This is a genomic window from Gordonia sp. NPDC003424, from assembly GCF_053588655.1.
The window spans coordinates 56,287-169,346 of the sequence record NZ_JBSFQJ010000009.1; the positions used below are offsets into that span (position 1 = coordinate 56,287).

Annotated in this window: 107 protein-coding genes and 1 riboswitch (1 of these 108 running past the window's edge); of the genes, 48 read left to right on the forward strand and 59 right to left on the reverse strand. The window is 67.5% G+C overall.

Translation table 11 applies throughout. The features are described 5' to 3' along the window. Positions 1 to 47: 47 nt before the first annotated feature. Positions 48 to 749, reverse strand: a complete 702-nt coding sequence (locus ACWDTI_RS14935) for a cation transporter (RefSeq protein ID WP_449738879.1) — start codon at positions 747 to 749, stop codon at positions 48 to 50. Next, the gene (locus ACWDTI_RS14940; protein ID WP_449738880.1) at positions 749 to 1,078 is read right to left on the reverse strand and encodes an ArsR/SmtB family transcription factor; all 330 of its coding nucleotides are present in this window, start codon (positions 1,076 to 1,078) and stop codon (positions 749 to 751) included. Before ACWDTI_RS14940 ends, ACWDTI_RS14935 begins: the two co-directional genes overlap by 1 nt. Positions 1,079 to 1,562: 484 nt before the next feature. On the opposite strand from ACWDTI_RS14940, the gene ACWDTI_RS14945 reads away from it, so the two are divergent. Further along, entirely contained in the window at positions 1,563 to 2,399 is an 837-nt protein-coding gene (locus ACWDTI_RS14945) for an isocitrate lyase/PEP mutase family protein (RefSeq protein ID WP_449738881.1), read from the forward strand. 42 nt (positions 2,400 to 2,441) lie between these two features. Then, positions 2,442 to 3,107 carry an HAD-IA family hydrolase gene (locus ACWDTI_RS14950; protein ID WP_449738882.1) on the forward strand — a complete coding sequence of 222 codons (666 nt, stop codon included), beginning with the start codon at positions 2,442 to 2,444 and terminating at the stop codon, positions 3,105 to 3,107. Between the two features lie 109 nt (positions 3,108 to 3,216). On the opposite strand, the gene ACWDTI_RS14955 is transcribed toward ACWDTI_RS14950, so the two are convergent. Then, positions 3,217 to 3,573, reverse strand: coding sequence for an Rv2640c family ArsR-like transcriptional regulator (locus tag ACWDTI_RS14955; RefSeq protein WP_449738883.1), 357 nt, complete (start codon positions 3,571 to 3,573; stop codon positions 3,217 to 3,219). A 98-nt stretch (positions 3,574 to 3,671) separates the two neighbouring features. Here ACWDTI_RS14955 and ACWDTI_RS14960 point away from each other — a divergent pair, with 98 nt between their 5' ends. Further along, positions 3,672 to 4,148: an ArsI/CadI family heavy metal resistance metalloenzyme gene (locus tag ACWDTI_RS14960; protein ID WP_449738884.1), complete on the forward strand. Its 477-nt coding sequence runs from the start codon at positions 3,672 to 3,674 to the stop codon at positions 4,146 to 4,148. A gap of 27 nt (positions 4,149 to 4,175) precedes the next feature. Here the strand turns inward: ACWDTI_RS14960 and ACWDTI_RS14965 are convergent, their stop codons facing one another. From ACWDTI_RS14965 to ACWDTI_RS14980, 4 genes are read right to left on the reverse strand one after another with little or no spacing between them, the layout of a single operon-like run. Continuing rightward, positions 4,176 to 4,592, reverse strand: coding sequence for an arsenate-mycothiol transferase ArsC (locus tag ACWDTI_RS14965; protein ID WP_449738885.1), 417 nt, complete (start codon positions 4,590 to 4,592; stop codon positions 4,176 to 4,178). Beyond that, entirely contained in the window at positions 4,585 to 5,694 is a 1,110-nt protein-coding gene (arsB, locus tag ACWDTI_RS14970) for an ACR3 family arsenite efflux transporter (RefSeq protein WP_449738886.1), read from the reverse strand. Before arsB ends, ACWDTI_RS14965 begins: the two co-directional genes overlap by 8 nt. Further along, on the reverse strand, positions 5,694 to 6,026 hold the full coding sequence (locus ACWDTI_RS14975; protein WP_449738887.1) for an ArsR/SmtB family transcription factor: 333 nt from the start codon (positions 6,024 to 6,026) through the stop codon (positions 5,694 to 5,696). Before ACWDTI_RS14975 ends, arsB begins: the two co-directional genes overlap by 1 nt. A 60-nt stretch (positions 6,027 to 6,086) precedes the next feature. After that, positions 6,087 to 6,635 carry a dihydrofolate reductase family protein gene (locus tag ACWDTI_RS14980; protein ID WP_449738888.1) on the reverse strand — a complete coding sequence of 183 codons (549 nt, stop codon included), beginning with the start codon at positions 6,633 to 6,635 and terminating at the stop codon, positions 6,087 to 6,089. A gap of 124 nt (positions 6,636 to 6,759) precedes the next feature. Here ACWDTI_RS14980 and ACWDTI_RS14985 point away from each other — a divergent pair, with 124 nt between their 5' ends. Then, entirely contained in the window at positions 6,760 to 7,521 is a 762-nt protein-coding gene (locus tag ACWDTI_RS14985) for an alpha/beta fold hydrolase (RefSeq protein WP_449738889.1), read from the forward strand. Positions 7,522 to 7,650: 129 nt separating this feature from the next. On the opposite strand, the gene ACWDTI_RS14990 is transcribed toward ACWDTI_RS14985, so the two are convergent. The 4 genes from ACWDTI_RS14990 to ACWDTI_RS15005 all read right to left on the reverse strand — a co-directional run bounded on the left by ACWDTI_RS14990 (position 7,651) and on the right by ACWDTI_RS15005 (position 9,986). Then, positions 7,651 to 8,166, reverse strand: a complete 516-nt coding sequence (locus ACWDTI_RS14990; protein WP_449738890.1) for a putative immunity protein — start codon at positions 8,164 to 8,166, stop codon at positions 7,651 to 7,653. A gap of 22 nt (positions 8,167 to 8,188) precedes the next feature. Continuing rightward, on the reverse strand, positions 8,189 to 8,431 hold the full coding sequence (locus ACWDTI_RS14995) for a hypothetical protein (RefSeq protein WP_449738891.1): 243 nt from the start codon (positions 8,429 to 8,431) through the stop codon (positions 8,189 to 8,191). Between the two features lie 95 nt (positions 8,432 to 8,526). Next, positions 8,527 to 9,393 (reverse strand): sigma-70 family RNA polymerase sigma factor, encoded by an 867-nt coding sequence (locus tag ACWDTI_RS15000; RefSeq protein WP_449738892.1) that lies wholly within the window; start codon positions 9,391 to 9,393, stop codon positions 8,527 to 8,529. Between the two features lie 38 nt (positions 9,394 to 9,431). Next, a complete protein-coding gene (locus ACWDTI_RS15005) occupies positions 9,432 to 9,986 on the reverse strand; it encodes a YceI family protein (RefSeq protein ID WP_449738893.1) in 555 nt (184 codons plus the stop codon). Positions 9,987 to 10,077: 91 nt separating this feature from the next. Between ACWDTI_RS15005 and ACWDTI_RS15010 the strand changes: the two genes are divergently transcribed. The 4 genes from ACWDTI_RS15010 to phaZ all read left to right on the forward strand — a co-directional run bounded on the left by ACWDTI_RS15010 (position 10,078) and on the right by phaZ (position 15,644). Continuing rightward, positions 10,078 to 11,307 carry a PucR family transcriptional regulator gene (locus tag ACWDTI_RS15010; protein ID WP_449738894.1) on the forward strand — a complete coding sequence of 410 codons (1,230 nt, stop codon included), beginning with the start codon at positions 10,078 to 10,080 and terminating at the stop codon, positions 11,305 to 11,307. Between the two features lie 120 nt (positions 11,308 to 11,427). Next, positions 11,428 to 12,927: a long-chain-fatty-acid--CoA ligase gene (locus tag ACWDTI_RS15015; RefSeq protein WP_449738895.1), complete on the forward strand. Its 1,500-nt coding sequence runs from the start codon at positions 11,428 to 11,430 to the stop codon at positions 12,925 to 12,927. Between the two features lie 3 nt (positions 12,928 to 12,930). After that, a complete protein-coding gene (locus tag ACWDTI_RS15020) occupies positions 12,931 to 14,631 on the forward strand; it encodes a PHA/PHB synthase family protein (protein WP_449738896.1) in 1,701 nt (566 codons plus the stop codon). A gap of 119 nt (positions 14,632 to 14,750) precedes the next feature. Then, the gene (gene phaZ / locus ACWDTI_RS15025) at positions 14,751 to 15,644 is read left to right on the forward strand and encodes a poly(3-hydroxyalkanoate) depolymerase (RefSeq protein ID WP_449738897.1); all 894 of its coding nucleotides are present in this window, start codon (positions 14,751 to 14,753) and stop codon (positions 15,642 to 15,644) included. 130 nt (positions 15,645 to 15,774) lie between these two features. On the opposite strand, the gene ACWDTI_RS15030 is transcribed toward phaZ, so the two are convergent. The 10 genes from ACWDTI_RS15030 to ACWDTI_RS15075 all read right to left on the reverse strand — a co-directional run bounded on the left by ACWDTI_RS15030 (position 15,775) and on the right by ACWDTI_RS15075 (position 24,219). After that, positions 15,775 to 16,881, reverse strand: coding sequence for an MSMEG_0565 family glycosyltransferase (locus tag ACWDTI_RS15030; protein ID WP_449738898.1), 1,107 nt, complete (start codon positions 16,879 to 16,881; stop codon positions 15,775 to 15,777). A 7-nt stretch (positions 16,882 to 16,888) separates the two neighbouring features. Then, positions 16,889 to 17,737, reverse strand: a complete 849-nt coding sequence (locus ACWDTI_RS15035; RefSeq protein ID WP_449738899.1) for a carbon-nitrogen hydrolase family protein — start codon at positions 17,735 to 17,737, stop codon at positions 16,889 to 16,891. A gap of 41 nt (positions 17,738 to 17,778) precedes the next feature. After that, positions 17,779 to 19,209, reverse strand: coding sequence for an MSMEG_0567/sll0787 family protein (locus ACWDTI_RS15040; protein WP_449738900.1), 1,431 nt, complete (start codon positions 19,207 to 19,209; stop codon positions 17,779 to 17,781). 5 nt (positions 19,210 to 19,214) lie between these two features. Beyond that, a complete protein-coding gene (locus ACWDTI_RS15045) occupies positions 19,215 to 20,270 on the reverse strand; it encodes an MSMEG_0568 family radical SAM protein (RefSeq protein ID WP_449738901.1) in 1,056 nt (351 codons plus the stop codon). A 50-nt stretch (positions 20,271 to 20,320) separates the two neighbouring features. Further along, positions 20,321 to 21,607, reverse strand: a complete 1,287-nt coding sequence (locus ACWDTI_RS15050) for an MSMEG_0569 family flavin-dependent oxidoreductase (protein ID WP_449738902.1) — start codon at positions 21,605 to 21,607, stop codon at positions 20,321 to 20,323. Beyond that, the gene (locus ACWDTI_RS15055) at positions 21,604 to 21,918 is read right to left on the reverse strand and encodes an MSMEG_0570 family nitrogen starvation response protein (protein WP_449738903.1); all 315 of its coding nucleotides are present in this window, start codon (positions 21,916 to 21,918) and stop codon (positions 21,604 to 21,606) included. Before ACWDTI_RS15055 ends, ACWDTI_RS15050 begins: the two co-directional genes overlap by 4 nt. Further along, positions 21,911 to 22,810 carry a carbon-nitrogen hydrolase family protein gene (locus ACWDTI_RS15060; protein WP_449738904.1) on the reverse strand — a complete coding sequence of 300 codons (900 nt, stop codon included), beginning with the start codon at positions 22,808 to 22,810 and terminating at the stop codon, positions 21,911 to 21,913. Before ACWDTI_RS15060 ends, ACWDTI_RS15055 begins: the two co-directional genes overlap by 8 nt. A gap of 2 nt (positions 22,811 to 22,812) precedes the next feature. Further along, positions 22,813 to 23,337, reverse strand: coding sequence for an MSMEG_0572/Sll0783 family nitrogen starvation response protein (locus ACWDTI_RS15065; RefSeq protein WP_449738905.1), 525 nt, complete (start codon positions 23,335 to 23,337; stop codon positions 22,813 to 22,815). Between the two features lie 227 nt (positions 23,338 to 23,564). Continuing rightward, positions 23,565 to 23,996, reverse strand: coding sequence for a PPOX class F420-dependent oxidoreductase (locus tag ACWDTI_RS15070; protein WP_449738906.1), 432 nt, complete (start codon positions 23,994 to 23,996; stop codon positions 23,565 to 23,567). A gap of 97 nt (positions 23,997 to 24,093) precedes the next feature. Then, positions 24,094 to 24,219 (reverse strand): hypothetical protein, encoded by a 126-nt coding sequence (locus ACWDTI_RS15075; protein ID WP_449738907.1) that lies wholly within the window; start codon positions 24,217 to 24,219, stop codon positions 24,094 to 24,096. 205 nt (positions 24,220 to 24,424) lie between these two features. On the opposite strand from ACWDTI_RS15075, the gene ilvD reads away from it, so the two are divergent. From ilvD to ACWDTI_RS15090, 3 genes are all read left to right on the forward strand, one after another. Then, a complete protein-coding gene (gene ilvD, locus ACWDTI_RS15080) occupies positions 24,425 to 26,146 on the forward strand; it encodes a dihydroxy-acid dehydratase (protein WP_449738908.1) in 1,722 nt (573 codons plus the stop codon). Positions 26,147 to 26,190: 44 nt separating this feature from the next. Then, the gene (locus ACWDTI_RS15085; RefSeq protein WP_449738909.1) at positions 26,191 to 26,742 is read left to right on the forward strand and encodes a DUF4334 domain-containing protein; all 552 of its coding nucleotides are present in this window, start codon (positions 26,191 to 26,193) and stop codon (positions 26,740 to 26,742) included. Between the two features lie 509 nt (positions 26,743 to 27,251). Continuing rightward, positions 27,252 to 28,490 carry a DUF222 domain-containing protein gene (locus ACWDTI_RS15090; protein ID WP_449738910.1) on the forward strand — a complete coding sequence of 413 codons (1,239 nt, stop codon included), beginning with the start codon at positions 27,252 to 27,254 and terminating at the stop codon, positions 28,488 to 28,490. A 355-nt stretch (positions 28,491 to 28,845) separates the two neighbouring features. Here the strand turns inward: ACWDTI_RS15090 and ACWDTI_RS15095 are convergent, their stop codons facing one another. Together ACWDTI_RS15095 and ACWDTI_RS15100 are read right to left on the reverse strand one after the other, a co-directional pair. Then, positions 28,846 to 29,283, reverse strand: a complete 438-nt coding sequence (locus ACWDTI_RS15095) for a VOC family protein (RefSeq protein WP_449738911.1) — start codon at positions 29,281 to 29,283, stop codon at positions 28,846 to 28,848. A gap of 90 nt (positions 29,284 to 29,373) precedes the next feature. Further along, the gene (locus ACWDTI_RS15100) at positions 29,374 to 30,072 is read right to left on the reverse strand and encodes a hypothetical protein (protein ID WP_449738912.1); all 699 of its coding nucleotides are present in this window, start codon (positions 30,070 to 30,072) and stop codon (positions 29,374 to 29,376) included. 149 nt (positions 30,073 to 30,221) lie between these two features. Between ACWDTI_RS15100 and ACWDTI_RS15105 the strand changes: the two genes are divergently transcribed. The 9 genes from ACWDTI_RS15105 to ACWDTI_RS15145 all read left to right on the forward strand — a co-directional run bounded on the left by ACWDTI_RS15105 (position 30,222) and on the right by ACWDTI_RS15145 (position 39,655). After that, the gene (locus tag ACWDTI_RS15105) at positions 30,222 to 30,767 is read left to right on the forward strand and encodes a hypothetical protein (RefSeq protein ID WP_449738913.1); all 546 of its coding nucleotides are present in this window, start codon (positions 30,222 to 30,224) and stop codon (positions 30,765 to 30,767) included. Beyond that, positions 30,757 to 32,199, forward strand: a complete 1,443-nt coding sequence (locus tag ACWDTI_RS15110) for a linalool dehydratase/isomerase domain-containing protein (RefSeq protein ID WP_449738914.1) — start codon at positions 30,757 to 30,759, stop codon at positions 32,197 to 32,199. The genes ACWDTI_RS15105 and ACWDTI_RS15110 overlap by 11 nt, the downstream gene beginning before the upstream one ends. Positions 32,200 to 32,336: 137 nt before the next feature. Continuing rightward, positions 32,337 to 32,957 (forward strand): LysE family transporter, encoded by a 621-nt coding sequence (locus ACWDTI_RS15115; protein ID WP_449738915.1) that lies wholly within the window; start codon positions 32,337 to 32,339, stop codon positions 32,955 to 32,957. 19 nt (positions 32,958 to 32,976) lie between these two features. Next, positions 32,977 to 33,813: a tat pathway signal sequence gene (locus ACWDTI_RS15120; protein ID WP_449738916.1), complete on the forward strand. Its 837-nt coding sequence runs from the start codon at positions 32,977 to 32,979 to the stop codon at positions 33,811 to 33,813. Positions 33,814 to 33,826: 13 nt separating this feature from the next. Continuing rightward, a complete protein-coding gene (locus tag ACWDTI_RS15125) occupies positions 33,827 to 34,726 on the forward strand; it encodes an MBL fold metallo-hydrolase (protein ID WP_449738917.1) in 900 nt (299 codons plus the stop codon). A 111-nt stretch (positions 34,727 to 34,837) separates the two neighbouring features. After that, the gene (locus ACWDTI_RS15130) at positions 34,838 to 35,065 is read left to right on the forward strand and encodes a dodecin (protein ID WP_449738918.1); all 228 of its coding nucleotides are present in this window, start codon (positions 34,838 to 34,840) and stop codon (positions 35,063 to 35,065) included. A gap of 87 nt (positions 35,066 to 35,152) precedes the next feature. Next, entirely contained in the window at positions 35,153 to 35,599 is a 447-nt protein-coding gene (locus ACWDTI_RS15135) for a Fur family transcriptional regulator (RefSeq protein WP_449738919.1), read from the forward strand. Between the two features lie 36 nt (positions 35,600 to 35,635). Continuing rightward, positions 35,636 to 37,870 (forward strand): catalase/peroxidase HPI, encoded by a 2,235-nt coding sequence (katG, locus tag ACWDTI_RS15140; RefSeq protein ID WP_449738920.1) that lies wholly within the window; start codon positions 35,636 to 35,638, stop codon positions 37,868 to 37,870. A gap of 168 nt (positions 37,871 to 38,038) precedes the next feature. After that, positions 38,039 to 39,655 (forward strand): L-lactate permease, encoded by a 1,617-nt coding sequence (locus ACWDTI_RS15145; protein WP_449738921.1) that lies wholly within the window; start codon positions 38,039 to 38,041, stop codon positions 39,653 to 39,655. A gap of 3 nt (positions 39,656 to 39,658) precedes the next feature. On the opposite strand, the gene ACWDTI_RS15150 is transcribed toward ACWDTI_RS15145, so the two are convergent. Further along, a complete protein-coding gene (locus ACWDTI_RS15150) occupies positions 39,659 to 40,198 on the reverse strand; it encodes a dihydrofolate reductase family protein (RefSeq protein WP_449738922.1) in 540 nt (179 codons plus the stop codon). A gap of 118 nt (positions 40,199 to 40,316) precedes the next feature. Here ACWDTI_RS15150 and ACWDTI_RS15155 point away from each other — a divergent pair, with 118 nt between their 5' ends. The 4 genes from ACWDTI_RS15155 to upp all read left to right on the forward strand — a co-directional run bounded on the left by ACWDTI_RS15155 (position 40,317) and on the right by upp (position 44,200). Beyond that, positions 40,317 to 40,910, forward strand: coding sequence for a class I SAM-dependent DNA methyltransferase (locus ACWDTI_RS15155; protein ID WP_449738923.1), 594 nt, complete (start codon positions 40,317 to 40,319; stop codon positions 40,908 to 40,910). Between the two features lie 111 nt (positions 40,911 to 41,021). Beyond that, positions 41,022 to 42,311: a GTP cyclohydrolase II gene (locus tag ACWDTI_RS15160; protein ID WP_449738924.1), complete on the forward strand. Its 1,290-nt coding sequence runs from the start codon at positions 41,022 to 41,024 to the stop codon at positions 42,309 to 42,311. Then, on the forward strand, positions 42,308 to 43,549 hold the full coding sequence (locus tag ACWDTI_RS15165; protein WP_449738925.1) for a URC4/urg3 family protein: 1,242 nt from the start codon (positions 42,308 to 42,310) through the stop codon (positions 43,547 to 43,549). Before ACWDTI_RS15160 ends, ACWDTI_RS15165 begins: the two co-directional genes overlap by 4 nt. 21 nt (positions 43,550 to 43,570) lie before the next feature. Beyond that, positions 43,571 to 44,200, forward strand: coding sequence for a uracil phosphoribosyltransferase (upp, locus tag ACWDTI_RS15170; RefSeq protein WP_449738926.1), 630 nt, complete (start codon positions 43,571 to 43,573; stop codon positions 44,198 to 44,200). Positions 44,201 to 44,203: 3 nt separating this feature from the next. On the opposite strand, the gene ACWDTI_RS15175 is transcribed toward upp, so the two are convergent. Genes ACWDTI_RS15175 through ACWDTI_RS15195 form a run of 5 tightly spaced genes read right to left on the reverse strand, consistent with a single transcriptional unit; the run spans position 44,204 to position 48,330 of the window. Then, entirely contained in the window at positions 44,204 to 44,947 is a 744-nt protein-coding gene (locus ACWDTI_RS15175) for a CPBP family intramembrane glutamic endopeptidase (RefSeq protein WP_449738927.1), read from the reverse strand. Continuing rightward, a complete protein-coding gene (locus tag ACWDTI_RS15180; protein WP_449738928.1) occupies positions 44,944 to 45,579 on the reverse strand; it encodes a TetR/AcrR family transcriptional regulator in 636 nt (211 codons plus the stop codon). The genes ACWDTI_RS15175 and ACWDTI_RS15180 overlap by 4 nt, the downstream gene beginning before the upstream one ends. Next, on the reverse strand, positions 45,576 to 46,442 hold the full coding sequence (locus ACWDTI_RS15185) for an ABC transporter ATP-binding protein (RefSeq protein WP_449738929.1): 867 nt from the start codon (positions 46,440 to 46,442) through the stop codon (positions 45,576 to 45,578). The genes ACWDTI_RS15180 and ACWDTI_RS15185 overlap by 4 nt, the downstream gene beginning before the upstream one ends. Continuing rightward, entirely contained in the window at positions 46,439 to 47,263 is an 825-nt protein-coding gene (locus ACWDTI_RS15190; protein ID WP_449738930.1) for an ABC transporter ATP-binding protein, read from the reverse strand. The genes ACWDTI_RS15185 and ACWDTI_RS15190 overlap by 4 nt, the downstream gene beginning before the upstream one ends. Then, positions 47,260 to 48,330 (reverse strand): ABC transporter permease, encoded by a 1,071-nt coding sequence (locus ACWDTI_RS15195; protein ID WP_449738931.1) that lies wholly within the window; start codon positions 48,328 to 48,330, stop codon positions 47,260 to 47,262. The genes ACWDTI_RS15190 and ACWDTI_RS15195 overlap by 4 nt, the downstream gene beginning before the upstream one ends. A 105-nt stretch (positions 48,331 to 48,435) precedes the next feature. Here ACWDTI_RS15195 and ACWDTI_RS15200 point away from each other — a divergent pair, with 105 nt between their 5' ends. Further along, positions 48,436 to 49,401: an arsenic resistance protein gene (locus ACWDTI_RS15200; protein ID WP_449738932.1), complete on the forward strand. Its 966-nt coding sequence runs from the start codon at positions 48,436 to 48,438 to the stop codon at positions 49,399 to 49,401. On the opposite strand, the gene ACWDTI_RS15205 is transcribed toward ACWDTI_RS15200, so the two are convergent. Next, positions 49,402 to 50,133, reverse strand: a complete 732-nt coding sequence (locus tag ACWDTI_RS15205; protein ID WP_449738933.1) for a glucose 1-dehydrogenase — start codon at positions 50,131 to 50,133, stop codon at positions 49,402 to 49,404. Positions 50,134 to 50,261: 128 nt separating this feature from the next. Here ACWDTI_RS15205 and ACWDTI_RS15210 point away from each other — a divergent pair, with 128 nt between their 5' ends. Then, complete coding sequence (locus tag ACWDTI_RS15210; RefSeq protein WP_449738934.1) at positions 50,262 to 51,338, forward strand: NAD(P)H-dependent amine dehydrogenase family protein; 1,077 nt, start codon at positions 50,262 to 50,264, stop codon at positions 51,336 to 51,338. Here ACWDTI_RS15210 and ACWDTI_RS15215 read toward each other — a convergent pair. The 3 genes from ACWDTI_RS15215 to ACWDTI_RS15225 are packed head-to-tail and all read right to left on the reverse strand — an operon-like array spanning position 51,328 to position 55,284. Then, complete coding sequence (locus tag ACWDTI_RS15215) at positions 51,328 to 52,734, reverse strand: xylulokinase (RefSeq protein WP_449738935.1); 1,407 nt, start codon at positions 52,732 to 52,734, stop codon at positions 51,328 to 51,330. The two genes, ACWDTI_RS15210 and ACWDTI_RS15215, sit on opposite strands and share 11 nt — an antisense overlap. Then, the gene (locus ACWDTI_RS15220; protein ID WP_449738936.1) at positions 52,731 to 54,209 is read right to left on the reverse strand and encodes a mannitol dehydrogenase family protein; all 1,479 of its coding nucleotides are present in this window, start codon (positions 54,207 to 54,209) and stop codon (positions 52,731 to 52,733) included. The genes ACWDTI_RS15215 and ACWDTI_RS15220 overlap by 4 nt, the downstream gene beginning before the upstream one ends. Then, a complete protein-coding gene (locus ACWDTI_RS15225; protein ID WP_449738937.1) occupies positions 54,202 to 55,284 on the reverse strand; it encodes an NAD(P)-dependent alcohol dehydrogenase in 1,083 nt (360 codons plus the stop codon). Before ACWDTI_RS15225 ends, ACWDTI_RS15220 begins: the two co-directional genes overlap by 8 nt. A 125-nt stretch (positions 55,285 to 55,409) precedes the next feature. Here ACWDTI_RS15225 and ACWDTI_RS15230 point away from each other — a divergent pair, with 125 nt between their 5' ends. The 6 genes from ACWDTI_RS15230 to ACWDTI_RS15255 all read left to right on the forward strand — a co-directional run bounded on the left by ACWDTI_RS15230 (position 55,410) and on the right by ACWDTI_RS15255 (position 62,577). Beyond that, complete coding sequence (locus ACWDTI_RS15230; RefSeq protein ID WP_449738938.1) at positions 55,410 to 56,402, forward strand: sugar-binding transcriptional regulator; 993 nt, start codon at positions 55,410 to 55,412, stop codon at positions 56,400 to 56,402. Between the two features lie 17 nt (positions 56,403 to 56,419). Further along, positions 56,420 to 57,796, forward strand: a complete 1,377-nt coding sequence (locus ACWDTI_RS15235; RefSeq protein ID WP_449739047.1) for an ABC transporter substrate-binding protein — start codon at positions 56,420 to 56,422, stop codon at positions 57,794 to 57,796. A gap of 5 nt (positions 57,797 to 57,801) precedes the next feature. Then, entirely contained in the window at positions 57,802 to 58,758 is a 957-nt protein-coding gene (locus ACWDTI_RS15240) for a carbohydrate ABC transporter permease (protein ID WP_449738939.1), read from the forward strand. Next, a complete protein-coding gene (locus tag ACWDTI_RS15245; RefSeq protein ID WP_449738940.1) occupies positions 58,758 to 59,636 on the forward strand; it encodes a carbohydrate ABC transporter permease in 879 nt (292 codons plus the stop codon). The genes ACWDTI_RS15240 and ACWDTI_RS15245 overlap by 1 nt, the downstream gene beginning before the upstream one ends. Positions 59,637 to 59,695: 59 nt before the next feature. Next, the gene (locus tag ACWDTI_RS15250; protein WP_449738941.1) at positions 59,696 to 60,802 is read left to right on the forward strand and encodes an ABC transporter ATP-binding protein; all 1,107 of its coding nucleotides are present in this window, start codon (positions 59,696 to 59,698) and stop codon (positions 60,800 to 60,802) included. A gap of 68 nt (positions 60,803 to 60,870) precedes the next feature. Beyond that, positions 60,871 to 62,577 carry an alpha/beta hydrolase gene (locus tag ACWDTI_RS15255; protein WP_449738942.1) on the forward strand — a complete coding sequence of 569 codons (1,707 nt, stop codon included), beginning with the start codon at positions 60,871 to 60,873 and terminating at the stop codon, positions 62,575 to 62,577. 12 nt (positions 62,578 to 62,589) lie between these two features. On the opposite strand, the gene ACWDTI_RS15260 is transcribed toward ACWDTI_RS15255, so the two are convergent. Together ACWDTI_RS15260 and ACWDTI_RS15265 are read right to left on the reverse strand one after the other, a co-directional pair. After that, on the reverse strand, positions 62,590 to 63,063 hold the full coding sequence (locus ACWDTI_RS15260; RefSeq protein ID WP_449738943.1) for a nuclear transport factor 2 family protein: 474 nt from the start codon (positions 63,061 to 63,063) through the stop codon (positions 62,590 to 62,592). 6 nt (positions 63,064 to 63,069) lie between these two features. Continuing rightward, entirely contained in the window at positions 63,070 to 64,938 is a 1,869-nt protein-coding gene (locus tag ACWDTI_RS15265; RefSeq protein WP_449738944.1) for an N-acyl-D-amino-acid deacylase family protein, read from the reverse strand. A 98-nt stretch (positions 64,939 to 65,036) separates the two neighbouring features. Between ACWDTI_RS15265 and ACWDTI_RS15270 the strand changes: the two genes are divergently transcribed. Next, positions 65,037 to 65,603: a dihydrofolate reductase family protein gene (locus ACWDTI_RS15270; protein WP_449738945.1), complete on the forward strand. Its 567-nt coding sequence runs from the start codon at positions 65,037 to 65,039 to the stop codon at positions 65,601 to 65,603. A 31-nt stretch (positions 65,604 to 65,634) separates the two neighbouring features. Here the strand turns inward: ACWDTI_RS15270 and ACWDTI_RS15275 are convergent, their stop codons facing one another. Continuing rightward, a complete protein-coding gene (locus ACWDTI_RS15275) occupies positions 65,635 to 66,363 on the reverse strand; it encodes a Clp protease N-terminal domain-containing protein (RefSeq protein WP_449738946.1) in 729 nt (242 codons plus the stop codon). Positions 66,364 to 66,458: 95 nt separating this feature from the next. On the opposite strand from ACWDTI_RS15275, the gene ACWDTI_RS15280 reads away from it, so the two are divergent. Continuing rightward, complete coding sequence (locus ACWDTI_RS15280) at positions 66,459 to 67,286, forward strand: crotonase/enoyl-CoA hydratase family protein (RefSeq protein WP_449738947.1); 828 nt, start codon at positions 66,459 to 66,461, stop codon at positions 67,284 to 67,286. 8 nt (positions 67,287 to 67,294) lie between these two features. Here ACWDTI_RS15280 and ACWDTI_RS15285 read toward each other — a convergent pair whose 3' ends face one another. Further along, complete coding sequence (locus ACWDTI_RS15285) at positions 67,295 to 67,768, reverse strand: nitroreductase family deazaflavin-dependent oxidoreductase (protein ID WP_449738948.1); 474 nt, start codon at positions 67,766 to 67,768, stop codon at positions 67,295 to 67,297. 140 nt (positions 67,769 to 67,908) lie between these two features. On the opposite strand from ACWDTI_RS15285, the gene ACWDTI_RS15290 reads away from it, so the two are divergent. After that, positions 67,909 to 68,349 (forward strand): hypothetical protein, encoded by a 441-nt coding sequence (locus ACWDTI_RS15290; protein ID WP_449738949.1) that lies wholly within the window; start codon positions 67,909 to 67,911, stop codon positions 68,347 to 68,349. 113 nt (positions 68,350 to 68,462) lie between these two features. Further along, positions 68,463 to 69,383: an N-acetylglucosamine kinase gene (locus tag ACWDTI_RS15295; protein ID WP_449738950.1), complete on the forward strand. Its 921-nt coding sequence runs from the start codon at positions 68,463 to 68,465 to the stop codon at positions 69,381 to 69,383. A 3-nt stretch (positions 69,384 to 69,386) separates the two neighbouring features. Here ACWDTI_RS15295 and ACWDTI_RS15300 read toward each other — a convergent pair whose 3' ends face one another. Together ACWDTI_RS15300 and htpG are read right to left on the reverse strand one after the other, a co-directional pair. Beyond that, on the reverse strand, positions 69,387 to 70,727 hold the full coding sequence (locus ACWDTI_RS15300; protein ID WP_449738951.1) for a hypothetical protein: 1,341 nt from the start codon (positions 70,725 to 70,727) through the stop codon (positions 69,387 to 69,389). 110 nt (positions 70,728 to 70,837) lie between these two features. Next, positions 70,838 to 72,802 (reverse strand): molecular chaperone HtpG, encoded by a 1,965-nt coding sequence (gene htpG / locus ACWDTI_RS15305; RefSeq protein ID WP_449738952.1) that lies wholly within the window; start codon positions 72,800 to 72,802, stop codon positions 70,838 to 70,840. Between the two features lie 127 nt (positions 72,803 to 72,929). Between htpG and ACWDTI_RS15310 the strand changes: the two genes are divergently transcribed. Further along, positions 72,930 to 73,685 carry a PIG-L family deacetylase gene (locus ACWDTI_RS15310; protein WP_449738953.1) on the forward strand — a complete coding sequence of 252 codons (756 nt, stop codon included), beginning with the start codon at positions 72,930 to 72,932 and terminating at the stop codon, positions 73,683 to 73,685. A 6-nt stretch (positions 73,686 to 73,691) separates the two neighbouring features. On the opposite strand, the gene recD is transcribed toward ACWDTI_RS15310, so the two are convergent. The 4 genes from recD to ACWDTI_RS15330 are packed head-to-tail and all read right to left on the reverse strand — an operon-like array spanning position 73,692 to position 82,719. Next, a complete protein-coding gene (gene recD, locus ACWDTI_RS15315) occupies positions 73,692 to 75,461 on the reverse strand; it encodes an exodeoxyribonuclease V subunit alpha (RefSeq protein ID WP_449738954.1) in 1,770 nt (589 codons plus the stop codon). Then, on the reverse strand, positions 75,458 to 78,826 hold the full coding sequence (locus ACWDTI_RS15320; RefSeq protein WP_449738955.1) for a UvrD-helicase domain-containing protein: 3,369 nt from the start codon (positions 78,824 to 78,826) through the stop codon (positions 75,458 to 75,460). The genes recD and ACWDTI_RS15320 overlap by 4 nt, the downstream gene beginning before the upstream one ends. Continuing rightward, positions 78,823 to 82,212 carry an exodeoxyribonuclease V subunit gamma gene (recC, locus tag ACWDTI_RS15325; protein ID WP_449738956.1) on the reverse strand — a complete coding sequence of 1,130 codons (3,390 nt, stop codon included), beginning with the start codon at positions 82,210 to 82,212 and terminating at the stop codon, positions 78,823 to 78,825. Before recC ends, ACWDTI_RS15320 begins: the two co-directional genes overlap by 4 nt. A 24-nt stretch (positions 82,213 to 82,236) precedes the next feature. Further along, positions 82,237 to 82,719, reverse strand: a complete 483-nt coding sequence (locus ACWDTI_RS15330; protein ID WP_449738957.1) for an acyl-CoA thioesterase — start codon at positions 82,717 to 82,719, stop codon at positions 82,237 to 82,239. A 129-nt stretch (positions 82,720 to 82,848) separates the two neighbouring features. Here ACWDTI_RS15330 and ACWDTI_RS15335 point away from each other — a divergent pair, with 129 nt between their 5' ends. Both ACWDTI_RS15335 and ACWDTI_RS15340 read left to right on the forward strand, forming a co-directional pair. Next, a complete protein-coding gene (locus ACWDTI_RS15335; RefSeq protein ID WP_449738958.1) occupies positions 82,849 to 83,439 on the forward strand; it encodes a GNAT family N-acetyltransferase in 591 nt (196 codons plus the stop codon). Between the two features lie 147 nt (positions 83,440 to 83,586). Continuing rightward, positions 83,587 to 85,014, forward strand: a complete 1,428-nt coding sequence (locus ACWDTI_RS15340; RefSeq protein ID WP_449738959.1) for an NAD(P)/FAD-dependent oxidoreductase — start codon at positions 83,587 to 83,589, stop codon at positions 85,012 to 85,014. Between the two features lie 100 nt (positions 85,015 to 85,114). On the opposite strand, the gene ACWDTI_RS15345 is transcribed toward ACWDTI_RS15340, so the two are convergent. The 8 genes from ACWDTI_RS15345 to ACWDTI_RS15380 form a co-directional block, all read right to left on the reverse strand. Next, entirely contained in the window at positions 85,115 to 85,828 is a 714-nt protein-coding gene (locus ACWDTI_RS15345) for an urease accessory protein UreD (protein WP_449738960.1), read from the reverse strand. A gap of 5 nt (positions 85,829 to 85,833) precedes the next feature. Further along, positions 85,834 to 86,520, reverse strand: coding sequence for an urease accessory protein UreG (gene ureG, locus ACWDTI_RS15350; RefSeq protein ID WP_449738961.1), 687 nt, complete (start codon positions 86,518 to 86,520; stop codon positions 85,834 to 85,836). Positions 86,521 to 86,566: 46 nt separating this feature from the next. Further along, positions 86,567 to 87,184, reverse strand: a complete 618-nt coding sequence (locus ACWDTI_RS15355) for an urease accessory protein UreF (RefSeq protein ID WP_449739048.1) — start codon at positions 87,182 to 87,184, stop codon at positions 86,567 to 86,569. Positions 87,185 to 87,228: 44 nt separating this feature from the next. Continuing rightward, positions 87,229 to 88,950, reverse strand: a complete 1,722-nt coding sequence (locus ACWDTI_RS15360) for an urease subunit alpha (protein ID WP_449738962.1) — start codon at positions 88,948 to 88,950, stop codon at positions 87,229 to 87,231. Then, entirely contained in the window at positions 88,950 to 89,258 is a 309-nt protein-coding gene (locus ACWDTI_RS15365) for an urease subunit beta (protein ID WP_449739049.1), read from the reverse strand. Before ACWDTI_RS15365 ends, ACWDTI_RS15360 begins: the two co-directional genes overlap by 1 nt. Before the next feature lie 71 nt (positions 89,259 to 89,329). Next, on the reverse strand, positions 89,330 to 89,632 hold the full coding sequence (locus ACWDTI_RS15370) for an urease subunit gamma (protein ID WP_449738963.1): 303 nt from the start codon (positions 89,630 to 89,632) through the stop codon (positions 89,330 to 89,332). A gap of 289 nt (positions 89,633 to 89,921) precedes the next feature. Continuing rightward, on the reverse strand, positions 89,922 to 91,163 hold the full coding sequence (locus tag ACWDTI_RS15375; protein WP_449738964.1) for a DUF6986 family protein: 1,242 nt from the start codon (positions 91,161 to 91,163) through the stop codon (positions 89,922 to 89,924). Then, a complete protein-coding gene (locus ACWDTI_RS15380; RefSeq protein ID WP_449738965.1) occupies positions 91,160 to 91,612 on the reverse strand; it encodes a PaaI family thioesterase in 453 nt (150 codons plus the stop codon). The genes ACWDTI_RS15375 and ACWDTI_RS15380 overlap by 4 nt, the downstream gene beginning before the upstream one ends. Before the next feature lie 296 nt (positions 91,613 to 91,908). Here ACWDTI_RS15380 and ACWDTI_RS15385 point away from each other — a divergent pair, with 296 nt between their 5' ends. The 9 genes from ACWDTI_RS15385 (at position 91,909) to ACWDTI_RS15425 (ending at position 103,312) form a co-directional block, all read left to right on the forward strand. Then, positions 91,909 to 92,307 carry a BlaI/MecI/CopY family transcriptional regulator gene (locus ACWDTI_RS15385; RefSeq protein WP_449738966.1) on the forward strand — a complete coding sequence of 133 codons (399 nt, stop codon included), beginning with the start codon at positions 91,909 to 91,911 and terminating at the stop codon, positions 92,305 to 92,307. 49 nt (positions 92,308 to 92,356) lie between these two features. Continuing rightward, positions 92,357 to 93,307, forward strand: a complete 951-nt coding sequence (locus ACWDTI_RS15390) for a M56 family metallopeptidase (RefSeq protein ID WP_449738967.1) — start codon at positions 92,357 to 92,359, stop codon at positions 93,305 to 93,307. Between the two features lie 61 nt (positions 93,308 to 93,368). Continuing rightward, positions 93,369 to 94,820 (forward strand): NADP-dependent phosphogluconate dehydrogenase, encoded by a 1,452-nt coding sequence (gndA, locus tag ACWDTI_RS15395; protein WP_449738968.1) that lies wholly within the window; start codon positions 93,369 to 93,371, stop codon positions 94,818 to 94,820. A gap of 38 nt (positions 94,821 to 94,858) precedes the next feature. Then, a complete protein-coding gene (gene guaB1 / locus ACWDTI_RS15400; RefSeq protein ID WP_449738969.1) occupies positions 94,859 to 96,292 on the forward strand; it encodes a GMP reductase in 1,434 nt (477 codons plus the stop codon). A 3-nt stretch (positions 96,293 to 96,295) separates the two neighbouring features. Next, on the forward strand, positions 96,296 to 97,696 hold the full coding sequence (locus tag ACWDTI_RS15405; RefSeq protein WP_449738970.1) for a hemolysin family protein: 1,401 nt from the start codon (positions 96,296 to 96,298) through the stop codon (positions 97,694 to 97,696). After that, positions 97,693 to 98,769: a hemolysin family protein gene (locus ACWDTI_RS15410; RefSeq protein ID WP_449738971.1), complete on the forward strand. Its 1,077-nt coding sequence runs from the start codon at positions 97,693 to 97,695 to the stop codon at positions 98,767 to 98,769. Before ACWDTI_RS15405 ends, ACWDTI_RS15410 begins: the two co-directional genes overlap by 4 nt. A gap of 4 nt (positions 98,770 to 98,773) precedes the next feature. After that, entirely contained in the window at positions 98,774 to 99,655 is an 882-nt protein-coding gene (locus tag ACWDTI_RS15415) for a 3-methyladenine DNA glycosylase (RefSeq protein ID WP_449738972.1), read from the forward strand. 97 nt (positions 99,656 to 99,752) lie between these two features. After that, positions 99,753 to 101,954 (forward strand): malate synthase G, encoded by a 2,202-nt coding sequence (locus ACWDTI_RS15420; protein WP_449738973.1) that lies wholly within the window; start codon positions 99,753 to 99,755, stop codon positions 101,952 to 101,954. 164 nt (positions 101,955 to 102,118) lie between these two features. After that, on the forward strand, positions 102,119 to 103,312 hold the full coding sequence (locus ACWDTI_RS15425) for a hypothetical protein (RefSeq protein WP_449738974.1): 1,194 nt from the start codon (positions 102,119 to 102,121) through the stop codon (positions 103,310 to 103,312). Between the two features lie 16 nt (positions 103,313 to 103,328). On the opposite strand, the gene gcvP is transcribed toward ACWDTI_RS15425, so the two are convergent. The 8 genes from gcvP to secA2 form a co-directional block, all read right to left on the reverse strand. Continuing rightward, complete coding sequence (gene gcvP, locus ACWDTI_RS15430) at positions 103,329 to 106,196, reverse strand: aminomethyl-transferring glycine dehydrogenase (RefSeq protein ID WP_449739050.1); 2,868 nt, start codon at positions 106,194 to 106,196, stop codon at positions 103,329 to 103,331. Between the two features lie 172 nt (positions 106,197 to 106,368). Continuing rightward, a riboswitch (glycine riboswitch) is annotated at positions 106,369 to 106,471 on the reverse strand. Between the two features lie 74 nt (positions 106,472 to 106,545). Continuing rightward, entirely contained in the window at positions 106,546 to 107,202 is a 657-nt protein-coding gene (locus ACWDTI_RS15435; RefSeq protein WP_449738975.1) for a MerR family transcriptional regulator, read from the reverse strand. 262 nt (positions 107,203 to 107,464) lie between these two features. Then, a complete protein-coding gene (locus ACWDTI_RS15440; protein ID WP_449738976.1) occupies positions 107,465 to 107,971 on the reverse strand; it encodes a bifunctional nuclease family protein in 507 nt (168 codons plus the stop codon). A 109-nt stretch (positions 107,972 to 108,080) separates the two neighbouring features. Beyond that, the gene (gene ftsR / locus ACWDTI_RS15445; protein ID WP_449738977.1) at positions 108,081 to 108,803 is read right to left on the reverse strand and encodes a transcriptional regulator FtsR; all 723 of its coding nucleotides are present in this window, start codon (positions 108,801 to 108,803) and stop codon (positions 108,081 to 108,083) included. A 4-nt stretch (positions 108,804 to 108,807) separates the two neighbouring features. Continuing rightward, positions 108,808 to 109,263, reverse strand: a complete 456-nt coding sequence (garA, locus tag ACWDTI_RS15450) for a glycogen accumulation regulator GarA (RefSeq protein WP_449738978.1) — start codon at positions 109,261 to 109,263, stop codon at positions 108,808 to 108,810. Positions 109,264 to 109,553: 290 nt separating this feature from the next. After that, positions 109,554 to 109,958 carry a glycine cleavage system protein GcvH gene (gene gcvH / locus ACWDTI_RS15455; protein ID WP_449738979.1) on the reverse strand — a complete coding sequence of 135 codons (405 nt, stop codon included), beginning with the start codon at positions 109,956 to 109,958 and terminating at the stop codon, positions 109,554 to 109,556. 49 nt (positions 109,959 to 110,007) lie between these two features. Further along, on the reverse strand, positions 110,008 to 110,652 hold the full coding sequence (locus ACWDTI_RS15460) for a CDP-alcohol phosphatidyltransferase family protein (protein ID WP_449739051.1): 645 nt from the start codon (positions 110,650 to 110,652) through the stop codon (positions 110,008 to 110,010). An 11-nt stretch (positions 110,653 to 110,663) separates the two neighbouring features. Then, positions 110,664 to 113,060, reverse strand: partial view of an accessory Sec system translocase SecA2 gene (gene secA2 / locus ACWDTI_RS15465; RefSeq protein WP_449738980.1) — the 3' portion only. The gene runs 177 nt beyond the window's last position; only the last 2,397 of its 2,574 coding nucleotides appear in the window; its start codon lies beyond the right edge, outside the window; its stop codon occupies positions 110,664 to 110,666.

Here is a 113,060-nt window from a genome sequence, read left to right on the forward strand (position 1 = left end):
TTTTCCTTTCGAATCGCAAGACACGACGCGGCAGCCTTATGCCATCGCTACCCTCGACCAGCCTCGTCGTTGCAGCAGTCACACGCATGATCATCGGCCCCGACGCGCTTTGCCGGTGCGCAGCACGCCTCGCCCCGCCAAGCATTGACACCTTCACGTAGCGCGACCGCGGCGATAACCAGCGCGGCAATCGAATCGGCCCACGACCACGCCAGAAGACTGTTGAGCACCAACCCGATCAACAGCACCGCCGACAGATACGTGCACAACAGGGTCTGCTTGGAGTCGGCCACCGCACTCAACGAGCCCAACTCGCGGCCCGCGCGGCGTTCGGCCCACGACAGCACCGGCATGATCACCAAACTGACTGCGGCCAAAGCAATTCCGATTGACGAATGCCGAGCCTCCCCGCTCAAGCCCACCAGCGAGGCGATCGCAGAGGCGCTGACATAGGCAGCCAGTGCGAAGAACGAGAACGCGATGATCCGCAGTGTGACCTTCTCACGCCGCTGCGGATCCCGGCCGGCGAACTGCCAGGCCACCGCCAACGCCGAGGACACCTCGATGACCGAATCCAACCCGAACCCGATCAACGCGCCCGACGAGGCTCGTGCACCCGCGCTGATCGCGACCACGGCCTCGATCACGTTGTACGTGATGGTCGCCGCAACAAACCAGCGGATACGATGCTGCAGGATCTGCCGCCGCCCACCGGGGATCGTCGACCGCAGGTCGAGCTCGGACGCCATCAACAACACCCTTCGTCCTCGGAGTCTGGGCAACACGCCGGATCGACCGCCAACACCAGCCCGAGCAAGTCGTCGAGAGCATGCCCAATCCGACGATCCGCCAACTCGTATCGAGTACGGCGCCCCTCGGGAACCGCCACCACCAAACCGCATCCCCTCAAGCAGGCCAAGTGGTTTGACAACGTCTGCCGCGATACGCCGATCGCCTCGGCCAGCTCCGACGGATACCCTCCACCACCACGTAGCCGCAGGAGAACCCGGGTACGCGTCGAGTCGGATAACGCATACCCAAATCTGGTCAGCGCATCACGCGCGGCAACCGTCTCCATACCGCTAACGGTACATCCAAACCTGTATTCAGGAAACCCTGAACTATTCCGTGCTCGGGCGCTCACGAAATCCCTCACGGCCATCCACGATCGGCACTCGAACAACCGGAAGTCTCAGATCGTCAGATCCCTTATGCAGGAATATGATCACCTCGATGGTGACGGCTACCAGGAGCTCAGCGTATTGGCCTGCACCACAACAGAGTTCGTAGCAGAAGATGCCGGAGCACTGCCTCGGTCCCACACCTCCGCTCGGTCCGTAGATCATCGAGCGAGAGTCCCCGGAACGCGCGATCAACCAGCGCTCGACGTCAACAAGCCGTTCGGCGGTCGGACGGCCAACACGCCTCAATGCGCAACGCGACGACGACCATGCAGGATCACCGAAGGAAGCGTTCTTGGCACCATGCGGTTCCGGCGCGGAACCTGCTGCCGCACGCGTACTCTGACGACGTCGCGACCGTCACCGACACCGGAGTACACGATGAAGCAGGCAGAGCACTACGAGCAGTTCCTGGCCCTGCACCGCGAACCCGGGGCGTTTGTGATGCCCAACGTCTGGGACGGACTCTCGGCGCTGATCTGCAAACGCGCCGGGTTTCGCGCTCTTGCGACATCGTCGGCCGCCTTCGCCGCCACCCTGGGTCGCCGTGACGGTCGCCATTCCGTCAGTGCCGCAGAGCATCTCGCACATGCGAAGCTCTTGATCGAGGTCAGCGGGCTGCCGGTCAACGGCGACTTCGAGGACGGTTACGGCGCGACACCGGACGATGTCGCCGCGACCGTCGGCGCCTGTATCGACGCCGGTCTTGCCGGTGTGGGCGTCGAGGATTCGACCGGCGACCCCGACAATCCGATACGCGACTTCGACGACGCGGTCGCCCGGGTCAAAGCCGCCGCGGACACCGCTCGGGGCCGGATCGTGCTCACCGGCCGGACCGACAACTTCTTCCAGGGCCGCACGGATCTCGACGACACGATTCGTCGGCTGACGGCATTCGCCGAGGTGGGCGCAGACGTGCTGTACGCACCCTTCCCGCCCGACATGGCTGCGGTGGAGGCGATCGTCAAGGCGGTCGCGCCCAAACCGGTGAACATCGTCGTCGGCACGATGGCCGAACGACCCCCGGTTCCGGTACTCGCCGCGGCCGGCGTCAAGCGCATCAGCACCGGAATGGCGCTCTATGCCCACCTTGCAGCGTCGTTGGAGCACGCGGTTGCGGACTTGCGCGACGGCGACATCGCCGCGGCGACGAAAGGCATCACCTTCGCCGAACTCGGCGCGCTTCTCGACCTCACAGCCGAAACCTCCCGCGAGTAGGTGTCACGCCACTCAGGTCCGAGTCGCCGTTAGGGTGACAGCATGACCACACTTCATACCGCTGCGGTTCTCCTCGACATGGACGGCACCCTTGTCGACTCGCATGCCGTCGTCGAGAGGCTTTGGCGCGCTTGGTCGGTCAGCCACGGCGTCGACCCGCAGCGCACCTTGTCGATCATCCACGGTCGGCAAGGTCAGGACAGCATGGCCATTCTGCTGCCCGATCGCCCGCACGAACTGAACCTGGCCGAGAACCGCGAGTTGCTGGCCGCCGAGACGCGCGAACTCGACGGGGTCGTGGCATTACCGGGCGCGGCCGAGCTACTCGCCGCGCTCACGACACTCCCCCACGCCCTGGTCACATCCGCGACCCGCGGCCTCGCCGCCGCCCGCATGGGCGCCGCGGGACTACCGATGCCGGCCGTGGCGGTCACCGCCGAAGACGTCGCGAAGAGCAAGCCCGATCCGGAGGGATTCCGTGTGGCGGCAACAGAACTCGGGGTCGAACCAACCGCGTGCATCGTGGTCGAGGACTCGGCGAACGGCATTGCCGCGGGCCTCGCCGCCGGGATGCGGGTGATCGGCGTCGGCCCGCACGCCTCCGCGGCCGACCCGACGTGGGTGGTCGCGACGCCGTCGGGCATCCAGGTCACGACGGTCCACAGTGCGGGTGGTATCGAGATTTCACTCGACATATCGGCCGAGTGACGGTTCGACGATGCGCATCGCACGCGAACGACGTGAACGCGGCGACGCCGTCGACGGTCCGCCGAATCCGCTTGCGCATGGCCGACTCTGATCGTTACCCGCACCCGACTCAGCAGCAGTTCGGCGCCAGCACCTGCCGGACTGCCTCCAACGCATCAACGCACGCACGGTGATAGACGTTCATGCCGTCGCGCCGTGACTCGACCATGCCCGCCTTGCGCAACTGCGTGAGGTGATGACTCACGGTTGCCTCGGACAATCCGAGGACGGGGGCCAGCTCGCAGGTGCAGGTCTCCCCCGTGTCCTCGGTGAGCAGGATCGACAACAGCCGGATTCGCACCGGATCGGCAAGTGCCTTGAGCCGCAGGGCGACCTCGAGGGCATCCTGCTCGGTCATCGGCGCCGCGGAGACGGGCGCACAACAGACCGGGGCGCTGACATCGATCACCGGGAGTGTCTTCGGCATACCGCCCACCATACGCACCTACTTGACATATGTCGAAATAGTGGCAGTCTGATCCACAGCCAACTAATTCGATGTATGTCTCACACCCGGAGGTAACGATGTCACGGATACAGCTCGCGTTGAATGTCGACGACCTGGACGCGGCGATCACGTTCTACACCGCGTTGTTCCGCAGTGGCCCCGCCAAGCGGAAACCCGGTTATGCGAACTTCGCGATCGCCGATCCTCCGCTGAAGCTGGTCCTCATCGAGAATCCCGGCCAGGGCGGGACGGTCAATCATCTTGGCGTGGAGGTGGAATCGAGCGCGCAGGTGCACGCCGAGATCGCGCGTCTCTCCGATGCGGGGTTGTTCACCGACGCAGAGATCAACACGACGTGTTGCTTCGCCACCCAGGACAAGGTTTGGGTCACCGGCGCCGACCGGGAGCGGTGGGAGGTGTACACCAAACTCGCCGACACCGACGAGTTCGGGACCAGCCCAGGCCTTCTCGCCGATCAGCCGCCGGCCGAAGGTGAGGCGGTGTGCTGCAGGAGCGCTGTCGCCGAGGACGGGCAGACCACGAGCTGCTGCTGACATCGCCGGGATGCCCGTCGCCGATCTTCAGCGCACCGTGAGTCGAGTGGCGAGGTCGACGACGCGGGCAGCGATGTCGTCGCGGATCATCCGCATCCGCTCGACTCCGTCGATCCCGCGCAGCGATGGTTCGTCGGTTTCCCACCGCTCCACTCGGACACCGGCAGGCGGGTCGACAGGCGCGGTGCCGACGACCACGACCAGGTCGGCGGTCGTCATGATCTCGTCGGTGAGCTGACGCGACCGGTGACCCGTCACATCGATGCCGACCTCGTCGAGCACCTGGGCGGACAGCTCGTTGACGCTGCCACCGACCTGAGCCGCCGTCCCGGCCGATGACACCGTCACCGCGTCCGGGACATGTTCGCGCATCAGCGCCTCGGCCATCACCGATTTTCCGCGGTTGGACACACACACGAACACCACCGTCGGCGCGTCAGACACGATCGGCCCCCTCGTTATCGGCGATCCGGCCGGTCTCGCGAGCGGCCGCCGGCTCATGCCAATGACGACGCAGCGCTAGGGACACATAGACCAGGCCGACGAGAACCGGGACCTCGATCAGCGGGCCGACGACGCCGGCCAGGGCCTGACCGGAGGTCGCACCCCAGGTGCCGATCGCGACGGCGATGGCCAGCTCGAAGTTGTTGCCCGCGGCGGTGAACGCCATCGTCGTGGTACGGGCGTACCCGAGACGGGCGACGATGCCGTAGCCGTAACCCGTGGCCCACATGATCGCGAAGTACGCCAGCAGCGGTGCCGCGATACGGGCGACGTCAGCGGGATTCGAGGTGATCTGGTCGCCCTGCAACGCGAAGAGCACGACGATCGTGAACAGCAACCCGTACAGCGCCCACGGACCCAATCGCGGGATCAATGTCTGCTCGTACCAGGCACGCCCCTTGGCCTTCTCCCCGATGCGCCTGGTCGCGTACCCGGCGAGCAGTGGGATGCCGAGGAAGGTGAGCACCGACTTGGCGATCTGCCAGGGCGAGGATTCGATCCCGGTGGTGGACAGCCCGAGCCACCCCGGGAGCACGGAGAGGTAGAACCAGCCCAGCACCGCGAACATGACGACCTGGAACAGCGAGTTCAGTGCCACCAACACCGCGGCGGCTTCCCTGTCGCCGCAGGCGAGGTCGTTCCAGATGATGACCATCGCGATGCAGCGGGCAAGTCCGACCACGATCAGCCCGGTGCGGTACTCGGGCAGATCCGGTAACAACAGCCAGGCCAGGGTGAACATCACCGCCGGACCGATCACCCAGTTCAACACCAACGACCCCACCAGCAGACGACGGTCGCCGGTCACCGTGTCGAGCCGGTCGTAGCGCACCTTGGCCAGCACCGGGTACATCATGATCAGCAGCCCCACCGCGATGGGCAGCGAGATCCCGTCCACCGATACCGCGCTCAGTCCTGTCCCGATGCCCGGCACGAACCGGCCGAGCAGCAGACCGACCACCATCGCCACGCCGATCCAGACCGGCAACAGCCGGTCCAGCATCGACAACCGGCCGACCACCGGCGATCCGTCGGTGGCCATCAGCAGCCCTCGGCCGGACAGTTCGCTGCGGTACCCGACACCACCGCCATCGACCCGATGATCTGCGAAAGCTGTTGCACTGCATCGGGAACGACCCGGTAATACACCCAGGTGCCGCGACGCTCACTGGTCAGCAGGCCGGCTTCCCGCAACACCTTCAGGTGGTGTGAGACGGTCGGCTGCGACAGATCGAACAAGGTGAGCAGGTCACACACGCACGATTCGCCGCCCGGCCGCGAGGCCACCTCCCCCAACAGTCGCAACCTCACGGGATCACCCAGGGCCTTCAGCGCTGCTGCGGTTGACGCGAGATCCGTCAGCTGTATCGACATTTGTCTATATTGACAGATATCGATACACAGCGGAAGTTCGGGCGCCTGCTCGGCGATCGATCAGGACCTCTTCACCTGGTACCGCATCGCCATGGCACCCGACGCGAACTCTGCCCGGCTGATCAATTGCAGGTCAACGCTTTTCGACAGTCCGTCGAACAGGGTCGGGCCGTGACCGACCACCCTGGGGTGCACGACGAACTCGTATTCGTCGATCAAACCCAACTCCGTCAACGCCTTCGCGAGTTGCACGCCGCCCACGAACAGCCCGTTCCCCGGCTCCTGCTTCAGCGCGCGGACGGTGTCCGCGAAGTCGCCGCGCACCAGCTCGGCGTTCCAGTCGAGGTCCTCCAGAGTGCTCGACACGACGTACTTCTTCGCGGCGTCGATAGCCTCGGCGAACGGGATCATCCAGTCGGGCGCGGTGTCGGGAATCGGCAGGCGCCAGGCCGCCTCCATCATCTGATAGGTGACCCGGCCGAAGATCAACGCGTCGGCCGACGCGATGTTCTCGGCGGCGTTGCGGTGCAGATCCTCGTCGGCAATCCCTTCCCGATGGTCGTAGCACCCGTCGAGCGTGACGTTGATCGAAAACCGCAAGGGTCGCATGCGTCCAGGGTATCGAGCCGGGCCGACCGACATTGACAGACGTGTGGAGAATCGGCGACTCCGATGATTTCGCACGCCGCACACGGTCATCATCTCCATAGACCGCACGCGTTGGGAGGCCGAAATGACCACGATCGAGCTCTACCACGAAAAGCACGGCTCACCCGGACCGCAGACTCCCCTGGTTCTCGTGCACGGGGGTGCCGGCACCATCGATACGAACTGGCACCACGCGATTCCGGCGTTCGCCGACGATCGGCTGGTCATCGGCGTCGAATTGCAGGGGCACGGGCACACCCCGCATTCATCTCGCCCGTACACCTTCGACAACTCGGCCGACGACATCGCCGCGCTCGTCGACCGTCTGGGGCTCGAGTCGGTCGACATCATCGGTTTCAGCAACGGCGGACCCACCGTTCTCCGGTTCGCATCGCGTCATGCCGATCGCGCGCGACGAATCGTGGTCGCCTCCGGGTTCTCTCGTCGCGACGGAATGATGGACGGTTTCTGGAGCAATTTCGACGCGCCCGACATCAACGACATGCCGAGCGAACTCGCCGACGCGTACCGGCAGATCAATCCCAATCCCGCCGATCTGCGTCGGATGTTCGACCTGGATGTCTCGCTGATGCGGGGCTTCGAGGACTTCGACGACGCCGAACTCTCGTCGATCCGGGCCGCCGCACTGTTCGTCAGCGGCGACCGCGACGTGGTCCTGCCCGAACACACGGTGTGGATGGCAGAGACTGCGCCGAACGGTCGGGCGCTGGTCGTGCCGGCCGGGCACGGCGACTACCTCGGTGCCGTCGACGCCGGCGAGCTCGACCGGCCGCTGGCCGACTCCTGTCTCACTCTCGTCAAGCGGTTCCTCGACGAAAAGCATTGATCCGCACCATGGCCAGAGGAGATCGGCTTGGGAGAGTCCTCTCGTCGGCATCGATGTCCCGCTGATCGAGAAACTAACCTGGGCCGCCGCAGGCGGGCCGGCGTGGGCTGGGAAGAGTCGCAGCCCTTTTCAGCCGTCGAACACCGACCAACAGATGTCGTTGCGGAGGCGCTGGTCGTCGAGGACGAGTTCGCGGATCGTCTCCGGGAGTTGCCCACGCTGCCAACGACATTCGCGTCGTCCGGCATCGACGGCGTCGCTTTCGGGGGTCGCCGCGCGGACAGCCTTGATCGCGTAGGCCGCCGCACCGAGATCGTGGGCGGCGACGTGGGCGACGCACGCCGCCTGTCCGGCGGCGAACGCGGCGTGGCGGGGCGCCCCGGCGCGGTCGCGGGCGGCGGCCATGGCGTGACCACCGGCGGCGCGCGAGTCCATCATCCGGAGCTCGCCGCGGGTCCAGGCGCGGATCGCCCCGATGGCGTCACGAGGGCGGGTGTCCGACGGATGCTCGGTCTCGAACAGATCGAGCACGTGCTCGGCACAGTCGGCGGCCCACAACGCCAGCAACCGATGATCGCTATCGGTGAGCGTGCCCCCGCGCCGGATGGTGATGAGGCGGGGGTCGCGCTTCGTCGGCAAGATCACCAGCCGACCGTACGCCCGACGGTCAGTCCTCCGGCAGTTCGGCGAACGCCTTCTTGGTGCCGTTGTACCAGCCCATGGACTTCACGGGGTGCTTCCAGCGACCCTTCATGTCATTCAGCGCAGGGCCGTGCACGGTGTCACCGCCCGCGACCGCATCACGCAAATGCTTGTCCTGCAACTTGATCACGTCGTCGGCGGTCTCACCACGCAGCTCCAGATCGCAGGGGCCGCCCAGTTGCCGGCAGGTCATCGTCTTCATGGTCATACCTCTCTCGATGGCGGCGACTTCGTTCGATCATCGCCCTTACTGTATTGACGATCGGTGTGCCTCGAGTGTGACCACCGATCAAGAGCTCTGCGTCAGAGCCGCTCGGCACCCCGGCGTCGCGCCGTCTGCGCGAGGACCTCGGGGTCGGCCCGGAACACGATGCGCGACACCCGGCCATCGTCGATGGTGAAGTCGAAGGCGACGCGCGCCTCGCCCTTGTGGAACCAACATGCGCCGGGCCGTTCGCCGATGTAGACCGACAGCGCCGCCTTGGCCGCGCCGTTGAACATGGCCGCGACCGCATCGCGCCCCTCGAGGCGAGCCGGTGTGCCGGTGGCGACTGCGGCGGCATCACCCTCGATGACGACGTCGGGCGCGAGCAGCTCCAGCAGCTTCGCGAACTCACCGTTGCGGGCGGCGTCGAGGAAGGCGTCGACGACGGCCCAGTCGGTGCGCTGCCCGGGCTCGCCCGGCTGGGTGATCTTGCTGCGCGCTCGCGAGGCGAGTTTGCGGGCGGCCGCCGGGCTCGCCCCGAGGATCGCCGCGATGGTGGAGAAGTCGACCCCGAAGGTGTCGTGCAGGACGAACGCCACCCGTTCGTTGGGGGTGAGCCGGTCCAACACCACCTGCAAGGCGATCCCCACGGTGTCGGCGAGTGCGATCTCGTCGGATGGATCCGGTGCGTGATCGTCGTCGAGTTCGAGGTCGTCGTCAGGGGTCGGTATGGCCGCGCGGAGGCGGTCGAGGCACAAGCGGGTGGTCACCGTGGTCAACCAGGCCGGCAGGTTCTCGATCTCGGTGTCGGTTCCGTTGAGTCGTAGCCACGCCAGCTGCACGATGTCCTCGGCCTCGCCGCGGTCGCCGACGATCCGCTCCGCGATGCGCAGCAAACGTGGCCGCTCCGCATCGAATATCTCGGTGTCATCCATGTCCGTGCCCATCTGTCGTCCGGTTGCCATCTACCTGACGATCAGCGCGCACCATTTGTGACCACGAGTCAGGTTCGCTCCTTGGCCCAGGATGCGTGCACCGTCACCCGGACCTCGTCGACGACCTTCAACGTGCCCATCATCAGCGAGTACGGCTTGATGCCGAAGTCGGATTGCGTGATGGCCGCCTCGGTGGAGATGTCCCACGTGCCACCGTTGTCGACAACCGCGAATTCGAGCGACCGAGGTTTCGACCGGCCGTGGATCGTCAGTGTTCCGTCGACGTGATACCCGTTGTCGGACTTGGTCATCGACGACGACACGTAGGTGATCTCGGGGTGTTTGTCGGGCTGGAGGGACTTCATCGCGTTGCCGCGGGCGACGAGCTTCTCCGGTCCGGCCATCGGCGTGAGACCACCTTCCCCCGATACGACGTGCAGGGAGTCGACGGGGATCGTCGCCTCGATCCCCGTGGGTTCGCCGTCGGTCACCGAGACCGACGCGGACCACCGCTGCATCTCGATCGTCAGCCGGTGCCCGGTACGCGCTGCGCGCCCCGTGACACCGGTGTGGATGGTCACCGAACCGTCGTCGGCGGTGAAGTCCCAGACGTTGTCACCCATGAATGCGACTGTACTGGCTGCACAACGTCCGACAAGGGGACGAAATGCCCGAATCGGCGACGCGGGCGCCGCCGCAGGCCACAATGGCGGGGTGAACGCTGCACCCCGACCCGACGTCGGATCCGCCGACCCGGATCTGGCGAGCGAGTTGGCGTGGATTGCCGGGCTGCTCGCCAAGCGACTGGACTCGCTCAGCACCAACGTCGCGGACACGATCATCGGCGACATCGACTTCTACGCGACATCGGATGCGGTCAGCCGCGCCGAGATCGTCGAGACGGTGCACAAGAACTTCGACTTCGTCATCTCGGGGCTCGTCGGCGACGACTTCGACACCTCTGCGGCAAGGGCGACCGGCGCGAACCGTGCGGCGCTCGGCGTGCCGCTGGCCGCGATCATGCACGCCTACCGCATCGGATTTCAGATGGTGTGGCGCGAACTCGTCAGCGTCGTCGAAGAGCATCCGGAAATAACCCGCAGCGCATTGCTTTTCGCGACCGAACGGATGTGGCTGGGCCAGGACCTGTTCATCAACGACATGGCCGACGCCCACCGGGAACAGACCACGATGCAGATCCTCGACGACGCTGCCGAGCGGGCCGCCCTCACCCAACACCTCCTCGAAGGGCGTATCACGTCGGATGCCAGCCTGTGGGAGATCGCGACCATGTTGCGGCTACCGACGTACGGGCCGTACATCGCCGTCGCCGCGGACGCGCTCGTGATCGGCAAGCAGCCCCTCCCCGGCATCGAGGCCAAGTTGCGCGGGATCGACCTCTATTCGGCGTGGCGACTCCTCCCCGATCAGCAGATCGGTATCGTGCACACGCCGTCGAAGCAGGCGCGGCGTTCCGCGCTGGCGTTGATGGGCCGCACCGCCGTCGACCGGGTCGGGGTCAGCGCCCCGTTCACCGAGCTCGCCGACACGGTGAAAGCGTTGCGCTACGCCCGGATTGCGCTGCAGAGCGGTGGGCCGGGGGTCAACGAGTTCGATGATTCGGTCCTCGGCATCGCCGCAGTCAGTTCGCCGGAGGTCACCTCCGACCTCGCGGCGCGAGTCCTCCACAGGCTCTTCGACCTACCGGCCGAGGATCGGGAACCGCTGATCGAGACGTTTCGTGCGTGGGCGGACGCCGATGGTAGCGTGACCGCGACCGCGGAGCGGCTCTATGTGCACCGCAACACGGTTCGGCATCGACTCCGTCGGATCGAGGAACTCACCGGCCGGTCCACCACTGCACCGCGCGAGCTCGCCGAGCTGTGCCTGGCGTTCGAGGTGGCTGCCCATTATCCCCTGACGCGTGGCGAGAACGACAGCTGAGCGGTTGTGCACATGCACACTGAGGTCGTTTCGACGTTAGTCCACGCACCATTCAAAATCCTGGTGATCGAGCGCACCATGGAAGTGTAAGAAAAATCCCCCTCACAGAGAGCAGAGCACATGACGACCCTGGCCGACAACCTCGTCACCGCCGCTGCAGCCCGGCCCAACCATCCCGCGCTGAAGTCCGGCACCGATGTCTATACCTACGCACAATTTGACGGCATCGCCGCCAAAGTGGCGTCGTACTTGGCCGACAAGGGTATCGAGCCTGGTGATCGCATCGCCATCATGCTGCCCAACGTTCCCGAATTCGCGTTCCTGTTCTACGGAATCCAGCGCGCCGGCGCCGTCGCAGTGCCGATGAACCCGCTGCTGAAGGCTCGCGAGATCGAGTTCTACCTGACCAACACCACCGCCAAGATCATCTTCGCCGTCCCGGCATTCGCCGACGAGGCGCAGGCCGCAGCATCGACCGCCGGTGCCGAATGCATCCTGGCCGACAGCGACCTGATGGCTGCTGTCAGCGCCGCGACACCGCAGGCGACCCCGGTGGCACGTGAGGACTCGGACACCGCGGTCATCCTGCACACCTCGGGGACCACCGGCAAGCCCAAGGGCGCCGAGCTCACCCACGCCGGTCTGCGTCGCAACGCACAGATCTCGATGGACAACCTGATGACCGCCTCGTCGGAGGACGTCATCATCGGATGTCTGCCGCTGTTCCACGTCTTCGGCCTCACCTGCGGACTCAACGGTGCGGTGTACGCCCAGGCGACCCTCGTCCTGATCCCCCGCTTCGACCCCATCGCCGTGCTCGACGCCATCGCCACCGAGAAGGTGACGATCTTCGAAGGTGTCCCGACCATGTACTCGGCCCTCATCGCATCGCGTCGGACCACCGACGACACCAGCTCGCTCCGCGTGTGCGTGTCCGGCGGCGCAGCCCTGCCCGCGCAGGTCATCACCGACTTCGAGAATGCATTCGACGCCGCCATCCTGGAGGGCTACGGCCTGTCCGAGACGTCGCCCGTCGCCTGCTTCAACCACCCCGACAAGCCGCGGAAGGCCGGCACGATCGGCACGCCGATCGAGGGTGTGGAGATGCGGATCATCGGCATCGACGGCAACGAAGTGGCGCTCGGCGAGCGCGGTGAGATCCAGGTCCGCGGCCACAACATCATGAAGGGCTACTGGAACAACCCGGAGGCCACGGCCAAGGCGATCGACGCCGACGGATGGTTCTCCACCGGCGACGTGGGCACCAAGGACGAAGAAGGCTACTACCGGATCGTCGACCGCACCAAGGACATGATCATCCGCGGCGGCATGAACGTCTACCCGCGCGAGATCGAGGAAGTCCTGTACGAGCACCCGGACGTCGCCGCTGCCGCCGTGATCGGTGTCCCCCACAGCACGCTCGGCGAAGAGGTCGGTGCCGCGGTGCAGCTCAAGCCGGGCGCCAATGTGACCGAAGACGAACTCCGCGCCTACACCAAGGAACGCGTCGCAGCCTACAAGTACCCACGCCACATCTGGATTGTGGACCAGCTGCCCACCGGACCCACCGGCAAGATCCAGAAGCGCGACATCACCGCCCCGAAGTTTCAGGAGGCCTGAGTTATGACCATCGCACAGAACACCACAGCCGCCGGCGACATCGCCGCGCCGCTCGACCTGCTCCTCGTCAACTCCACCAAGTCGGCCGCCAGCCGCATGATCCCCAACGCGGCGTGGGCCCGGTTCGGTGCCTCGCTGGCCCGCCAGCCGATCACCATCGCCGAGCAGAGCGCCGGCCTCGCCAAGGAACTCGGCCTGATCACCCTCGGGCGTTCCGACCGCGAGCCGGCCCGCGGTGACAGGCGCTTCGCCGACCCGGCCTGGAATGGCAACCCGCTGCTCCGCCGCGTCGAGCAGGCCTACCTGGCAAGCTCCGAAACTGCCGAATCGCTCTATGCCGCAGCCGAGCTCGACTGGCGCGATGCGGAGAAGGTGCGTTTCGCCCTCGACAACATCATCGAAGGCCTGTCGCCCACCAACAACCTGCTGCTCAACCCGCAGGGATGGAAGGCGCTGATCGACACCGGAGGCCTGTCGGCGCTGCGCGGTTTCCGCGCCTTCGTGCGCGACATGGCGTCCAAGCCACGCGTGCCGGCGATGGTGGAGCCCGACGCGTTCCATGTCGGTGAGACCGTCGCCGCCACCAAGGGCTCTGTCGTGCTTCGCACCCGGATGTTCGAGCTGATCCAGTACGCACCGCAGACCAAGCAGGTCCACGAGGTCCCGCTGCTCATGGTGCCGCCGGTGATCAACAAGTACTACGTCATGGACATCGCTCCGGACCGGAGCATGATCGAGAACTACGTCCGCAACGGACAGCAGGTGTTCACCATCTCGTGGCGCAACCCGGCTGCACGCCACCGTGATTGGGGATTCGACGCCTACGGCAAGGCGATCATCGAGGCGATCGACGCGACCCAGGCCATCACTGGCGCCGACCGCACGAACGTGTTCGCGACCTGCTCGGGCGGCATCCTCACCGCCATGGTCCTCGCCCATCTGTCCGCGACCGGACAGGGCGACAAGGTCGGTTCGCTGACCCTCGGCGTCACCGTGCTCGATCAGCGCCAGGCCGGCTTCGCCTCGGCACTGGCCAGCGAACGGGCCGCCAAGGCCGCGATCCGCACCTCGGCCAGCAAGGGCTACCTCGACGGCCGCGCCATGGCCGAGATGTTCGCCTGGCTGCGCCCGACCGACCTGGTGTGGCGGTACTGGGTCAACAACTACATCCAGGGACGCAGCCCGGCCGCCTTCGACGTCCTCTTCTGGAACGCCGACACCACCCGCATGACCGCGGCCCTGCATCGCGAGATGGTCATGATGGGTCTGAACAACGACCTGGTGACCCCGGGCCAGGCCACCATGCTGGGTACCCCGGTCGACCTCGGCGCCATCACCTGCGACGCCTACGTCATCGGCGGGATCGCCGACCACATCTGCCCGTGGGAGTCGACCTACCGAAGTGCCGCGCTGCTGGGCAGCAAGAACAACACGTTCGTGCTGTCGACGAGTGGCCACATCGCTTCGCTGGTCAACCCGCCCGGGAACCCGAAGGCCTCGTTCCGCGCCGCACAGGTGGACGCAGAGCTCGCTCCGGAGGAGTGGCTCGCGAGTGCCGGCAAGCAGCGCGACTCGTGGTGGCCCAACCACCTCCAGTGGCTGGCCGAGCACGGCGGTGCCGAAATCGATGCGCCGAGCGCTCTCGGGACCGCGGGCTTCGAGCCGCTGGCACCCGCTCCGGGTACCTACGTCCTGCAGAGCTGACACAAGGAACCACTGTGTGGGGGAGATGAGGGGTCTCCCCCGCACAGGCATGTCTGCGACAACCAGTCATTTGCCGCCGGGTATGCTCAGCGGCCAACAACGACAGTGAGGTGGGACCCATGAGCGAGAACGTCCTCGACATCGCCCCCGAAGACACCAACTCCGACGACTTCTTCGTCGCCACCGGCGGCCAGCGCATCCGGGTGCGGTACCGCCGCGGCGTCGGCGTCCCGCTGGTCCTGTGCAACGGGATCGGCGCCAGCCTCGAGGTCCTCGACCCGTTTGTCGAACACCTCGACACGGACCGACCCGTCGTGCGGTTCGACGTCCCGGGTACCGGCGAATCACCGACATCGATCCTGCCCTACGGCTTTCCGTACCTGGCCTGGGTCCTCGGACGTGTGCTGGACCGTCTCGACGTCGGCGTCGTCGACATCCTCGGGCTCTCCTGGGGCGGAGCCCTGGCCCAGCAGTTCGCGTTCCAGAATCCGCGGCGGTGCCGCCGACTGATCCTCGTCGCCACCGGCACGGGTGCCGTCATGGTCCCCGGTAACCCTGTGGTGCTCAGCAAGATGGCGACCCCGCGCCGATTCAGCGACCCCGCGTACGGCGCGAAGATCGCCGGACACCTCTACGGCGGCACCGTCCGTCATCACGGGCGCGACGTCGCCGAGTTGTTGATCCGCCAGCTGCATGCCGGGTCCAAGAAGGGCTACGTGCATCAACTGATGGCCGGCTCCGTGTGGACCTCGATCCACGCTCTGCCCGCGATTCGTCAACGCACCCTGGTCATCTCGGGCAAGGACGATCCGATCATCCCGATGGTCAACGCTCACATCCTGAGCAAGCTGATGCCGCGCGCCACGCTGCACGCGCACGACGGCGGCCACATCGACCTGATCCTCAACGCATCGGAGTTCGGTCCGGTGGTCGACGACTTCCTCGGCCCGCCGCGTGTCGCACGCTGGCCGTGGAAGCGCAACATCAACGTTCAGCTCACACCTGGAGGCTGAGTCGTACCCGCGTGGGTTACGTGAAGCCTCAAAGGAATTCATCGCTGGTCTGTCCGACGAGTCAGGGGGTCGGGCAGGTCGGCGATGTTGTGTTATGTCGTGCTTTGCTCTGCGCTGATCGAGACCGAGATCACTTGCCGGACACAGGATACGGGTGCGACCGGTAGAACTCGACGTGCGCTCGTGCCGCAGCCTCCCAGGTCAGTGATCGGGCCAGTGCGCGGCCCCGCTCGGCGCGCTCCGCGTCCGGGGTGCGGGCAGCCAGGAGCGCCGCCGCCAACTCCGCCGGGGTGCGCGCGTAGCTGACGGTCTCGCCGAACACCTCGCGCAGGACGGGGAGTTCGCGAGCGACGACCGGCCGGCCGGCGGCGAGTGCCTCCATGGCCGCCAGGCCGAAACCCTCCTTGGTGGACGGGAAGGCGAAGACCTCGCAGGCCGCGACCAGCGACGGTAGATCGTCGTCGGCGATCGCGCCCAGGACAATCGGACTGATCCCGAGTTCGGTTGCGCGACGCTCGAATTCGCTCCGGTAGTCCCGGTAGTCGAAGAGGGTTTCACCGCCCCCGAACACCAACTGCAGACCCGGATCCACATCGCGCGCACTCGCGTAGGCCTCCAGCAGATCGATGCTCCCCTTCCGCGGCTCGATGCCGCCGACCGCAAGAACGTAGCGGCCCAACTGGTTTCGCCATCGGCCACGCCGCGCCGAGGCGTCCGGATTGTCGGCGGCGGCGTCGGCGAAGCGTCGGTGATCGACGCCGTTCGGGATGACGGTGGGCGACAATCCCCACCCAGCCCGGACCTCGTCGGCGACGCCGCGCGACACGCAGATGCGCGCGTACGGTTGGACGACGGCCTTCTCGTGGCATTCCACGAGGATCGGTGTGGTGAACTGGTCGAGGTGGTGAATGGTGCGGATGCACGTGCCGACCGCGTTGGCGCTGATGCAATCCTGGGCGTGGACGATGTCGTACCCGTCGGCCGTGAACGCCGATCGCAGGGCGTCGATGGAGCGGATGATGCGGTCCGTGACGGTTTCGTCCGGAGCGTCGTGGAACGGAACGAGTTGTTGTGTCACAGCGGGATCGACGGTCCGGTAGAAGCCCTGATCGCCGCCGCGGGCCAGGCTCCACACCGTGACCTCCACCCCTAGCCGGGCGAGCGCCTCGGCGAGGTTCAACGTGTGGACGACGCCGCCGCGCGGTTTTGTCGAGTAGGTCATCAGGGCGACACGCATCGATGCATCACCGCCCTCGGATGGGGTGCTCGGCGTGGTAGGTGTCCGTCCGGAGTTCGGCGAGGTGATCGAGAACCCTTCGGGCACGCGAGATCTCGGCCTCCACGTCGACGGTCACGGTGGCCATGCCGCCCTTGGAGCGAGTGGTGGCGAGGATCTCCCCGCCGGGCCCGACGACCTTGGCCTGGCCCAGGAACCGCAGGGAGCCGGTGACGCCGGTGAGATTGGACGAGACGACGAACAGTTGGTTCTCGGCGGCGCGGGCGCAGTCGTAGAGGTCGAACAGCCGCGACTGTCGGTCGGCGGGCAGCCGGGCAGCGCGGTCGGTGACACTCGCCGGCCAGGCCGACAATGCCGCGATGATGTGTGCGCCGTCGAGCGCGAGGGTGCGTGCGGACTCTGGGAACGTCTTGTCGTAGTCGATCAGCATGCCGATCCGGCCGACCGGCGTGTCGAACGCGCCGAATGAGTCCCCCGGCGCATAGGCCAGCCCTTCGCCGGCCGGCTGATGCACCTTGCGATGCCTGCCGAGTATCCCGTCACCGGACATGCAGACCGCCGTGTTGTATCGACGACCTCCTGCGGCCTCGGTGTAGCCGATGCAGATGGTCATGGCACCGGCGGCACCGATGATCGCAGCGAGTTCGGGACCGTCGGGGTCGAGCGCGGGTGGCAGTTCATGGGTGTCGGGTGCGCGCAGGTCACCGATGTACCCGCCGATCGTGGCGTCCGGGAAGACCAGCAGGTCCACGCCGTCGCGGGCGGCCGCCTCGATGATGCCGAGTGCCTTCGACACACCCCGGTCGACGTCGCGTCCGAAGTGGGCGGCGAGCGCCCCGAGCGTGACCGTGGTCATGTCACCGCACTCTACTTCGCCGGTTGCGCGTCGAGGTCATCTCACGCGGCTCCGAGTCCCGTCACCGACGAGGTGACGGCGGTGGTCGCCTCACCGTCGGGCCAGCGCAGCCGCACCCCGGGCTCCGCCGTCAGGCGGCCACACGCGGCCGTCGTCACCGGCGCGCCGACGGGTCCGACCGGCGAGCGGTCGGCGACCAGCATGGCGTACCCCGGGAAGCAGGTGAGCCACGCCCCCATATCGGCCCCGGCCGGACGAGGGATGCAGGTGACATCGAGTTCGGCCCCGGTCCCGGATGCCTCGGCGAGCATGCCGAGTGTGCCCGCGATACCGGCCATGCTGACGTCTTTGGCCGCCCGGGGCTGCAGGGCGCCGACCAGACCGGCCATGGATGCGAGTTCGGTTGCGGTGCGGTGGCTGGTGCTGTCCCATTGCCGACCGCCGTATCCCGGCCGCCAGGACCCGCCGAGATCGGCGAGCAGCGACACCGTGTCACCGGCGCGGCCGCCACCTGCGGCGACCGGGCACTCGGCGCGGCCGAGAGCGGTCACCGACAGCGATGCCGGCACACCGACCTGGGTGTGCCCGCCGAGAACCGGCGTCTGCCACGCCTGCGCGGCCGCCGCGACACCACGGATGATGCGCGTCAGATGGGACCGTGTGGGTGCACCGACCGCATCGAGGAATCCGATGGGGTCGGCACCCATGGCCGATAAGTCGTTGACATTCACCAGGATCGAGCACCATCCGGCCCATTCGGGGTCACGCTCCACCATCGACGGCAGGACGGCGTCGCAGGCCGCGATCAGCGCGGAGTCGGGCACCGGGACCCCGTCGTCGCCCCGGAAACCCGTTGGCCCCAGGCCGCCCGGTTGGCTCGCCAGCGGACGAAGGACATCGGCGAGCATGGCCTTGGTCGCGTCAGCGGTGTGCTGCACGCGCCGGATCGGCCACCTCATCCGTCGATGGCTGCGGCCGTTGAAGACCGGGCCGGCGCCGTGATCGTGCCACCCCAGGGTGCCGAACATAGGTGCGTAACGATCCTGCACCGTCGCGTCGAAGCGAAGCACCCCAATGGATTCCGCGTGCGCGCAGGCCGCCCGGACCAGTGCGGCGCCGACTCCGGCGGCATGCGCCGGATCCGCGACGACGAGGCGGCTACCCGACCACCACCCGATGTCGTCGGTGTGGTTGGGCGACAGTCGAACCCCACCGATCACCGTGCCGTCGGGCGTGGTGGCCACCAGGACGACGGTGCGGGGATCGTCGTCTGCGTCGTCGTGATCGGTGTGGTCGAACAACGCTTGGCGCTCGACGAATTCGCGGTGGCGCAGCACGTGATGGGCGGCGAGCAGCTCACGATCGTCGGCGACCCGGATGAGAAAGGCTGGGGGTGTCGGTGTGGTGCCCGCGAGGATGGACAGATCGCGGGTTCGGATCGGTTGGGGCGCAACGCTTCGTCCGTCGAGCATCGTGGTCAGCCCCCGACCGTCGGCAAGATGCTGCAGGCACCGCACGCCGCGCAGCCCGCGCGCTGGTCGGCACCGGACATGCCGATCAGGTGCAGATGCGCTGCGACTTCGCGGCTGACCTTTTCCACGACGGCGGGTTCCGGCGCCCGCGCGTGGTCGACCTCGACGGCCAGCGTCCCGGCGTGCGGGCGGAACGGCACGACGAACGGGTAGACGCCCATGTCGGCGAGTTCTTTGGCACCGCTGATCATCTCGTCGGGGTCCTCGCCGAGGCCGACGAGCAGGTAGGTGGAGACCTGGTTGCGCCCGAACACGCGGACCGCCTCGGTCCATGCGGCCCGGTACTCGGACAGCGGCACGGTGGATTTGCCGGGCATCCAGCGTCGTCGGACGTCGTCGTCGAGGGATTCGACGTGGATGCCGATCGCGTCGGCGCCCGCGGCGCGCAGATCGGCGATGGTCGTGAGGTCGGCGGGCGGTTCGCACTGCACCTGGATCGGGAGTTCGCCGACCGCCGCCTTGACCGCGCGGACACATCGGGCGAGATGCCGTGCACCGCGGTCTCTTCCGGCCGAGGTACCGGTGGTCATGACCATCTGGGTGATGCCGTCGAGGTCGACGGCGGCACGGGCGACTTCGGCGAGTTGCTCGGGCTTCTTGACCGCGACGGTGGCGCCGGAGGCCAGGGATTCCTCGATCGAGCAGAACCTGCAGCGCTGGTCGGCGTCGTAGCGGATACAGGTCTGCAGGACCGTGGTGGCGAGGACGTTGGCGCCGTGGAGCTTCGCGATCTTCTCGTATCCGATGCCGTCATCGGTGCGCAGGTCGTAGAACCGGGGACGCGCGATCGGCTGCACGTCGAAGCCGGTGTCGTGACCGTCGTAGAGGATGCGCTCACCGTCGAAGGCGAACGGGCTGTCGGGGTTTCGCGGAATTGCGGCGTGCAGGCCGTCCACCATCAGGTGTCCGTCATCGGTCGGACCGGCACCACCGGTTCGGGTGACGGGGGGCGTTCCGCGAATGCCGAGGAGGGCGAGATCGACTCGAGCGGAGGCTGTCACGCCGTGTCCCCTTTCATGCGAGCGGGCGATTGCGATCCCATGGATGTCCCCTACTGTCCGGCGGCCAGGCGGAGTCGGGACTCCCCCAGCGACTCGATGATGTGGTGGGCGACGTGGCGCGCGTCGCGGTCGATGCCGAGAAAGCGGCCCGAGCCCCACGTATGCATCCACGGAAGGCCGATGAAGCTGAGTCCCGGCACCTGTGTGATGCCACGGGTCTGCATGGGACGACCCGCCCCGTCGAAGGCGCTGGCCTCGATCCAACGGTAGTCGGGACGGAATCCGATGGCCCACACGATTCCGCTCACGCCGGCCGCCGCCATGTCCAGTTCGGTCGGGTCGGAATCGGTTTCCCAGATGGGTGTGTACCGGGATGCCGGCGGCGCGTCGAGGTTCCGCGAGTCGATGTAGCGGTCGATGTCGGCGCAGATGGAGTTGTAGACCGCATCCGCCTTGTCGAGCGCGGTGGTGAGGGTTGGGGCGAATCTCAGTGTCGAGTCCTTGCCGTCGGTGAGGGCTCCGTAGAGGTGCATGCCGTCACGCGCGAACTGCCGGAGGTCCACATCGCGGCCGCCGTCGCGTCCCGTCACGTAGTGGTTCGTCTTCTCCTGTGCCGCTTTGCCGCCCGGGTATTCCTGGGTGGGCGTGTCGTAGAGACCCATGTCGGCCAGCCAGGTCATGCAGTCCCGACCACGGTAGGTCCGCGCGACGCGGGGTGCGTTACCGACGGCGAGGTGGACCTGCCGCCCCGCGAGATGGAGGTCCTCGGCGATCTGCGCACCCGACTGGCCGGTGCCGACAACCACGACGGCTCCGTCGGGCAACTGGTCGGCGCTGCGATACTGCTCCGAATGTATCTGCGTGACAGCAGGATCGAGGACGGATGCGTAGGGCGGGATGATGGGGAGCGGGTATCCGCCGGTGGCGATCACCACCTGGTCGCAGGTGACGATCTCGTCGCCTCCGGCGCCGCGCAGCGTGAGTTCGAAAGCGGCCGTGTCGCCGTGGCGCAGCCTGGTCACCGTCGTGTGCTCGCGGACCGGCGGGTCGAACGTGTCGAGCCACCCGGCGAGCCAGTCGACCACCTGGTCGCGGGTCATGAACCCGTCGGGGTCGGGGCCGTCGTAGCAGTATCCGGGCAACCGACAATGCCAGTTCGGGGTGACGAGTGTGAAGTTGTCCCAGCGGGTGTCGGCCCAGGCGTGGGCAGGTGTCCGCGATTCGACGATGACGTGCTCCACGCCTGCGCGCCCGAGGTACCAGCTGACCGAGAGGCCGGCCTGGCCTCCACCGACGACGACAACCGGGATGTGGGCCGGAGCAGCCGATGCGCTCATGGTGTCTCCAGGGGTGTGGGAGCGGGCAGCGGCGGTTGCATGTCGACGACCTCGATGAGGGAGTCGCGTTCGTATCGTGTTGCCGCGCGGTTGATGTCGTCCGCGGTGGCCGCCGCCGACGTACAGGCGAATCCGTACTTGGCACGCACGCGTTCGGCGGCCTCGCCGAGCGCGGTGGTGGCGCGCTCGCGAAAGTCGTCGACGGTGTAGTGCCCGCCGACGTCGAGGTGGTCGTGCATCACCAGGCTCGGCGAGTAGCAGTTCTGGACGATGCCGTCGGGCCAGCGGACGGTGAAGGTCATCTCAGGCATCGGCGAGATCCCGCCAGGCGGCCGACCCGGACGGGTCGAGTTCGGTGAGTGCGCCGTAGGCGTCGGGGCGCCGGTCGCGGAGGTGGAACATGCCGCCGCGCATGGCACGGAAGGTCTCAGCGACGTCGATGTCGGCCACGGCCATGCCGCTGTCGAGGAGTGTCGAGTCGAGGACATTGCCGCCGGGGTCGACGATCTTGGCGTTGCCGACATACCGCAACGAACCGAAGGTTCCGGACTGGTTGGAGGCCACCCAGAACACCTGATTGTCGAGGGCACGCGCGGCGTCGAACAGGTTGAACCGGTAGGTCCACCGGTCTTCCTGCAGGTTCTCGGCGGTGGCGGTGCGGGCGGCGGGCCAGGCCGAGAGGCTGGCGATGATCTCGGCGCCGCGCAGCGCCATGACGCGCGCCGCTTCGGGGAAGGCCTTGTCGTAACAAATCTGCAGACCGACCCGTCCGACCGGTGTGTCGAACACGCCGTATTCGGCGCCCGACGAGTACGACATGTTCTCCCCCAGCGGCTGATGCACCTTGCGATAGCTGCCGTAGATCTGGGTGCCGTCGAGCACGGCGGCGGCGTTGTAGCGTGTGTCGCCGTCGTCGCCGAGTTCGCAGAAGCCGATGGCGATCACAAGGTCATCGATGATCGATTGCACGCGTTGGATTTCCGGGCCGTCCAGGGTGATCGCCGGCGGGAGCGATCGGGCGGTGTTCTTGACGGTGTCACCGTGGTTCCCCAGCGACGACAGGTACCCGCCGATCGCGGCCTCCGGGAAGACCAGGAACTCGACCCCCTGCTCCCGGGCACGTGTCACGTAGTCGGCGATCGTGTCGTAGTTCTGCTCGAGGTCGCGGGAGAAGTTCGCCGCGACCGCTGCGATTCTGGTCATGGCTACACCATGTACGTCGAGTTGATGATCGCGCCCTTGCGGGCGTAGTGGATGACCGCGTCCTGCACGTCGAGCGGGTGTGCCGGGATGACACCCTCGATGAGGTCCTCCTCGCGGCCGCCGTGCAGCGCGAGGCCGAAACGGCAGCAGAAGACGGTGCCGCCCTCGGAGATGAACGTCGCGAGCGAGTCGTTGATGTTCTGCTCCCCCGGGAATCCCGAGTCGCCGGTCTTCGGAAAGCCTCGCGTGGCAAGGCAATTGATGGCGCCGGGACCGTAGAAGTAGATCGCGGATTCGAAGCCCTTGCGCAGCGCTCGGGTCGCCTGCAGGACGGCCACGAACGAGACGGACGACTCGTGCGCGATGCCGTGGACGAGGGTGAAGTAGGTTTCGCCGTCCTCGGCCTGGTAGTCGGGAAAGATCTTGGTGCCGCCGTATATGTTCGACCCCTTCGGCAGCGACGGATGCGGGATCTCGGCGAGGGACGTGGCGATGTTTTCCATGATGGACTCGTCGAATGCGGACACGGTTCTCCTAGGGATCGTTCCGCGGGCGAAACCCGCAGGGCATGAGGATGATTCGTGGGCGACACTGCCCGGTGAGGTCGAGCCGATCCGGGTGATCCGGCGATGCGGTGTCCGTACCTGCTACGACAATCAGTTCACGCCCGCAGCATTTCCTGCTGGTTACCGAGGGAATAACTAATCGACGAGTGTGTGTAACATCAACGGCGCCATGGCCGACCGTCGCCGCGCTACCGGAGCTTCTCCCCGTAGACGCGGGAGATGTTGAGTGCCATCAGGACTCGTTGGTCGTCGACCATCACCTGACGGTACTCCGCCCAATCGGGGTGCTCGCCGGCCCCGATCCGGTAGTAGCTCACCAACGCGTCGACCTCCGGCCCGTTCGGGTCGACACCGGGCCCGGTCAGCGTCACCTCGCCTTCGGCGGTGGCCCATGTGTAGCCGTCCGGACTGGTGAACTCGATGGCGGCGCGCGGGTCGCGGCGCAGGTTGGCGGTCTTGGCGCGTCCGGCGGTCATGGACACGTAGATGGTGTCGGCGTCGCGGTCGTACACCGCGGTCACCGGTGACAGTTGCGGCAGTCCGTTGGACTTGATGGTCGCGAGCACCCCGATGCGGGTGTCGGCGATGAGTGCGCGCGGGTCATACGGTGGTTCGGTCATATCGGTGGCAACCGCGAACGCGGTGCCGCCATTCCGCCCGCCCGGCAACCGCGGACGGCCCGACGCACCGTGGTGCGCCGGGCCGGTGAGCGGCAGGCTAGCTGCTTCCGAAGAACGGAAACCCGAGGAATCCGAAGGGCCGCGGGCGGGGACGAACCTGCGGGCGCTGCGGGGTGCGGGGGCCGGACTGCGGGCGCTGCTGCTGATCGGGGCGATTCGGCATGAGATGAACCTTTCTGTCTGCGTTCTGCGTAGGTCAGGTGGGAGATTCTGTGTTGTCCCGCTGACGAATTCGAAAGTAGAGACACAACCTTGCGATACCCTGGGTGACTCGCTGGGAGTCTGCTGAACCGGCCGTGACCCGTGAGCAGGTCGTCGGCCGTCGTCGAATCCCGACGCGGCCGCGCTCACCGGAATACGGTGGCCCTATGACCACGCCAGCACAGCCCCCCGCGAGCGACACCGTCGACATCAAACCCCGCAGCCGTGACGTCACCGACGGACTGGAGAAGACCGCCGCTCGCGGCATGCTGCGCGCGGTCGGCATGGGCGACGACGACTGGGTCAAACCGCAGGTGGGGGTTGGGTCGTCGTGGAACGAGATCACCCCGTGCAACCTGTCGCTCGACCGGCTCGCGACCGCGGTCAAGGAGGGCGTGTTCGAGGCCGGTGGCTATCCGATGCAGTTCGGCACGATCTCGGTCTCCGACGGAATCTCGATGGGCCACGAGGGCATGCATTTCTCGCTGGTGTCCCGCGAGGTGATCGCCGACAGCGTGGAGACGGTGATGAGCGCCGAACGCCTCGACGGGTCGGTGCTGTTGGCCGGCTGTGACAAGTCGCTGCCCGGCATGCTCATGGCCGCCGCCCGCCTCGACCTGGCCAGCGTGTTCCTGTACGCCGGCTCAACCCTGCCCGGGTTCGCCACCCTCTCCGACGGCTCCGAGCACCAGGTCACCATCATCGACGCCTTCGAGGCCGTCGGCGCCTGCGCACGCGGGCTGATGAGCCGGGAAGACGTCGACACCATCGAACGGGCCATCTGCCCCGGCGAAGGTGCCTGCGGTGGCATGTACACGGCCAACACCATGGCGAGCGCCGCCGAGGCGCTCGGCATGTCGCTGCCGGGCAGTGCCGCACCGCCGGCTCCCGACAAGCGTCGCGACGGCTATGCCCGGGCCAGCGGCGAGGCCGTCGTCGGACTGTTGACGCAAGGCATCACCGCCCGCGACATCATGACTCGTGAAGCGTTCGAGAACGCGATCGCCGTGGTGATGGCGTTCGGTGGTTCCACCAATGCGGTGCTGCATCTGCTGGCGATCGCCGATGAGGCCGATGTCGAACTGTCCCTGGACGATTTCTCGCGGGTCGGCGCCCGGGTGCCTCATCTGGCCGACGTGAAACCGTTCGGCACGCACGTGATGACCGACGTCGACCGGATCGGGGGTGTGCCGGTCATCATGAAGGCACTGCTGGATGCCGGTCTCCTGCACGGTGATTGCCTGACCGTCACCGGTAAGACGGTGGCCGAGAATCTCGCCGACATCGCACCACCCGATCCGGACGGAAAGGTGCTGCGCGCCATGAGTTCTCCCATCCATCCCACGGGCGGGATCACCATCCTCACCGGAACGCTTGCACCGGAGGGTGCCGTGGTGAAGTCCGCAGGCTTCGACTCCGACGTGTTCGAGGGGGTGGCGCGGGTGTTCGACCGCGAGCGGTCGGCGATGGATGCCCTCGAAGACGGCACCATCACGGCCGGTGACGTCGTCGTCATCCGCTACGAGGGCCCCAAGGGCGGACCGGGAATGCGCGAGATGCTCGCGATCACCGGAGCAATCAAGGGCGCCGGCCTGGGCAAGGACGTGTTGCTGATGACCGACGGCCGTTTCTCCGGCGGCACGACGGGTCTGTGCGTTGGGCACATCGCGCCCGAGGCGGTCGACGGCGGGCCCATCGCACATGTCCGCGATGGCGATCGCATCCGTCTCGACGTCGCCAACGGCACGCTTGACCTGCTCGTCGACGACGACGAATTGGCGCGCCGCGCAGAGGGTTTCACGCCATTGCCGCCGCGCTACACCCGGGGTGTGCTGGCCAAGTACTCGAAGCTGGTGAAGTCGGCGTCGCAGGGTGCGGTCTGCCGCTGAATCGAGCCATTGACACAAATCTGCGATTCCGTACCATAGCCTGCATGACTCTCGCCGACGTGTTGCCCGACCTACCGACGACCACGGCCGACGCGCTCGAACTCTTCGACGGCTGCGGGTCCGTTGAACCACAGGCGATGATCGGCACGTGGCACGGCGCAGAATTGCCGACCGGTCACCCCATCGACGGACTGCTCGCCGCGAGCGGCTGGTGGGGCAAGCAGTTCGTCGACGGCGAGACCGTGCATCCACTGCTGTTCCCCACTCGCGACGGCACGGCACTCTGGCCGATGAACCCACGGGCGGCGTTCCGGGGCGTTCCGCTGGCACGTTTCCCGATGCTCACGCGAATCTCCTACCGGACGCCGATCACCGCGACGCGGGCGCTCACGCAAGCCCATTCGTCCAAGGCGCGTCTGCGCACCACCCGGTATCGCGGAGTCGACACCGCGACCATGGTCTACGACCAACTGCCGATCAACGACGTCTTCCGCCGATTGTCCGACGATGCGGTGATCGGCGCGATGGACATGAAAGGTTCTCCGGCGCCGTACTTCTTCCTGTTGCAGCGGGACGATTCGTTGGCCGTGGTCTGACGTCGCACACCAATCGCCAAGGGGCCCTTTGTGGCTCGGCTGGTGCCTCGCGCTTCGGGGAGCCGGGCTCGCACGAGCGCGCCGTCACCTCGATCCCTGATGAGCCCGCGAGGAACGAGCGAACCGTCATCCGATCGCTGAGCAGCCCGCGAGCAACGCGGCCGTCACCCGATCCCTGAGCAGCCCACAAGGAACGAGCGCTGTCACCCGATCCCTCAGCAGCCCAGGAGGAACGAGCGAACCGTCACCTCGATCCCTGAGCAGCCCGCGAGGAACGAGCGGGCGTGTCGAAGGGCGCCACCCAACCCCAAACGACCGTTCACCGCTCGACCGTCACCTCACACCCAAGCCAGCACCACAAGCCGCTCCGACAAGCCCTCAAGAACTGTCACACCCGCCCGATACGATGACGGATCCCGCAGACCACCTACACGCAATCGCGTTGGAATACAACAGAGTTCACCAATCCAACCCTTGACTCGAATGTGTGTTCGAGTAGAATGGGGGGCATGCCCGACACCACACCCCTGCTCACCGCCGCCCGGCAGCTCACCATCACCGACCTGACCTCCGGTCGCGACGCGTTTGATACGACGACAGGCCTGATCTGCCTGTCCAACACCGTCAGCCACCGCCTGGCGGTGGCGATCGCGGAGATGGACCGGTTGGGGGTGGCCGCCGCCACCGGCGGCAAAACCCGGAAACTGTTGATCACCATGGGGTTGGCGCCGGCGGTGGCCGACCGGTTGCTGCGCATCGGCACCGGCCTGCCGCGGATGGCACTGCTGGGCGGCTACGCCGAAGACGGCGTCTTTGCCGCCGAACACCTCGACGCCATCATCGGTGGAGTCGCCCACGTGTGCCGCCGCGCCCCAGACGGCCTGTGTGACGTCGAACAATATGAGGTGGAGCAGGTGTTGATCGCCCAGGCCATGTCCGGGGCCACCCCCACCCAGATCAGCGAGAAAGCCCGCGCCCTGGGCAACCAGTACACCGCCGACACCGGCGGCCTACCCGCGGCCGAGGACCGCTCGATCAACGAACTGACCATCAGCCAAACCGCCGACGGCCGCATCCAGATCCGCGGGGATGTCGACATCATCACCGGGGAAAAACTGCTGTCGGCGATCACCTCACTGTCGGGCACACGCCCCGAACCCGACGGCTCCCCCGATACCCGCTCGACCGGGCAACGCCACGCCGATGCCCTCGAAGCGATCCTCGAGGCGGCCGCGGTCGCCGACACCACCCTGGTGACCCCACCGAAAACCCACGTCAGCCTGCTGGTTCCCGCCGACACACCCGAGCAGGCCGTGCTGGGATGGACCGGGCCGGTCACCGCGGCGACCGCCGCGTTGCTGGCCTGTGACGCGGCGATCGGCGCGATCATCATCAACGGAGAAACCGTGCCCCTGCAGATGGGCCGCGACAAACGGCTGTTCCCCTCGCACCTGCGTAAGGCGATCATCATCCGCGACACCTGCTGCATCAAATGCGGGACCCGCGCCGGCTACACCCACGTACACCACATCACCTTCTGGGCTGAGGGTGGTCCCACCGATCTGGACAACGGATGTTTGCTGTGCCCGGCCTGTCACACCCAGATCCACCACGGCGACTGGCAAATCATCCTGGGCGCCGACCGCCACCCCTGGCTCATCCCACCAGCCTCGATCGACCCGACACGCACACCACTACCCGCCTACAACCGGCGCACCCTGACCCTCGACGACCGCATCGCCGCATGACCCAAACGCGGGCCGGGCGAGACGTTTCGCCACGCCCGGGTCCTGAGCACACGAGCGTGCGAGTGCGCCGAACGACGCCCAGCGGCAGGCGCGGCCCGGCCGACACGGCTCAACCAGCGCACACCCGCGGCCCGCCCGAACTTGTCGGTGCCCGGTGATACAACAGCCTCAGCCAATGAAGCAGAGTCAGCCACCCAAACCTGTGTAACCCTCTGACGCGCAGCACATTCCAGCGAAGCACATTTCCCGCGCACCCGACCCGTCGGAACCGCGCACGCACCTTGAGAACTCCATAGTGTGACAGCCGCCCCGAAGGGTGCCTGTCGGGCACAAGCGTCCGGCAGGCACCCGCGACTCAGTCGAGGCAGAACTCGTTCCCCTCGGGATCGGTCATGACGATATGTCCGCCGGCCAGCGGCGGTGCCGGGTCGTGGCGCGCAACGCGCGTGGCACCGAGCGCGGCCAGACGGCCGCTCTCTGTCTCGAGGGCCGCCATCCGCTCATTCCCCGCCAGGCCGGGCGCCGCGCGGATGTCGAGATGCACCCGATTCTTGACCTCCTTGGTTTCGGGCACCCGCTGGAAGAAGATCCGTGGACCCGTCCCCGACGGATCGACCACCGCCGATGCGTCGTTGCGCCGTTCCGCCGGCACGCCGAGGGAATCGAGGGCAGCCTCCCAGGTCGCGAAACCCGGCGGCGGCCCCTGTAACCGGTAGTCGAGTGCATCCGCCCAGAACGCGGCAAGCGCCGCCGGATCGTGGCAGTCGATGGTCACCTGGAAAACGCGGGCCATGATGGATGCTCCTCCGTCGTATTCGAACTCGTTCCGTCCCCGACGATGTGACCCGACGATGTCACAGATCAAGGACAGCGACGGTCCGCATCAGCAAGGGTGCAATTCGCCGGAGGGACTCGGCTCGACGGTGCCCTCGCAAATTCGCTGATCAGCGCCCGAGCGCCACAACTCGTAGGTCTTCGTAACCCAGAAGGCGACGAATGCGATGAGCGCGGCGGTCTCGATCCAGAACAGCGCGGTGCTCGGTCCGGTACTTCCGGCAACGACGGCAGCGATGACCGGCAGGACGACGAGCAGCCCGGTGAGGATCCAGTAGATGACGGAGAACCGTTGCGCCTCAGCCGGATCGAGCAGAGTCAAGGTGAGCCGGCCGTAGAGCACGATCGACAGGGCAGTCACGAGGAAGAAGGCGACCGCGGCGGCGACATGGAGGACGTTCGCGGCGTCGGTGTCCTGCGAATCCGGGGGCCTGGTCGGAAACAGGGCGACCACGATGGCAAGGACACCGGCCACGTTGAGCAACCAGTTCTCCCCCACCGAATAGCCCCGATAGGCGATGAGCGCCACGCCGACCGCGACGATGATGCCGACGAACACGTCACGCGCCGGCGTGTAGTAGAAGCCGCTGATCGAACCCTGCATATCGACGTCGGGACTGACGGCTGCCCAGGTCACGAGGACAACCGGCAGCAGGAACGCACCCACCGCGATCAGAATCCGTAGCGCGAAATAGGTGGCCATCATGAACGAGCGCAGTTCCGACCCCGTCACCATCGACCCAGCCATGTGCCGATGCTACGTCCGCACCCGGTTCGGAATTGGTTCATTTTCTGGCAACGTTCGTTCTCACATGACGTACGATCGTCAGACGCACCGGTGCGGCGCTGCGGAGGAGGTCATCGAGCATGGTTTGCTGCGTCATCGGAGCACTCCTAGTGCTGATCCTGCAGCGTGTGATGCCGTGGCGTGCGCAGTCCGATGACGGCGGGTTCGCCCCCACCGCCTACCGGCCTGTCGGTTCCGGCGGCGCCGGACAGCCGACGATGCCGGAATCCGCCGACCGCAATCACCCGGCACTTGCGGGTGCGCTGCGCGCAAGCGGCCTCGCCCTCGGCTGCTATCTGATCGGGGTGGCCACGCTCCGCCTGTCGGGGGCGGCGACCGACACCGCGTCGGTCGCCGTATGGAGCGTGCGGTCGATCGTGATGACCCAGGTCGCGCTTGTCGCCCTTGCTGTCTCGATCGCGATTCCGGTGCGCACGAGATCGGATGGCCGGAGCCACGTGGCCGTGGCGCTGATGGTCGGCGGGCTTGTCGTGGTTGCCGGGATGGAGTTCGACATCCGTCTGCTGCACCTGTATCACATCGAATCCGCTGGCCTCGGCGTCGCGATTCACGCCGCACCGATCGGTGCAGTCCTCGTCGGCGCCGCACTCGCGGTGCGCCACAGCCGCTCCTATGGAGGTCCCGTTGCCGCCTGACAGTCTCTCGTCGACGGGCCTTTGGCCCGCCTCGGTAAGGTCGCACCGCGTCGACGAGGCGACCGAAGACGAATTGGCGACGCTCAGATTTCTGCTCGATCTGGCGTTACAACCACTGAATCGCTGGGACGGTTTCACCCGACTCGAACAGATCGGCGGCAGCGCGCTGCGGTATCAGATCGCGTATGTCTCGTATGCCCTGTCGGTGGCGCAGTACACACGGACACCCGCGTTCGGCGGATACCTCGCCGAGGGGCAGGCGAACATGATCCGCAAGATGTGCGACAAACGCGTGTGGGGATACTGGGCCACCGAGCGACTCACCGGATACCTGCGCTGGAATCCGGACCCCGTCGTCTTCGCGAACGTGATGTACTCGGGATTCTTCGCCACCATGCTCGCGTTCTACGAAACCCTGAACGCCGACAACACATTCGACGACGACGGCAGCCTGCCGCTGGTGTGGAATCGTCGCACCCGCTTCGAGTACGGCTTCAGCTCCATCGCCACCGCGATCGCCGACAACATGCGGGCCAGCCGGCACACGCTGTATCCGTGCGAACCGCACCTGATCTACCCGATGTGCAACACCATCGCCGTCACCGGTCTCGTCGGATACGACCGCCTGCACGGCACCGACCTGGCCGGTGATTTCGTCGCCAAGATCGCGACGTCGTTCCGCCGCAACGGATACCTGCTGCCCAATGGCCGGTTCCGGTTCGGGCTCGGGCCGGCGGGCCTGAAGTTGCCGCCCACCCTGTCGAACGACGCGGTGATGGCGTACTGGCTCAACGGCGTCATGCCCGAGCTCGCCGCCGACACGTGGGACTCCCTGCGCCACCGGCGCGTGACCGTCCGCGACGGTCGCCTCGAACTGCTCAGCGCGCCCGTCGACCGACTCGACGTCGGCTCCTACCGCAAGGGCGACGCCTGGACGCTGGCGAACATCGCCTGCGCCGCAAGGGAGTTGGGTGACGATGAGGCAGCCCGCGCGGCCGAGGCCACCATCGGAGACCGGTTTCGACGGGACTACTCGTCATCCGGTGCCCGGCGTCTCGCCGGTGCCTCGACCTGGGCGAACGGCGCATACGCACTGGCAACCTTCCTGCGCAAGAACGATCTGCGCGGATTGGCCCTCGGTGATGTGCCCGAGGAATGGCGCACCGGACCGATGCTGACGCACGCCGCCTACCCCGACGTCCTCGTCGCGAAGGCGGTCACCGACGGCTCCGGACTCGACCTGGCGTTGTACCCGGGCGCCGGTCCGGTCCGGACCAAGCTGGGCGTGTCCCGGCTGGCGCCGGGCACCCGCTACCTACTCACCGGGTGCGACTTCGCCGAGGTCGTCGCCGACGAAACCGGGCACGCCCGGCTGGGCGTCTGCCTGTCCGGCCGACACGAGGTGACGCTGCGCCGACCGGGACAGGGGTGAGCACGACTCATCGATCACGGCACCGCGATTGGTAGACCGTCCGGCCTTGGTGCAGCAGAGTCGCCGCCTGGTCGAGCAGATCACTCGCGTCCCGGACCCGGCCCGATCGTCGAATTCGGTGGCACTACCCTGTCGAGGTGCAGATCGCGACCTGGGTGGCCTTGCTGACCGCATGCGTCCTGATCAGCTTCACACCGGGCGCCGGTGCGATCAACACCATGAGCAACTCGATGAACGCCGGGTTCCGTCGTGCCTTCTGGGGCATCCTCGGCCAGCAGGCGGCGCTGCTCATCCAGTTGCTGATCGTCGCGTTGGGGCTCGGTGTGGTGATCGCCAGGTCGCCGACCGCCTTCGACGTGATCCGGTACCTGGGTGCCGCCTACCTGATCTATCTCGGCATACGTCAGTTCGTCCGTAAGCCCGATCTGACCGAGGAATCGGCCCAGGCGCTCGCCACGGAGTCGTCGACGTCGATGTTCGTCCGCGGGGTCTGGGTGAATCTGCTCAACCCGAAGGCGATCGTCTTCCTCCTGGCGTTCATCCCCGGCTTTGTGCGCACCGACCAGCCGCTGCTGCTGCAGTATGTCGTCATCGGCATCACCATGGTGGCCGTCGACATCACCGTGATGTGGCTCTTCTTCGCGACCGTGGCACGCGGTTTCCAACGCATGACCCGGACCGAACGAGGACAACGCGCACTCAATCGTCTCTTCGGTGTGCTCTTCATGGCGGTGGGCGTGCTGCTCGCCGTCGTATGACGCGGTTACCCTGAGGATCATGCGTCTCCCCTGGTCCCGTCGTCTGACCACGCTGGCGGCGGTACTCGCCGCAGCAGGTGCCGCCGCGCTCGTTCCCGCTGCCACGGCACAAGCGGCACCGCCGAGCGACGATGCGCTCGCCGTCATGCTCCCCGCACGTCTGGCCACCGCCAGCGCCTATGCGGCCACACGTCCCGGCACCACGGGCATCGTCGTCACCGATCGGCGCACCGGCATCACCCTGGTGAACACCTACGCCGACACCCCGGTGTGGACAGCATCGACCATCAAGCTGGCGATGGCCGCCGATCTCCTCAACCGCCACCGGGCCGGCCGCATCCATCTGTCGGCCGCCGACCGCGGCGCCATGCACCGCATGCTGAACTCCTCCGACGACGCCGCGACGGATCAACTCTGGTTCACCTATGCCGGCGCCGATCATCAGGCCTTCAACCGCGACTTCCGCGCCTTCGGCATGGCGGCGCTCGCCCCGCAACGCGGTTTCAGCTCGTACTACCCATATTGGGGATTCCAGAAGGACACCCCGCGCGATCTGGCCAACCTCCTGTCGACCGTGCTCCGCATGCCGACGACCGACCGCAACTACCTCGTCGGCGAGATGCGTGGCGTCGCGGCCAATCAACGCTGGGGCATCATGGCCCTGCCCGGCTCAGAGCATCCCGGAAACAAGAACGGCTGGTCCGACGAGCAGGGCGGCTCGGTGGTGAACACCGTCGGATTCGCCGGAAGCGGTGAGCGATTCGTCATCTCGATCATGAATTCGCTACGCGGACAGGGAAATCAGGCCGACGGTAAGGTCACCGTGTCACGGGTGGCCCGGGACCTGTTCGCATGAGCCGGCTGCTGCCATGACCACCTCGCACTCGGGTCTTGCCGAGGCACAGTTTGGTGCGGTGAGTGTACTGATGTCCGGGAAGGGCGGCGCGTACCCGTACGGCAATACGGTGATCGCCCGCGGTTCCGCCGGCACCCTGGTCATCGATCCGTCTCTGGAAGTCGATCACGACCCCTGCGACGCCGATGCGGTGATGATCAGTCATGCGCATGAAGACCACATCGCGGGGCTCAAGCATTTCACCAGCCCGGTGTACGTCCATGAGGCCGATGTCGCCGGTGTCCGGTCGCTGAAGGCGCTGATCGACGGCTTCGGCAACACACCCGATGTCCGGCCCATCGTCGAACGGCACATTGCCGACCAGTTCGCCCTCCCCGACGGCCGGGCGGATGCCATCGGTGTCCCCGCCGAGTACGTCTTCGATCTCGGCGACATCTCGGCGACGGTGATCCATCTGCCCGGGCACACCGCGGGACACTGCGGTGTGCTGATCGAACCCACCGGATTCTGCTACGTCGCCGACATCGATCTCACGTCGTTCGGACCGATGTACGGCGATGTGAGCAGCAATCTCGAGGACTACCTGGCGTCGATCGAGCGGGTGCGCGGGGTCGACGCGCGGTGGTTCGGCACCTTCCACCAGAAGGGTGTCATCGAGGGCGCCGACGACTTCCGCGCCCGCCTCGACGCCTTCCGAGGTGTCATCGAGCGCCGTGACGCCCGGCTGCTGGAGTTCCTCGGTGAACCGCGCACCGTCGCCGAGGTCGCGGACCATCGGCTGGTCTATCGTCCGCATGTCGAGATGGTGTTCGTCGATGCGGTCGAACGGCGTACCGCCGAACTGCACCTGGAACGTCTGGTCCGCCTCGGCGAGGTCGCCGAAGTCGAACCGGGACGGTTTCAGCGGGTGTGACGGTGGTTGTCGCCCATCGCGACAACTCCCCGCCGGCGCTCGCGGGCTCGAGCCCGAGGAGATCGGCGCGAAACCGGCAACAGCACCGGGCATCCGTGCCAGTATCGGATGATGAGCGAGCACGTATATCGAGTCGTCGAGGTGGTCGGTTCGTCGGCAAACGGAACAGACGCGGCGATCGCGAATGCGATTGCCCGCGTGTCGCAAACAACGCGCAACGTCGAGTGGTTCGAAGTGGTCGGTACGCGTGGGCACGTGGTGGACGGAAGCATCGCCCACACGCAGGTCACCCTCAAGGTCGGCTTCCGCATCGACCCCGCGGACTCGGCCACCGGATAGCCCTGTTCGGGCGAGGCGGGACTGAGTTGCCCGTCTCAATTTGAGAGTTTTCCTGACTCAGTCCAAAAAAGGGTGCATACTGTTCTCGTGCCGCCGACGTCTGACTACACAGAACTGCTGCGTTCTGTCGAACTCCGAGTGACCCGCCCGCGGGTCGCGGTTCTGGAGGCGGTGCATGCCCACCCGCACGCCGATACCGATACGATCCTGACCGCTGTGCGTGACGTCCTGCCCGACGTGTCCAAGCAGGCCGTCTACGACGTGCTCAGCGTTCTCAGCGATACCGGTCTGGTGCGGCGCATCCAACCGTCCGGCCATGTGGCGCGCTATGAGTCACGGGTCGGCGACAACCATCACCATGTCGTGTGCCGATCCTGCGGGATCATCGGCGACGTGGACTGTGCCGTCGGTGAGGCGCCCTGCCTCACGCCGTCGGAGCACCACGGCTTCGTCCTCGACGAGGCCGAGGTCATCTACTGGGGCTTGTGCGCCGACTGCGCCTCCGCCTCATCCACTTCGGGATCACACCCGTGATCACAGCCCGAAATATCAACTCTCGGAAGGAATGTCGTGTCTGAGGAAAACACCGCTCACGCAACCGAGCACCCGCCGATCGCGGAAGCGCAGACGGAGCCCGCAGAAAGCGGCTGCCCCATGCGGATGAAGCCGCCGGTCGAAGGCGGCGGCAACCGTGACTGGTGGCCCAACCAGCTGAACCTGAAGTTGCTCGCCCACAACCCGGATGTCGTCCGCCCCTACGACTCGGACTTCGATTACGACGCCGCACTCGAGACGCTCGACGTCGATGCACTGGTCGCCGACGTCAAGTCGGTGATGAAGGACTCGCAGACGTGGTGGCCTGCCGACTTCGGCCACTACGGGCCGTTCTTCATCCGTATGTCGTGGCATGCGGCCGGCACCTACCGTGTCGAGGACGGGCGTGGTGGCGCGGGCTCGGGCATGCAGCGCTTCGCCCCGCTGAACAGCTGGCCGGACAACGCCAGCCTGGACAAGGCCCGTCGCCTGTTGTGGCCGGTGAAGAAGAAGTACGGCAAGGCTCTCTCGTGGGCCGACCTGCTGGTGCTCGCCGGCAACGTCGCGCTCGAGGACATGGGCTTCAAGACCGCCGGATTCGCCTTCGGCCGCGTCGACGAGTGGGAGCCCGAAGAGGTGTACTGGGGCCCCGAGGCCGAATGGCTCGCCGACAACCGCTACAGCGGTGAGCGCGACCTCTCCAACCCGCTGGCCGCTGTGCAGATGGGTCTGATCTACGTCAATCCGGAAGGCCCCAACGGGAACCCGGATCCGCTGGCATCGGCGGTCGACATCCGGGAGACGTTCGGCCGGATGGCGATGAACGACATCGAGACCGCCGCGCTGGTCGTCGGCGGCCACACCTTTGGCAAGACGCACGGCAACGGCGACGCCGAGCTGGTCGGCGTGGAACCCGAAGCGGCGCCGCTCGAGCAGCAGGGCCTCGGCTGGGTCAACCCGCAGGGCACCGGTGTCGGCAAGGATGCGATCACCAGTGGCCTGGAGGTCATCTGGACGCACACGCCCACCAAGTGGGACAACAGCTTCCTGGAGATCCTCTACGGCAACGAGTGGGAGCTCACCAAGAGCCCGGCCGGCGCCAATCAGTGGAAGCCGAAGAACGAGGGTTGGGCCAACTCGGTGCCCGAGGCGTTCGGCGAGGGCAAGACCCATCCGTCGATGCTGACCTCCGACCTGGCGATGCGCATGGACCCGGTCTACGGCGAGATCACCCGACGCTGGCTCGACCATCCCGAGGAACTGGCCGACGAGTTCGCCAAGGCCTGGTTCAAGCTGCTGCACCGCGACATGGGTCCGGCCATCCGTTACCGCGGTCCGCTGAGCCCGACGACCACCTACCTCTGGCAGGACAATGTGCCCGCGCAGGAGGGTGCAGTCATCGCCGACGCGGATGTCGACAACCTCAAGGCACAGATCCTCGACTCGGGTCTGACTGTGGCACAGCTGGTTTCGACCGCGTGGGCGGCGGCGTCGTCGTTCCGCGGCAGCGACATGCGCGGTGGCGCCAACGGCGGTCGTATCCGTCTGCAGCCGCAGGCCGGCTGGGAGGTCAACGACCCCGACGAGCTGGCCCAGGTGGTCCGAAAGCTGGAGGAGATCCAGGCGTCGTTCAACGCCGAGGCCGGAGCCAGCGTGTCGTTCGCCGACCTGGTTGTCCTCGGTGGCACCGCTGCCGTCGAGAAGGCGGCCAAGGATGCGGGTTTCGACATCTCGGTGGCGTTCACCCCGGGACGCACCGACGCCACCCAGGAGCAGACGGACGTCGACTCGTTCGCCTACCTGGAGCCCAAGGCCGACGGCTTCCGCAACTATGACGGCAAGGCGAGCGAGCTGCCCGCCGAGTACCGGTTGATCGACAAGGCCAATCTGCTCACGCTGTCGGCTCCCGAGATGACCGTGCTCGTCGGCGGTCTGCGCGTGCTCGGCGCAAACCACCAGAACAGCGCGCTGGGTGTGCTGACCGACAAGCCGGGTCAGTTGACGAACGACTTCTTCGTCAACCTGCTCGACATGGGAACCGCGTGGACCCCGTCGTCGGCCGACGACGGCAGCTACGTCGGCAAGGATCGCGCGACCGGCGCCGACAAGTGGACCGGTAGCCGCGCCGACCTGGTGTTCGGTTCCAATTCGGTGCTGCGTGCGCTGGCCGAGGTGTACGCCGAGGACGACGCGAAGGAGAAGTTCGTCGAGGACTTCGCCGCCGCGTGGACCAAGGTGATGGAACTCGACCGGTTCGATCTGCACAAGTAGATCCAGCGCCTCGACGCCCTCTCCGGAGTTTCTCCGGAGAGGGCGTCGTCGTCGTATCTGAATATTTGAAAACTGTGCATCCCACGGTCTCTGGGCATGAGAGCGTTGCAGTGACGCCCGGCCATGCCTGATCGGCCACCGAACGCGCGACGAGTGCGGAGGCACGACATGTGGGACCAGAATTATGCGCCGTACGACTCGCTGTATCTCTCGGCGTTGGTCGGTGCCATCCCGATCCTGGTGTTCCTGCTCTCACTGGTGGTGTTCCGGATCAAGGGCATCACCGCCGCCGCGATCTCCGCGGCGGTCGCCGCGGCCGTGGCACTGTTGATCTTCGGCATGCCGTTTCGGATGATCGTGGGTTCGGCGTTGTACGGCGCGGTGTCGGGCTTGTGGCCGATCGCGTGGATCGTCGTATTGGCGGTGTGGCTGTACAAGATCGCGGTGAAGAGCGGCCAGTTCGAGGTGATCCGTACCTCGATCGGCGGGATCTCGACCGATCAGCGAATCCAGGTGCTGCTCATCGCGTTCTGCTTCGGCGGGCTGCTGGAAGGCGCGGCGGGATTCGGCGTGCCCATAGCCATCTGCGCGGCATTGCTCGTCGAACTGGGGTTCCGCCCCATCAAGGCGGCGATGCTGTGCCTGGTCGCCAACGCCGGCGCCGGGGCCTACGGCGCGATCGGTATCCCGGTCATCCAGGGCGCCAAGGTCGGTGGGGTGGATCTGGATGCGCTGTCGACGTGGATGATCCCGGTGATCCAGGGCCTCACCGCGCTGATCCCGCTGATCCTGGTGGCGATCCTCGACGGTTGGAAGGGCGTGCGCCAGACGTGGCCCGCGTGGCTGGCGACCGGAATCGTGTTCTCCGGCCTGCAATGCCTCGTGCTGTTCCTCGCCGGACCGGAGTTGACCGACATCCTGCCGCCGCTCATCGCGATGGCGACGCTGGCCGGGCTCAGCCGCATCTGGCAGCCACGTGAGATCTATCGCGAGGGCGGTGTGGCGGCCCCGCCGTCGGCGAAGTACTCGGCGTGGGAAGTGATCATGGCATGGTCGCCGTTCTACTTCCTCACCGGCGCCATCCTGGTGTGGAGTCTCCCCTGGTTCAAGAATCTCTTCAAACCGGGAGGGGCGCTGGATTGGACGGTCCTCAACATCCACATGCCGTGGATCGACAACATGATCGTCGAGCATCCACCGGTGGCGGCCGCGTCGAATCCGATGCCTGCGGTGTGGCAGGTCAGTCTGATCGGCGCATCGGGCACCGCGGTGCTGGCGGCGATCCTGGTGACCGGCGCGTTCGCGCGGATCACGGTGCCCGAGGCACTCGAGCAGTTGCGGGCGACGATCCGCGAACTGTGGCGCCCGATCGCGCTGATCCTGTTGGTGCTGGCGCTGGCCTATATCACGAATCTGTCTGGTGCGACGGCCGCGATCGGGCTGGCCCTGGCCGGCGTCGGCACCATCTTCCCGCTGGTGTCGCCGATCATCGGCTGGATCGGCGTGTTCATCACCGGCTCGGTGGTCAACAACAACACCCTGTTCGCCAAGCTGCAGGCGGTCACCGCACAGCAACTCGGGGTGGACCCGACGCTGCTGGTCGCGTCCAACACCGGTGGCGGCACGATGGCGAAACTCGTGTCGGCGCAGTCGATCGCCATCGCCGCGTCGTCGGTCGGAGAGACGGGCAACGAGGGTGCGATCCTGCGGTCCTCGCTGAAGTATTCGCTGGCGTTTCTCGTCGTGGTGTGTGTGACGGTGTATCTGCTGTCGTTGGCGGCGTGAGGGTTACGCGGCCGGTCCGTAGTTGAGGTGGACGACGCCGTTGTCGTAGACATCGGAGCCGTTGAGGCGCAAGGTGTGTTCGGTGCCGTCGGCCCAGAGACGCAACCCGCCACCGAGGGCGATCGGATAGACGAACAGGTGCAGTTCGTCGAGCAACCCGTCGGCGATCAGCGCGCGCACCAGCGTTCCGCTCCCGGAGATGTAGATGTCACCGTCGCTGCTGTCCTTGATCTGGGCGATGGTGGCCGGGTCGTAGGGCCCGACGATCGTCGAGTTGGCCCAGTCGACCGACGGGGTGCCGCTGGTGACGACGAGTTTCTCGGTGTCGTTGAAGAAGGGGGCTCCCGGGTCGTCGTCGGCGGTCCGCGTCGACCAGGCCGGCGCGAACATCTCGAAGGTTTTGCGGCCCAGCAGAATCCGTGTCGATCGGGTGGTGAGGCCGCCGATCGTCACGCCCATCGCCGGATCGAAACCGAATGGTGCCGTCCAGGCAGGGTTCTCGAAAACCCCATCCAGCGAGATGAATTCGTGTGCCACGATCATGGCGCTCCTCACGTTGTTGTGACGTTCGCAGAGTACGACTGCCGGACGGCCCGGAACTCATCGGGGCATCCGGTCGTCGCGCGATGCGCGGCACACCGGATGTGCCACGATGAACGTCGTGGCGACACGGTGGGACGAGACGGACGCCCCGAAGGGCGACGACTACGACGCCCGGTGGGCTCGGCTCGCCGCACGCGGCGAGCACATCCACGGGGAGGCCGATCTCGTCGAATCGCTGCTGGCCGGGATCGGCGGGACCCTGGTCCTCGACGGCGGCTGCGGCACCGGGCGGATCGCGATCGAGTTGCGGCGCCGCGGCATCGACGTGGTGGGTGTCGACGCCGACGACACGATGCTGGCGACGGCGCGGCGCAACGCCCCGGACATCGACTGGGTGACCGCGGATCTAGCCGACGTGCCGGACACCGTGGACACGGGGTTCGATGTGGTGGTGCTCGCCGGCAACGTGATGATCTTCGTGCATCCCGGAACCGAGGGCGTCGTCCTCGATCAATGTGCCGGGCGTCTGCGTCCCGGTGGCCTGCTGGTGTCCGGCTTCCAATTGCGCGACGGCCGGATCTCACTCGGCGAGTACGACCGGTACGCGTCGGCCGCCGGTCTGGAACCCGTGGCGCGCTGGGCCACCTGGGATCGGCAACCGTATGCCGGCGGCGACTATGCGGTCTCTGTTCACCGCCGGTTCATCGGCTGAACACAGCCCGGGTTCGTCATCCGGCACGGCGGCGACATTGTGGCTATGCTGGCGCTTTCCACTGATCGACTTCGGGTGTAGACCGGAGTCGAGAACAGACGGGAGAGAGCGATGACCGCGGATCTGAGTGCCAACGCCGCTGCGGGCGGCTCGGTGAACCGCGCGGGCGGACGGCACATCCGGCTCACCTCGCATGCCGGTGGACTCGAGGCGCTTCCGATCCGGTGGGATGCGCCGACGGCGACCGAACGTGGGCCGGTCGTGGGCACCACCGCCCGCCGCGGACATCGCAATGTGATCGGCACGCACAGCGGTTCCTACAGCGTGTACCGGGCGCTCGCGGTCGCGGCGGGCGCATTGTCACGGGAGCATCGGGCCGATCTGACCGACACCGCCCCGACCTCGGAGATCGGCCCGTACCCACAGTGGTCGCAGCCCGGCGCGATCGTCAGCATCGACCCGTGGGGGGCGATGACGGCCGACGCGTTCGCCGACGAGCTGGCCGCCGGCTACGACATCCGGCCGACCATCGCGGTCACCCGTGCCCACGTGATCCTGCCCGAGATCGCCGACGCCATCGCCAAGGGCCGGTTGGTGCCCGACGAACGGTTCCTCTCGTCGTCGGGCGCGGCGCAGGTGACCAAGGTGGCGGTCGAGCCGGTCTGGTATCTGCCGGGCGTGGCCGAGCGGTTCGGCTGCACCGAGGCAGAGTTGCGCCGTGTGCTGTTCGAGGAGACCGGCGGCATGTATCCCGAGCTGGTGACCCGGTCGGACCTCGAGGTGTTCCTGCCTCCGATCGGCGGGCAGACGCTCTACATCTTCGGCGACGCCGCCGACCTCGCCGACCCGAGTGTGGAACTGACCGCGCGGGTGCACGACGAGTGCAACGGGTCGGATGTGTTCGGCTCCGACATCTGCACGTGCCGCCCGTATCTGACGCATGCGATCGAGGAGTGCATCCAGGGTGCGCAGCGCGGTGGTGTCGGGCTGGTCGCCTACTCCCGCAAGGAAGGTCGCGCGCTCGGCGAGGTCACCAAGTTCCTGGTGTACAACGCACGTAAACGCCAGGTCGGCGGCGACACCGCCGATCAGTACTTCGCGCGGACCGAATGTGTTGCGGGCGTGCAGGATATGCGGTTCCAGGAGCTGATGCCCGATGTGCTGCACTGGCTCGGCATCCGCAAGATCCATCGCCTGGTGTCGATGAGCAACATGAAGTACGACGCCATCACCGGTTCCGGCATCGAGGTGGGCGAACGCGTCAACATCCCCGACGATCTCATTCCCGCGGACGCGCAGGTGGAGATCGACGCGAAGATGGCCGCCGGATACTTCACCCCGGGTCCGGTGCCGGATGCCGTCGAACTCGCCAAGGCCAAGGGCCGGGGACTCGACGGATGACGGTGCACGTCGACCACGCCCTCGGTGTCGGTGATGCCGTTGCCGAGTTGCGCACGACGAGCGCCATTCGGGAGCGCGCGCGACAGCTTCTGGCGCGGGCCCGGGCCGGTGACTCGGCCTGGTTCGTGGTGCACGACGACGCGCTGGGCGCGGCTGCCGACGAGGTGGCCGCCGTGACCCGGCATCGCTATCCGAGCCTGGACATCCCCTACCACAGTCGCTGGCGGCATTTCGAGGCCCGCGGCGTCGATCGCCTTGCCGGACTGGATGATCGGTTGCCGACGGATACCGCCGAGCGGGCGCGGGTGCTGATCGACCTGGTCGTCGTCAGTGTGTTGCTCGATGCCGGCGCGGGTCCGGAATGGTCCTTCGACGAACCGGGCACGGGTCTGCGGATCGGGCGGTCCGAGGGCTTGGCGGTGGCGAGCTGGCATGCGTTTCTCGACGGGCGGTTCTCGTCGGATCCGTCGTCGCCGCTGCAGGTGGATGCGACGGCGCTACGGGGACTGTCCCCTGCCGCACTCGCCGACGCCTTTGCGGTGTCGTCGTCGAATCCGCTGGTCGGGACCGACGGTCGCGCGGCACTGCTGAATCGGCTCGGGGCGGCGCTCGACGCGGCACCGGAGGTGTTCGGCGCCGACGGACGTCCGGGCGGCCTCTACGACGCCGTCGTCGCGACGTCGGCGGACGGGTCGGTGCCCGCGCACACGATCCTGTCCGCACTGTTGTCGTCGCTGTCGGGAATCTGGTTGGCCGACAACATGATCGACGGCATTCCGCTCGGTGACTGTTGGCGTCACGCCGCGGTGAGCGGCGTCGGCGGCGGCGATGGCTGGATGCCGTTCCACAAGCTCTCGCAGTGGTTGACGTATTCGCTGCTGGAACCGTTCGAGTGGTCGGGCGTCACCGTGGTCGGTATCGATGAGCTGACCGCGTTGCCGGAGTACCGCAACGGCGGTCTGCTCCTCGACACCGGGGTGCTGACACCACGGGATCCGGGCTTCGCCACGCGCGAGTGGTCGGTGGCGGACGAACTCGTCGTCGAATGGCGCGCCTTGACCATCGCGCTGATCGACGAGCTCGCGCCCCTGGTGCGCGACCGGCTCGGAGTCGATGCCGACCGGATGCCGTTGGCGTGTGTCCTCGAGGGCGGTACCTGGGCGGCCGGTCGTGCGCTGGCGCAACGCCGCGGCGGTCTCCCCCCGTTGACCATCGTCAGCGACGGCACCGTTTTCTGATCCCGACAGCAAAGGATTCGCATGGACGACGTCGTTCTCATCGATCACCCACTGGTGCAGCACAAGCTGACTCTCATGCGCCGAAAGGACACCTCCACCAACGATTTCCGACGTCTCCTCACCGAGATCTCGACGCTGATGGCCTACGAGGTGCTCCACGACGTGCCGATGCACCCGGTCACCATCGAGACGCCGCTGGAGACGATGACCGCCAACGTGATCGACGGCAAGAAGGTGGTGTTCGCGTCGATCCTGCGGGCCGGCACCGGGATCGTCGACGGCATGCTCACCGTCGTGCCCGGCGCACGTGTCGGGCACATCGGTCTGTACCGCGATCCGAAAACACTGGTGGCCGTGGAGTACTACTTCAAGATGCCGGGTGATCTTGCCGAACGGGACGTCGTCGTCGTGGATCCCATGCTGGCGACCGGACATTCGGCGGTCGCGGCCGTCGACCGCATCAAGGAGTACGCGCCGCGGTCGATCAAATTCGTGTGCCTGTTGACATGTCCGCAGGGCATTCAGACACTCCGCGAGGCCCACCCGGATGTACCGATCTTCACCGCCGCGATCGACCGTGAGCTCGACGACCACGGGTACATCGTGCCGGGGCTGGGTGACGCCGGAGACCGGATCTTCGGGACGACCTGAGACTCACGTCCCCAGCTGCCAGGCGACGGCCGCGCCGAACGCGCCGACCGCGTTGAGCGCCCAGTGCAGCGCGATCGGCGCGAGCAGGCTCGTCGTGCGGTCACGCAACCAGCCGAACACCAGACCGGCAACCGAGGTGGCGATCACGGCGCCCAGGATGCCGGCGATCTGGGCGAGCAGACCGGAGCCGAGAAATCCGCTGAATCCGGCGTTGCCCGAGGTCAGCCCGAGCGACGACGAGATGTGCCACAGACCGAAGCACAGCGCACCGATGCCCAGGGTGGCGCGCCGGGAGAACAGTCGGTACAGCGAACCCTGCAGGACGCCGCGGAACAGGAACTCTTCCGGGAGCACCGTCTGCAGCGGGATGAACACGAGCGCCGCCAAGAGGGCGTCGGACGCACTGTTGTAGCGATCGTTGAGAAAGAACTGGCGCGTTGCCGGGATCGCGACCGCGATCGAGATCACCGCGAACACGACCACCACCGCGCCGACGGCGTACAGCACGCCGGCCCGCAATTCGTCGCGGCTGACACCGATCTCGCGCCACTTCATTCCCGCCGCCCGCGCTCCCCCGACGATGAGAACGGCCGCCACCGGCACGGCCAGCATCTCGGCCCAGTGGCCGGTGAAGTGCGCCACCAGATTCGTGGCGATCAGGGCGACGACGACGCCGGCGAGCAGGACGATCGACCGCGCTCTGGACGGCGGCGCGGTCTGCGCCGGCGGGCCGGGCGAGGTCGTCATGACAGAAGCCTTCCGGTGATCGGAGTGGAGAGATCTCCGAGCAAGTATTCCTCTATCCGCGGCCCGACGTGATCGGCGAGCTCGTCCAGCGTCAGCGTGGCGATCGGTGGGACCTCGAGGATGTAGCGCGCCATCGCGAGACCGAGCATCTGACTGGCGACCAGCGCGATCCGGGTGTCCCGACGATCGGGTTTGGCCAGATCCCCCAGCGCCTGGCCGGCGAACCCCAGGAACAGTTCCCGCAGGGCGACCGCAACCTCGTGGTGGGTCATGGCGATGCGCAGCACTCCGACCATCCGCGTCCGGAACTCGGGGTTGCCGTCCCACAGACCGATTCCGCGGCGCACCAGTTCGGCACCCGGCGACGGTGTGTCGGGATCGAATCCGGCGAAGACCTCGGCGACGTCGATGTCGGGCCGCAACGCGGCCACCATCAGCCGGTTCTTGTTGCCGAAGTAGTGATGGATCAGCGCCGGATCGACACCGGCGCGCTGCGCGATCCCGCGCATCGTCGTCCGTTCGAAACCCTTTTCCGCGAACAACTCCCGCGCGGCCGCGAGGATCTCGTCGGATTTGCGGTGGGCGGCGTCGACGTCGGCCAGCCGCGGGCGGCCGCGCCGGCCCGTCGTCATCGGCCCGAACCGCGGGCGAGTACCAGCATGCGCTCTTCGATCGTCGCCGGCACCTGATCGAGGTCCGCGTCGATGTCGGCCGCCGCCAGTACCGCTGCCAGGGCGTCGGGATCGGTGTCGGGTACACGGATGGCGGTGCCATCGAGGATGACGGGGATGTCCGCGTCGTTGAGGACGGCGAACGTGCGGGTCCAGTCCGGGCTGCGGACCGCGATCGCCCGGGTGTCCCCGACGATGTCGGACTCGTCACCGGAGGCGACGAGTTGCCCCTGCGACATCAGCAGCAGCCGATCGCATTCCTGGGCTTCCTCCATGTAGTGGGTGGTGACCAGGACGCCGATCCCGGCGTCCGCCTGCTCCCGGATGGTGTCCCACAGGCGTGCCCGTGACAGGGCGTCGACGCCCGACGTCGGTTCGTCGAGGACCAGGGCTTCGGGGTGATGGGCCAGGGCGACCACGAACGCGACCTGGCGTTGCGTGCCCAACGGGAGGTCGCCGACGAGGACGTCGGCGCGGTCGGCCAATTGGTCCGGGAGCGCAGGCATCTCGATGCCGTAGGACTGGGCGCTGAATGCGAGGTTCTCCCCCACGGTGAGGTCGCGGTAGAGGCCCAGGTTCTGTGGCACATACCCCAGCCGGGCGCGGCGGGCGCGATCGGGCGGGCCGTCGAAAAGGGTCACCTCGCCATCGGATGCGGTCAGCAACCCGAGCAACATGCGGATCAGGGTGGTCTTGCCGGCGCCGTTGGCGCCCAGCAGCCCGACGACCTCGCCCGAGGAGACCGACATGGTCACGTCGTCGACGGCGGTGAAGTCGCCGAATCGGCGCGTCACCGCGTCGGCGCTCATCGCGATCTCGCTCATGCCACACCCGCCTGCATCCGTCGGGTCACCGACATCGCGATGACGATGTCCTCCAGATCCGGATCGACCCTTGGGTTCTCGGTCTGCGGGATGGCGGCCTCCGGCCAGTATTCGTGGCGTTCCCGTCCGCGGCGCCACGACCATTCGGGGCGCACCGGCCGACCGACGGTGATCGTGCCGGCGAATGTCTCGTGAACATGCCGGTAGGAGCCTTGGACCAGCACTCGTCCACCGTCGAGCACCACCAGGTGCCCCGCGCGTTCGGCCTCGTCGAGGTAGGTGGTCGACATGAGCACTCCGGCGCCCTCGGCCGCGACTTCGGACACCATGCGCCACAGATCTATTCGGCTGACCGGGTCGACGCCGGTGCTGGGTTCGTCGAGCAGGACCAGGGACGGTCGATGGATCATGGCCATCGACGCACCGAGCTTGCGGCGCATTCCACCGGAGAGTGCGGACGCCTGCCGGTCGGCCGCGACACCGAGCCCGGCCCGCTCGATCATCTCCTCACGGCGAGAACGGAGTTCCGTGCCGGCGAGGCCGTACATGCCGCCGGCGAAGTCGAGGTTCTGTCGGACGGTCAACGCTCCCCAACTCCCCGGCCCGGCCGGCAGAAATCCCATGTGGTGCTTTTCCACCGAGTCGACCACTCCGGAGTCGGGTGACACCTGACGGGCCAGCGTTCGGAGCAGGGTTGATTTGCCGGCGCCGTCGCCGCCGACCACGGCGACCACCGTTCCGCCCGGGATCTCGACGGTGACGTCGTCGAGGGCGATGCGATGGCCGAAACGCACCGTGACACCGCTGACCGCTGCGATCATGATGCCGCGTGGGCGCCGGTTCCGGCATCGGTGGAAGCGCGGTGCGACGACTTGATGTTCGGCGCCAGATCACGACGGAATCGCATTGTCGCCGCGGTGAAGACGACGACGGCCATGACCGTGAGCACCAGCAGCGGCAACCACAGTGACGAGATCGGCGCATCTCGGAGCATGACGCCCTGCGAGATCATGGTGAAGTAGGTCAGCGGCAGGAGGTAGCCGATCCATCGGACCCCGGCGGCCATGGCGTCGAGCGGGAAGATCATGCCCGACAACAGGATCTGGGGTAACAACATCATCATCGCGGTCTGGATGGCCTGCCCGCTGTTCTGTGAGATGGTCGAGATCAGCACACCGAGACCCAGGACGACGAACAGGAAGAGCGCGGCTCCCAGTGCGAAGATCCCGACGTTGCCGTTGAAGGGGACGTCGAAGAGCAGCATGCCGAGCACGGTGACGATGATCATGTCCAGTGCGGCCAGCAGGAAGTACGGGACGATCTTGCCCAGGATCACCTGACTGGGCCGAATCGGCATGACGGCCAACTGTTCCAGTGTGCCGGCCTCGCGTTCGCGGACCAGTCCGATGCTGGTGACGATGGTGCCGATGAAGGTGAGGATCAGCCCGATGATCGCCGGGATCATCACCCACGATGTCTTGAGGCCGGGATTGAAGAGCACCTGCACCTGCACCTGTCCGCCGGCCTTGTTGAGGACCGCGACCGACGACTGTGCCGCAAAGAGATTCGACCCGTCGACGAGCGCGAGAATCGGGCCCGACCCCGTCGGGGTCACCAGCGCGACGTCAACCTTGTTCTCGCGCAACAACTGTTCGGCATCGGATTGGGTGTCGGTGGTCGACGTCTCGGTGACCTCGAAATAGGACGGAAGGGAGGCCGTCACCTGGGTGGCCTCCGGACCCACGACCGCGGTCTTCACCGACGACACATAGAAGTTCGCCGCATAGCCGAACACCACGAGCAGCAGCAGCGGCAGGACTATCAGCATGGCCAGGGTTCTGCGGTCCCGCAGAAGCTCACGAAACTCTTTGATGATCATCGCGCGCATGAGGCGATCGTAGGCCGCGGTGATCGCTGAGGTCAACGGTTGATGAATAAATTGGCGGGACCACTGAATGTCGGGCTGCGTCCGCGCTTGGGCAGAATGGTCAACGTGCGCCCATCCGCAGCCGTATCCGACGCGCTCGAGCGTCATCAGGTCGCCGTCTATCTCGGCGCGATCGTGCTCGGTGCAGTTGTGGGTTTGGTTGCACCCGAAGCGGGTTCGGCCCTCGAGTACGCGATCACGCCGGCGTTGGCCGCGCTGCTCTATGTCACCTTCCTGCAGGTGCCGATCGCCACGCTGGCCTCCTCCATTCGGGACTCGCGCTTCCTGGGCGTGCTCCTGGTGGTGAACTTCGTGATCGTCCCGATCGTGGTTCTCGCGTTGTATCAGCTGCTCCCGGTCGACGTCGGCATCCGCGCGGGCGTGCTCCTCGTCCTGCTGTGTCCGTGTATCGACTATGTGGTGGTGTTCAGCGGCCTCGCGGGCGGGGACAGCAGACGATTGCTGGCGGCCACACCGATTCTCCTGCTGTTGCAGATGGCACTGTTGCCGCTGTTCCTCACGCTGTTTCTCGGCGGCGAGATCGCGTCGGTGGTCGATCCGACGCCGTTCGTGACCGCGTTCGTGGCGCTCATCGTCATCCCGTTGGCACTGGCGTGGCTCACGCAGACGTGGTCCCGGCGTTCGGTTGCACTGCAACGGTTTCGCCCTGCCGCCGACAGTGCGATGGTGCCGTTGATGGCACTGGTCCTGTTCGTCGTGGTGGCATCGCAGATGGACACCCTCGACGACCACGCCGCCGAGATCGCGGCGGTCGTGCCGGTCTTCGCGATCTTCCTGGTGGTGATGGTGACCGTCGGGTTGGTGATCGGACGGTGGACGGGTCTCGACCGTCCTGCCCGACGTGCGGTCGGCTTCTCCGGGGCGACGCGCAATTCCCTGGTGGTGCTGCCGTTGGCGCTGGCGTTGCCGGCGCAGTACGACGTCGCCGCGTCGGCGGTGGTGACGCAGACCCTGGTGGAGGTGGTGGGGATGGTGGTGCTCGTCGCCGTCATCCCCCGACTGGACCGGTGATCAGGGTGCGACGCCCGCGGTGAGTCCACCGTCCATGACGAATTCCGTGCCGGTGGCATACGACGATTCGTCGCTGGCCAGGAAGACGATGAAGGTCGACACCTCCGCCGATTCCGCGGCACGTCCGAGCGGCACCTTGATCATGTCTTCCGGAAGCCCCTCGGTCATCGGGGTCCGGATCATGCCGGGATGGATGGAGTTCACGCGGATGTTGTGCGGTGCGAGTTCCAGCGCGGCCGATTTCGCCAGCCCCCGGACTCCCCACTTGGAGGCCACGTAGCCGTGGGCCCACGGGCTGCCCTGCAGCCCCTCCACCGACGACACGTTGATGATCGATCCGCCGCCGGCCGCGATCATCGGCTCGACGGCCACCTGCATCCCCAGAAACGTTCCGGTGAGATTGACGTCGATGATCTGGCGCCATTTGTCGAGCCGGAACTTCTCCAGGCTCGCGCCGTTGACGATGCCCGCGTTGTTGACCAGGACGTTGAGTTTGCCGAACTCGTCGACCGCGGTACGGGCCGCCGCGGCCCAATCCTCCGGTGACGTCACATCGAGGTGCACATAGCGTGCGGCGTCGCCGAGTTCGTCGGCCAGCGCTTTGCCCTCGTCGTCGAGGATGTCACCGATGACCACCTCGGCCCCCTCGGCGACGAGCATGCGCGCATGCGACGCCCCCATGCCCCGAGAACCGCCGCTGATCACCGCAACCTTGTCGTCTACGCGTCCCATGGCGCCCAAGGCTACCTGCTCAGAACGGGTTTGAGAACACGTTCTACCGCTTTTCGAGGTCGCGTGGTCTACTGATATGGACAGGAGTCCGGACAATTGTTCACCTGACCAGTGCAAGGAGGCATCGCATGGCCATCCGTGTGGCCCACGTCGGAACCGGAAATGTCGGGCGACTCGCCCTGCGACAGCTGATCGAGGATGCCCGGTTCGACCTCGTCGGGCTCTGCGTGTCGGCGGCCGAAAAGGTCGGCAAGGACGCAGCCGAGCTGGCCGGCGTCCCCGGCGAACCGACCGGCGTGCACGCGACCGACGATCTGGCCGCGATCATCGCCACCAAACCCGACTGCGTGGTGTACTGCGCGATGGGCGACACGAGACCCGTGGAGGCGTTCGACGACTGCCTCCAGATCTTGGCCGCGGGTATCGACGTCGTCGGCTCGGCACCGGGCACCCTGCAATACCCGTGGGGTGTGATGCCGGAGAAGGCGATCGGCAAGGTGGAGCGGATCGCCGCGGACAACGAGGCGAGCATCTTCATCACCGGAGTCGACCCGGGGTTTGCCAACGATCTGATTCCGTTCGCATTTGCCGGTACGTGCCAACAGATCTCGCAGATCCGATGCCTGGAGATCGCCGACTACGCGACCTACGACGGCGCGACGGTGATGTTCGACGTCATGGGTTTTGCCAAGCCGATGGACGAGACACCGATGCTGTTCCTGCCCGGTGTTCTCGGATTGGCCTGGGGCACAACGATTCGGCAGCTCGCCGCCGGGTTGGGGGTGACCGTCGAGGAGATCGTCGAACGGTACGAGGAGGAACCGGCACCCGAGGCGTTCGACATCGCGACCGGTCATGTGGCGCAGGGAACTCGGGCGGCGGTGCGGTTCGAGATCATCGGCATGGTCGGCGGCAAGGAGGCGATAGTCGTCGAACACATCACTCGTCTCCGCGAGGACATCGGTGCCCAGTGGGCGCGGCCCGCACAGCCGGGTGGCTGCTATCGCGTGGAGATCGTCGGCGAGCCGTCGTATCGGGTCGACATCTGTCCCACCAGCGAGCGCGGCGATCACAATCACGCGGCCATCGTGGCCGCGGCGGGGCGCATCGTGAACGCGATCCCCGCGGTGATCGAGGGGCCGGCCGGGATTCTCACCACGCTGGACCTGCCGCTGATCACCGGGGCAGGAACGTTCACCGGGTGACGGGGGTGCGGTCGAGCACGAGGTCGGCCGCGGTGCGGTAGCGATCGTAGACCTCGGGGGTGTGATCGCCGACCTCCCTCGACTCGGTGGCGATCGGCCAGACCGGCAACTCCCCGGTCAGTGCCCACGCCGCCTGACGTGCGGCACCGATCGCGACATACTCACCCGGCTCCGGGATCACCACCGACCGTCCGAAGAGTCCGGGCGCCGTCGCCGCAACGGCCTCCGACCGGGCCCCGCCGCCGACCATCAGGACCCGATCGACGACGATGCCCTGCCGCTCGATCAGCTCCCTGCAATAGACGAGGGAACACAGCAGGCCCTCGACCGCCGCGCGGGCGACATTCGGGGGCGTCCAGTTGCGGCCGGTGATGCCGACCAGCGATCCGGTGGCGTCGGGCAGATTCGGGGATCGTTCACCGGCGAAGTACGGCACCATCACCAGCCCGTCCGCTCCCGGAGAGGCGTCGAGAGCGAGGCGTCCGAACTCCGCGAGGTCGACGCCGAGCATCGCCGCCGTCGACGCCAGCACCGGCGCACCGTTGAGCGTGCAGACGAGCGGCAGGTGGCGTCCGGTGGCATCGGCGAATCCCGCCACGAGCCCGCGCCCGTCGTGCGGCGCGGTGTCGGTCACCGCGCTCACCACGCCCGAGGTGCCCAGTGACACCACGCAATCGCCCGGGCCGGCGCCGAGACCGAGTGCGGCAGCGGCATTGTCGCCGGCACCCGGCCCCAGCACGGCACCAGTCGCCGTCCGTCCCGCCCGATCTCCGGGAGCCACCACCCGCGGCAGATGCGGTTGTCGTCCACGGAAGGCGACGGCGAGCAGATCTGTCCGGTAGGCGTCCGCGGCGGCGGAGAAGTAGCCGGTGCCCGACGCGTCGCTGCGGTCGGTCGTCAGCGATGCGACGTCGCGCTCCCCACGCAACCGCCAGGTGAGCCAGTCGTGCGGCAGGCACACCGCGGCGGTGGCGTCGGCGACGTCGGGTTCGTGGTCGGCAACCCAGCGCAACTTCGCCGCGGTGAACGAGGCAACCGGCACCAGCCCGACCGACTCCGCCCAGGCGTCGCGACCGCCCAGGTCGTCGACGAGGTCGGCGGCCGCCGTCGCGGACCGGGTGTCGTTCCACAACAACGCATCCCGCAGCACCGCTCCGTCGGCGTCGAGGCAGATCAGCCCGTGCTGCTGTCCGCCGACCGAGATCGCAGCGACGTCGTCGAGTCCTCCGGCCGCCGAGATCGCCTGCTGCAAGGCCTCCCACCAGCATTCGGGGTTCACCTCGGTACCCGGCGGGTGGGCGGCCGTTCCCGTGCGGAGCATCCGGCCGTCGTCGGCATCGCAGATCACGACCTTGCAGGACTGCGTGGACGAATCCACCCCGGCGACCAGGGTCATGACAGCAGCTCGGAGAGCGTCGCGTGGGCTCCCTTGTGGCGCAACGACTCCAGCGCCCACAGGTAGGGTCGGGTGAACCGTTCGTCGTCGACCAGATCACCGAACAGGTCCCGGTCGGCGACGAACGCCAGTGTGCGGGTGCGGGATTCCTGCGCCAGCGGGACGAGCCGGTCGGCCAGCGGGTCGACGACCTCGATCGGCTCCCCGTTCTCGTCGACACCTTCGGCGTATCGGGTCCAGCTCGCGACGACGGCGGCGGCGAGCGCGACATCGCCGTCGGCGTCGAGCCGTTCGCGGATCACCGGGACGAGCCACTTGGGGATACGGTCGGAGGAATCCTGGCACAGCCGCGCGATGGTGTCGGCGATGGCCGGGTTGGAGAACCGTTCGATGAGCGTCGCGGTGTAGTCGTCGAGATCGACCCCGGGGACCGGCTGCAGGGTCGGGCGCCCCTCCTCGGACATGTAGCGCTGCAACAGTGTTCGGATGAGCGGGTCCGTGGTCGCGTCGTGCACGTAGCGGTGGCCGAGCAGATACCCGAAGTAGCAGAGCGCCTGGTGACTGGCGTTGAGCAACCGGAGTTTCATCAACTCGTACGGCGTGACGTCGTCGACGACCTGCACACCGACCGATTCGAGTTCCGGTCGCCCCATGGAGAAGTGGTCTTCGAGTACCCACTGGGTGAAGGGCTCGGCGACCACCGGCCACCGATCGTCGATCGCGGTCTGTTCGGCGACCTCCGCACGGAGATCCGGTGGGGTGGCGGGAGTGATCCGGTCGACCATCGAGTTCGGGAAGCAGGTGTGTTCGGCCATCCACTCCGCGACCGCCGGATCCTTCAACCGCGCGAAGGCGAGGAAGGTGGTGCGTGCCACCTCGCCGTTGCCCTGGATGTTGTCGCAGGACATCACCGTGAACGATCCGACGCCCCGGGTCCGGCGCCGCGCCGCGGCCTCGGTGACGAGTCCGAACACGGTGCGGGGCACCGCATCGTCGGCCAGGTCGGCGACGATGTCGGGGTTGGTTGCGTCGAACTCGCCGGTGGACGGCGAGAAGTTGTATCCACCCTCGGTCACCGTCAGCGACACGACCTCGGTGTCCGGGGACGCGAGCTTCTCGATCACCGCCTCGGGATCATCGGGGGCATAGAGGTATTCGACGATCGAGCCGATCACCCGTCGCTCCACGGCGCCGTCGGGGTGCTTGAGGGTGAGCGTGTACAGGCCGTCCTGCGGGGCGAGAGCGTCGCGCATCGCGGTGTCCGGGGGGCGGACCCCGACGCCGCATATCCCCCACCCTGACGCGTCGCCGAGTTCGAGCAGCCGATCGAGATACATGGCCTGATGGGCCCGATGGAATCCACCGACGCCGAAATGGACGATGCCCGTGCGTAACCCGGCCCGGTCGTAGGAGGGAACGGCAATCGTGTCGATGGTGGGCAACGCGGCGTCTGTGAGGGGGTGGGTGTCAGTCATTGTCAGCCTCTTTCTGCCCGTCGTTTGGAACGTTGGTCTCGCAAGCGGGCTCCTCGGGGGGAGGTTGGTGGGGGTGGTGGGCGACGCCGGGATAGACGACGGCCTTGATGCTGCCGGGGGTACGGTCGGCGTCGAGCGCGGCCGCCACGTCGTCGAGGCCGTGTCGTGATGTGACCATGGCGGCGAGGTCGACGCGACCCGACGTTGCCAAGGCCGTCGCGGCCGGCCACGTGTTCGCGTATCGGAACACCCCGGTGAGGACGATCTCCCGATTCTGGATCAGCGAGACCGGCAGGGTCATCTCGTCGGCGCCCATACCCACCAGGACGGCTCGGCCGGCCGGCCGGAGCAGCCGGATACCCGCGGCGACCGCCGCCGGAGCTCCGCTCGCGTCGACGAACGCGTCGGTGGGCGTGACCGGCGATCCGGGTTCGACCACCTCGGTCGCACCGAAGGCGCCGGCGGTTTCCCGGCGGATGGGATCGGGTTCGCTGACGACGATCCGGGTGACACCCGCGGCCGCCGCCACCTGGACGCACATCAGGCCGATCGGCCCGGCGCCGGCGATCAGGACCGAATCCCCCATGCCGACAGCCGCTTTGCGAAGTGCGGCGATGGCCACCGACAGCGGCTCGAAGAGCGCGGCCACCTCGTCGCTGATCTCGTCGGGGACGGGATGGGCGAACGCCGACCCGATGGTCACATACTCCGCGAGCGCACCGTCGACCGGTGGCGTCGCGAAGAACCGCATGTGCGGGCACAGGTTGTAGAGACCGCGCCGACTCTCGTCCGTGGCCGGGTCCGGCGCCTGGGGCTCGATCGACACCCGTTCACCGATGCGGGACGACGAGACGCCCGCTCCGACGCCCACGATGACGCCGGACGCCTCGTGGCCGAGGATCAGCGGTGTGTCGACGACGTGGTCACCGATGCGTCCGTGCCGCAGGTAGTGCGTGTCGGAACCACACACACCCACGGCCGCGATCCGGACCAGGACCTGGGCGTTTCCCGGTTCCGGCACGGGTCGCGTCTCGACGGTCAGCCGCCCGCCGGGATGCAGGACACTCGCTCGCATCGTGGTGATCGTCGGATCACGTTGGTCATTCACTGTTGCCTGGATCACATCGGCGATGTTAGCGTATTGAGCATATTCACCGCTAGTGAGCAAATGCTCACGACGTCGAGACGAGAGGTTTCATCATGGTGACCAAACCGACCGCGACCAGTCCCGACACCGGGCACGATCTGCGGCTCCTGGTGCGTGCCGCGACGATGTACCACCTCGAAGGGCTCACCCAGGCCGAGATCGCCGGGCGGCTCGGGGTGTCACGGCCCACCGCGGGACGGTTGATCGCACGAGCGCGTGCCCAAGGTCTGGTTCAGGTCACGGTGACCGCGCCCGGCCACCTCAGTTCGTCGATCCACACCGACGTCGAGCAGGCCACCGAGGACGCATTCGGACTCAGCGAGGTGCTGGTCATCGACGAGACCGCCGACGGGTCACCGTCGGGCAACGCGGCACTCGGCCGTGCCGGCGCGTCCGTACTGGCCCGTCGCGTGCAACCCACCGACATCGTCGGTTTCACCTGGGGCCCCGAACAAGTGGCGGTCGCCGACGCGATGCCCGGCAACGCCTCCTGCCAGCAGGTGGTGCAGATGGACGGTTCGATGACCTCTGTCGAGTACCACACCGGGGTCGATCATGCCCTGTCCCGTCTCTCCGAGCGGCTGCACGCCCGGCCGATGCGCCTGGTGGCGCCGCTCTACGCGGACCCGGAGACCGTGGCCGCCCTCGAGCGTGATTCGATTCTCTCCCAGGCGCTCTCGGCGGCGCGAGCGGCAAACGTCATGCTCTTCGGTGTCGGTTCGGTCTCCACCTCCACCACCCTGTTCGAGGGTGCCTACATCGACGCCGTGGTCCTCGACGAACTCGAGGACCTCGGTGCGGTCGGTGAGATCGGGGGCCGCTTCTACGACGCCGACGGGAAGTCGGTGGCCTCGAGTCTCGTCGACCGCACCGTCTCGGTGCCGCTCGACGCCGTCCGCGCCTGTCCCACGAGCATTCTCGTCTCCGGTGGAGAACATCGCCGGGACTCCATCCTCGGCGCTCTGCGCGGCGGCTACGCGACCATCCTCGTGACCGACGTGGCGACCGCGCAATGGCTTGTCGCCCAACAGAAAGGTACAGACTGATGTCCCCTGAGCACTCCATGCGCTCACGGATCAGACGATTGTCGGGACGCACCCGACGCATGCGTGCATCGCTGGCCGTCGGTGCCGCACTGACACTGGTCCTGGCCGGCTGTTCGGGAGCCGGTTCCCTCACCGGCGGCGGTGGCGATTCGGTCACCATCGCGATGGTGTCCAACTCCCAGATGACCGACGCGGTGAAACTGTCCGGCCAGTTCGAGCAGCAGAACCCCGGGATCAAGCTCAAGTTCGTCACCCTGTCGGAAAACCAGGCACGGGCCAAGATCACCGCGTCGGTGGCCACCGGCGGCGGCGAGTTCGACGTGGTGATGATCAGCAACTACGAGACGCCGATGTGGGCCGAGAACGGATGGCTGGTCAATCTCTCGCCGTACATGTCCGCGGACGCGTCCTACGATGCCGACGACTTCATCCCGACGCTGAAAGATGCACTCTCGTACAAGGGTTCGATGTATTCCGCTCCGTTCTACGGAGAGTCGTCGTTCCTCATGTACAACAAGAAGATGTTCGCCGACGCAGGGGTGTCCCTGCCGGCCGAGCCGACCTGGCCCCAGGTGGCCGAGGCGGCGGCGAAGCTCAACCGCGGCGACACCTACGGAATCTGCCTGCGCGGCAAGCCGGGATGGGGCGAGGTGCTCGCACCGCTCGACACGGTGATCAATGCCTTCGGCGGACGATGGTACGACGAGAACTGGAATGCCCAGCTCACCAGCCCCGAAGTGAAGGCCGCGGTGAACTTCTACGTCGACACCGTCCGCCGCTACGGCGAACCGGGCGCCGCGTCGTCGGGCTTCCAGGAATGCGGAAACCTGATGTCGCAGGGGCAGACCGCGATGTGGTACGACGCGACGTCGGCCGTGTCGGTCCTGGAGAGCCCCGACACCTCCACCATCGCCGGTGACGTCGGATATCTGCCTGCGCCGAGTATGGCCAAGGGCGACAACGGCTGGCTCTACACGTGGTCGCTGGGGATCCCCACCAGCAGCCACAAGCGCGACGAGGCATGGAAGTTCATCGACTGGATGACCAACCGCGACTACATCGCCCACGTCGCGAAAACACTTGGTGCCACACATGTTCCGCCCGGCAGCCGGCTCTCGACCTATCAGCTGCCCGAGTACCAGGCGATCGCCAAGCCGTTCGCCGAGCCGACGTTGTCCGCGATGAAGGCGGCGAACCAGCTCGAACCCACACTGCAGCCGGTGCCCTACACCGGAGTCCAGTTCCTGGCGATTCCCGAGTTCCAGGATCTCGGAACCCGCGTCAGCCAACAGATCTCGGCAGCCATCGCCGGACAGATCAGTGTCGATCAGGCACTTGCCCAGAGCCAGAAATACGCCGAGACCGTCGGCAAGACATACCGAAACGAGAGGTGAGGCACGTGGCCACCGCACTTGTCGAACCGGGCGCCGGGCCGGCGCCCGAAGGACCATCGCTGAGCTCGCGACGCGACCACATCACGCGAGCCGAAGCCTGGCGGCGTCGGGGACCGCTGTTGCCGGCGCTGGTCTTCATGATCGTCGTCACGCAGATCCCGTTCCTGTTCACGCTGTTCTACTCCACGCAGTCGTGGAACCTGGTCCGGCCCGGATCGCGAGAGTTCGTCGGGCTCAACAACTACATCGCCGTCTTCACCGACCTGCAGTTCTGGCACGTCACGCTCAACACCGTGCTGCTGATCGGCGGGACGGTAGTCGCGTCGGTCATCCTCGGGCTGATCTTCGCGCTGCTGCTCGACCGCAAGTTCGTCGGCCGCGGCGTGGTTCGCACCCTGCTGATCACCCCGTTCCTCGTCACGCCGGTGGCGGCGGCGCTGCTCTGGAAGACCAGCCTGCTCTCCCCGACCAACGGCCTGGTCAACTGGGCGCTGAGTCCGCTGGGCATCCACACCGACTGGCTCAGTCAGTACCCGCTGTGCAGTGTCATCGCCGAATTGGTCTGGCAGTGGACACCTTTCATGATGCTGCTGATCCTGGCCGGACTGCAGTCGATGCCGCACGACATCCAGGAGGCCGCGCGGGTCGACGGCGCCACCAGCTTTCGGTTGTTCCGCGAACTGACCCTGCCCCATCTGCGGCGGTTCATCGAACTCGGCACCGTGCTGGGAGCCATCTACCTGGTCAACACGTTCGACGCCGTCTACATGATGACCTCCGGCGGGCCGGGCGTCGCGAGCTCGAACCTGCCGTTCTACATCTATCAGCGCGCCTTCCTCGGATTCGACATCGGGCAGGCGGCCGCGATGGGCGTGGTCACGGTGGTCGGCACCATCGTCGTCGCATCACTGGCACTGCGCCTGATCTTCAAGAGCTTCAGCGGAACCGAGGAGGCAGCCTGATGACCACCACCCTGAACCGACCACCCACCTCGCACACGCCGGCACCGCCGGTCGACGTCCATCGTCACCGCGACCCGAAGCAGACCCTGCTCACGGTGATCACCTGGATTCTGGCGCTGGGCTTCTTCTTTCCCGTGCTGTGGATGGTGCTGACCGCGTTCAAGAAGGAGAGCCAGGCGGCGACCGACCCGCCCACGTTCATCTTCACGCCGACGCTCGAGCAGTTCCGCACGGTGTTCGAGTCGGGCATCGGTACCCCGCTGCTCAATTCGCTGTTCTCGACCATCGTGTCGACCATTCTGGTTCTGGCACTGGGTGTTCCGGCCGCGTTCGCGTTGTCGCTACGTCCCGTCCGCAAGACCCAGGACGCGCTGTTCTTCTTCATCAGCACCAAGATGCTGCCGATCGTCGCGGCGATCATCCCGCTGTATGTGATCGTCGGCCGGCTCGGCATGCTCGACAACATCTGGACGCTCATCATCCTGTACACCGCGATGAACCTGCCGATCGCGGTGTGGATGATGCGGTCGTTCTTCCTCGAGGTCCCCGGAGAACTCCTGGAGGCCGCGAGCATCGACGGCGCCAGCCTGTGGACCTCGGTCCGGGAGGTGATCCTGCCGCTCATCTCGCCGGGCATCGCGGCCACCGCGCTCATCTGCGTCATCTTCTCGTGGAACGAGTTCTTCTTCGCCGTCACCATGACGGCGGTCAATGCCCAGACCATGCCGGTCTTCCTGACCGGGTTCATGTCCGGCGAAGGTCTGTACTGGGCGCAACTGTCGGCGGCGTCGGTGCTCGCCGCACTCCCGGTCGTGATCTGCGGCTGGATCGCCCAGAACAAACTGGTCCGCGGTCTGTCGTTCGGCGCCATCAAGTAGCAGCGATCAAATAGCTCGTCCACCAACCACTTCCCCCTCAGATTCCAGGAGAACATCCCATGGCATCCATCACCTACGACAACGCCTGCTGCGTCTATCCCGGCGCGGAGAAACTCGCCGTCGACCGGCTGAACCTCGACATCGAGGACGGCGAGTTCGTCGTCCTGGTCGGCCCGTCCGGCTCGGGCAAATCCACCGCACTGCGCATGCTGGCCGGTCTGGAGGAGATCGACTCGGGCCAGATCCGCATCGGCGGGGCGAACATGGTCGGCGTCGCCCCCAAGGACCGCGACATCGCCATGGTGTTCCAGAACTACGCCCTCTACCCGAACAAGACCGTCGGCGAGAACATGGGGTTCGCGCTCAAGATGCGGGGTGTCTCGGCCGAGGAACGCAAGCAGAAGGTGGCCGAGGCGGCCCGCCTGCTCGACCTGACCGACTATCTCGACCGTAAGCCTGCGAAGCTGTCCGGAGGCCAGCGCCAGCGTGTCGCCATGGGGCGCGCGATCGTGCGGGAACCGCAGGTGTTCTGCATGGACGAGCCGCTCTCGAACCTCGACGCGAAGTTGCGCGTGCAGACCCGCACCGAGATCGCCGCACTGCAGCGTCGCCTCGGGACGACGACGGTGTACGTCACCCACGATCAGGTGGAGGCGATGACGATGGGCGATCGGGTCGCGGTGTTGCGCAACGGTGTGCTGCAGCAGTTCTCGTCGCCGACGGAACTGTACGACCGTCCCATCAATGCGTTCGTCGCCGGATTCATCGGATCGCCCGCCATGAATCTGTTCACCGCGCCCGTTCACGACGACTCGATCGCGGTCGCCGGCGCCACGGTGGATCTCGACGCCGAGACCTCCGCCGCGCTGCGCCGCTCCGGACTCGACACCGTGATCGTCGGCATCCGCCCGGAACATCTGGCCCTCGGAGACGACACCCACGGCATCAACGCCGAGGTCGCCCTGCTCGAGGAGCTGGGCAGCGAGACCTATGTGTACGCCAAGGTCGACGACCCGTCGATCACCACCCTCGACGGCGATCCGGTCATGCTGGTCGCGCGATCGTCTCAGCGGGCGCCCGCCAAGCTCGGAGAAGGTCTTCGCCTGCGGCAGGCCGACAGCGCGGTTCATCTGTTCGACCCCGGCACGGGTGATCGTCTCAACTGATGTGGCGTGCGGTGGGCCGGGGCGACTGCTGGTACTCTGTGCGGGCTGACGACCCGTAGGAGCACTCGGTGGATTCTGAGAGCAGTACCCCCGCAACCGATACCGCCACCGAGCGCACCGAGGAGGCACCGCGGCCCAGTTGGTGGCGCCGTCATCTCCAGCGCTACTCCTTCGCGGGCATGGTCATGGCCCTGGTCTTTCTCTGGCTGTCCATGACGCCGTCGCTCCTGCCCCGCGACGCCCTGTTCCAGGGTCTGGTGAGCGGCGCGTCCGCCGCGATCGGATACTGCCTCGGCGTCTTCCTCGCCTGGCTCGCACGATTCATGATCTCGCGCGACCGACGGTGGCCGAGCGCGGCCCGCGAGTACTGGCTGACCATGGCCGGAGTCGCGGTGGTCGGCACCGTGCTGATGCTGATCTGGTTCTCGATGTGGCAGAACGACATCCGCGACATCATGGGCGTCGACCATCTCGGCTGGCATGCATACCCGACGATCGCGATCGTCGCCGTGATCGTGTTCCTTCTGCTGATGACCCTCGGACAGCTGTTCGCGTCGGCCGTCCGGTGGGCGATCCGTCAGCTCAACCGCATTGCACCACCACGGGTCTCGGCGGTGGTCGGTGCCGCGCTGGTCGTGATTCTGACGGTGTTCCTGCTCAACGGTGTGATCGTCTCGAATGTGATGGACGCGCTGAACTCGAGTTTCGCGGCGGCCAACAACGAGACCAAGGCCGACAACTCTCCGCCCACCTCCGAGCTGCGCTCGGGTGGACCGGGATCGCTGGTGACCTGGGATTCACTCGGACGCGAGGGGCGCGTCTTCGTCTCGCGCGGCCCCGACGTCGGCGCGCTCACGCTGTTCAACGGGACGCCGGCCACCGAACCGATTCGCGTCTACGCCGGACTCGATTCGGCCGACACCATCCGCGAGACCGCCGATCTCGCCGCCCAGGAACTCGAGCGCACCGGTGGTCTGAAACGCAAGGTGGTCGTCGTGGGATCGTCGACCGGCAGCGGCTGGGTGAACAAGGCGACCGTCGATTCGCTGGAGTACATGTACAACGGCGACATCGCCACGGTGAGCATGCAGTACTCCTATCTCCCGAGCTGGATCTCGTTCCTGGTCGACAAGGAACGGGCCCGGCAGGCCGGTCAGGCGTTGTTCGAGGCGGTCGACGAGCGTGTCCGGGCGATCCCGGAAGCGGAGCGGCCCAAGCTGGTCGTGTTCGGCGAGAGTCTGGGGTCCTTTGCCGGCGAGGCGGCATTCGGCACCATCCAGACCGTGTCCGCGCGCACCGACGGGGCGCTGTTCAGCGGCCCCACCTTCAACAACACGCTGTGGAACGACACCACACGCAACCGGGACGCGGGCAGCCCGCAGTGGCAGCCCATCTACGACAACGGCCAACACGTCCGGTTCATCGCCGACCAGGAAGACCTGGCGCGGCCCGACGCACCGTGGAAGCAGACGCGTGTCGTCTACCTCCAGCACGCCAGCGATCCGATCACGTGGTGGAGTCCGCGTCTGATCCTGAACGAGCCGGACTGGCTGAAGGAACCGCGCGGTCGCGACGTCCTGTCGTCCACCCACTGGATCCCGTTCGTGACGTTCCTGCAGGTGTCCGCCGACATGGCGGTGTCCACCAGCGTGCCCGACGGACACGGCCACGACTACCTGTCGGCCATCCCGTACGCGTGGGCCCAGATCCTGGAGCCGCCGGGGTGGACCGAGGAGAAGACCAAGGCGCTGCTCCCCCGGCTCACCCGCGACTGATCACCTGCGGGTTCAGACCAGGCCGGTCGCGTCGAACACCCAGCTGGTGTCGGCGGTGGCGAGATCCTCCATCCAGGTGGGTGGCGCACTGTTGACGAGCGTCGGCGAGTCCCAGTAGTCCTTCCACAGCGAGATCTTGCCGCCGACGACCTTGTGCACGCTGACGAACGGCAGGACCGCGACCTCTCCGGTCGGCCATGTCCAGGTCTCGGAGTGTTCGTAGATGACGTCGTCACCGGTCGCGACGAGGGTTCCGTCGTGGTTGGTGTAGGAGGCCAAGGGTTCGAACGCGATCTTTATGCGTTTGACGATATCGACGGGACCGCGCGCGGCGAGCGCCGGTCCGAACGGCACGTCGAGATAGATGCAGTCGTCGGCGAGGAAGGGCGCCATGGCGTCCCAATCCCGTTGCCCGAGGGCCGCCCAGAGCCCTTTCACGATCGTCGCAGCGTCGGTGGTCGCGGATTCGGCGATGTCGGTGCTCATCGCTGATCACCCGACATCGGCGAGATCGCGTTGTGGCAGCGCCGGGGTCGGCGCCGCGAGTTCGGGTCGGACCGCGGGCGCGCGGCCATCGAAGGTGAGGAACTGCCCGGTGCGTTCGGTGCCGACGATGTCGGTGGGTGTGCCGTGGTCGAAGACCTTGCGGCCGCTGACGAATACCGCGACGACGGTGTCGTCGTTGCGGTTGACCATGCGCTGCATGCCGCCGTAGGCCTCGACGGGTGCCTCCGCGTACGCATCGAGTGAGGCGTCGAGCTTCGTGGGGTCGACGAGAATCAGGTCGGCGCGGTCGCCGGGACGCAGGTGCCCGGCGTCGATGCGATACCAGTCGGCGAGTTCCCCGGTCAGCCGGTGGATCGCGGTGGCGGTGTCCAGGAATGGTGTCCCGGCCTGCTCGGCGGAGTGGACGTGCCGCAGCAGGCGGAGCCCGAAGTTGTAGAACGCCATGTTACGCAGATGGGCGCCCGCGTCGGAGAAGCCGATATGGACGCCCGGCTCGGCCGCCAGCTGCTTGAGGACTTCGGGGCGGTGATTGGAGATGGTTGTCCGCCAACGCAGTCGGGTACCGTGCTCGAGGACGAGATCGAGGAATGCGTCCACCGGATGGACCCCGCCGCGGTCGACCCCGACCTGCCCGAACGATTTCCCGATCACCGACGCGTCGGGACACGCGACGATCTCGGCATCGAAGAAATCGCGGTGCCACACGCGGACACCGTATTTCGACTCGTAGTCCTTGCGGAACCGGCGGCGATAGTCCTCGTCGCGCATCAGCTCGTTGCGCGCGATCTCCTCTTTGAGGTGGAGTGCTGCTGCGCCCGAACCGAATTCCTCGAAGATCACCAGATCGATGCCGTCGGCATAGACCTCGAACGGGACGGGCAGGTGTTGCCACCGGAAGTCCCCGCCGAGCCGATTGACCAGTGCGGCAAGCGGTCCCAGGATCTTGATCGCGTACGGGTTGGCCTTGATGTCGGCGGCCGACAGAAGGCTCGTCCGCAGCTGCGGGCGCAGGAAGCCGACCGAGGTGAACGCCTGGGAGCCGACGTTGAGCGGATTCTGAATGTCCGGCCCGGACTGCAGGATGCGGCCGGTCTTGCGCAGAATGGACTTCAGGCGACGGAGTTCCCGGGGCTTCGCATATGTCGACGGCAGCGTGCGGGATCGACAGGTGTCGCCGTCGAGTTTGTCGAAAAGCAGTTGTTGCGAGGACATCCCGACGAATCCGGCGTCTATCGCCTCGCGCAGCCAGCGTTCCATCTGCGCCATCTCGGACGCCTTGGGCCGCACCGATTTCCGGGTCGCCCGGTCGAGTCCCATGACGGCGGTACGCATGTCGGAGTGACCGATGAACGCGGCGATGTTGGGGCCGAGGGCACGGGATTCGAGCGCCTCGATGTATTCGGCGGGTGTCGACCATGTCTTCTGCGCGTCCACGGTGGCTATCACGTGTTCGCGCGGAATCGCCTCGACCCGGCCGAACAGATCCCCGGCGTCGGTGCCGTCGACATGAATCGTGGACAGGGAGCAGGACCCGACCAGAACGGTGGTGACGCCGTGCCGCAACGACTCCGACAGCGACGGTTGCGCGAGGACCTCGATGTCGTAATGGGTGTGCACGTCGACCATGCCGGGCATCAACCAGAGACCGTCGGCGTCGATGACCTCGGGACAATCCGGGTCGTCGAGCCCGGTGGCGGAGACCGTGGCCACGTGGCCGTCGCGGAGACCGACGGTGCGAACCCGCCCCGGCGCCCCCGTCCCGTCGAACCACAGCGCGTTGCGAATGATTGTGTCGTAGGTCACCGGATCATTAGAGACGGGCGCTGCGACCTGTGTCAACGATTCAGTAGACATTTCGTGAAATATGTATACCCGGGTGTGGTTGCTTGCCGTGCGTGGACGCCCGGGCGGGGATGGATACTGAAGCGACGACCGAACCCGGAGGTTCTCCCATGACCGACGACGACCGCGCGCCGCGGTTCTGCTACTACACCGCGACCACGCTCGACGGCTACCTGGCCGATGACCACGATTCACTCGACTGGCTGCTGAGCCAACCGATCGACGAGGACGGCCCGATGAACTACACCGCGTTCATCGCCGATATCGGAGCGCTGGCCATGGGCGCCACCACCTATCGATGGGTGCTCGATCACGAAGTGGAGCAGGGGAATCCGTGGCCGTACGAGATTCCGTGCTTCGTCTTCACCCACCGCGACCCCGCGCCGGTGGCCGACTCCGTCGAGATGGTGTCGGGGCCGCCGGCCGAGATGCGCGCGAGGTTGCTCGAGGCCGCGGGCGGCAAGGACGTGTGGGTGGTGGGTGGCGGCGACCTCGCCGCGCAGTTCGCGGAAGCCGGGATGCTCGACGAGATCGTCGTGAACATCGCTCCGGTCACGCTGGGGTCGGGACGGCCACTGTTTCCTCGACGGTTCGACCTCGAGTTACTGGAGGTGGATCGCAACAGCGCGTTCGTGTGTGCCCGCTATGCGGTGTCCGGGCCGCGGGCACAAGGGTGAGTCAAGGGAATCCTCACCGGCAGAAGAACACTCACCCGCGAGTCAGCTCAGACAGCTGGTCGGTGACGGCGCTCTCGAACGACTCGGCATCCACTCCGGCTCCGGTCAGGATCTCGCCGACCTCCACGTCGGCGAACAGTGCGATCAGCAGATGCTCCGTCCCGACGTAGTTGTGGCCCAGACGCACCGCCGACTGCACGGTCTGTTCCAGGACCGTCTTGGCGGCGTCGTCGTACGGCACCATCGCCGCCGGGGCAATTCGCCTCCGATCATCGGCGACCTGCGAAAGCTGTTGTGCCACGACATCTATGTCGGCACCGCACGAGCGCAGCACCGACACCCCGAACGACTTGTCCTCGCCCAGAACACCTCGCGCCAACAGGGCGGGCGTCACATACTCGAAAGCGTCGGCCACGGCCAGGTTGTGGGCGGTCACCACGGCATTGCGCGCCCGAGGTGTGAAGCGGGCGAACGGGTTCGACGCCGACTCGGCGGGCGCGGCGGGCGCCTGTCCGACGAAGCGTTTCTGCGCCGCCTGTTTGCTGACGCCCATGCTCGACCCGATCGCCGTCCACGACGCTCCGGCGCGACGGGCCTGGTCGACGAAATGCCCGATGAGAGCGTCGGCGAGGTCACCGAGATGCTCGCCGGCGACCACGGCGTCCGAGAGCTGCTCGAGCGGGTCGGAGTGCACCTTCCGGATGCCATCGATGAGGTCGTCGATGCGGACGTTGACGAGTTTCGTGCGTTCTTCGGACATGCGTCAACAGTAGGTTGACGAATGTCCGCCGTCAACCATAGGTTGACGGCGGTATGCCGCTTCCGATGTCCTGACCGACCGGTAACCTCATGCAGATGAGCGACCAACAGTGGACAGCGTTCGAGGTCTCCATCTCCGACCACGTCGCGGAGGTGACCCTCGTCGGACCGGGTAAGGGCAACGCGATGGGCCCGGATTTCTGGCGGGAACTGCCCGAGATCTTTGCCCAACTCGACCGCGACGACGACGTGCGGGCCATCGTGCTCGCGGGCGCCGGCCCGAACTTCTCGTACGGTCTCGACCTCGCGGCGATGGGCGGTGAGTTGGGACCGGTGCTCGGTGAGAACGCAAAAGCGCGTCCCCGCACCACTTTCCACGACACCATCCGCCACATGCAGGCGTCGATCACCGCCGTCGCGGACTGCCGCAAACCGGTGGTCGCGGCCATCGCCGGCTGGTGCATCGGCGGCGGCGTCGATCTGATCAGTGCGGCCGACATCCGCTACGCGAGCGCCGACGCCAAGTTCAGCGTGCGCGAGGTGAAGGTCGCGATGGTCGCCGACGTCGGCAGCTTCGCGCGCCTGCCCGCGATCATCGGCGACGGCCATCTGCGCGAACTCGCTCTGACCGGCAAGGACATCGGCGCCGATCATGCCGCGCGCATCGGGCTGGTCAACGATGTGCTGCCGGATCGGGACGCGGTGCTGGCCGCAGCGCGCGCGACCGCCGGCGAGATCGCCGCCAATCCCCCTCTGGTCGTGCAGGGCGTCAAGTCGGTGCTGGACCACACGCGGACGAGCGCGGTGCAGGACAGTCTGCGGTATGTCGCCGCCTGGAATGCCGCGTTCCTGCCGAGCGAGGATCTCACCGAGGCCATCAGCGCCGTCTTCGAGAAGCGTCCGCCCGAGTTCCGCGGGGCCTGACCTGCGCGTCAGGCCGCGACGGGCGAGAGCCGGAAGACGGGGATCGTGCGATCGGTGCGCGTGACGTAAAGGTCGAAGTTCGGCCAGACCGACCGCAGCTGTTCCCAGGCCGCCGCCCGGTCGTCGCCGTCGAGTTCCCGGGCGGTCATCGACGCGGTTCGACCGTGCCTGCCGACCTCGGCTGCGCCCGCAGCACGGAGATTGTGCACCCATTGCGGCGTGTCGGGGCCGCCGAAGTACGAGCCGGCGATCAGCCAGTCGTCGTCGACGGGAACGGCGAGCAGCCGGGTGCTGCGGATGATGCCACTGCGCCGGCCGGCGACCCGCAGGGTGATGTTGGGTAGCCCCGCGATGTCGAGCAACCCGACGCGCTGCCCCGTCGCGCGCTGAACCAGGTTGTCGCAGTAGACGATCTGCGGGAGCAATCGCGGCATCCAACTGATCGAGCCGATCTTGACGGCCAACGGTGTGAGTACGCCCATGACCCCAAGTCTGTCAGCCCCGGCACACCGGTTCTGCCACCACCACACCGGAGACCGATCCGCAACCCCGGTATCCACAGGTCCACGCGCCTGTGGACGCAGCCGGCCTCGACTGGCCGGATCGGGGTGACGATCGGTGCATGACACCAGATAACACCCCGATTCCCGCCATCGAGACCGCGTCCGAGCCGATCGAGTGCGCTCAGGACCTACGCCAGCGCTGGCGTGCGTTGATGGGACGCCTGGGCTTCAGCGAGTCGCTGTTGTGGTTCGCGTTCGTCGACACCGACCGGAGGATCGTCCCGGCGCTGAATCAACTGCCGCTTCCGCCGGAACCCGACGGCGCACTCACCGACATCCTGATGACCCGGTTGCACGAGACGATCAGCGACGTTCCGGGACTCACGGTCGCGTTCCTGATCACCCGCCCGGGACGCGACGGTCTGTCCGAGGACGACTGTGCCTGGGCGCGGCTGCTGACCGATCAGGCCCGACGTCACCGCGTGCCGATCCACCCCGTCCACCGCGCCAACGACGTCGAGCTGATCGCGCTGACCATGGCGGCGGACGCCGCCGCGTGAGTTCCCCACCGGCCGCGGCGAACACGGCTGTTGGCGACGACCAAACGACGGGGGTAGCTTGACTGGCAGGTGACCGCCGGGAGGGACGGCGTGCGTGTCTCGGGAGGTCGGAGTTGGTCGAGGAGCGACGCATTCTCGTCGACGGCGGACAGTCCGGAACACGTCTGCGACTCGTCGGCCCGGGGTCGGCCGGCGACCATGACGGCCCGCCCGTGTACACCGACCGGCCCGTGGTCGGGCAGATCGCCGACGCGGTGAGCATGCTCGCCGAATCGCTCGGCATCACGGTCGATGCCGTGGCGGCCGGGGTCTCGGGCCTCACCCCCGAAGCGTCACGACCGGACGAATTGCTCAGCGCGCTCGAGCATCTCGGTGTTCGGCAGGTCGCGTTGGCACACGATTCGGTGACCGCCTACCTGGCGGCCAACGGCGTTGAACTCGGTGCGGTGACCGCTGTCGGCACGGGGGTGGTCACCCTGGGGGTCGGCCCGGCGGGGACGGCGCGCGTCGACGGATGGGGGCATCTGGTGGGTGATGCGGGCAGCGGGTACTGGATCGGACGTGCCGGGCTCGATGCCGCCCTGCGGGCATTCGACGGGCGCGGACCGGAGACCCGTCTGTACGCCGCGGCGGTGGAGATGTTCGGACCGCTCCCCGAGTTGTACATGGTGCTGCAGGGCGATCCCGATCGGGTGACCCGGACCGCCGCGTTCGCGCCTGTCGTGGACTCCGCCGCGCGTGACGGCGATGTCGTTGCGCGCGACATCAACGACCACGCCGCCGCCGAACTCGCCACCTCGGTGGCCGCGGCACTCGATCGAAGTGGACAGTCCGATTCTGCGGCCCGTGTGAGTTGGCTGGGAAATGTGCTGAGCGGCAACGACCAGATCCGTCGGCGGTTCGTCGAACTCGTCACGGCCCGGCATCCACGGTGCCGTGTGGGGCCGCCGTACGGTGAACCGCTCGACGGGGTGGCGTTGCTGCTGGACCTGCCGTCGTCGCATCCGCTGGCCGGTCAGGTGCGCCGCGCGTGAGGGTCAGCGCGGGGTGAACACCGGGGTTGACGTACCCAGGTCGACCTGGCCACTGACGAAATCGGTGTCGGTGGCGGTGTTCGTGCTGCCGTAGGTCGGGACGAAGGTCGCCGACCATTGCACGGTCCCGTAGATCGTGACCTTGCTGGAGTCCTCGTAGTCGAGGCGATAGTCGAGGTTCGACAGATCGGTGGGCTTCGTCCAGCGCACCGAACCGGGAGTCGCCGGATAGATGATCGACTGCCCACAGCCGGGGCGGTCCGTCGACGCGCGTGGCTGGGTCGAACCCGCACAGTTGTCGAAGTAGGCGTTCATCGCGTCGCTGACCGCGGCCTTCCCCTTGTCGCTGAGTCCGACATCCAGGCTCACGTACGCCGACGAGGTGGGTCCGAGGGGAAAGTCCTTGGCCTGCTTGTCGGTGACTTCGACGTTCGCGTTCTTCGATCCCCAGACCAGCGGCCCGGGGAACACGTACACCTTGGTCTCCTTGCCGATGTCGGTGCCGAACAGCGTGGGATCCGGAGCCCGCAGGTTCTCCACATCGACGGCGATGGCGCCGTTGTCGATCACCCAACTGCCATCGGATTTCTTCACGGTGAAGTCGACGTCGGCGTTGCGATCGCCGAACACGTAGGTGGCCTTGACGGTCGCGTACTCGCCGAGGTTGTTGTCGGGCTCGCGGACATTGATCCCGGTGATCTTCGCGATGTTCTGCTGCTGCTTGAGCACCCCGTCGGTGAGGAACGTCGCCGACGCCGGCGTGCGGATCACCGACAGCGCCTTCTTCGCGTCGCCCGCCGCGAGTCCGTCCAGATACGTCTGCACGGCCGCCTGCGGTGAACCGCCCGGCCCCTTGTCGCGGGTCGTCACGACGATCAGGATGACGACCAGCGCCAGCACGAGAACGGCGGCGACGCCGGTCAACCAGAGGAAGAGCTTGCGGCGGTTCTTCTGCGGGGCCGGCGGGTACCGGCCCTGGCCCCAGGCGTTTTGCGGGGCGTACCCGGGGGGTGGGTATCCCGCCTGCGCATAGTTCTGCTGACCGTATGTCTGGGGGTCATAACCCTGCCCGGGTCCCTGCTGCCCGTAACCCCCGGGGCCGTACCCGTAGGGCGGATATCCGGCAGGCGCGTAACCCTGGCCGTCACCATTTCCGGATGGCGCGACCTCGGTGGGCGAATACGGGTCACCTGGCCGGCCGCCACCGTAGGGTGCCGACCCGTACGCGGCGTTCGGGTCCACACCGTAGCCCGGTTGTCCGGACTGCGGCTGGCCGGCTGCCCCGGCACCCTCGGTGGGGTCGTACGGGTTGCCAGGCTGACCTGGATTGTTCGGGTGACTCACGGCTGCCTTTCTCCACCACCTGCGCTCGGATCGGACTCACCCTAGTCGACCCGGCACGCCCACCCGGAGTTTGCCGGGCGCGATGTCCCCCGATCAGACGACGGCTGCCGTCACCCCTCGGAGACGCCCAACGCCGTGGTCAGGGTGCCGGCCAGGATCTTGGCGAAATCGGCCGGATCACTGAGCTCGCCGCCCTCGGCGATCACCGCCATCCCGTAGAGCAACTTGGCGGTCGGCACCAGGGCCTTGTGGTCGTCGGACGCCCCGAACGCGGTCTTCAGTTCCGAGATCAGTGGGTGATCCGCGTTCAGTTCGAGTGCCCGCTTGGTTTTCGGCACCGGCTGTCCGGACGCCCGATAGAGCTTCTCCAACTGCGGCGACATCGAGAAGGTGTCGCCCACCAGGCACGCGGCCGACTCGGTGAGGCGCGAGGACAGGCGCGCCTCGGACACGTCGTCGCCGAGGGTGTCGCCGAGCCAGCCGAGCAGCCCGGCGAAGTCCTCGGCCTGCTTGGCCTTGTCGGCCTTCGCCTCTTCCGCGTCGGCATCGTCGTCGAACTCGTCGAGGTCGACGGTGCCCTTGGCGATCGACGTGAACGACTTCCCCTCGAACTCCACACCGCTCGACACCCACATCTCGTCGACCGGGTCGGTCAGCAGCAGGATCTCGATGCCCTTGGCGCGGAAGGCCTCCATGTGCGGAGAGTTCTCGACCTGCTGCCGGGACTCACCGGTCATGTAGTAGATGGTGTCCTGCCCGGAGCGCATCCGGCCGATGTAGTCGGTGAGCGTCGTGAGGTCCTCGGCGGAATCGGTCGATTCGAACGACGACGCCTTCAGCAGCGCTTCGCGGTTGTCGAGGTCGTTGACCAGACCTTCCTTCCAGACACGACCGAAGTTCTCCCAGAAGGTGCGGTAATCGTCGGGGCGGTTGGCCGCGAGGTCGCTCACCGTGGAGATGACCTTCTTGGTGAGGCGACGACGGATCGCGCGGATCTGTCGATCCTGCTGCAGGATCTCACGTGAGACGTTCAGCGACAGGTCGGCGGCATCGACGACACCCTTGACGAAGCGCAGGTACTCGGGCATCAGCTCTTCGCAGTCGTCCATGATGAACACGCGCTTCACGTACAGGTGGATGCCCGAGGTGTGTTCGCGCATGAACAGGTCGAAGGGTGCCTGCGAAGGGATGAACAGCAGCGCCTGGTATTCGAAGGTGCCCTCTGCCTTGAGGGTGATGACCTCGAGCGGGTCGTCCCAGGCGTGGCTGACGTGACGGTAGAAGTCCTTGTACTCCTCCTCCGACACCTCGTCAGACGACTTGGCCCACAGGGCTTTCTGCGAGTTGATGGTCTCGGTGACGACCTCGGTGGTCGGCTCGGCGTCCTCGTCGGCGTCGTCGGCGGGCGGAACGGTCTTCTCGACGTCCATCCGGATCGGCCAGCCGATGAAGTCGGAGTAGCGCTTGACCAGCTGCCGCAGCTTGGTCGGATCGGCGTAGTCGTAGAGGTGGTCGTCGGTGTCGACGGGCTTGAGGGTCAGGGTGACCGCGGTGCCCTGCGGGGCGTCGTCGACGTCGTCGATGGTGTAGGTGCCGTCACCGGTGGATTCCCAGCGCGTGCCGGTGGACTCGCCGGCCCGTCGGGTGACCAGCGTGACGGTGTCGGCGACCATGAACGTCGAGTAGAAGCCGATACCGAACTGACCGATGAGTTCCTCGGATGCGGCGGCGTCCTTCGCCTCGGCCAGTTTCCGGCGCAGCTCCGCGGTGCCCGATCGCGCGAGGGTGCCGATCAGACCGATGACGTCGTCGCGCGACATGCCGATGCCGTTGTCGGCGACGGTCAGGGTGCGCTTGTCGGCGTCGGGATCGAGGGTGATGTGCAGATCGCCGGCGTCCACCTCGAGGTCCTTGTCGCGCAGCGACTCGATCCGCAGTTTGTCCAGCGCGTCCGACGAGTTGGAGATCAACTCGCGAAGAAAACTGTCCTTGTTGGAGTACACCGAGTGCACCATGAGATCCAGCAGTTGCCGGGTCTCCGCCTGGAACTCGTGTACTTCGGGTTGTCCGCTCATCATCGACCTCCGTCACCTGCACGCCTGCAGCCAATGCCGGTGCCGCAGTCTACCGACGCCGCTGGCGCTACCCTGAGGTGGGTCGCCCGCCAGGAGAAGAAGCATCGCAGAGAAAGCAAAGGTGGCAGTGTCTGCTCCCCGTCTGCTGTTCGTGCACGCTCATCCCGACGACGAGTCGTTGTGGACCGGCGGAACCATCGCCCGCCACACCTCGCGCGGCGGCGACGCCGATCTCGTCATGTGCACGTGGGCGGAAGGCACGTGGCGCCAACGGGAACTCGTGGATGCCGCGCGCGAACTCGGTCTGCCGCGCCCGCCGATCATGCTGGGGTACGCCGACGAGAACGTCCCGGATTCGGCGCCGCACGCTCCGCGGTTCTGCGCGGTTCCGTTCGACGAGCCGGTTCACACGCTGGCCGAGTACATCCGGCAGCTCCGGCCGGACGCGATCGTCACCTACGACGCACTCGGCATCTACGGCCACCCCGATCACATCCACGCGCATCGCCTCGCCACCGTGGCCGCCGACGCCGCGGCCAATCGCCGGCTCTACCACTCGTCCGGCGATGCGTGGCAGGTGAAGTCGATCTATTTCGTCACGATTCCGGAGTGGATGGTGGAGGATGTGATGTCCGACATCATGGCCGGCACTCCGCGCCGTTATCTGCCGGGCACCCCCGATGAGGAGATCGACCTCGTGCTCGACGTGACGCAGTGGCGGGACCGGAAGGCCGCGGCGATCGCCGCGCACAAGACCGAGGTGAAGCGCAGCAAGACGATGCGCGCGCTGATGGCACTGCCCGCGGACCGTCGGGCGCGGTTGTTCGGCGTGGAATGCTACCTGCGGCGCGACCTGGTGCCGGGCGGCGTGGATCTCGGCTGACGGCGCTCAGAGCACTCGGATCGGGGACCGCAATCCACTCGCCCGCTGCACCCGACGGTGCACCGCGGCGCGCAGCACGTCGGGATCGCCGACGATCTGCACGCGCTTCTTGGCCCGGGTGATCGCGGTGTACAGCAGCTCGCGAGTGAGCAGCTCCGACCCTTCGGGTGGCAGGACGACGGTGACCGCATCGAACTGACTGCCCTGACTGCGGTGAATCGTCATGGCGTACAACGGGATCACGTCTCCCAACCGACTCGGGTGCAGTGCGGTGAGCGTCGAGCCGCGACGGAACACCACCCGCAGGCCGTCGCCGCGTGTCCCCGACGCATCGCGATCGGTGACCACGACCCCGCAGTCACCGTTGAACGTGCCGAGTTGCCGGTCGTTGGCCGTCACCAGCAGCGGCTGGCCGGGATAGCGGGTCACCGAATCCAGCACGGCCGCACGAGGTCCCGGCAGTTCGGCGAGCCATTCGACGACGCGGCGCGACCAGCCGGCCACGCCCCACATCCCCTCGCGGTGCGCGCACAGCACGCGGTGTGCGTTGAGCGCGTCGAGTGCGCGATCCTGGTCACCCGAGCGGGCGGCGTCGCGCAACTCGGCGCCCCAGGGCTCGACGAGGTCGCGGACCGCGTCGAGTGAGTCGGGTGCGATGAGCGTGACGTCGGAGTCCGGGCCGGACACCAGGTCGACGACGGCGTCCGCGTCACCCCGGTTGATCGCCTGCGCGACCCGGGAAATGGCGCCGCCGAAACGGAATTCGCGGCGCAGGATGACCACCGGAGGTGCCGGCTGCGCCTGGGCACGTTCGACGAGGTCGGCGAGCACCGCCCCGGCGTCGACCGACGCCAACTGGTGCGGGTCGCCGACCAGGACGAGACGGGTGTCCGGGCGCAGCGCTTCGAGCAACTTGCTCATCGCGGTCATCGAGAGCATCGACGTCTCGTCGACGACGACCACGTCGTAGGGCAACTTGTTGGTCGGCCCGAACTTCGGTTGGCTGCCGGGATACCACTTGAGCAGCGTGTGCACGGTCACCGCGTGGATGTCGGGCGGCGCGGCGGGATCGGCGGAGACCGCGGCCTGCAGTTGGGCGGCGGCGCGGCCGGTGGGCGCGCACAGGCCGATCCGGGCGCCGCCCCCGGCGAGTCGGTCGAGGACCGTGAGAATCCTTGCGACTGTGTAGGTTTTGCCGGTGCCGGGACCGCCGGCCACGACCACCGTCCAGTTGGTCGCGGCCATCGTCGCCGCACGGCGTTGCAGATCTTCGTCCGCGTCCCCGGTGGCGCCGAAGACCTCGTCGATGACCGCTGCGACGGCGTGGTCGTCGGCGGAGGGTCGGGTGCGCGCCCGCCGGTCGAGGGCGTCGCGGACCACCTCCTCCTGTTGGTGATACTTGCGGAGGTAAACCAGTGGGCCGTCGGCCGATTCGGCCATGACCAGGGGACGCAGCGGCCCGTTCTCACTCCCCCGGACGAGCACGCTGGCCGACAGGGCGTCGGCGATGACGTCAGCGGCGGGCACCAGCCCGTCGGTGTCGGCGGGGCCGGTGGCCAACGCGTCGACCATCTCCGGAACCCGGTGCAGCGCAAGGCAGGTGGACCCCATCCGGACTGCGCGGATGGCCAGCGCGGCCCCCACCTGCGCCTCGTCCTCGACGTGGGCGCCGACCAGTCGCATCAACCGGCGGGTGATCGCGACGTCGGTGTCGGCGAGGATCCCGCCGTCGCGGAGTCGGCTCAATCGGTCGGCCGGGTCTTCTGCTCGGATCACGACTGCCCTCCCGCCAACAGGTCCGACAGTTCGGTGACCAGCGTCGGCGGCACCGGCCAGGTGAACACACCGCACCCCGGCGCTGTGTCGGGTCCGACCATGCCGCGGACGAAGTGATACTGCACCGGTCCGAGATGATCCTCGGCCCGGTAGCCGGGTACCCGCCACCGGAGATAGCGATGCAGCGCAACCGAATACAGCAGCGCCTGCAACGGGTAGTGGGCACCGATCATCTCGCCCGCCATCGCATCCGCCGAGAAATCCTCGGCCACCAGATCGCCGGGCCGGATGCGGTTGGTCTTGTAGTCGACGATGACGAACCGGCCGTCGCCGGTCCGCAGGACGGAATCGATACTGCCGGTGAGGAATCCACGCAGCCGCGGGCCGGAGAGCGCACGGAGGACCTCCGCGTACGGCCGCAGTGCATCGGTGGCGGGCAGATGCGTCTCCATCAGGTCGGCCATCGCGGCGAGGACGATGCCGTCGTCGCCGGATCCTCCCAACGGTAGTTCGAAATCGAGTTCGGCCAGTCGGTCGCCCGGCGCCACGCCCCACAGGTCGCCGAAGCCGAGCGGTGTCGTGAGGACGGCGATCAGCGCCCGGGTGAGGACCTCGGTGTCGAGGTCGGCCATTCGGCGCGCGGCCGATCGCGCGCAGAGGTCGCGGACGTGGGTGTCGATGTCGGGTTGCGCGGTGTCGACGTACTCGAGGACCTCGTGGACCAGGGTGCCGAACGCGGCGCCGTACGGCAGGCCGTTCATCGGCGAAGGTGTGCCGGGCACAACGGTATCTCCCGGCGCCCGGACGAGCTCACCACCGACGGTGGGGTCGGGCTCATCTGCCGGTTCGTCGTCGACGGCGGAAAGGTCGGGCTCGCTTCCGGTTTCGACGACGGCATGGACGTGTCCGGCGTTGGCGATGATCGCCGAGTAGGAGGTGCGCCGCCAGGTCTGGTCGATGACGGCGGTGAAGGTCGCGGCGCTCAGCGGCTGATCGGCGGCGTCGCCGGCGCCACCGTCCCAGTGCTGCTCGGGATCTCGGCCCGCCGGTTCGACGGTGATGGACGGGTGGCCGTCGGCCAGTTGTCGCAGTACCGCGACACAGCGGTGGTCGTCGGGGATGTCGGCCGTGTCGGGGACCGTCGGCGATCCCGGTGGACGTGCGAAGATCAGCCGGTGCAACGGTGAGCGGGGCGTGCGTATCGCCGGTGCCCACCAGATCACGACCTGGGATCGGGCCCGGGTGAGTGCGACGTAGAGCAACCGCAGATCCTCACCGGCCTCCTCGGCACGGCGGGCGGCCAGACGGTCGGTTCGTCCCGGCGACTCCCCTCCCACATCGAGATACCGGACGCCGTCGTCGTCGTGGAAGACGAAGGTGTCGGGGTCGTCCATCCCGACGACGTCCCAGCCGAAGGGCACGTACACGATGGGGAATTGCAGTCCCTTGCTGGCGTGCACGGTCATGATCTGGACGGCGGCGGTGTCGCGGTCGAGGCGGCGGGTCTGGGACTCGTGCCGGGTGCGGCGGGAGGTGTCGCTGATGCGCTCGGAGAGCCACTCGGCCAATGCCGCGAGACCGCATCCGGTCTCGACCACATGCCGATTGCACAGCGACGAGATCTGCAGGGTGTCGGTGAGCCGGCGTTCCCCGCCCTCGGTGGAGAGAATGCGTGCCGCGACATCGTTTTCGGCCAGCAGACGCTGGGCGAGGGCGGCGAATCCGCCCTGATCGAACACCCGGCCCAGGCGCGCGAGATCGGCGGCCAGACCGGCGATCTCGGCGTCGTCGGCCTCGGCCACCCGGCTCGGCGGCCACCCGACGAGCGGTGTCAACGACGCCATGGTGACCCGGCGCGTCTGAGCGGGTTGCTCGATCGCCTTGATCACGCTCAGCCACTCCCGGGCCGCCGGCGTGTCGAAGACGTCGCCACCGGCACCGACGACGGATGCGACACCGAGCCGGCGCAGTGCGGCCTGGATCGGTCCGCAGGTCGCGTTGGTGCGGACGAGGACCGCGATGTCGCCGGGTTCGACCGGCCGAAGACCCGCACCCGTGTCGATCTCCGCGTCCGAGGCGAGCAACCGGGCGATGTCGCCGGCCACGTCGGCCGACACCTTCTCCCGGACGTCGGCGACCGGGGGCAGACCGTTGGCGTTGGTGACCGTGAAGTCCCCGCGGACGAACGCGCGCAACCGCAACGGAGCGGTGCCCACCAGCCTGGCCGACGGATGCGCGGACTCCACCTGGTGGACGACGATGTCGGGATGGCCCAGGCTCGCTCCCCCGTAGATCCGGTAGAGCGCGTCGACGAGGGGTTTGTCGGAGCGCCAGTTGGTGTCGAGCGCGCGCAGGGCGTCGGCCGAGCGGACGGCCTGCAGGTAGCTGAGCACCTCGGCGCCACGGAACGCGTAGATCGCCTGTTTGGGGTCACCGACGAGAACGAGAGCTCGGTGCCCGTGAAAACAGCGGCGCACGATCGTCCACTGCTGCGGATCGGTGTCCTGGAACTCGTCGACGAGCACGACGTCGAAGGCCGACCGGATGCGCTCGCAGGCGTCCTCGCCGATCGCCGGATCGGTGACGATGCGATACAGGATCGCCTGGAGATCGTCGTAGGTGCGCAAGCGCGCCAACCGCTTCCGCCGCTCGGTCTCGTGTCGGACACGCGTGCAGAATGCGACCCGCCACTGTGCCACGTCACGAGCGCCGCCCTCGTCGATCACCGGCGAGAGGACCGCAGCGGACTGCGCGACGGCTTCCTTGGCGAGTGTCACCGCCTCGTCGAGGCTGAACGGCGGTTGCTCGGCACGGCCGGCGAATCCCGCGAGGTAGATGTCGGTGGCGGCCTCCTCGACGAGATCGTTGACGTCCTCGACGATCTGGTGGGTCAACTCCCGTTCGCCGAGGAAGCCGAGCGCTTCGAGCATGCGGTTGCAGAACGTGTGTGTCGTCGCGATGGTCGACGCGTCGAAGTCCGACAGTGCCCGGGCGAGATTGTCTCGCCGAGCACGGATTTCGTCGTCGGTGCCGCGGCGCAGCAACGTGATGAGCTCGTCGTCGGGATCGTGATCGGCCTGCGGATTGTCCAGTGCGGCGACCAGTTCGGCGACACGGACCCGTGTGCGTTCACGGAGTTCGGCCGTGGCCGACCGGCTGAAGGTGACCAGCAGCAGCCGGGAGATCGGGACACCGTCGGCGATGTGGCGGGCCGCGAGACCCACGATGGCAAAGGTCTTGCCGGTGCCGGCACTGGCCTCAAGGACGGTGGTCCCCTCCGGCAGTCGATCTCGAATATCGAAGGGCTGCAGGCTGATCGGTACCGGGTGTGCCGAGGACCCGGCGCTTGGACGTCGGCGGCTCATGACATCGTCTCGTTCGCGAGGAGCGGTTCCCAGATGGCCCGGGCGAGACCGCAGAAGAGATGATCGCCGGCCGCGCCGGGCAGGTCGACGCCGCCGAACGGCCCGTCCGGCACGGTGGGTGCGAGGATCTCGTCGAACTCGACGGACGCCGCGACGTCGCCGCCGTAGACCAGGCGCAGGTGTGCGTCGGTCTTTGCGGGCCCGAATCGGCCGGAGAAGGCCTTGCGCGCGACGGCGATTCCGGATGTGTGTCGCCCTCCGCTGCCGCACGCACGGACGTAATCGGCGGCGGGATCGATCGGCACCGGCAGCGGGCACCGCAGGCCGGCGTCCCGTAACCGGGTGAGGTCGAACAGGACCGACAGTGGGTCCGCCGGGACAGCGAGCGCCGACCGGGCGACCCGCGTGCCGGGCCCCCGTCCGATCACCACACTCGACGTGACAGCCGGGTCGCCGGCCTGCCGGGCGGCCGTGAGCGCCAGCAGTTTGACCCAGGCCGTGAGCCGCTGCTTGGCCTGCACCCGTGAGTACGTCGCGGTGATCACCGTGCCCTCGTAGATGTCCCCGACCGATCCGTGGATCTGTCGTCCGTCGGGCAGGTCGACGACGAGGTCGTGACTGGCCGCCTCGCCGGCGCGTTCCGCGTCGGCTGCGACGAAGATCTTCGCCACGACGTCGGTGATGCCGTCGAGTTCCCGTTTTCCGAACTGGAAGGGCGGCAGCGTTCCTCGTCGCTGCTCGGCGGCGCGGCAGGTGTCCAGGTCACGGCCGGCCAGCATCTCCGACAGGAAGCGATCCCCGATTCCCCAGCGGTCCAGGCCACCCAGGGTGACGTCGAGTTGATCGTCGAGCGGTTCGTCGTCATCGGCCACCGCTGCGCCGAGACGCTGCTTCACGAATCCGGCCGCCGGGTTGACGAGAAATGCGATCAGGTCGGCCAGCTCGATGTCGCCGTGGGGCGGCGCCGGCACCTCGATGTCGGCGATCCGCTGTTCGCGCACCCGGGCGGGATTCCGCAAAGCCTCTGCGCCCGAAAGCAATTCGGTATCGAAGCTGAACGGTCCGGGGATACCCGACACCGCATCGGCCTCGAAGTTACGGGCGTCGAAACCGTGCAGGGTGTGTCGACGGACGACGTCGGCGCCACCGCTGAGCGTGCCCAGCGTATCGATCAGCTCACCGACGACCACGGCGGGCGGGACGCGGTTTCCGGTGATGGGGTCGGCGCCGGTGTAGAAGACGATCAGGTTCTCGGTGGCCGATGTGATCGCGTCCAGAAACAGTTGCCGGTCCTCGTCGCGCGGATTGCGTTCGCCGATCAGTGGTGCCCGGCCCAGCACGTCGTCACCGTCGCTGCGCTGCACCCGCGGGAAGACGTCATCGTCCACGCCGAGGAGGACGATCACCCGATGCGGGACCGACCGCATCGGCACCATCGAGCAGACCGTGAGCTCGCCGGTGCGGAAATTCGCGCGGGTCGGGCGACCGGCGATGACCGCGGACAGGAGGTCGCGGACGTCGGGGGGACCGAGTAATAGATCGGCATCCGGGCCATCCCCGGGGTCACCCAACGCGTCGGTGATGGTGGTGATCGCCTGTCCCTGCTGCCACGCCTCACCCGGTTCGACGGCGGTGAGGGCATCGACGATCGCGACCAGTCGCGCCGACCACTCGCTTCGGGGTGCGGCCGTGGACAGCTCGGCGAGGATCGTGGTGAGTCGGTCGATGACATCGACGAGCCGCCCGGCGAGGTCGATGTCGGTGGATTCCACGCCGTCGAGCGGCAGCGCCGCGCCGAGCCATTGTCCGTCGCGCTCGTCGGCCACCGCACCCAGCACGATTCGGCCGAGGCCGGCGTCGAAGGTGCCCTGCGGAAATCCGGTCAGTCCGAACCGGGCACGTTGGCGGTCGTCGAGACCCCAGCGGATTCCACTGTGGGACAGCCATTCACGCACGATCTCGAGGTCGTCGTCGGTCATCTCGAATCGGGCCCGGACGGGCGGGCGGCCGAGCAGGTCGACGATCTCGCCGGCCGTGGCGCGCCCCGCCTCGAGATCCACGACCATCGCGATCACGTCGAGAATCGGGTTCACGTGCCGCAGGCCTCGGTCGGCCAGCCGCACACGGAGATCGAACGCGGGATGGCCCAGCCCGGGCTGACCGAAGGCCCCGCGGATCAGTGGTGCGAACGTGTCGACGTCGGGGCACATGATCAGCACGTCGCGCGGCTGCAGCGTCGGGTCGGCGGCGAACAAGTGCAGCAGCCGGTCCCGGAGCACCTCGACCTGCCGGTCGGGTCCGTGGCACGCATGCACCTCGACCGAGGTGTCGACCGCGATCCGCTGCGCCGGCGGCTCGTCGCCTCGGATGCCGGACTGCAGGACCGACAGCATCGTCGCGGGTTCCTTGTCGGATGCCGGGTGGTGTATGTCGTGGTGCGCCAAGGGTTGTAGACGTAACTGCAGTTCCTGCACATCGCGCGAGAGACCTGCCAGCAGCGGATTGGCGATGGCCGGGGTGACGCGCTGGGCCCTCCGGATCGGTTTCTCTTGTCCCGCGCCCGCCCCGGCTGTCAGGCGCGTCCACAGCGCCGGACTGGCGTGCGGGATGAAGACGTGCACGTCGCGATGCTCGGCGAGCGCGGCGAGGACCGCTCGCAAGGACTCGGTGACGCGGGTGGGTCCGAACACGCTGAGCCGTTCGGGCAGATCCGTCGCGTCCGGGTGGGCGCGTAGTCGCCCGCACAGGTCGTCGAGGAGTTCGGCGGGATGTGGTTCGTCGATGATCGGCCGGACCTCCCGCCACACCATCGGCTGCCAGGCGAGGTCGCTGGCGACGGGGAGGCCGGCCCCGTCGGTGTCCCGGCCGGCCGCCCAGTCCACCAGCATCGCCGGGCGCTGCCGTCCGTACGCATCGAACAGACCCGCGATGTGGTGCGCGGCGGCGTAACGCCGTCCTCGGCGATGTTCGGCATCGGGACCGTCGGCACCGAAACCCAGGTGGCGCGCAAGCACGGACAGGGCCGGCCGGTCGATCAGCGCGTCGATCACCTCGAGCACCGGCCACACCATCGCCTCGGGTCGCCACCGGTCACCCAGCCGGCCGTCGGCGGACGGTACGTGGGCGACCGGGTGCCGGGCGTGAACGTCGGCGAGGACGCGGTCGGTGAGGGCCGCGGGCGAGAGGAAGTCGATGTTGGCGGCGATGCCGTCGCCGTGCCCGGAGGTGCCGAGTCGGGTGGCCAGTCGTTGTTGCAGCCAGCGTTCGACTCCGGCGGCCGGGACCGACACGATCTCGGCGACCATCGGGTCCGACAGTGGCGCAGAGAGGATCTCGGCCAGCGCGTCGGCAAGTGTGTCCGTGCGTTCGGCGCGGTGCAGATGCATGTCGTGAACGGCGCAACCGGTGCGCTAGAGGCGCGCCGGCAGGCCTGCCCCCTCGACCAGATGCGTTTCGATGACGTCACGGACCGCCGGTGGGATCGGTTGCGACCGGCCGGAAACCGGATCGAAGGAGACCATGGTCGTCTCCGCGACGGCGCACGTGGTTCCGTCCGCATCGATCAGGGTGAGCACCATCGTGAACGACGATGTGCCGATCCGACCGATGCAGGAACGGCCGGTGATCGGGTCGATGCTGTAGTGCAGAACGGAACGGAAGACGATGTCCTGGCGCCCCACCACCATGGAGAACCCTTCCGGGCGTCCCTCTTGGTCGAACCATTGCGCGAACGACCGGACCCGGACTTCCTCGCACAGCCGGGCGATCTGCACATTGTTGATGTGGTGGTTGGTGTCCATGTCGCCGTAGCGCAGTTGCAGCGCGACGGTGGTGTAGCCATCTGGCGTGGTTTCCGGGGTCGTGGATTCCGGCGTGGAGAGTTGATCGGGCACGAAAACAATCTATCGCCCACGTCTGACAGTCACGTCCGATGCGGGTCGAACACACCGTCGTCGACATGCCGGATCCGGCCGCCCAGGACCGTAGACTCACGCGGGGGAAAGCGACGACAAGGGGGCACGGTGATCCTGGAGACCGCACGGCTGCGTCTGCGTCCGGTCACGATGTCCGACGTCGACGCGCTGGTGGAGCTCGACGACGATCCCGCGGTGATGCGGTTCGTCAGTGACGGTGAGCCGACACCGCGTGAGGTCATCGAGGATTGGGTGCTGCCGCGCGCCGAGGCCGAACGCCGGGCGAACCGCACCGGGATGTGGGCGGCGATCGATCGCCGCGGCGACGACTTTCTCGGCTGGTTCTCGCTGCGCAGTCCCCGGCACAGCACCCGATCCGAACTCGAACTCAGCTACCGGCTGCGCCAGGAGGCGTGGGGCCGGGGCCTGGCGACGGAGGCGTCGCGCGCACTGCTGGCGATGTCGTTCGACGAGATCGACGCCGAACGGGTCTTTGCGAGCACCATGGTCGCCAATCTGCCGTCACGGCGCGTGATGGAGAAGATCGGCATGCAGATCTGCGCGGTGCGGATGGCCGACGGTCATCGGGCGCCGGTTCCGGGTCACGGCGAGGTGGAATACGAGTTGCTGCGTCGCCAGTGGGAGGCGGCATCGCCCCGCCGCGCACGCCACCGACGGACCGCCGACCTCACCGCCTGAACCGCCAAGCGCGCTGGTGGCGGTGGTGCGCCGCCCTTGCGCGATCCGCACGTGGGTCCTCATCGCGACCAATGGCCGATGATTGATTACCGTTGTATGGGTGTGCGGCACCAGCCGACAGTCCAGCGAACAGGAGACGTTCTTCAGATGAACAGCCCCACTCCGACCTCAGCACGTCCGCATGTGGTCATCGTCGGTTCTGGTTTCGGTGGACTCTTCGCGGCCCAACGACTCGCAAAACACGACGTCGACGTCACTCTCATCGCGAGAACGACGCATCACCTGTTCCAGCCCATGCTGTACCAGGTCGCGACCGGCATCATCGCCGAAGGTGAGATCGCGCCGGCGACACGCGTCATCTTGCGGAAGGAAAAGAACATCCAGGTGCTTCTCGGCGACGTCTTCGAGATCAACCTGAAGGGCAAGACGGTCACGCACCGGCTGCTCGAGCGCATCACCGTGACGCCCTTCGACAGCCTGATCGTCGCGGCGGGTGCCGACCAGTCGTACTTCGGCAACGATCACTTCGCCGAGTACGCGCCCGGTATGAAGACCGTCGACCATGCCCTGGAGCTGCGCGGCCGGATTCTCGGCGCCTTCGAACAGGCGGAACTGTCCGACGATCCCGAGGAGCGGGCCCGGCTGCTGACCTTCGTCGTCGTCGGGGCCGGACCGACCGGTGTCGAGCTCGCGGGCCAGATCGCCGAGATGAGCGACAAGACCCTCAAGGGCACCTTCCGGCACATCGACCCCACCGAGGCGCGGGTGATCCTGCTCGACGCCGCGCCCGCCGTGCTGCCGCCCTTCGGGCCGAAGCTCGGCGAGAAGGCGGCCAAGCGGCTCGAGAAACTCGGCGTCGAGATCCAGCTCAACGCGATGGTCGTCGACCTCGACTACGACGGGCTGGTGGTGAAGGAGAAGGACGGCAGCACGCGGCGCATCGAGTCCCAGTGCAAGGTGTGGTCGGCCGGGGTGCAGGCCAGCCCGCTGGGCAAGCAGCTCGCCGAACAATCCGGTGTCGAACTCGACCGCGCCGGCCGTGTGAAGGTCCTGCCGGATCTGTCCATCCCGGACAATCCCTACGTGTTCGTCGTCGGCGACATGATGGCCGTCGACGGTGTGCCCGGAGTGGCCCAGGGGGCCATCCAGGGTGGTCGCTACGCTGCCGATGCGATCGTCGCCGGTCTGCGCGGGCAGACGCAGGAGCAACGCAAGCCGTTCAGCTACTACGACAAGGGCTCGATGGCGACGGTGTCACGGTTCAGCGCCGTGATGCAGGTGCCGATCCCCGGCACCAAGAAGAAGTTCGAGACCGAGGGCTACTTCGCGTGGCTCGGCTGGCTCGCGCTGCACCTGGTCTATCTGGTCGGGTTCCGCAACCGGCTCAACACGCTGGTCAACTGGTTCTTCGCGTTCAGCACCCGTGGCCGCACACAGCTCGCGGTGACCGAACAGCAGGTGTACGCACGGACCGCACTGGGCGCGTTGAGCGAGCTGGAGAAGAAATCGATCCCCGAGGTGGAGGCCGAATCGGCGGGAATCCCGTCAACGGCACCGCCGAAGGCCGCCAGTTGATCTGACCCTTCGGGTCCTTAGTAGGCGCGCCTACGCGCGCATCGGAGGGCGGCCGGCGCCCCACTCCTCAGGGGACGGGTGACCCGGCCGGCCTCACCCCTCAGGTGTGCACCGCGGCGAGGTCGAGGTCGTCGCACAGCTGTCGCGTGCGGGCGGCCGATGTGTCCAGTGCCGTGGTCAGCGTCGATCCGGGGACCGCGTCCGGGCGGGCGAGTTCGAGGCGCGCGGCATACGCGACCGGTGACACCTCGCCGGGGCGGTCGTCGGGGAATCGGAAGACGCTGCTGAGGGCACGGTGCCCGCTGCCGTCGGGCGCACCGAGCGCCAGCCGGTGACGCAGCACGGGTGCGGCGCCGACGTCCACCCGCAGCGCCGACGCCCATCGGGCTCGTGCACGGACGTCCGGCGCCTCCTCGGCGCGGCCGAGTTGGACGTGCTCGGCGATGATGACCGTGCTGTCGGGGTGGGCGGTGACAGTGGTGTCGGCACGGTGCTCGGCGCCGCCGGCAACGATGGTCGGTTCCGGATCGAGGTGCAGGCGACCGCCCTCGGCGACGTCGACGAACCACTCGGTGGTCGAGTCCCATCGGTCGCGCGCCGGCAGTGCGATCGTCGCCGCCACGGTCCGAAGATGCAGGACCGCACCGGCTTTCACGGTGACGTGCAGGACGATCGAGTCGCCGCCGAGCGGCGTGGCGGCGGTGCTGATCAGATGGATCGTGTTCGGTCCGGTCTGGCGGGCCGCGAGCCCGCCGGCCGCGGCGACCCGGGGCGATCGATCGGGCCGGGCGACGATCTCGACTTCGGTGCGCACGAAGGTCAGCCGGCCACGCGGAGCTCGGCCAATTGCGTTCGCACCCAAGCCAGCACGTCGGTCGCGGCCGGGTCTTCGGTGAGTGAGATGAGTGCGGTCGGCCGGCCGTCCCGGACCTTCTCGGCGTCGCGGCGCATCACGCCGAGGTCGGCGTGCACCCGCTCGGCAAGGTCGGTCTTGTTGATGACCAACAGATCCGAGAAGGTCACCCCCGGCCCGCCCTTACGCGGCACCTTGTCGCCGCCGGCGACGTCGATGACGAAGATCTGGACGTCGATCAGGCCCGTCGAGAACGTCGCGGTGAGGTTGTCACCACCGGATTCGACGAGGATCAGATCGAGGGGCGGGTTGGCCGCGACGAGATCGTCGATGGCGTCGAGGTTGGCGGTGATGTCGTCACGGATCGCGGTGTGCGGACACCCGCCGGTCTGCACCGCGGTGATCCGTTCGTCGGGCAGAACCGCGTTGCGGCGCAGGAAGTCCGCGTCCTCGGTCGTGTAGATGTCGTTGGTGAGCACGGCGACCGACAACTCGTCGCGCAACTGTCGGCACAAGGCCGCCACGAGGGCCGTCTTGCCGGAGCCCACCGGGCCGCCGACGCCGATGCGCAACGCCTCGCCGGGCTCGCGATGACGCCTCGGGCGTGCGTGGTCGTGGCTGTGCGGTGCTCCGTCGATCAGATGCGGGGGCATGGATTTCCTTCCGGCAGAATTACTTCGACATCCCGACCACGGGACATCACGACATGAACAGGGGCATCGACTGGCGCTCGTGCCGTTCGGCGAAGACATCGAGGGTCAGGTCGGACAGGTCGGCGAGTTCGACGGCCGCGGCAGCCGCGATCCGCTCGCACTCGGTCCCGAGTTCGGCGATGACGATGGCCACGTCGGCGGGGTCGAGCGCCAGCAGGCGCTGCCCGGCGGTCGCCGAACCGCTCATCGTGGTGTAGACGAGCACCAGCGCGGTGTGAAACCCGGACAGGTGCGACACCCGGCCGATCGACCCGCAGATCACCGGCAGGTGGGTCTGCGGACTGTGTGCCGCCCAGTCCTCGTCCGGCCACATCCGCCGGGCCAGGCGCAACATCCCTCTGCCCTGCGCCAGCGAGGCACGGCGCGCCGCGGCGGACGGCGTCCGTGCGTCGGTCTCCCGTTGCGCGGCAGTCACATCGAGAACACCGTCGGCGACCGCCGCGGCAATCGACGCGGCGACGAGTCCGGTGGTGGTGACACGTCGACGGAGGTAGGAGGCCAGCGTCACGGAGTCGACGATCGCTCTGTCGGCGACGGCCTGCTCGACGCCCCCGGAGTGCACGTGACCGCCGACGGGCAGCCGGGAGTCGGCCAGGGTCAACATCAACGCCAGCGGTGACAGTGGTTCGGAGGACACGGTATCGACGCTCAGAACAGGAAATACCGTTGTGCCATGGGCAGTTCGGTGACCGGCTCGGCATCCCAGACCTCGCCGTCGATGCGCACGGTGAAGGTATCCGGCTCGACGGTGATCTCGGGCGTCGTGGCGTTGTTCGGCATGTCGGCCTTGCCGATCCCGCGGGTGTTGCGGACCGCGACCAGGCGACGGTCGAGGCCGAGAGTGTCCTCGATCCCGGCGTCGAGACCTCCCTGGGCGACGAAGCTCACCGACGTGGCCGCCGCCGCCTTCGGTGCGGCACCGAACATCGGTCGGGGCAGAACCGGTTGCGGCGTGGGGATACTCGCGTTGGCGTCACCCATCGCCGCCCAGGCGATCGCGCCGCCCTTGATGACCAGGTCCGGACGGACGCCGAAAAAGGCGGGGTCCCAGAGCACGAGGTCGGCGAGTTTGCCGGTCTCGATCGAACCGATCTCCTCGTCGAAACCGTGCGCGATGGCCGGGCAGATCGTGTACTTGGCGATATACCGTTGTGCGCGTTGGTTGTCCGCGGCCCCGTCGCCGGACAGCGAACCTCGTTTGCGCTTCATCACATGCGCGGTCTGCCAGGTGCGGAGTACCACCTCGCCGATGCGTCCCATGGCCTGGGCATCGGACCCGATCATGGAGATCGCGCCCAGATCGTGGAGCAGGTCCTCGGCGGCGATCGTCGACGGTCGAATCCGGCTCTCCGCGAAGGCGAGGTCCTCGGGAACCGTCGGGTTGAGGTGATGACACACCATCAACATGTCGAGATGCTCGTCGAGCGTGTTGACGGTATGCGGCCGAGTCGGATTGGTCGAGCTCGGCAGCACGTTCGGGTAGGCGGCGACGGTGATGATGTCCGGTGCGTGTCCACCGCCGGCGCCTTCGGTGTGATACGCGTGGATGCCCCGTCCGGCGATCGCGCCGAGGGTCTGCTCGACGAAGCCCGCCTCGTTGAGGGTGTCGGAGTGCAGCGCCACCTGCACGCCGGTCTCGTCGGCCACCCGCAAGCAGGCGTCGATCGCCGCGGGGGTGCTGCCCCAGTCCTCGTGCAGCTTGAATCCCGAAGCGCCGGCACGGATCTGCTCGTGCATGGCCTCGGCGCTGACGGTGTTGCCCTTGCCGAGCAACGCGATGTTCATCGGCCAGTGGTCGGTCGCCTGCAGGATCGACCGCAGGTGCCAGGCGCCCGGGGTGACGGTCGTGGCCTTGCTGCCCTCGGCCGGACCCGTGCCACCGCCGATGAGGGTGGTGATGCCGTTGCCCAACGCCTCGTCCATGATCTGCGGGCAGATGAAATGCACATGGCAGTCGATGCCGCCGGCGGTCAGGATCTTGCCGTTTCCGGCGACGATCTCCGTCGACGGCCCGATCACCAGGTCCGGATGGACGCCGTCCATCGTGTCCGGGTTGCCGGCCTTCCCCATCGCGGTGATCCGACCATCTCGAATACCGATGTCCGCCTTGATGATTCCCCAGTGATCGAGGATCACCACACCGGTGATGACGGTGTCCGGGGCGCCGTCGGCGCGGGTGGCGCGGCTCTGCCCCATCGACTCGCGGATCACCTTGCCGCCGCCGAAGACCGCCTCGTCGCCCGCCAGTCCCGGTCCGCCGCAACGGTCTTCGGTCACCTCGATGAGCAGATCGGTGTCCGCGAGGCGAACCCGGTCACCGACGGTGGGTCCGAACAGCTGCGCGTATCGGTCGCGTCCGAGTATCGCCATCAGTCCAGTCCTCCCGGGGGATCGAGGGTGATGCCATGGACCTCGCGGGTGCCGCCGAGCGGCACCAGCCCCACGGTCATCTCGACGCCGGGTTCGAAACGCACCGCGGTGCCGGCGGGGATGTCGAGCCGGCGCCCGCGCGCTGCGCCCCGGTCGAAGTCCAGAGCGGCGTTGGCCTGCGGAAAGTGCACGTGGCTACCCACCTGCACCGGCCGGTCGCCGGTGTTGACCACCACGACCGTCACGACATCGGAGCCTTCGTTCAACTCGATCGTGCCGGCGGCGGCAATGACCTCGCCGGGCACGATGGACGATTCTGTTCGCGACACGCGCACCTCTCGGCTGGTGGATGGACAGGTGGTGGGTTGTTCGACGACGGTCAACCGATGGGGTTGTGCACGGTGACCAGCTTGGTGCCGTCGGGGAAGGTTGCCTCGACCTGGACGTCGTGCAGCATCTCCGGGACGCCGTCCATCACGTCGTCGCGCCGGAGGACCTCACGGCCCGACGACATGAGTTCGGCGACCGAGCGCCCGTCGCGTGCCCCCTCGAGCACGTGATCGGTGATGAGCGCCACCGCCTCCGGGTGGTTGAGCTTCAACCCCCTCCCCTGCCGGCGGCGCGCCAATTCGGCGGCGTACGAAATGAGCAACCGCTCCTGCTCATGTGGCGACAGACGCACCCGGGTGACTCCTCGTGACGGGGATACAACATCGGATCACAACGGCCGGGTCGTGCCCGGCGCGGTAGGAGTCATCCTGCCACGCGTTGCCCGACCGGGCGCGGCAAGCGAGCGGCGTGCCCACTCGACGGTGGAGGGCGCCCACTCGACGGTGGAGGGCACCCACTCGACAGTGGAGGGCGCCCACTCGACGGTGGAGGGCGCCCACTCGACGGTGGAGGGCACCCACTCGACGGTGGAGGGCGCCCGGTCGACGGCCGGCGCTCGGTTGGTGTCGGCGCGGTGCGGCTCAGCTCGGGAGGCTGCCGCCCGAGGCGCGCAGCGCGGCGAGCGCCGCCGGCGTGCACAGCGGCGCGATGGAGGTGACCTCATCGCTGCTGAAGGCTCCCGCGGCCGCACCCCGATCGAGGACCAGCGCGAGCGACAGCGCGGTGGCCGGCTCGTCGACGACATCGCCGGAGCTGCGCTGGAAGTACGACTGCAGGCGCGCGGCGGCGGTGGGCATGGCCGAGCGGAAGAAGCCGATCACGGCCACCCAACGGGTGACCAGATGCCCGGGATGCATGTCCCAACCCTGGTAGAAGCCGCGCTCCAGGGAACGCACCACGAGTGCGTGGTGGCGACGCAGGGCGGCGTCGACGTGCTCCGGGGTGCCGGTCGGCATGATCTGGGTGGATCCGTCGCTGATCCAGATCCCGGTCTGCGCGGCGGCGGCCTGCATGACCGCTTTCGCGTGATCGGCGACGGGGTGCGCGAGCGATTGCTGGGCCGACACGATGCCGCAGGAGGCGCTGTAGTCGTAGGTGCCGTAGTGCAGCGCGGACAGGCGTGGGGCTCCGCGATGGATCGCCTCGGCGACGGTGGCGCGCCCGTCGGCGGCCAGGACCGCCTGGGGAATCTCCACCTGCAGTTCGTAATGGAGGCTCCCTTCGGCCAGGCCGTGGACGCGTTCGAACTCATCGCAGAGCACGTTGACCGCGTCGACCTGCCGGACGTCGCGCAGCTTGGGGACGGTGAACACGAACCCGTCGGGCACGCCTCCCGCGCCGTCGAGGACCAGCTCGAGGGTACGAAGGCCGCGGGCACGTTCGGCCGCACCCAGCCCTTTGGCACGCACCCCCGAGATCCGGGGTGCGTGCGGTCGGTCGCGCGTCCACGCCGCCAGGGTCTGGCCGGCGTGCCGGGCATGGGTGTCTTCGACGGCGTCGTCGCGCCATCCGTATCCGTCCTCGAGGTCGATGCGCAGATCCTCGATCGGATTGGTCTCGAGCCGGCGGATCGCGAGGTCGACGGAGTCGTCGCCCGCCATCTCGAGGAGAGCATCCCGGTGGGCTGCGGCGATGTCGAGTGCCTGCGCCGCCCACCACCGGGGCGTATCGGTCCCGATGTCGGCGGCACTGACGTAGACGGTGTGGGCGGGTTGCCGGTCCGGCCGGTCTCCGGGGTAGAGCGTGGCGAGGTCCTCGTCGACGGGTCCGAGGATCTCCTCGATCCGCGCACGTGCCCGCTCGGAGAGCGTCGCGTCGGTCATGCGCCGCCCGTCGGCAGGTCGACTCCGTCGGGAAGTTCCAGATTCTGCAGGCGCACCTGGGAGTTGGCCAGGAGTCGGCCCTGATCGTCGGTCATCGTGACCTTCCACAGTTGCTGGCGTCGGCCGCGGTGGATCGGTGACGACTCGACGGACACGGTCCCGGAGCTGACCGACTTGATGAAGTCGGTGTTGTTGTTGACGCCGACCGCGGTTCCACCGATGCCGGTCGCGTGGAGCCAGGTGAACGCGCTGCAACTGGCGACGCTCTCGGCAACCGCGCAGTAGACACCGCCGTGCACGATGCCGAACGGCTGGTGCTGCTTCGGGGTGATCTCGAAATGCGCGAGTACGCCGTCCTGGGTCACCTTGTCCAGCACGAGACCCAGCGCGACGCTGTCGAATCCTTGGCCGAAGGTGTCCTTGATCATCTGCTCGGGGTCGATGCTCATACCCACGAGACTGTCACGACACCTCGACACCGTCGCGACGAAGGGTCTGCTGGAGGTCTGCTCCGAACCAAAAATGGCCCGAGGGAACCGATGGGCCCCACGCTGCGTTACAGCGTGGGGCCCATCGTGGCGTGGACCGGGGGTCTCTGCAGCCCTCAGGACTCTCGCGCGGTCCAACGTGACATCAATGTAGGGTAGCCTTACCAACATTGTCAAGCGTCCCACGGAAAATCGTCCTGACCAGGCAGGCGGATGTTCAACGAGCTGATTGGGCGACTAGGAGAACCGGAAGTAAAATGCGAAGAATGAATGGACTGGGTGATCTGGAGCGCGCGGTCATGGACACGCTGTGGGCGAGTCCGGCTCCGCAGACCGTGCGGCAAGTGCACGCAGCCCTGTCGCGAGATCGCTCGCTGGCGTACACGACCGTGATGACGGTGCTGCAGCGGTTGGCGAAGAAGAATCTGGTGACCCAGATCCGCGACGACCGGGCGCACAAGTATGTCCCGACCCACCCCCGCGAGGACCTCGTGGCAAGCCTGATGGTCGACGCGCTGAGCGAAGCAAACGCTCCCGGCTCACGGCACGCCGCACTCGTCTCGTTCGTCGGCCGGGTGGGCGCCGAGGAGGCCGCGGCCCTGCGCGACGCACTCGATCAGCTCGAATCGGCCCGCCCGACGAGTGAGACGGGATAGATTTCCCAGTCGAACCCCGACACCGACAGCACGCAAGGACAGCCCCTCGATGACCGCGCTCCTCTTCGGCATCCTGACCCTGGTGCTGGTCGGCCCCGCCGCGGAGGCGATGTCCCGAGCGAAGTGGCCGATCAAGACACCGCGGGCAGCGATGGCCCTTTGGCAGGCGATCGCACTGGCCGGTGTGTTGTCGGCATTCAGTTGCGGCCTCGCCATTGCGGCCAACCTGCTCGCACCCGGCCCCGACGGCGCACCGACGACCAACCCGATCGACGAGATCGAGCGCCTCGGCCTGCCGCTGTGGCTGACTCTCGTCGGGGTGTTCGCGCTGACACTCATGGTCGGTGCCCGCCTGATGTACACCGTGATCCGGGTCGGCGTCCGGACACGCGCGCGCCGGCACGCGCACCGGCAGCTCATCGACATCCTCGACCGCTGCGACCGCCGCGATGCCAGTCATCCGCTGTTCGCCAGCGACGTCCGGATGATCGATGTGGAACAGCCCCTCGCCTACTGTCTGCCCGGTATCCGTCAACGCGTGGTGATCAGCGAAGGGGTCGTCGCACGTCTGTCCCGGGCGGAACTGACCGCGGTGCTCGCCCACGAGCGCGCTCATCTGCGCGCCCGGCACGATCTCGTCCTCGAGGCGTTCATCGCCCTGCATGAGGCGTTCCCCAGGTTCGTCCGAAGCCACTCGGCACTCGGGGCGGTCGAGTTGCTCGTCGAGGCCCTCGCCGACGACCAGGCGGTCCGCGCGACCGCCCCCACGACCCTGGGCCGTGCGCTGGTCGCCTGCGCCGACGCGGTGGCCCCCCGCGGTGCCATGGCCGTCGGCGGCCCCACCACACTGGCCCGGATCCACCGCCTCTGCGACGACCGCCCCACGCACTGGATCGCGCTTGCCGCCTACAGCGCGGCGGCAGCGATCCTCGTCATCCCGACGCTGGCGGTCGCGATCCCCTGGCTGACCGAGCTGAGTCGACTGATCTCGGCGGCGTAGCCGACCTCGGCGCGCACCCTCCCGGTCGTCGCTGTCCGAGCCAGGCAATAGGCTTGGCCCCATGACAAACGCTGCCTCGTCCGACAAGAAAGCTCAGATCGGTGTCACCGGTCTGGCGGTGATGGGCTCGAACATCGCCCGCAACTTCGCCAGCCACGGGTACACCGTCGCGCTGCACAACCGGAGCATTGCCAAGACGGACGCCCTGATCTCGCAGCACGGGTCCGAGGGTGACTTCATCCGCACCGAGACGATGGAGGAATTCGTCGGCGCGCTGGAGAAGCCGCGCCGCGTGCTGATCATGGTCAAGGCCGGCGCTCCGACGGATGCCGTCATCGAGGAACTGGCCTCGGTGATGGAGACCGGCGACATCATCATCGACGGCGGCAACTCGCTCTACACCGACACCATCCGGCGCGAACGCTCCCTGGCCGAGCGCGGTCTGCATTTCGTCGGCGCCGGCATCTCCGGCGGCGAGGAGGGCGCGCTCAAGGGACCGTCGATCATGCCCGGCGGGCCGGCCGAGTCGTACAAGTCGCTCGGTCCGCTGCTCGAGGAGATCTCCGCGCACGTCGACGGCGAGCCGTGCTGCACGCATATCGGCCCGGACGGCAGCGGCCACTTCGTCAAGATGGTGCACAATGGCATCGAGTACGCCGACATGCAGCTGATCGGCGAGGCCTACGACCTGCTGCGCAACGCGCTGGACCTCCCGGTCGCCGAGATCGCCGACGTCTTCCGCGAGTGGAACACGACCGAACTCGAGAGCTACCTCATCGAGATCACCGCCGAGGTCCTCAGCCAGGTCGACGCCGAGACCGGCAAGCCGCTGGTCGACGTGATCGTCGACGCCGCCGGACAGAAGGGCACGGGCCGCTGGACGGTGAAGTCCGCCCTCGACCTCGGAATCCCGACCACGGGTATCGCCGAGGCGGTCTTCGCCCGCGCACTGTCGAGCGCGACCGCCCAGCGCGAGGCCGCCCGCGAACTGGCCGCCGGGCACCTGGGCGCCGCACCGACCGACCGGGACCAGTTCGTCTCGGACATCAAGGCGGCGCTGTACGCCTCGAAGGTCGTCGCCTATGCGCAGGGTTTCGATCAGATCGCGGCCGGCAGCGCCGAATACGGCTGGGACGTCGACCGGGGTGCGTTGGCGACCATCTGGCGTGGCGGCTGCATCATCCGCGCCCAGTTCCTCAACCGTATCCGCGAGGCCTACGCCGACAATCCGGACCTGCCCAGCCTGCTCCTGGCCCCCTACTTCCGCGAGGCTGTCGAAGCCGGCATCGACAGCTGGCGCCGGGTTGTGGCCACCGCGACCATGCTCGGAATCCCGGTGCCCGCCTTCGCGTCGTCGCTCTCGTACTACGACGGACTGCGTGCCGAGCGCCTTCCGGCGGCTCTGACCCAGGGGCTGCGCGACTTCTTCGGGGCCCACACCTATCAGCGGATCGACAAGCCGGGCACGTTCCACACACTGTGGAGCGGCGACCGGTCCGAGGTCCAGGAGTAGATCGGCGACCCGACAACAATCGCGAGACTGGACACACCGTGCGATTTCTCGAAGGCCATCGGCCCGTCCACGATCTGACGTACGACGATCTGTTCATCGTGCCGGGCCGGTCGGATGTGACGTCGAGATTCGACGTGGACATCTCGACGGCCGACGGCACCGGCACGACGATTCCCATCGTCGTCGCCAACATGACGGCGGTCGCCGGCCGGCGCATGGCCGAGACCGTCGCCCGGCGGGGCGGCCTCGTGGTGCTGCCGCAGGATCTGCCGATCAGCGCGGCCGCCGCATCGATCTCCTACGTCAAATCGCGTCACCTGGTCGCCGACACACCGGTGACGCTGTCGCCCGACCACTCGGTCACCGACGCACTGGCGTTGATCCCCAAGCGGGCACACGGGGTGGCCATCGTCGTCGACGAGGGACGTCCGGTCGGTGTGGTGACCGAGAAACGCTGCCGTGATGTGGACCGGTTCACCCGGGTCCGCGACGTGCTCGACCCGACGATGGTCATCCTGCCGGTGGACACCCCGCCGCGGGAGGTGTTCGACGCCCTCGACGACCAGCACCTCGGACTGGCCGTGCTGGTCGACGCCGACGGCGGCGCGGCCGGCATCCTCACCCGGGTCGGGGCACTGCGCCACGGCATCTATCGGCCCAACGTCGATGCGGATGGCCGGCTGCGGATCGCCGCCGCGGTCGGGATCAACGGCGACGTGGTCGGCAAGGCGAAGGCGCTGGCGCAGGCCGGCGCCGATCTGCTGGTGATCGACACCGCGCACGGCCACCAGGAGAAGATGCTGTCGGCGCTGGAAGCGGTGGCCACCGCGGATCCCGGCGTCCCCATCGCCGCGGGCAACGTGGTGTCGGCCGAGGGCACGATCGACCTCATCAACGCCGGCGCGACGATCGTCAAGGTCGGTGTCGGCCCGGGCGCGATGTGCACCACCCGGATGATGACCGGGGTCGGCCGACCGCAGTTCTCCGCGGTGGCCGAGTGCGCCTCGGTGGCCCGGGAGCACGGCGCCCATGTCTGGGCGGACGGCGGGGTCCGCCATCCGCGCGACGTCGCGTTGGCCATCGCCGCGGGCGCGTCGAACGTGATGATCGGATCGTGGTTCGCGGGCACCTACGAGTCGCCCGGCGATCTCCAGGAGGATTCGAAAGGGCTCTACAAGGTCAGCTTCGGCATGGCATCCAAGCGGGCCGTCGCGGCCCGCTCGGCCACCGACAGCACCTACGACCAGGCACGCAAGAGTCTGTTCGAGGAGGGCATCTCGTCGTCGCGGATCCGGCTCGACCCGGAACGGCCGAGCGTGGAGGATCTCATCGACCACGTCTGCGCCGGTGTCCGCAGCACCGCCACCTACACCGGTGCCCGGAGCCTGGCCGAGCTGCACGACAAGGTGGTGCTGGGCATCCAGTCGCAGGCCGGGTTCGCCGAAGGACGCCCGCTGCCCAGTGGGTGGTGACGGGTGGACATCGTCATACTCGTCGCCAGCCTCATCGGCTTTGTCGCGCTGACGCTGGGTACCGCCCTGTTCGTGTCGGCGGAGTTCTCCCTCACCGCGCTGGAACGCTCGACCATCACCGCCGACGTCGCCACACGGGACGATCGCCGGGCACGCCTGGTACAGCGGGCGCATTCGACGTTGTCGTTCCAGCTGTCGGGTGCCCAGCTCGGTATCACCATCACGACCCTGATCACCGGCTACATCGCCGAACCCGTCCTGGCCCGGCTCTTCGAGCCGGCCCTCGATGCACTCGGCGCAACCGACGCCGTGGCGTCGGCGACGTCGTTGATCCTCGCTCTGGTGATCGCGACATCCCTCTCGATGGTGCTCGGTGAGCTGATCCCGAAGAACCTCGCCATCGCCCGTCCGCTCGCGGTGGCGAGGGCGACCGCGGGCCCGATGACGGTGTTCTCCGCGGCGTTTCGGTGGGCCATCAAGGGTCTCAACGGGACGGCGAACTGGCTGGTCCGGCGTCTGGGAATCGAACCGGCCGAGGAACTGCGGTCCGCGCGGTCGCCCCAGGAGCTGGTGTCGCTGGTTCGGAACTCGGCGCGGGAAGGTTCGATCGACGCGGACACCGCCACCCTGGTCGACCGGTCGCTGAGGTTCGGCGAACTGTCCGCGGAGGATCTGATGACACCCCGCGTCACCGTGGAATGCCTCGATCGCGACGACACCATCCGCGACCTCGTGATCGCGTCGTCGCGGACGGGCCATTCACGGTTCCCGGTGGTCATCGACGGTGACCTCGACGACCTGATCGGTGTCGTCCACGTGAAGCAGGCGTTCACCATCGCGCCGGATCAGCAGGCCGGCACGACCGTCGCGTCCATCGCCCGGCAGGTACCGCGCGTTCCCACGAGCCTCGACGGAGACGCGCTCATGGAGCAGATCCGGCGCGACGGCATGGAGCTGTGTGTGGTCATCGACGAGTACGGCGGCACCGCGGGCATCGTGACCACCGAGGACCTCATCGAAGAGATCCTCGGCGACGTGACCGACGAGCACGATCGGGAGCGCGCCGACGTCACCGTCGACGGTGACGGCTACCTCTGCTCCGGGCTGTTGCGCATCGACGAACTGTTCGAGGCGATCGGTTACCGCGCACCCGAGGGGTCCTACGACACTCTCGGTGGTCTGATCATGTTCTCGCTCGGCCGCATCCCCGAAGCCGGCGACACCATCGACCTGCCGCGCCGTGTCGTGATCAGCGAGGACGAGCAGGACGACGAGGATGAACCCTCACCCGGATCCGACACGACGTGGCGTGCGACGGTGTCGCAGATGGACGGGCGCCGAGTCGACATCGTGGCGCTGCGCCCGGTCGACCCCGACGACCCGGATCGGCCAGGTGACGAGTGAACGACGCCTGGGCCCTCGTCCTCGCGATCGCGTTGCTGGCCGGCAACGCGTTCTTCGTGGGCGCCGAATTCTCATTGATCTCCGCGCGGCGGGACCGTCTCGAGGCCCTCGAGGAGAGCGGGAAGCGCCGCGCGCGCACCGTGATCCGTGCGGGTGAACGGCTCTCACTGATGCTGGCCGGCGCACAGCTGGGCATCACCATCTGTTCGATCGTGCTCGGCCGCGTCGCCGAACCGGCGGTCGCGCACCTGATCGAAGAGCCACTGGATCTGGTCCACGTCCCGGAATCACTCCTGCACCCCATCGCGTTCGCGATCGGGCTGGCGATCGTCGTGGTACTGCACATCCTGCTCGGCGAGATGGTGCCGAAGAACATCGCGCTGGCCGGTCCCGAACGATCGGCCATGCTGCTGGTCCCCGCCCACCTCGCGTTCATCCGTCTGGCCCGGCCCTTGATCGCCTTCTACAACTGGATGGCCAACATCTCGCTGCGGCTGATGCGGGTGGAACCCCGCGACGAGCTCGCCACCTCCGTGTCGCCCGGCGAGCTGGCACAGATGCTCGGGGAGTCGAAGCAGGAAGGTCTCATCGACGCCGAGGAACACGAACGACTCAGCCGCGCACTGCGCTCGGTGAGCCGGACGGTGTCGGAAGTGCTGATCCCGCTGCAGGAGATGCGCAGCGTGGACGTCGAGGTCGACACCGCCACGGGCCGGGCGGGCCCGACGTTGGGCGCAGTGGAACGCGCGGTCGGCGACACCGGCTTCTCCCGCTTCCCGGTGCGCGGTCCCGACGGCACGTTCACCGGATATCTGCACCTCAAGGACGTGCTGGAGGAGATCCTCGACGACCAGGTCGGGCCGGACACGATCATCGGCAGCGACACGATCCGGCCGCTCCCGGTGATCGCGTCGACGACTCCGCTCGACGACGCGACCGCCACCCTGCGCCGAACCAGCTCACATCTCGGCGCCGTCGTCGACGACTCGGGACGCACCATCGGCATCGTCGCCCTGGCCGATCTGGTCGAGGAGTTCGTCGGGACCGTGCGCGACGAAACCCACCGGGTGTAGTGCGATGTCCACGATCCTGACCCCACCCCGATGGCGTGCCCGGCGCGACCACCATCGCGCACGGGTGGACGAGCTGATCGGCCCGTATGTCACGGCCCGGCGCCGCGGGATCAAGCACCCGGTGATCGACTTCCTGTTCACCTATTACGCCGCCCGTCCCGCCCAGCTGCGCCGGTGGCATCCCGGCCCCGGCGTGGTGCTGGTCGACGCCGACGAGTACCTACGACTGCGCGGATATCATCGCGTCGCCGCGGGCGTCACGGTCGATCCGGCGTATCTGCGCAAACGGTCCGGGGCGGTCGCCGCGACGGAGGCCCTGCTGCGCGCCACGTCGAACCGGCCGGCGCGACTCGGCTGTTTCGGTCTTCACGAATGGGCGATGGTCTACCGCTCCGAGGAGACCCGCCACCCCATGCCACTGCGGCTGGGCCCTACCGGGACCGACGCCGTCGTCGACCAACTGCCGCTTCGCTGCACCCACTTCGACGCGTTCCGTTTCTTCACCGACGCCGCGCGGCCCCGCAACGAGAGCACGCTGAGTCGCGCGCGGCAGCTCGACGACGAACAGCCGGGCTGCCTCCACGCGACGATGGACCTCTACCGGGCGTGCCTGCACCTGAGTCCCCTCATCGATTCCGACCTCACGCTGACCTGCTTCGAACTCGCTCTGCGGGCGCGGGAACTCGACATGCGGGCCAGTCCGTACGACCTGCGCACCCTCGGCTACGAACCGGTGCCGATCGAGACCGCGGCCGGCCGTGCGCAGTATGTCCGCGAGCAGACGGCGATCGCCGACGAGGGAGCCGCGTTGCGCGATATCGTGGCGTGCAGGTGCGCGGACCTTCTGTCGCGTGCACGTTCGGCGGACGGCCTGGTCGCGTCCTGACCGTCCGGTCGGCTCACGACTATCCGGTACACCGGTAGGACGCTAAATTACCGCCGAGTAGCATGGATGCATCGTTTACACCGTGAGAGAGGCTGTCATGTCAGACCGGGTCACCGTCAACGGGTTGCAGGTCGCTTCCGTCCTGTACGACTTCATCAACACCGAGGCGTTGCCCGGGACCGGTGTAGACCAGGACGCGTTCTGGCAGGGCGCGGCGGCGGTGATCAACGATCTCGCGCCCCGCAACCGGGAACTGCTCGGGATCCGCGACGATCTGCAGGCCAAGATCGACCAGTGGCACCGGGAGAACGATGCGAGTGACTTCGCCGCGTACAAGCAGTTCCTGATCGACATCGGTTACCTCGTCGAGCCCCCTGCCGACTTCCAGATCGGTACCGCGGGCGTCGACCGTGAGATCTCCGAAACCGCGGGCCCGCAGCTCGTCGTGCCGGTCCTCAACGCCCGCTTCGCGCTCAACGCGTCGAACGCCCGCTGGGGATCGCTGTACGACGCGCTCTACGGCACCGACGTGATCTCCGAGGCCGACGGCGCGGAAAAGGGCAAGGGCTACAACAAGGTCCGCGGCGACAAGGTCATCGCCTATGCGAAGGACTTCCTGGACAAGGCGGTTCCGCTCGAGCAGTGCAGCTATACCGACGTCACCGGTTTCGCCGTGGTCGACGGCGGCCTGCAGGTGACGCTGGCCGACGGCAAGACCTCCACGCTGGCCGATCCGTCGGCCTTCGCCGGCTGCCGCGGTGACGCGTCGTCGCCGTCATCGATCCTGCTGCGCCACAACGGCCTCTACCTCGACATCGAGATCGACCCGGACTCCCCCATCGGAGCGACCGACCCGGCGGGCATCAAGGATGTCGTGATGGAGTCGGCGATCACCACGATCATGGACTTCGAGGACTCGGTGGCCGCGGTCGACGCCGACGACAAGGTGCTCGGCTACCGCAACTGGCTGGGACTGAACAAGGGTGATCTGTCCGAAGACGTCAGCAAGGGCGGCAAGACCTTCACCCGCACGCTCAACGCCGACCGTGAGTACACCGCGCCGGACGGTTCGGCGTTCGACCTGCACGGACGGTCGCTGCTGTTCGTCCGCAACGTCGGTCACCTGATGACCAACCCGGCCGTCCTCGACGCCGACGGCAACGAGGTCCCCGAGGGCATCCTCGACGGATTGTTCACCTCGCTCGCCGCCATGCACGGGCTGGCCGGCGCCGGGAGCGAAGCGAGCGGGCTGGGTGTCACGGCCGAAGGGCTGCAGAACTCGCGGACCGGGTCGATCTACATCGTGAAGCCCAAGATGCACGGGCCCGACGAGGTGGCGTTCACCGTCGAGTTGTTCGGCCGTGTCGAGCAGGTTCTCGGACTGCCGGAGAACACGCTCAAGGTCGGCATCATGGATGAGGAGCGCCGCACGACGGTCAACCTCAAGGCCTGCATCAAGGCCGCCGAGAACCGCGTGGTGTTCATCAACACCGGCTTCCTCGACCGCACCGGCGACGAGATCCACACGTCGATGGAGGCGGGCGCGATGATCCGCAAGGGTGAGATGAAGAAGCAGAAGTGGATGCTCGCCTACGAGGACTCCAATGTCGACATCGGCCTGCACGCGGGTCTGCAGCACAAGGCGCAGATCGGCAAGGGCATGTGGGCGATGACCGACCTGATGGCCGACATGGTCGAGCAGAAGATCGGTCAGCCGCAGGCGGGTGCGAGCACGGCATGGGTGCCGTCCCCCACGGGCGCCACCCTGCATGCCATGCACTACCACCTCGTCGACGTGTTCGAACGCCAGGACGAGATCGCCAAGCGCGACCCCGCATCGGTCGACGACATCCTCACCATCCCGCTGGCCCCCAAGACCGACTGGTCGGACGCCGAGAAGCGCGAGGAACTCGACAACAACTGCCAGTCGATCCTCGGCTACGTGGTCCGCTGGATCGATCAGGGCGTCGGCTGCTCCAAGGTGCCCGACATCCACGACGTCGCGCTCATGGAGGACCGCGCCACGCTGCGTATCTCCAGCCAGCTGCTCGCCAACTGGATTCGCCACGACATCGTGTCCGCCGACGACGTGGTCGCGGCTCTGCAGCGGATGGCGCCGGTGGTCGATCGGCAGAACGCCGACGATCCGACCTACCGGCCGCTGGCGCCCGACTTCGACACGAACATCGCGTTCCAGGCGGCCAAGGCACTCATCCTCGAGGGCACGAAGCAGCCGAGCGGCTACACCGAGCCGATCCTGCATCGCAAGCGGCGCGAGTTCAAGGCTGCCAACGCCTGATCGGCGCCCGAGAGCGGAACGATCGGCCACTACCTTGGTGGCCGATCGCACCGTGTCGCGCACACCCGCGCGGGTGTTGCGTCCAATAGTCTTTCGTCAACGGGGTTTCGTCGTCGTCCGTGGGGACCGGCGGGCGGCGGCGACCTGACGCGAAGGGCTGGGTGTTGGCACATCATCGGAGTGACGGCGGACGTGGCGGTATTCGCGGTCGCGGAGTGAGCCGAGGGCTCGTCGCCGCGGTGTTGTCGATCATCCTGGTCGTCGCCGCGGTCGTGGTGTGGCGGCAACTCGGTGACCACATCGACGAGCAGAGCGATCAGGCGGCCAACACCTGCGTCGAGGGCAACACCACCGTGCCGGTGATCGCCGACCCCGCGGTGGCGCAGGCCCTCGAGTCGATCGCCCAGGAGTACACGAAGACCAAGCCCGTGGTGCGTGACCACTGCATCACCGTCGCCGTGCGACCGGGCGACGCGCGAGTCACCCTCGACGGGCTCAAGGGTGCCTGGGATGTTCAGTCGCTCGGCCCCTACCCCGCGGCGTGGGTACCGGAATCGTCGATCTGGGCCGCCGAATTGTCGACCGCGAAGCCCGACGTGGTCGACGGGCAACCGTCGTCGCTCGTGACCTCGCCCGTCGTGATGACCATGGCACCGGAGCTCGCGGCATCCTTCGACGGCAGCCTCGAATGGGGTCAGGTGCCGATGTACCAGTCCGAGGATCTCAGCCTGGCCCGGGTCGGCCGGGGCAGCTGGAAATCGCTGCGGATGGCGGTGCCGGTCGGTGCCCAGTCGGACGCGACGGTGCTCGCCGCGCAGGCGGTGGTCGCGCAGGCCACGCGGACATCCGGCCCGCTCACCGAGCAGGACGCGAAGTCCTCGACGGCGTCGTCGAGTATCGAGTCGATGATGAGCGGTGCACCCTCGTCACCGGACGGTACGACGCTCGGCGCCGCGAGCGAGCTGGCCGACAACAGCGACGACCCGGCGTCGTCACCGATCCATGCGGTCCCGATCACCGAGCAGGCGCTCTACCAGTTGACCCGGAACGACACGTCCGCCCGCCTCGCCGAGGTGGTGCCCGGCGGGCCCACCCCGGTCGCCGACTACCCGATCGTCCGGCTGAGCGGCACCCAGGTTCCGCAGGTGATGTCCGACGCGGTCGCCGAATTCTTCGAATTCGCCGGCAAGCCGGAGCAATTGGGCAAGCTCACCGCGCTCGGCTTCCGTGGGGATGCGCCGATGCCGAAGCCGTCGGTGACGGTGACCTTTCCGGTGACCCCGAACCCCATGCCCAACCCGGAGACCGCAGCGACGGTCACCATCAACCAGCTCGTGTGGGGCCAGGCGGGAAACTGACCCCCGGGCCGCCACCTCAGCTGCTGAACGCCTCGATCGGCGGGCAACTGCACACCAGGTTGCGGTCGCCGAAGGTGCCGTCGATCCGCCGGACCGCCGGCCACACCTTGGTTCGCCCCCCGGCCGACGGCAGTCCGTTCGGGTAGACCGCGACCTCGCGTGAGTACGGGTGGTCCCAGTCGGCGACCAGCGCCTCGGCGGTGTGCGGGGCCCCCCGCAGCGGGTTGTCGTCGGCCGGCCACTCGGCGGCGGCAACCCGGTCGATCTCGCCGCGGATGGCGACCATCGCGTCGCAGAACGCGTCGAGCTCGTCGAGGTTCTCGCTCTCGGTGGGTTCGACCATCAGCGTCCCGGCCACCGGGAAGCTCATGGTCGGCGCGTGGAACCCGTAGTCCGCCAACCGCTTCGCCACGTCGTCGACGGTGACACCGGTGGCCTTCGTCAGCGGTCGCAGATCCAGGATGCACTCGTGCGCGACGAATCCACCCTCCCCCGTGTACAGCACCGGGAAGTGGTCGGCGAGGCGGCGCGCGATGTAGTTGGCCGACGCGATCGCGGTCAGCGTGGCGCGTCGCAGTCCGTCGGCACCCATCATCGCGATGTACGCGTAGGTGATCGGCAGGATCGACGCGGAACCGTAGGGTGCCGCCGAGACGGTGCCGGCATCGCCGAGTTCGGGCGCCAGCGGATGCCCGGGCAGATAGGGCGCAAGGTGTTCGCGCACGGCCACCGGCCCGACGCCCGGCCCGCCACCGCCGTGCGGGATGCAGAACGTCTTGTGCAGATTCAGATGACTGACGTCGCCACCGAACCGGCCCGGACGGGCCACGCCCACAAGCGCATTCAGGTTCGCACCGTCGACGTAGACCTGGCCGCCGGCATCGTGCACGGCAGCGCAGATGTCCTCGATGTCGTGCTCGAACACACCGTGGGTCGACGGGTAGGTGATCATGATGGCGGCCAGCGCATCCCGATGCGTGTCCACCTTGGCCCGCAGGTCGGCGACGTCGACATCGCCGTTCTCCCGGCAGGCCACCACCACGACGCGCATTCCGGCCATCACCGCCGACGCCGCGTTGGTGCCGTGGGCACTCGACGGGATGAGGCAAATGTCGCGGTGTTCGTCGCCGCGCGCACGATGGTAGCCGCGGATCGCCAACAGGCCCGCGAACTCGCCCTGGGATCCGGCGTTGGGCTGCAAGCTGATCCGGTCGTAGCCCGTGATCGCCACCAGCCAGTGCTCCAGCGTGCCGATCAGCTCGCGGATGCCCTCGGTGTCGTCGGCGGGCGCGAACGGATGCAGGCGCGCGAATCCGGGCCACGTGATGGGTTCCATCTCGGCGGTCGCGTTGAGCTTCATCGTGCACGACCCGAGCGGGATCATGCTGCGGTCGAGCGCGATGTCCTTGTCCGACAACGCCCTCAGATACCGCAGCATCGCGGTCTCGGTCCGGTGGCGGCTGAACGCCGGATGGGTGAGGTATTCGGTGGTGCGGGTTTCGACCGGCTGTGCGAAGGACCTCGGCCGCACGCCTTCCGCGCTGAACGCGCGCAGCACAGCGGCCACGTCGTCGGTCGTGGTGGTCTCGTCGCAGGCGATGCCGACGGTGTCGTCGTCGACGTGCCGAAGGTTGACGTTGTCGCGCTTGGCATTCCGGACGACCGCCGCGGCGCTGCCCGGAATCCGCACGGTGACGGTGTCGAAGAAGGTGGCATGTCTCACCGAGAAGCCGGCGGCGGTGAGGCTGTCGGCGAGCAGCGCGGCCCTCTCGTGGACTCGTCGGGCGATGGCGCGCAGCCCGTCCGGCCCGTGATACGAGGCGTACATGGCGGCGACGACGGCCAGCAGCACCTGCGCGGTGCAGATGTTGCTGGTGGCCTTCTCCCGCCGGATGTGCTGTTCGCGTGTCTGGAGCGACAGCCGATAGGCGAGGTTGCCGTCGGCGTCCTTCGACACGCCGACCAGCCTTCCCGGGAGCTGACGCGCGTGGGCGGCGTGCACCGAGAGGTAGCCGGCGTGCGGGCCGCCGAATCCCATCGGCACACCGAAGCGCTGCGTGGTGCCGAAGCAGACGTCGGCCCCCTGGTCACCGGGCGGCGTGATGAGCGTCAGTGCGAGCAGATCTGCGCCGACCGACACCAGGGCTCCCCGCGCGTGGGCCGCGTCGATGATCGGCGCGGCGTCGAGGATCCGGCCGGAGGCGCCGGGGACCTGCAGGACCACGCCGAAGAACTCGCCGTCGGGCAGCCCGCAACCCGGCTTGTCCGGGTGCAGTGCCGCCTCGACGATCTCGATGCCGAGCGGTTCCGCCCGCGTCTCGATCACCGCGCGGGTCTGGGGGAACACATCGGCATCGAGCACCAGTCGCGGTGACTTCGACTTTCCCGCCCGGCGCATCAGGGTCATCGCCTCGGCGGCGGCCGTCGCCTCGTCGAGCATCGACGCGTTGGACACCTCCATCGCGGTCAGGTCGGCCACCATCGTCTGGAAGTTCAGCAGCGCCTCGAGCCGCCCCTGGCTGATCTCCGGCTGATAGGGCGTGTACGCGGTGTACCAGGCCGGATTCTCGACGACGTTGCGCAGGATGACCGGCGGTGTGAACGTGTCGTAGTAGCCGAGCCCGATCATCGAGCGCGCGACGACGTTGCGGCCGGCGAGTGCGGTGAGGCGATCCTGGACCTCGTGCTCGTCGAGGGCCGCGGGCAACGCCTGCAGGCCGTTGTCGGCGGAGTCGTCGGCGATGACGGCCGGGACGACACGGGCTGCGAGCTCGTCGAGTGTCGTGACACCGATCGTCGCGAGGATGCGTTCGGTCTCTTCGGCGTCGGGGCCGACATGCCGGTCGACGAAGGCGGCGGGGACTGACTCGGGGGCGGTGGGCATGACGATCAACCTCTCGGCGGTCTGGCCCTCCCCCTCTGTCATGTCGGGGTCCGTGACCGGACCCGTGACGCCTGAGAGATTCGGCCGGTGCCGCAGTCCGCGAGATCGACTGCCGCGATGGCCTTTCACCGTGGGCGGACCGGGTCACCCCGGTCACTTTCCAGAGACGCCGACAATCACCACGGTCCTGGGTGCCTGAGAGTTTGACGAGGAGGTGCTGCTCCTTCGGCGGTCACCGTGAACCCGATTCGGTGACTCTCTCCCGTGACGTCGCGACGCCCGCACAGTATACGTGGGACCGGGTCGAGTTCGCTGAGGTCAGGGGGTGTGGCCGAACGAGATCGGGATGCTAGCCGGTCCGCCGGGTCCGGTTCTTGCGCCGAGCGGCCAGTTCGTCCTCCGGCGCCGCCTCGGTGACCCCGCCGTCGGCGCGCTCGCCGGGGAAGTCGGCGATGGTGCCGGTCAGTTCGCGCATGGCACCGCTGACCGCGATGCCGAACACGCCCTGTCCGCCCTGCAGGAGATCCACGACCTCCTCGGCCGAGGTGCATTCGTAGACGGTGGTCCCGTCGGAGAACAGTGTGATGCGGGCCAGGTCCTCGACACCGCGCTGCCGCAGGTGGTCGACGGCGACGCGGATGTTCTGCAGCGAGATCCCGGTGTCGAGGAGCCGCTTGACGATCTTGAGGACCAGGATGTCCTTGAAGGAATAGAGTCGCTGGCTGCCGGAACCGGCCGCACCCCGGATCGACGGGACGACCAGCGATGTGCGTGCCCAGTAGTCGAGCTGCCGGTAGGTGATGCCGGCGATCTGGCAGGCGCTGGGAACCCGGTAGCCGATCAGTTCGTCGGGCACGGTGTCGTTCGGGAAGATGCCCGGCGCGATGTCGTCGAGGCTCCCTTGCGTCGGGGTCTGCCGGGTGGGCCCGTCGTCCGATCGTGTGTGCACGTCGGATGCCGGTTCCGTCGGTGACGTCATCTCGTCGTCGAACGGCTGATCGCCCACTGCTGACTCCCTCGCAACACCTGGATCGCCTCGGCAGACGGTTTCCCGGGGCAATGCACCCCGGCGGACTGAGTCAACAGTACGCGCCCGAAGGACGATCATCTCTGCTCGCCACGAAAAATCGGGCGATGTGTGAACGGTAGGACGGCGGTGAGGATCAAAGCAACGCGACGCGCGGGCAAAGCCTCAACCTCGACTTGAGATCAAGCAATACGTGATCTGTCGGTGGCCGTACCGTTACCGGCCGCCTCCGATGCGTCCGCTACGCGCCGCCGCTGGCCTTGAAGTCGTCCGGCGACACGTTGTCGAGGAACTCCTTGAACTTCTCGACCTCGTCCTCTTTGGCGTCCGTCGGCTCACCCTCGGCACCCTCCTCGTCCGGGATGAGCAGACCTGCCTCGGCGAGGACCGCCTCGTCGGCGATGATCGGCACCTCGGCGCGCATCGCCACGGCGATGGAATCCGACGGCCGCGCCGACACCCGCAGATCTCCGGCGAAGACCATCTCGGCGTAGAAGGTGCCCTCTTGCATGTCGACGATCCGGACCTCTTGCAGGGTCTGGCCGAACTCGTTGATCAGGTTCACGATCAAGTCGTGGGTCAATGGGCGCGGCGGCTCGATGCCCTTCTGCCGCAACGCGATCGACGCCGCCTCACTCTGCCCGATCCAGATCGGCAGATACCGCTCCCCGTCGACCTCGCGCAACAGGAGCACGGGCTGACTCTGCGGCGGCTCGACCCGAATGCCCACGACCCGCATCTCGCCCATGTGCACACCCGCTCCCTCGTGATCGCCCGGTCGGTCCTTGTCTGTCCACGACGCTACACCGCGACGCGGCCGTTCGGCGGGCGTGCGCGACCAGCGGCCGGGCGAACGGTCAGTCGAGCACTCCGCGCACCGCGGCCTTGACCAACTGTGTGTGCAGGGTGACCGAGAGGGCCGCGATCTCGCGGACGAGTTCCTCGGCCCGGTCGCGCGCGCCGGTGCCCTTGCCCTTCGCGATGGGGCTCGCGATCTGGGCGACGAGTCCGGCCTCACGGTCGGCGGATACCTTGAACGCCCGCAGGTGTCGGGTCTCCACGCCGTAGTTGGCAAGCGCGGCCGCGGCCTCCACGAGTCGGACCGCGTCCTCGTCGAAGAAACCGGCCGGGCCCGGTGTGAGCAGTCCGTTGCGCTGGAGTTCGGTGACGAACGCCGAATCGACGCCGGTACGTTCGATCAGCGCCTCACGTGCCACCCGGCCACCGCGTGCGCCGAAGTCGGTCGCCGGCGCCACCGCGCTGCGCGCGGACGTCAACAGCCGGGTACCACCGGAACCACCGCCCTCGCCGCGGTCGATCGCCTCGAGTTGCTCCTTGATCACCTTCAGCGGAAGGTAGCGATCACGTTGCGCGGTGAGCACGAAGCGCAGCCGTTCGACATCGGCCGGGCTGAACCGCCGATAGCCCGACGGTGCCCGCTCCGGCGTGATCAGACCCTCCGCTTCCAGAAAGCGGATCTTCGAGATCGTCACATCCGGAAAATCCTCCCGCAACAACGCCAGGACCGAGCCGATCGACATCGATCCTTCGCCGTGCTCACTCGCCGACGAGGCCGTCACGGGGTCAGGCGCCCGCTTGCCCGTCGCGCGGGCCACTGAGGAACACCAGGCGGAACTTGCCGATCTGGACCTCGTCGCCGTTGCTCAGCTGCGCGGTGTCCACCGGCTCACGGTTGACGTAGGTGCCGTTGAGGCTACCGACGTCGACGACCTGGAATTCGTTGTCCGCAAGGCGGAATTCGGCATGGCGGCGGCTCACGGTCACGTCGTCGAGGAAGATGTCGCTGTCGGGATGCCGGCCCGCCGAGGTGGTCGGCTGATCGAGGAGGAACCGCGAGCCCGCGTTGGGCCCGCGCTTGACGACAAGCAGCGCCGTGCCCGGGGACAGGCGTTCCACCCCGGTGTCGGCGGGTTCACTCGAGGTGGTCGTCGCGGCGTCGAGTTCACTGATGAACTCCTCACGGAAAACCGAGGTGGTCTCCACCGGGGCCTCGAGATCCTTGTCGTTATCGCTCACCACTTCTCCTTCGTCTGTCTACGGTGCCCGTTGGCATCGGCACCCGACCCGGGCACAAGATCCGTGTCGGCAGGCACGCGATGTCGGTGCATCATCTTGCGCCTTCGGACATCCGGCTCACCGAGCCGGTCGGTCGGTCGGAACCGGTTCTGCTGAAGTAAACCGTACCGTGTGGGCCCCACCGCGCGGGCAGTCGTGTCGACCTGGACACCGCTTCGCCGATCATAGCCGCCGGATCTCGATTGCCCGACGGCTTCGGAAATGGCGTTGTCTGGTCGTGACCCGGCGTCCGATCAGCCGTCGATCACCGATGTGTACCCACCGGCGTCGAGCATGTCGGCCAGCGCCGCGTCGAGCGTTGCCTCGTCGGCGACGGTGATCTCGACGAGCCACCCCGCCCCGTACGGGTCGGAGTTGACGAGGTCGGGCGTCGCCTCGAGGTCCGCGTTGACCGCCGACACCGTGCCGTCGAGGGGTCCGTAGATGTCGGAAACGCTCTTGGTGGATTCGACTTCCGCGAACGAGTCCCCCTTGCTCACCCCGGAATCGGCATCCGGCAGCTGCACGAACACGACGTCGCCGAGCGCGTCCTGCGCGAAGTCGGTGATGCCCACGCGCACGGTCGCCGGGGCGATCTTCTCCACCCACTCGTGTTCGGGGGTATAGCGCAGGGCTGCGGGCACATTGGTCTCGGTCACGAACGCACCTTTCGTTGGTCGGCGGGCGGAACCCCGCAGAGACATTAGGTTATGTCGCCGGTTGCCGTCGTATCGGCGGTAACCGCCGAAGCACCAAGATCGTCTGATAGGCGTACAACACGAACGACCACAGATACAGCCCGACGCCCCAGATCAGGAAGGCCCACCCGATCGGGAAGCACACGGTTCCCACTACCGAATCCAGTTGTCCGGCAAGCAGCCACGGGAACGCACTCATCAACGCGAAGGTGGCGGCCTTGCCGATGTAGAGCACCGGCAGGGCCAGCAGTCCCCGCGACCGCAGCAACGGCCCCATCGCGAACAACGCGACGTCGCGGGCGATGACGATCCCGATGAGCCACCACGGCACGAAGCCGCGGATGCCGAAGCAGATCGGGATGATCACGATGTATAGGCGGTCGGCCAGCGGGTCGAGCAGTTCCCCGATACGCGAGTACTGGTTCAGCAGTCGTGCGAGCTTGCCATCCGCCCAGTCGGAGAATCCCGAGAACACCAGCACCCAGAACGCCCACGCGTCGGCCTTCTGCACCAGGAGCAGCCAGACGAAGACGGGGATGAGCGCCAATCGCAGCAGGCTCAGCGCGTTCGGGACCGTGAACACCCGGTTGGTCGCGACGCCCGCGTCAGGGGTGAGTGACGCGGATCGTGCGTGGTCGTCGGTGTCCTCGGACATCGCGCCGTCGGTCACCGGAAGATGCCGACGATGCCCTGCAGCGCCTTCGCCCCGCCCGAGGAGAACAGATTGTCGTGGACCATGTACGTCCACGTCGTCGTCGACCGGTGCAGATCCACACTGCCGAGGTCGACGCCGCCGTTGGTGATCGTCGCCTCCCGAAAGGTCTTGCGCGCGTTGGCGACCGCTTCGCCCGGGAGCGTGGCGAACTCGTCGAGGATCAACTTGTGGAACTCGTCGAGCGGACTCTGTTTGCCGAGAGAACGCAGGTGGATGCTCGCGCGGATGTCGGAGACGAACGCCAGGTGATCGGCCCACGCCCGGTCGAGGTGATAGAGCATGATCTCGCGGGCGGCCTGGGCGAGCACTTCCTTGTCGACGGGCTCGGTAACCGTGGCGGGTTCGGTAACCGGTGTGGTCGCCGCGGCGTCGCTGTCGGCCTCGGCGTCGGCGCTGTCGCTCGCAGCCTCGGCGGTCGCCGCCTCTTCCGTGGCAGCCTCGGCGGTCCCGGCCTCCGCGGTCCCAGCCTCGTCGGTCGCAGCCTCTCCTGCCACAGCCTCGTCGGTCGCTTTCTCGTCGGTCGCTGTCTCGTCGGTTGCAGCCTCTGCCGCGGCGTCGCTGTCGGTCTCGTCGGCGTCCGGAACCTCGGGCGTCGCGGTGCCGGTCAGTTCGGCGTAGCGCTCCGGTTCCTCGGCGGCGAGTTCGTCGAGCGCGACGTCGGTGGTCAGGACGGCCATCCGCCGGTGCACGACGATGTCGCGCTGCTGGTTCACCAGCTTGTTGTAGCGCCACGTGTTCGCATGGAGCTCGAGCATCACGCCCTCGGCGATGCGCTGCGCCTGCTCGATCAGATCGACGCCCTTGGTACCCATCGATCCGTCGTCGGCCTGCGAGACCGGATCGCGCTTGAACGCGAGGTTCTTGGTGACGAGCGGGTCCTCGAGGCTGGAGAAGAACACCGATCGGCCCGGATCGCCCTGTCGGCCCGCGCGGCCGCGGAGCTGGTTGTCGAGGCGTTCGGTGTCGTAGCGGCCGGTGCCGACGACGCACAGACCGCCGAGCTCGACGATCTCCTCGCGGGCGGCGTCGTCGCCCGACGACCCACCGAGTTTGATGTCGGTACCGCGCCCGGCCATCTGCGTCGACACGGTCACGGTGCCCCGGGTGCCGGCCTCGGCGATGATCTTCGCCTCCTCCGCGTCGTTCTTGGCGTTGAGCACCACCGACGAGACACCGGCCTTCTCGAGGAAGTAGGCGAGCTCCTCGGACTCGGCGACGTCGTGGGTGCCGATCAGCACGGGCTGCCCGGTCTCGTGCACCCCTTCGACGTATTCGACGACGGCCTCGACCTTGTTGGCCTTGGTGTCGTAGACACGGTCGGCCTCGTCGACCCGGACGTTGGGGGTGTTGGGCGGGATCTGCGAGACGAGCAGGTCGTAGAACTGGCGGAACTGCTCTCCGGCCGCGAGCGCGGTGCCGGTCATGCCGCACACCTTGGGGTAGCGCCCGATGAGCGCCTGCACGGTGATGGTGTCGATGACCTCGCCCGAATCGGTCTGCGCCAGGCCCTCTTTGATCTCGACCGCGGCCTGCACACCGTCCGGCCAGCGCTGCAGCTGGGCGACCCGGCCACGGGATGCATTGATGAGGTGGACGCCGCCGTCGCGGACGATGTAGTGGATGTCCCGCTCGAGCAGATAGTGCGCGTGCATCGCGATGCTCACGTGGACGAGTGTGCTGCCGACATGTTCCTCGTCGTAGAGATTGATGCCCCCGAGTTCCTCCTCGACGAACGTCGCGCCCTCGTCGGTGAGGGTGACATTGCGGCCCTCGGTGTCGATCTCGTAATGCTTGTTCTTCATCCGGGCGACCACGTCGTGGATCGCCTGATCGGGCACCTCGGCCTCGGTGGTGCCGGCCAGCACCAACGGCACCAGCGCCTCGTCGACGAGCACCGAATCGGCCTCGTCGATGATCGCCACATCGGGTTCCGGCGACACCAGGTCGTCCTCGGACTGGGCGAGCTGATCACGCAGAACGTCGAAGCCGATCTCGTTGACCGAACCGTAGGTGATGTCGGCGGCATAGGCCGCCTTGCGCTCGTCACGATCCGAGCGCTCCGACACCGCCTTGGCGGCGATCCCGAACGCCGCGAACAGGGGCGCCATCCATTCCGCGTCACGGGTCGCGAGGTAGTCGTTCACCGAGATGACGTGGACTCGATGGCCTTGCAGCACATAGCCGATCGCGGCGATGGCGCCGGCGAGGGTCTTGCCCTCGCCGGTGGCCATCTCGACGATGTCGCCCTCGAGGAGTCGGAGCGCACCCTGCAGCTGCACGTCGAACGGACGCATGTCGAGCGTGCGGTCGGCGGCCTCCCGCACCAGCGCGAGGAACTTCGCCCGGTC

What these genes read in the sequence shown, in the direction of transcription:
- ACWDTI_RS14935 (WP_449738879.1), bottom strand. Translation starts at nt 749, where the DNA reads ATGGCGTCCGAGCTCGACCTGCGGTCGACGATCCCCGGTGGGCGGCGG.
- ACWDTI_RS14940 (WP_449738880.1), bottom strand. Translation starts at nt 1,078, where the DNA reads ATGGAGACGGTTGCCGCGCGTGATGCGCTGACCAGATTTGGGTATGCG.
- ACWDTI_RS14945 (WP_449738881.1), top strand. Translation starts at nt 1,563, where the DNA reads ATGAAGCAGGCAGAGCACTACGAGCAGTTCCTGGCCCTGCACCGCGAA.
- ACWDTI_RS14950 (WP_449738882.1), top strand. Translation starts at nt 2,442, where the DNA reads ATGACCACACTTCATACCGCTGCGGTTCTCCTCGACATGGACGGCACC.
- ACWDTI_RS14955 (WP_449738883.1), bottom strand. Translation starts at nt 3,573, where the DNA reads ATGCCGAAGACACTCCCGGTGATCGATGTCAGCGCCCCGGTCTGTTGT.
- ACWDTI_RS14960 (WP_449738884.1), top strand. Translation starts at nt 3,672, where the DNA reads ATGTCACGGATACAGCTCGCGTTGAATGTCGACGACCTGGACGCGGCG.
- arsB (WP_449738886.1), bottom strand. Translation starts at nt 5,694, where the DNA reads ATGGCCACCGACGGATCGCCGGTGGTCGGCCGGTTGTCGATGCTGGAC.
- ACWDTI_RS14975 (WP_449738887.1), bottom strand. Translation starts at nt 6,026, where the DNA reads ATGTCGATACAGCTGACGGATCTCGCGTCAACCGCAGCAGCGCTGAAG.
- ACWDTI_RS14980 (WP_449738888.1), bottom strand. Translation starts at nt 6,635, where the DNA reads ATGCGACCCTTGCGGTTTTCGATCAACGTCACGCTCGACGGGTGCTAC.
- ACWDTI_RS14985 (WP_449738889.1), top strand. Translation starts at nt 6,760, where the DNA reads ATGACCACGATCGAGCTCTACCACGAAAAGCACGGCTCACCCGGACCG.
- ACWDTI_RS14995 (WP_449738891.1), bottom strand. Translation starts at nt 8,431, where the DNA reads ATGACCATGAAGACGATGACCTGCCGGCAACTGGGCGGCCCCTGCGAT.
- ACWDTI_RS15000 (WP_449738892.1), bottom strand. Translation starts at nt 9,393, where the DNA reads ATGGCAACCGGACGACAGATGGGCACGGACATGGATGACACCGAGATA.
- ACWDTI_RS15005 (WP_449738893.1), bottom strand. Translation starts at nt 9,986, where the DNA reads ATGGGTGACAACGTCTGGGACTTCACCGCCGACGACGGTTCGGTGACC.
- ACWDTI_RS15015 (WP_449738895.1), top strand. Translation starts at nt 11,428, where the DNA reads ATGACGACCCTGGCCGACAACCTCGTCACCGCCGCTGCAGCCCGGCCC.
- ACWDTI_RS15020 (WP_449738896.1), top strand. Translation starts at nt 12,931, where the DNA reads ATGACCATCGCACAGAACACCACAGCCGCCGGCGACATCGCCGCGCCG.
- phaZ (WP_449738897.1), top strand. Translation starts at nt 14,751, where the DNA reads ATGAGCGAGAACGTCCTCGACATCGCCCCCGAAGACACCAACTCCGAC.
- ACWDTI_RS15030 (WP_449738898.1), bottom strand. Translation starts at nt 16,881, where the DNA reads ATGCGTGTCGCCCTGATGACCTACTCGACAAAACCGCGCGGCGGCGTC.
- ACWDTI_RS15035 (WP_449738899.1), bottom strand. Translation starts at nt 17,737, where the DNA reads ATGACCACGGTCACGCTCGGGGCGCTCGCCGCCCACTTCGGACGCGAC.
- ACWDTI_RS15040 (WP_449738900.1), bottom strand. Translation starts at nt 19,209, where the DNA reads ATGCTCGACGGACGAAGCGTTGCGCCCCAACCGATCCGAACCCGCGAT.
- ACWDTI_RS15050 (WP_449738902.1), bottom strand. Translation starts at nt 21,607, where the DNA reads ATGAGCGCATCGGCTGCTCCGGCCCACATCCCGGTTGTCGTCGTCGGT.
- ACWDTI_RS15055 (WP_449738903.1), bottom strand. Translation starts at nt 21,918, where the DNA reads ATGCCTGAGATGACCTTCACCGTCCGCTGGCCCGACGGCATCGTCCAG.
- ACWDTI_RS15060 (WP_449738904.1), bottom strand. Translation starts at nt 22,810, where the DNA reads ATGACCAGAATCGCAGCGGTCGCGGCGAACTTCTCCCGCGACCTCGAG.
- ACWDTI_RS15070 (WP_449738906.1), bottom strand. Translation starts at nt 23,996, where the DNA reads ATGACCGAACCACCGTATGACCCGCGCGCACTCATCGCCGACACCCGC.
- ACWDTI_RS15075 (WP_449738907.1), bottom strand. Translation starts at nt 24,219, where the DNA reads ATGCCGAATCGCCCCGATCAGCAGCAGCGCCCGCAGTCCGGCCCCCGC.
- ilvD (WP_449738908.1), top strand. Translation starts at nt 24,425, where the DNA reads ATGACCACGCCAGCACAGCCCCCCGCGAGCGACACCGTCGACATCAAA.
- ACWDTI_RS15085 (WP_449738909.1), top strand. Translation starts at nt 26,191, where the DNA reads ATGACTCTCGCCGACGTGTTGCCCGACCTACCGACGACCACGGCCGAC.
- ACWDTI_RS15090 (WP_449738910.1), top strand. Translation starts at nt 27,252, where the DNA reads ATGCCCGACACCACACCCCTGCTCACCGCCGCCCGGCAGCTCACCATC.
- ACWDTI_RS15095 (WP_449738911.1), bottom strand. Translation starts at nt 29,283, where the DNA reads ATGGCCCGCGTTTTCCAGGTGACCATCGACTGCCACGATCCGGCGGCG.
- ACWDTI_RS15100 (WP_449738912.1), bottom strand. Translation starts at nt 30,072, where the DNA reads ATGGCTGGGTCGATGGTGACGGGGTCGGAACTGCGCTCGTTCATGATG.
- ACWDTI_RS15120 (WP_449738916.1), top strand. Translation starts at nt 32,977, where the DNA reads ATGCGTCTCCCCTGGTCCCGTCGTCTGACCACGCTGGCGGCGGTACTC.
- ACWDTI_RS15125 (WP_449738917.1), top strand. Translation starts at nt 33,827, where the DNA reads ATGACCACCTCGCACTCGGGTCTTGCCGAGGCACAGTTTGGTGCGGTG.
- ACWDTI_RS15130 (WP_449738918.1), top strand. Translation starts at nt 34,838, where the DNA reads ATGAGCGAGCACGTATATCGAGTCGTCGAGGTGGTCGGTTCGTCGGCA.
- ACWDTI_RS15145 (WP_449738921.1), top strand. Translation starts at nt 38,039, where the DNA reads ATGTGGGACCAGAATTATGCGCCGTACGACTCGCTGTATCTCTCGGCG.
- ACWDTI_RS15150 (WP_449738922.1), bottom strand. Translation starts at nt 40,198, where the DNA reads ATGATCGTGGCACACGAATTCATCTCGCTGGATGGGGTTTTCGAGAAC.
- ACWDTI_RS15160 (WP_449738924.1), top strand. Translation starts at nt 41,022, where the DNA reads ATGACCGCGGATCTGAGTGCCAACGCCGCTGCGGGCGGCTCGGTGAAC.
- ACWDTI_RS15165 (WP_449738925.1), top strand. Translation starts at nt 42,308, where the DNA reads ATGACGGTGCACGTCGACCACGCCCTCGGTGTCGGTGATGCCGTTGCC.
- upp (WP_449738926.1), top strand. Translation starts at nt 43,571, where the DNA reads ATGGACGACGTCGTTCTCATCGATCACCCACTGGTGCAGCACAAGCTG.
- ACWDTI_RS15175 (WP_449738927.1), bottom strand. Translation starts at nt 44,947, where the DNA reads ATGACGACCTCGCCCGGCCCGCCGGCGCAGACCGCGCCGCCGTCCAGA.
- ACWDTI_RS15180 (WP_449738928.1), bottom strand. Translation starts at nt 45,579, where the DNA reads ATGACGACGGGCCGGCGCGGCCGCCCGCGGCTGGCCGACGTCGACGCC.
- ACWDTI_RS15185 (WP_449738929.1), bottom strand. Translation starts at nt 46,442, where the DNA reads ATGAGCGAGATCGCGATGAGCGCCGACGCGGTGACGCGCCGATTCGGC.
- ACWDTI_RS15190 (WP_449738930.1), bottom strand. Translation starts at nt 47,263, where the DNA reads ATGATCGCAGCGGTCAGCGGTGTCACGGTGCGTTTCGGCCATCGCATC.
- ACWDTI_RS15195 (WP_449738931.1), bottom strand. Translation starts at nt 48,330, where the DNA reads ATGCGCGCGATGATCATCAAAGAGTTTCGTGAGCTTCTGCGGGACCGC.
- ACWDTI_RS15205 (WP_449738933.1), bottom strand. Translation starts at nt 50,133, where the DNA reads ATGGGACGCGTAGACGACAAGGTTGCGGTGATCAGCGGCGGTTCTCGG.
- ACWDTI_RS15210 (WP_449738934.1), top strand. Translation starts at nt 50,262, where the DNA reads ATGGCCATCCGTGTGGCCCACGTCGGAACCGGAAATGTCGGGCGACTC.
- ACWDTI_RS15215 (WP_449738935.1), bottom strand. Translation starts at nt 52,734, where the DNA reads ATGACCCTGGTCGCCGGGGTGGATTCGTCCACGCAGTCCTGCAAGGTC.
- ACWDTI_RS15220 (WP_449738936.1), bottom strand. Translation starts at nt 54,209, where the DNA reads ATGACTGACACCCACCCCCTCACAGACGCCGCGTTGCCCACCATCGAC.
- ACWDTI_RS15225 (WP_449738937.1), bottom strand. Translation starts at nt 55,284, where the DNA reads ATGCGAGCGAGTGTCCTGCATCCCGGCGGGCGGCTGACCGTCGAGACG.
- ACWDTI_RS15230 (WP_449738938.1), top strand. Translation starts at nt 55,410, where the DNA reads ATGGTGACCAAACCGACCGCGACCAGTCCCGACACCGGGCACGATCTG.
- ACWDTI_RS15235 (WP_449739047.1), top strand. Translation starts at nt 56,420, where the DNA reads ATGCGCTCACGGATCAGACGATTGTCGGGACGCACCCGACGCATGCGT.
- ACWDTI_RS15245 (WP_449738940.1), top strand. Translation starts at nt 58,758, where the DNA reads ATGACCACCACCCTGAACCGACCACCCACCTCGCACACGCCGGCACCG.
- ACWDTI_RS15250 (WP_449738941.1), top strand. Translation starts at nt 59,696, where the DNA reads ATGGCATCCATCACCTACGACAACGCCTGCTGCGTCTATCCCGGCGCG.
- ACWDTI_RS15260 (WP_449738943.1), bottom strand. Translation starts at nt 63,063, where the DNA reads ATGAGCACCGACATCGCCGAATCCGCGACCACCGACGCTGCGACGATC.
- ACWDTI_RS15265 (WP_449738944.1), bottom strand. Translation starts at nt 64,938, where the DNA reads ATGTCTACTGAATCGTTGACACAGGTCGCAGCGCCCGTCTCTAATGAT.
- ACWDTI_RS15270 (WP_449738945.1), top strand. Translation starts at nt 65,037, where the DNA reads ATGACCGACGACGACCGCGCGCCGCGGTTCTGCTACTACACCGCGACC.
- ACWDTI_RS15275 (WP_449738946.1), bottom strand. Translation starts at nt 66,363, where the DNA reads ATGTCCGAAGAACGCACGAAACTCGTCAACGTCCGCATCGACGACCTC.
- ACWDTI_RS15280 (WP_449738947.1), top strand. Translation starts at nt 66,459, where the DNA reads ATGAGCGACCAACAGTGGACAGCGTTCGAGGTCTCCATCTCCGACCAC.
- ACWDTI_RS15285 (WP_449738948.1), bottom strand. Translation starts at nt 67,768, where the DNA reads ATGGGCGTACTCACACCGTTGGCCGTCAAGATCGGCTCGATCAGTTGG.
- ACWDTI_RS15290 (WP_449738949.1), top strand. Translation starts at nt 67,909, where the DNA reads ATGACACCAGATAACACCCCGATTCCCGCCATCGAGACCGCGTCCGAG.
- htpG (WP_449738952.1), bottom strand. Translation starts at nt 72,802, where the DNA reads ATGAGCGGACAACCCGAAGTACACGAGTTCCAGGCGGAGACCCGGCAA.
- ACWDTI_RS15320 (WP_449738955.1), bottom strand. Translation starts at nt 78,826, where the DNA reads ATGAGCCGCCGACGTCCAAGCGCCGGGTCCTCGGCACACCCGGTACCG.
- recC (WP_449738956.1), bottom strand. Translation starts at nt 82,212, where the DNA reads ATGCATCTGCACCGCGCCGAACGCACGGACACACTTGCCGACGCGCTG.
- ACWDTI_RS15340 (WP_449738959.1), top strand. Translation starts at nt 83,587, where the DNA reads ATGAACAGCCCCACTCCGACCTCAGCACGTCCGCATGTGGTCATCGTC.
- ureG (WP_449738961.1), bottom strand. Translation starts at nt 86,520, where the DNA reads ATGCCCCCGCATCTGATCGACGGAGCACCGCACAGCCACGACCACGCA.
- ACWDTI_RS15355 (WP_449739048.1), bottom strand. Translation starts at nt 87,184, where the DNA reads ATGTTGACCCTGGCCGACTCCCGGCTGCCCGTCGGCGGTCACGTGCAC.
- ACWDTI_RS15360 (WP_449738962.1), bottom strand. Translation starts at nt 88,950, where the DNA reads ATGGCGATACTCGGACGCGACCGATACGCGCAGCTGTTCGGACCCACC.
- ACWDTI_RS15375 (WP_449738964.1), bottom strand. Translation starts at nt 91,163, where the DNA reads ATGACCGACGCGACGCTCTCCGAGCGGGCACGTGCGCGGATCGAGGAG.
- ACWDTI_RS15380 (WP_449738965.1), bottom strand. Translation starts at nt 91,612, where the DNA reads ATGAGCATCGACCCCGAGCAGATGATCAAGGACACCTTCGGCCAAGGA.
- ACWDTI_RS15385 (WP_449738966.1), top strand. Translation starts at nt 91,909, where the DNA reads ATGCGAAGAATGAATGGACTGGGTGATCTGGAGCGCGCGGTCATGGAC.
- ACWDTI_RS15390 (WP_449738967.1), top strand. Translation starts at nt 92,357, where the DNA reads ATGACCGCGCTCCTCTTCGGCATCCTGACCCTGGTGCTGGTCGGCCCC.
- gndA (WP_449738968.1), top strand. Translation starts at nt 93,369, where the DNA reads ATGACAAACGCTGCCTCGTCCGACAAGAAAGCTCAGATCGGTGTCACC.
- ACWDTI_RS15415 (WP_449738972.1), top strand. Translation starts at nt 98,774, where the DNA reads ATGTCCACGATCCTGACCCCACCCCGATGGCGTGCCCGGCGCGACCAC.
- ACWDTI_RS15420 (WP_449738973.1), top strand. Translation starts at nt 99,753, where the DNA reads ATGTCAGACCGGGTCACCGTCAACGGGTTGCAGGTCGCTTCCGTCCTG.
- gcvP (WP_449739050.1), bottom strand. Translation starts at nt 106,196, where the DNA reads ATGCCCACCGCCCCCGAGTCAGTCCCCGCCGCCTTCGTCGACCGGCAT.
- ACWDTI_RS15440 (WP_449738976.1), bottom strand. Translation starts at nt 107,971, where the DNA reads ATGGGCGAGATGCGGGTCGTGGGCATTCGGGTCGAGCCGCCGCAGAGT.
- ACWDTI_RS15460 (WP_449739051.1), bottom strand. Translation starts at nt 110,652, where the DNA reads ATGTCCGAGGACACCGACGACCACGCACGATCCGCGTCACTCACCCCT.